This is a genomic window from Pollutimonas harenae (assembly GCF_004153685.1).
Lineage (GTDB): Bacteria > Pseudomonadota > Gammaproteobacteria > Burkholderiales > Burkholderiaceae_B > Pusillimonas_C > Pusillimonas_C harenae.
Window position 1 is genome coordinate 461373 of the sequence record NZ_SDQD01000001.1, and the last position, 115343, is coordinate 576715.

Annotated in this window: 111 protein-coding genes and 1 pseudogene (2 of these 112 cut by a window edge); 58 read left to right on the forward strand and 54 right to left on the reverse strand. The window is 55.3% G+C overall.

Features of this window, described 5'->3' with window-relative positions; translation table 11 throughout:
* A protein-coding gene (locus tag ERD84_RS02120) for a DUF2061 domain-containing protein (protein ID WP_130037795.1) crosses the window boundary here: on the forward strand, window positions 1–130 show its 3' portion. It extends 83 nt beyond the left edge of the window; 130 of the gene's 213 nt are visible here — the last part of the coding sequence; the start codon falls outside the window, past its left edge; its stop codon occupies window positions 128–130.
* Here the strand turns inward: ERD84_RS02120 and ERD84_RS02125 are convergent.
* Window positions 127–849, reverse strand: coding sequence for a TerC family protein (locus tag ERD84_RS02125; protein ID WP_130037797.1), 723 nt, complete (start codon window positions 847–849; stop codon window positions 127–129). The genes ERD84_RS02120 and ERD84_RS02125 overlap by 4 nt on opposite strands.
* A gap of 199 nt (window positions 850–1048) precedes the next feature.
* Between ERD84_RS02125 and ERD84_RS02130 the strand changes: the two genes are divergently transcribed.
* From ERD84_RS02130 to ERD84_RS02205, 16 genes are all read left to right on the forward strand, one after another.
* Complete coding sequence (locus ERD84_RS02130; protein ID WP_130037799.1) at window positions 1049–1945, forward strand: LysR family transcriptional regulator; 897 nt, start codon at window positions 1049–1051, stop codon at window positions 1943–1945.
* Between the two features lie 97 nt (window positions 1946–2042).
* On the forward strand, window positions 2043–2852 hold the full coding sequence (locus ERD84_RS02135) for a putative hydro-lyase (protein ID WP_130037801.1): 810 nt from the start codon (window positions 2043–2045) through the stop codon (window positions 2850–2852).
* Between the two features lie 42 nt (window positions 2853–2894).
* Window positions 2895–3953 (forward strand): TRAP transporter substrate-binding protein, encoded by a 1059-nt coding sequence (locus tag ERD84_RS02140; RefSeq protein ID WP_130037803.1) that lies wholly within the window; start codon window positions 2895–2897, stop codon window positions 3951–3953.
* A gap of 58 nt (window positions 3954–4011) precedes the next feature.
* Window positions 4012–4635, forward strand: a complete 624-nt coding sequence (locus ERD84_RS02145; RefSeq protein ID WP_130037805.1) for a TRAP transporter small permease subunit — start codon at window positions 4012–4014, stop codon at window positions 4633–4635.
* Window positions 4632–5915 (forward strand): TRAP transporter large permease, encoded by a 1284-nt coding sequence (locus ERD84_RS02150; RefSeq protein ID WP_130037807.1) that lies wholly within the window; start codon window positions 4632–4634, stop codon window positions 5913–5915. Before ERD84_RS02145 ends, ERD84_RS02150 begins: the two co-directional genes overlap by 4 nt.
* Before the next feature lie 21 nt (window positions 5916–5936).
* Window positions 5937–6620: a DUF2848 domain-containing protein gene (locus ERD84_RS02155; RefSeq protein ID WP_130037809.1), complete on the forward strand. Its 684-nt coding sequence runs from the start codon at window positions 5937–5939 to the stop codon at window positions 6618–6620.
* Window positions 6621–6765: 145 nt separating this feature from the next.
* Window positions 6766–7365: an FmdE family protein gene (locus ERD84_RS02160; protein ID WP_130037811.1), complete on the forward strand. Its 600-nt coding sequence runs from the start codon at window positions 6766–6768 to the stop codon at window positions 7363–7365.
* 118 nt (window positions 7366–7483) lie between these two features.
* On the forward strand, window positions 7484–8827 hold the full coding sequence (locus ERD84_RS02165; protein ID WP_130037813.1) for an amidase: 1344 nt from the start codon (window positions 7484–7486) through the stop codon (window positions 8825–8827).
* A gap of 193 nt (window positions 8828–9020) precedes the next feature.
* Window positions 9021–9983: a TAXI family TRAP transporter solute-binding subunit gene (locus ERD84_RS02170; protein WP_130037815.1), complete on the forward strand. Its 963-nt coding sequence runs from the start codon at window positions 9021–9023 to the stop codon at window positions 9981–9983.
* 65 nt (window positions 9984–10048) lie between these two features.
* A complete protein-coding gene (locus ERD84_RS02175) occupies window positions 10049–12082 on the forward strand; it encodes a TRAP transporter permease (RefSeq protein ID WP_130037817.1) in 2034 nt (677 codons plus the stop codon).
* Between the two features lie 78 nt (window positions 12083–12160).
* Window positions 12161–12844 (forward strand): GntR family transcriptional regulator, encoded by a 684-nt coding sequence (locus tag ERD84_RS02180; protein ID WP_130037819.1) that lies wholly within the window; start codon window positions 12161–12163, stop codon window positions 12842–12844.
* 38 nt (window positions 12845–12882) lie between these two features.
* Complete coding sequence (gene ilvD / locus ERD84_RS02185) at window positions 12883–14622, forward strand: dihydroxy-acid dehydratase (RefSeq protein ID WP_130037821.1); 1740 nt, start codon at window positions 12883–12885, stop codon at window positions 14620–14622.
* Between the two features lie 8 nt (window positions 14623–14630).
* The gene (locus ERD84_RS02190; protein ID WP_130037823.1) at window positions 14631–15458 is read left to right on the forward strand and encodes a hydroxypyruvate isomerase family protein; all 828 of its coding nucleotides are present in this window, start codon (window positions 14631–14633) and stop codon (window positions 15456–15458) included.
* Window positions 15455–16477 (forward strand): TRAP transporter substrate-binding protein, encoded by a 1023-nt coding sequence (locus ERD84_RS02195; RefSeq protein WP_130037825.1) that lies wholly within the window; start codon window positions 15455–15457, stop codon window positions 16475–16477. Before ERD84_RS02190 ends, ERD84_RS02195 begins: the two co-directional genes overlap by 4 nt.
* 5 nt (window positions 16478–16482) lie before the next feature.
* Window positions 16483–16974, forward strand: coding sequence for a TRAP transporter small permease (locus tag ERD84_RS02200; RefSeq protein ID WP_130037827.1), 492 nt, complete (start codon window positions 16483–16485; stop codon window positions 16972–16974).
* Entirely contained in the window at window positions 16967–18259 is a 1293-nt protein-coding gene (locus ERD84_RS02205; RefSeq protein WP_130037829.1) for a TRAP transporter large permease, read from the forward strand. Before ERD84_RS02200 ends, ERD84_RS02205 begins: the two co-directional genes overlap by 8 nt.
* Window positions 18260–18285: 26 nt before the next feature.
* On the opposite strand, the gene ERD84_RS02210 is transcribed toward ERD84_RS02205, so the two are convergent.
* Window positions 18286–19182: a hypothetical protein gene (locus ERD84_RS02210; RefSeq protein WP_245150596.1), complete on the reverse strand. Its 897-nt coding sequence runs from the start codon at window positions 19180–19182 to the stop codon at window positions 18286–18288.
* A gap of 310 nt (window positions 19183–19492) precedes the next feature.
* Here ERD84_RS02210 and ERD84_RS02215 point away from each other — a divergent pair, with 310 nt between their 5' ends.
* Window positions 19493–20185 carry a TetR/AcrR family transcriptional regulator gene (locus tag ERD84_RS02215; RefSeq protein WP_130037833.1) on the forward strand — a complete coding sequence of 231 codons (693 nt, stop codon included), beginning with the start codon at window positions 19493–19495 and terminating at the stop codon, window positions 20183–20185.
* Between the two features lie 81 nt (window positions 20186–20266).
* Window positions 20267–20950 (forward strand): EthD domain-containing protein, encoded by a 684-nt coding sequence (locus ERD84_RS02220; protein WP_130037835.1) that lies wholly within the window; start codon window positions 20267–20269, stop codon window positions 20948–20950.
* On the opposite strand, the gene ERD84_RS02225 is transcribed toward ERD84_RS02220, so the two are convergent.
* From ERD84_RS02225 to ERD84_RS02285, 13 genes are all read right to left on the reverse strand, one after another.
* Window positions 20947–21675 carry an ABC transporter ATP-binding protein gene (locus ERD84_RS02225; RefSeq protein ID WP_130037837.1) on the reverse strand — a complete coding sequence of 243 codons (729 nt, stop codon included), beginning with the start codon at window positions 21673–21675 and terminating at the stop codon, window positions 20947–20949. The two genes, ERD84_RS02220 and ERD84_RS02225, sit on opposite strands and share 4 nt — an antisense overlap.
* Complete coding sequence (locus ERD84_RS02230) at window positions 21672–22424, reverse strand: ABC transporter ATP-binding protein (protein WP_130037839.1); 753 nt, start codon at window positions 22422–22424, stop codon at window positions 21672–21674. Before ERD84_RS02230 ends, ERD84_RS02225 begins: the two co-directional genes overlap by 4 nt.
* Before the next feature lie 2 nt (window positions 22425–22426).
* A complete protein-coding gene (locus ERD84_RS02235) occupies window positions 22427–23266 on the reverse strand; it encodes an SDR family NAD(P)-dependent oxidoreductase (RefSeq protein WP_130037841.1) in 840 nt (279 codons plus the stop codon).
* Entirely contained in the window at window positions 23263–24246 is a 984-nt protein-coding gene (locus ERD84_RS02240; protein ID WP_130037843.1) for a branched-chain amino acid ABC transporter permease, read from the reverse strand. The genes ERD84_RS02235 and ERD84_RS02240 overlap by 4 nt, the downstream gene beginning before the upstream one ends.
* Complete coding sequence (locus tag ERD84_RS02245) at window positions 24243–25145, reverse strand: branched-chain amino acid ABC transporter permease (RefSeq protein WP_130037845.1); 903 nt, start codon at window positions 25143–25145, stop codon at window positions 24243–24245. Before ERD84_RS02245 ends, ERD84_RS02240 begins: the two co-directional genes overlap by 4 nt.
* Before the next feature lie 48 nt (window positions 25146–25193).
* On the reverse strand, window positions 25194–26471 hold the full coding sequence (locus ERD84_RS02250; RefSeq protein ID WP_130037847.1) for an ABC transporter substrate-binding protein: 1278 nt from the start codon (window positions 26469–26471) through the stop codon (window positions 25194–25196).
* 85 nt (window positions 26472–26556) lie between these two features.
* Window positions 26557–28059, reverse strand: a complete 1503-nt coding sequence (locus tag ERD84_RS02255; protein ID WP_130037849.1) for an AMP-binding protein — start codon at window positions 28057–28059, stop codon at window positions 26557–26559.
* Window positions 28060–28095: 36 nt separating this feature from the next.
* Window positions 28096–29268: an acyl-CoA dehydrogenase family protein gene (locus ERD84_RS02260; protein WP_130037851.1), complete on the reverse strand. Its 1173-nt coding sequence runs from the start codon at window positions 29266–29268 to the stop codon at window positions 28096–28098.
* Between the two features lie 57 nt (window positions 29269–29325).
* Entirely contained in the window at window positions 29326–30708 is a 1383-nt protein-coding gene (locus ERD84_RS02265; RefSeq protein WP_130037853.1) for an MmgE/PrpD family protein, read from the reverse strand.
* Between the two features lie 41 nt (window positions 30709–30749).
* Window positions 30750–32027 carry a dihydrolipoamide acetyltransferase family protein gene (locus ERD84_RS02270; RefSeq protein WP_130037855.1) on the reverse strand — a complete coding sequence of 426 codons (1278 nt, stop codon included), beginning with the start codon at window positions 32025–32027 and terminating at the stop codon, window positions 30750–30752.
* Between the two features lies 1 nt (window position 32028).
* On the reverse strand, window positions 32029–32817 hold the full coding sequence (locus tag ERD84_RS02275; protein ID WP_130037857.1) for an enoyl-CoA hydratase/isomerase family protein: 789 nt from the start codon (window positions 32815–32817) through the stop codon (window positions 32029–32031).
* A gap of 40 nt (window positions 32818–32857) precedes the next feature.
* Window positions 32858–33829, reverse strand: coding sequence for an alpha-ketoacid dehydrogenase subunit beta (locus ERD84_RS02280; RefSeq protein ID WP_130037859.1), 972 nt, complete (start codon window positions 33827–33829; stop codon window positions 32858–32860).
* A 36-nt stretch (window positions 33830–33865) separates the two neighbouring features.
* Window positions 33866–34834 carry a thiamine pyrophosphate-dependent dehydrogenase E1 component subunit alpha gene (locus ERD84_RS02285; RefSeq protein WP_130037861.1) on the reverse strand — a complete coding sequence of 323 codons (969 nt, stop codon included), beginning with the start codon at window positions 34832–34834 and terminating at the stop codon, window positions 33866–33868.
* Window positions 34835–35087: 253 nt separating this feature from the next.
* Between ERD84_RS02285 and ERD84_RS02290 the strand changes: the two genes are divergently transcribed.
* From ERD84_RS02290 to ERD84_RS02330, 9 genes are all read left to right on the forward strand, one after another.
* On the forward strand, window positions 35088–35639 hold the full coding sequence (locus ERD84_RS02290) for a cob(I)yrinic acid a,c-diamide adenosyltransferase (protein WP_130037863.1): 552 nt from the start codon (window positions 35088–35090) through the stop codon (window positions 35637–35639).
* A 27-nt stretch (window positions 35640–35666) separates the two neighbouring features.
* Window positions 35667–36554: a LysR substrate-binding domain-containing protein gene (locus tag ERD84_RS02295; protein ID WP_130037865.1), complete on the forward strand. Its 888-nt coding sequence runs from the start codon at window positions 35667–35669 to the stop codon at window positions 36552–36554.
* 98 nt (window positions 36555–36652) lie between these two features.
* Window positions 36653–37327 (forward strand): RraA family protein, encoded by a 675-nt coding sequence (locus ERD84_RS02300; RefSeq protein ID WP_130037867.1) that lies wholly within the window; start codon window positions 36653–36655, stop codon window positions 37325–37327.
* Complete coding sequence (locus ERD84_RS02305; RefSeq protein ID WP_130037869.1) at window positions 37324–38337, forward strand: hydroxyacid dehydrogenase; 1014 nt, start codon at window positions 37324–37326, stop codon at window positions 38335–38337. The genes ERD84_RS02300 and ERD84_RS02305 overlap by 4 nt, the downstream gene beginning before the upstream one ends.
* Before the next feature lie 65 nt (window positions 38338–38402).
* Window positions 38403–39374, forward strand: a complete 972-nt coding sequence (locus ERD84_RS02310; RefSeq protein ID WP_371743153.1) for a Bug family tripartite tricarboxylate transporter substrate binding protein — start codon at window positions 38403–38405, stop codon at window positions 39372–39374.
* 86 nt (window positions 39375–39460) lie between these two features.
* The gene (locus tag ERD84_RS02315) at window positions 39461–40666 is read left to right on the forward strand and encodes an alpha-hydroxy acid oxidase (protein WP_245150597.1); all 1206 of its coding nucleotides are present in this window, start codon (window positions 39461–39463) and stop codon (window positions 40664–40666) included.
* Between the two features lie 85 nt (window positions 40667–40751).
* Window positions 40752–41333, forward strand: a complete 582-nt coding sequence (locus ERD84_RS02320; protein ID WP_130037875.1) for a hypothetical protein — start codon at window positions 40752–40754, stop codon at window positions 41331–41333.
* The gene (locus ERD84_RS02325) at window positions 41330–41878 is read left to right on the forward strand and encodes a hypothetical protein (RefSeq protein ID WP_130037877.1); all 549 of its coding nucleotides are present in this window, start codon (window positions 41330–41332) and stop codon (window positions 41876–41878) included. The genes ERD84_RS02320 and ERD84_RS02325 overlap by 4 nt, the downstream gene beginning before the upstream one ends.
* Window positions 41878–42429, forward strand: coding sequence for a hypothetical protein (locus ERD84_RS02330; RefSeq protein ID WP_130037879.1), 552 nt, complete (start codon window positions 41878–41880; stop codon window positions 42427–42429). Before ERD84_RS02325 ends, ERD84_RS02330 begins: the two co-directional genes overlap by 1 nt.
* On the opposite strand, the gene ERD84_RS02335 is transcribed toward ERD84_RS02330, so the two are convergent.
* The 5 genes from ERD84_RS02335 to ERD84_RS02355 form a co-directional block, all read right to left on the reverse strand.
* Window positions 42413–43699: a hypothetical protein gene (locus ERD84_RS02335; RefSeq protein ID WP_130037881.1), complete on the reverse strand. Its 1287-nt coding sequence runs from the start codon at window positions 43697–43699 to the stop codon at window positions 42413–42415. The genes ERD84_RS02330 and ERD84_RS02335 overlap by 17 nt on opposite strands.
* 102 nt (window positions 43700–43801) lie before the next feature.
* Window positions 43802–45010 (reverse strand): MFS transporter, encoded by a 1209-nt coding sequence (locus ERD84_RS02340; RefSeq protein ID WP_130037883.1) that lies wholly within the window; start codon window positions 45008–45010, stop codon window positions 43802–43804.
* A gap of 24 nt (window positions 45011–45034) precedes the next feature.
* On the reverse strand, window positions 45035–46195 hold the full coding sequence (locus ERD84_RS02345) for an alanine racemase (RefSeq protein WP_130037885.1): 1161 nt from the start codon (window positions 46193–46195) through the stop codon (window positions 45035–45037).
* Window positions 46185–46664 carry an NADAR family protein gene (locus tag ERD84_RS02350; protein ID WP_130037887.1) on the reverse strand — a complete coding sequence of 160 codons (480 nt, stop codon included), beginning with the start codon at window positions 46662–46664 and terminating at the stop codon, window positions 46185–46187. Before ERD84_RS02350 ends, ERD84_RS02345 begins: the two co-directional genes overlap by 11 nt.
* Before the next feature lie 24 nt (window positions 46665–46688).
* Complete coding sequence (locus tag ERD84_RS02355) at window positions 46689–47738, reverse strand: NAD(P)-dependent alcohol dehydrogenase (protein WP_130037889.1); 1050 nt, start codon at window positions 47736–47738, stop codon at window positions 46689–46691.
* Between the two features lie 182 nt (window positions 47739–47920).
* On the opposite strand from ERD84_RS02355, the gene ERD84_RS02360 reads away from it, so the two are divergent.
* The 5 genes from ERD84_RS02360 to ERD84_RS02380 are packed head-to-tail and all read left to right on the forward strand — an operon-like array spanning window position 47921 to window position 52222.
* On the forward strand, window positions 47921–48787 hold the full coding sequence (locus tag ERD84_RS02360; protein WP_130037891.1) for a putative selenate ABC transporter substrate-binding protein: 867 nt from the start codon (window positions 47921–47923) through the stop codon (window positions 48785–48787).
* Window positions 48784–49602 (forward strand): phosphonate ABC transporter ATP-binding protein, encoded by an 819-nt coding sequence (locus ERD84_RS02365; RefSeq protein WP_130037893.1) that lies wholly within the window; start codon window positions 48784–48786, stop codon window positions 49600–49602. The genes ERD84_RS02360 and ERD84_RS02365 overlap by 4 nt, the downstream gene beginning before the upstream one ends.
* A complete protein-coding gene (phnE, locus tag ERD84_RS02370; RefSeq protein ID WP_130037895.1) occupies window positions 49593–50429 on the forward strand; it encodes a phosphonate ABC transporter, permease protein PhnE in 837 nt (278 codons plus the stop codon). The genes ERD84_RS02365 and phnE (ERD84_RS02370) overlap by 10 nt, the downstream gene beginning before the upstream one ends.
* Complete coding sequence (phnE, locus tag ERD84_RS02375; RefSeq protein ID WP_130037897.1) at window positions 50426–51193, forward strand: phosphonate ABC transporter, permease protein PhnE; 768 nt, start codon at window positions 50426–50428, stop codon at window positions 51191–51193. Before phnE (ERD84_RS02370) ends, phnE (ERD84_RS02375) begins: the two co-directional genes overlap by 4 nt.
* A 45-nt stretch (window positions 51194–51238) precedes the next feature.
* Window positions 51239–52222 (forward strand): mechanosensitive ion channel family protein, encoded by a 984-nt coding sequence (locus ERD84_RS02380; protein ID WP_130037899.1) that lies wholly within the window; start codon window positions 51239–51241, stop codon window positions 52220–52222.
* Here the strand turns inward: ERD84_RS02380 and ERD84_RS02385 are convergent.
* Both ERD84_RS02385 and ERD84_RS02390 read right to left on the reverse strand, forming a co-directional pair.
* Window positions 52191–53765, reverse strand: a complete 1575-nt coding sequence (locus ERD84_RS02385; protein WP_130037901.1) for a rhodanese-like domain-containing protein — start codon at window positions 53763–53765, stop codon at window positions 52191–52193. The two genes, ERD84_RS02380 and ERD84_RS02385, sit on opposite strands and share 32 nt — an antisense overlap.
* A gap of 23 nt (window positions 53766–53788) precedes the next feature.
* The gene (locus tag ERD84_RS02390; RefSeq protein WP_130037903.1) at window positions 53789–54376 is read right to left on the reverse strand and encodes a cysteine dioxygenase family protein; all 588 of its coding nucleotides are present in this window, start codon (window positions 54374–54376) and stop codon (window positions 53789–53791) included.
* A gap of 245 nt (window positions 54377–54621) precedes the next feature.
* On the opposite strand from ERD84_RS02390, the gene ERD84_RS02395 reads away from it, so the two are divergent.
* The 6 genes from ERD84_RS02395 (at window position 54622) to ERD84_RS02420 (ending at window position 60723) form a co-directional block, all read left to right on the forward strand.
* Window positions 54622–55611 (forward strand): glycosyltransferase, encoded by a 990-nt coding sequence (locus tag ERD84_RS02395; protein WP_130037905.1) that lies wholly within the window; start codon window positions 54622–54624, stop codon window positions 55609–55611.
* A 58-nt stretch (window positions 55612–55669) separates the two neighbouring features.
* Window positions 55670–56380, forward strand: coding sequence for a response regulator transcription factor (locus ERD84_RS02400; protein ID WP_130037907.1), 711 nt, complete (start codon window positions 55670–55672; stop codon window positions 56378–56380).
* Complete coding sequence (locus ERD84_RS02405; RefSeq protein WP_130037909.1) at window positions 56377–57639, forward strand: sensor histidine kinase; 1263 nt, start codon at window positions 56377–56379, stop codon at window positions 57637–57639. The genes ERD84_RS02400 and ERD84_RS02405 overlap by 4 nt, the downstream gene beginning before the upstream one ends.
* Window positions 57640–57784: 145 nt before the next feature.
* The gene (locus tag ERD84_RS02410; RefSeq protein ID WP_167667223.1) at window positions 57785–58252 is read left to right on the forward strand and encodes a GtrA family protein; all 468 of its coding nucleotides are present in this window, start codon (window positions 57785–57787) and stop codon (window positions 58250–58252) included.
* A complete protein-coding gene (locus tag ERD84_RS02415; protein ID WP_130037913.1) occupies window positions 58221–59270 on the forward strand; it encodes a glycosyltransferase family 2 protein in 1050 nt (349 codons plus the stop codon). Before ERD84_RS02410 ends, ERD84_RS02415 begins: the two co-directional genes overlap by 32 nt.
* Complete coding sequence (locus ERD84_RS02420) at window positions 59254–60723, forward strand: ArnT family glycosyltransferase (protein ID WP_130037915.1); 1470 nt, start codon at window positions 59254–59256, stop codon at window positions 60721–60723. The genes ERD84_RS02415 and ERD84_RS02420 overlap by 17 nt, the downstream gene beginning before the upstream one ends.
* 632 nt (window positions 60724–61355) lie before the next feature.
* Here ERD84_RS02420 and ERD84_RS02425 read toward each other — a convergent pair.
* The 5 genes from ERD84_RS02425 to ERD84_RS02445 form a co-directional block, all read right to left on the reverse strand.
* Window positions 61356–62438, reverse strand: a complete 1083-nt coding sequence (locus ERD84_RS02425) for an NADH:flavin oxidoreductase/NADH oxidase (protein ID WP_130037917.1) — start codon at window positions 62436–62438, stop codon at window positions 61356–61358.
* A gap of 97 nt (window positions 62439–62535) precedes the next feature.
* Complete coding sequence (locus ERD84_RS02430; protein WP_130037919.1) at window positions 62536–63300, reverse strand: HpcH/HpaI aldolase family protein; 765 nt, start codon at window positions 63298–63300, stop codon at window positions 62536–62538.
* Window positions 63301–63313: 13 nt separating this feature from the next.
* A complete protein-coding gene (locus tag ERD84_RS02435; RefSeq protein ID WP_130037921.1) occupies window positions 63314–64273 on the reverse strand; it encodes a Bug family tripartite tricarboxylate transporter substrate binding protein in 960 nt (319 codons plus the stop codon).
* 41 nt (window positions 64274–64314) lie between these two features.
* The gene (locus tag ERD84_RS02440; RefSeq protein ID WP_130037923.1) at window positions 64315–65067 is read right to left on the reverse strand and encodes a 3-oxoacyl-ACP reductase; all 753 of its coding nucleotides are present in this window, start codon (window positions 65065–65067) and stop codon (window positions 64315–64317) included.
* Window positions 65064–66803, reverse strand: a complete 1740-nt coding sequence (locus ERD84_RS02445) for an acetolactate synthase catalytic subunit (RefSeq protein WP_130037925.1) — start codon at window positions 66801–66803, stop codon at window positions 65064–65066. The genes ERD84_RS02440 and ERD84_RS02445 overlap by 4 nt, the downstream gene beginning before the upstream one ends.
* Before the next feature lie 134 nt (window positions 66804–66937).
* Between ERD84_RS02445 and ERD84_RS02450 the strand changes: the two genes are divergently transcribed.
* The gene (locus ERD84_RS02450; protein WP_245150598.1) at window positions 66938–67651 is read left to right on the forward strand and encodes a GntR family transcriptional regulator; all 714 of its coding nucleotides are present in this window, start codon (window positions 66938–66940) and stop codon (window positions 67649–67651) included.
* A gap of 66 nt (window positions 67652–67717) precedes the next feature.
* Here the strand turns inward: ERD84_RS02450 and ERD84_RS02455 are convergent, their stop codons facing one another.
* Together ERD84_RS02455 and ERD84_RS02460 are read right to left on the reverse strand one after the other, a co-directional pair.
* A complete protein-coding gene (locus ERD84_RS02455; protein ID WP_130037927.1) occupies window positions 67718–68686 on the reverse strand; it encodes a Bug family tripartite tricarboxylate transporter substrate binding protein in 969 nt (322 codons plus the stop codon).
* A 47-nt stretch (window positions 68687–68733) separates the two neighbouring features.
* Window positions 68734–69954: a CaiB/BaiF CoA transferase family protein gene (locus tag ERD84_RS02460; RefSeq protein WP_130037929.1), complete on the reverse strand. Its 1221-nt coding sequence runs from the start codon at window positions 69952–69954 to the stop codon at window positions 68734–68736.
* Window positions 69955–70039: 85 nt separating this feature from the next.
* On the opposite strand from ERD84_RS02460, the gene ERD84_RS02465 reads away from it, so the two are divergent.
* Complete coding sequence (locus tag ERD84_RS02465) at window positions 70040–70978, forward strand: LysR family transcriptional regulator (protein WP_130037931.1); 939 nt, start codon at window positions 70040–70042, stop codon at window positions 70976–70978.
* An 84-nt stretch (window positions 70979–71062) separates the two neighbouring features.
* On the opposite strand, the gene ERD84_RS02470 is transcribed toward ERD84_RS02465, so the two are convergent.
* Window positions 71063–71380, reverse strand: a complete 318-nt coding sequence (locus tag ERD84_RS02470) for an oxidoreductase (protein ID WP_245150599.1) — start codon at window positions 71378–71380, stop codon at window positions 71063–71065.
* A 201-nt stretch (window positions 71381–71581) separates the two neighbouring features.
* Here ERD84_RS02470 and ERD84_RS02475 point away from each other — a divergent pair, with 201 nt between their 5' ends.
* From ERD84_RS02475 to ERD84_RS02505, 7 genes are all read left to right on the forward strand, one after another.
* On the forward strand, window positions 71582–72751 hold the full coding sequence (locus ERD84_RS02475) for an iron-containing alcohol dehydrogenase (RefSeq protein WP_130037933.1): 1170 nt from the start codon (window positions 71582–71584) through the stop codon (window positions 72749–72751).
* 26 nt (window positions 72752–72777) lie between these two features.
* A complete protein-coding gene (locus ERD84_RS02480) occupies window positions 72778–74214 on the forward strand; it encodes an aldehyde dehydrogenase family protein (protein ID WP_130037935.1) in 1437 nt (478 codons plus the stop codon).
* A 48-nt stretch (window positions 74215–74262) separates the two neighbouring features.
* Window positions 74263–75267 carry a ketopantoate reductase family protein gene (locus ERD84_RS02485; RefSeq protein WP_167667225.1) on the forward strand — a complete coding sequence of 335 codons (1005 nt, stop codon included), beginning with the start codon at window positions 74263–74265 and terminating at the stop codon, window positions 75265–75267.
* A 63-nt stretch (window positions 75268–75330) separates the two neighbouring features.
* Window positions 75331–76434, forward strand: coding sequence for a TRAP transporter substrate-binding protein (locus ERD84_RS02490; protein WP_130037939.1), 1104 nt, complete (start codon window positions 75331–75333; stop codon window positions 76432–76434).
* Window positions 76435–76504: 70 nt separating this feature from the next.
* Window positions 76505–77092 carry a TRAP transporter small permease subunit gene (locus ERD84_RS02495; protein WP_130037941.1) on the forward strand — a complete coding sequence of 196 codons (588 nt, stop codon included), beginning with the start codon at window positions 76505–76507 and terminating at the stop codon, window positions 77090–77092.
* Window positions 77093–77115: 23 nt separating this feature from the next.
* Entirely contained in the window at window positions 77116–78774 is a 1659-nt protein-coding gene (locus ERD84_RS02500; RefSeq protein ID WP_130037943.1) for a TRAP transporter large permease, read from the forward strand.
* A gap of 21 nt (window positions 78775–78795) precedes the next feature.
* Window positions 78796–79935, forward strand: a complete 1140-nt coding sequence (locus ERD84_RS02505; RefSeq protein WP_130037945.1) for an iron-containing alcohol dehydrogenase — start codon at window positions 78796–78798, stop codon at window positions 79933–79935.
* A gap of 32 nt (window positions 79936–79967) precedes the next feature.
* Here ERD84_RS02505 and ERD84_RS02510 read toward each other — a convergent pair.
* The 15 genes and pseudogenes from ERD84_RS02510 to ERD84_RS02580 all read right to left on the reverse strand — a co-directional run.
* A pseudogene (locus tag ERD84_RS02510) lies at window positions 79968–80735 on the reverse strand (class II aldolase/adducin family protein); the annotation flags it as partial.
* Between the two features lie 182 nt (window positions 80736–80917).
* Window positions 80918–81544: a pseudouridine synthase gene (locus tag ERD84_RS02515; protein ID WP_130037949.1), complete on the reverse strand. Its 627-nt coding sequence runs from the start codon at window positions 81542–81544 to the stop codon at window positions 80918–80920.
* An 11-nt stretch (window positions 81545–81555) separates the two neighbouring features.
* On the reverse strand, window positions 81556–82452 hold the full coding sequence (locus tag ERD84_RS02520; RefSeq protein WP_130037951.1) for a DMT family transporter: 897 nt from the start codon (window positions 82450–82452) through the stop codon (window positions 81556–81558).
* 51 nt (window positions 82453–82503) lie between these two features.
* Window positions 82504–82884: a VOC family protein gene (locus ERD84_RS02525; protein ID WP_130037953.1), complete on the reverse strand. Its 381-nt coding sequence runs from the start codon at window positions 82882–82884 to the stop codon at window positions 82504–82506.
* 94 nt (window positions 82885–82978) lie between these two features.
* Window positions 82979–83452 (reverse strand): hypothetical protein, encoded by a 474-nt coding sequence (locus tag ERD84_RS02530; protein ID WP_130037955.1) that lies wholly within the window; start codon window positions 83450–83452, stop codon window positions 82979–82981.
* Between the two features lie 120 nt (window positions 83453–83572).
* Entirely contained in the window at window positions 83573–84484 is a 912-nt protein-coding gene (gene kdgD, locus ERD84_RS02535; protein WP_130037957.1) for a 5-dehydro-4-deoxyglucarate dehydratase, read from the reverse strand.
* 107 nt (window positions 84485–84591) lie between these two features.
* The gene (locus ERD84_RS02540; protein ID WP_130037959.1) at window positions 84592–85362 is read right to left on the reverse strand and encodes a FadR/GntR family transcriptional regulator; all 771 of its coding nucleotides are present in this window, start codon (window positions 85360–85362) and stop codon (window positions 84592–84594) included.
* 89 nt (window positions 85363–85451) lie between these two features.
* Window positions 85452–87098 (reverse strand): ABC transporter ATP-binding protein, encoded by a 1647-nt coding sequence (locus ERD84_RS02545; RefSeq protein WP_130037961.1) that lies wholly within the window; start codon window positions 87096–87098, stop codon window positions 85452–85454.
* Window positions 87095–88018 carry an ABC transporter permease gene (locus ERD84_RS02550; protein WP_130037963.1) on the reverse strand — a complete coding sequence of 308 codons (924 nt, stop codon included), beginning with the start codon at window positions 88016–88018 and terminating at the stop codon, window positions 87095–87097. Before ERD84_RS02550 ends, ERD84_RS02545 begins: the two co-directional genes overlap by 4 nt.
* 2 nt (window positions 88019–88020) lie before the next feature.
* On the reverse strand, window positions 88021–88935 hold the full coding sequence (locus ERD84_RS02555; RefSeq protein ID WP_130037965.1) for an ABC transporter permease: 915 nt from the start codon (window positions 88933–88935) through the stop codon (window positions 88021–88023).
* Window positions 88936–89009: 74 nt separating this feature from the next.
* Complete coding sequence (locus tag ERD84_RS02560; protein ID WP_130037967.1) at window positions 89010–90521, reverse strand: ABC transporter substrate-binding protein; 1512 nt, start codon at window positions 90519–90521, stop codon at window positions 89010–89012.
* A 134-nt stretch (window positions 90522–90655) separates the two neighbouring features.
* Window positions 90656–91426: a FadR/GntR family transcriptional regulator gene (locus tag ERD84_RS02565; protein WP_130037969.1), complete on the reverse strand. Its 771-nt coding sequence runs from the start codon at window positions 91424–91426 to the stop codon at window positions 90656–90658.
* Between the two features lie 94 nt (window positions 91427–91520).
* Window positions 91521–91673, reverse strand: a complete 153-nt coding sequence (locus ERD84_RS02570; RefSeq protein WP_209019807.1) for a hypothetical protein — start codon at window positions 91671–91673, stop codon at window positions 91521–91523.
* A 2-nt stretch (window positions 91674–91675) separates the two neighbouring features.
* Window positions 91676–92104: a hypothetical protein gene (locus ERD84_RS02575; protein WP_130037971.1), complete on the reverse strand. Its 429-nt coding sequence runs from the start codon at window positions 92102–92104 to the stop codon at window positions 91676–91678.
* Between the two features lie 270 nt (window positions 92105–92374).
* Window positions 92375–93256, reverse strand: a complete 882-nt coding sequence (locus ERD84_RS02580; protein WP_130037973.1) for a LysR family transcriptional regulator — start codon at window positions 93254–93256, stop codon at window positions 92375–92377.
* A gap of 241 nt (window positions 93257–93497) precedes the next feature.
* On the opposite strand from ERD84_RS02580, the gene ERD84_RS02585 reads away from it, so the two are divergent.
* Window positions 93498–94292 carry an SDR family NAD(P)-dependent oxidoreductase gene (locus tag ERD84_RS02585; RefSeq protein WP_130037975.1) on the forward strand — a complete coding sequence of 265 codons (795 nt, stop codon included), beginning with the start codon at window positions 93498–93500 and terminating at the stop codon, window positions 94290–94292.
* Window positions 94293–94394: 102 nt separating this feature from the next.
* Here ERD84_RS02585 and ERD84_RS02590 read toward each other — a convergent pair whose 3' ends face one another.
* The 5 genes from ERD84_RS02590 to ERD84_RS02610 form a co-directional block, all read right to left on the reverse strand.
* The gene (locus ERD84_RS02590) at window positions 94395–95261 is read right to left on the reverse strand and encodes an isocitrate lyase/PEP mutase family protein (RefSeq protein ID WP_130037977.1); all 867 of its coding nucleotides are present in this window, start codon (window positions 95259–95261) and stop codon (window positions 94395–94397) included.
* The gene (locus ERD84_RS02595; RefSeq protein ID WP_130037979.1) at window positions 95258–96370 is read right to left on the reverse strand and encodes a TauD/TfdA family dioxygenase; all 1113 of its coding nucleotides are present in this window, start codon (window positions 96368–96370) and stop codon (window positions 95258–95260) included. The genes ERD84_RS02590 and ERD84_RS02595 overlap by 4 nt, the downstream gene beginning before the upstream one ends.
* Before the next feature lie 82 nt (window positions 96371–96452).
* Window positions 96453–97427: a Bug family tripartite tricarboxylate transporter substrate binding protein gene (locus ERD84_RS02600; protein ID WP_130037981.1), complete on the reverse strand. Its 975-nt coding sequence runs from the start codon at window positions 97425–97427 to the stop codon at window positions 96453–96455.
* An 83-nt stretch (window positions 97428–97510) separates the two neighbouring features.
* Entirely contained in the window at window positions 97511–98293 is a 783-nt protein-coding gene (locus tag ERD84_RS02605; protein WP_130037983.1) for a GntR family transcriptional regulator, read from the reverse strand.
* Between the two features lie 780 nt (window positions 98294–99073).
* Window positions 99074–99934: an alpha/beta fold hydrolase gene (locus ERD84_RS02610; RefSeq protein WP_130037985.1), complete on the reverse strand. Its 861-nt coding sequence runs from the start codon at window positions 99932–99934 to the stop codon at window positions 99074–99076.
* A 577-nt stretch (window positions 99935–100511) separates the two neighbouring features.
* Between ERD84_RS02610 and ERD84_RS02615 the strand changes: the two genes are divergently transcribed.
* The 6 genes from ERD84_RS02615 (at window position 100512) to ERD84_RS02640 (ending at window position 107167) form a co-directional block, all read left to right on the forward strand.
* Window positions 100512–101501, forward strand: a complete 990-nt coding sequence (locus tag ERD84_RS02615) for a zinc-dependent alcohol dehydrogenase family protein (RefSeq protein WP_130037987.1) — start codon at window positions 100512–100514, stop codon at window positions 101499–101501.
* Between the two features lie 27 nt (window positions 101502–101528).
* Window positions 101529–101894, forward strand: coding sequence for an antibiotic biosynthesis monooxygenase family protein (locus tag ERD84_RS02620; protein WP_130037989.1), 366 nt, complete (start codon window positions 101529–101531; stop codon window positions 101892–101894).
* A gap of 191 nt (window positions 101895–102085) precedes the next feature.
* Complete coding sequence (locus tag ERD84_RS02625; RefSeq protein WP_130037991.1) at window positions 102086–102553, forward strand: DUF4148 domain-containing protein; 468 nt, start codon at window positions 102086–102088, stop codon at window positions 102551–102553.
* A gap of 122 nt (window positions 102554–102675) precedes the next feature.
* The gene (locus tag ERD84_RS02630; protein ID WP_130037993.1) at window positions 102676–103833 is read left to right on the forward strand and encodes a porin; all 1158 of its coding nucleotides are present in this window, start codon (window positions 102676–102678) and stop codon (window positions 103831–103833) included.
* A gap of 197 nt (window positions 103834–104030) precedes the next feature.
* Window positions 104031–105677 (forward strand): acetolactate synthase large subunit, encoded by a 1647-nt coding sequence (locus tag ERD84_RS02635; RefSeq protein WP_130037995.1) that lies wholly within the window; start codon window positions 104031–104033, stop codon window positions 105675–105677.
* 56 nt (window positions 105678–105733) lie between these two features.
* Complete coding sequence (locus tag ERD84_RS02640; protein WP_130037997.1) at window positions 105734–107167, forward strand: aldehyde dehydrogenase family protein; 1434 nt, start codon at window positions 105734–105736, stop codon at window positions 107165–107167.
* Window positions 107168–107408: 241 nt separating this feature from the next.
* Here the strand turns inward: ERD84_RS02640 and ERD84_RS02645 are convergent, their stop codons facing one another.
* The 4 genes from ERD84_RS02645 to ERD84_RS02660 form a co-directional block, all read right to left on the reverse strand.
* The gene (locus tag ERD84_RS02645; RefSeq protein WP_130037999.1) at window positions 107409–108230 is read right to left on the reverse strand and encodes an alpha/beta fold hydrolase; all 822 of its coding nucleotides are present in this window, start codon (window positions 108228–108230) and stop codon (window positions 107409–107411) included.
* Between the two features lie 122 nt (window positions 108231–108352).
* Window positions 108353–108976 (reverse strand): helix-turn-helix domain-containing protein, encoded by a 624-nt coding sequence (locus ERD84_RS02650; protein WP_130038001.1) that lies wholly within the window; start codon window positions 108974–108976, stop codon window positions 108353–108355.
* Between the two features lie 138 nt (window positions 108977–109114).
* Window positions 109115–109516 carry a nuclear transport factor 2 family protein gene (locus tag ERD84_RS02655; RefSeq protein WP_130038003.1) on the reverse strand — a complete coding sequence of 134 codons (402 nt, stop codon included), beginning with the start codon at window positions 109514–109516 and terminating at the stop codon, window positions 109115–109117.
* A gap of 150 nt (window positions 109517–109666) precedes the next feature.
* The gene (locus ERD84_RS02660; RefSeq protein ID WP_245150601.1) at window positions 109667–112654 is read right to left on the reverse strand and encodes an ATP-binding protein; all 2988 of its coding nucleotides are present in this window, start codon (window positions 112652–112654) and stop codon (window positions 109667–109669) included.
* A 269-nt stretch (window positions 112655–112923) separates the two neighbouring features.
* Between ERD84_RS02660 and ERD84_RS02665 the strand changes: the two genes are divergently transcribed.
* From ERD84_RS02665 to ERD84_RS02675, 3 genes are all read left to right on the forward strand, one after another.
* Window positions 112924–113610, forward strand: coding sequence for a hydrolase (locus tag ERD84_RS02665; protein WP_130038007.1), 687 nt, complete (start codon window positions 112924–112926; stop codon window positions 113608–113610).
* A 62-nt stretch (window positions 113611–113672) separates the two neighbouring features.
* On the forward strand, window positions 113673–113933 hold the full coding sequence (locus ERD84_RS02670; RefSeq protein WP_130038009.1) for a XapX domain-containing protein: 261 nt from the start codon (window positions 113673–113675) through the stop codon (window positions 113931–113933).
* Between the two features lie 17 nt (window positions 113934–113950).
* Window positions 113951–115343, forward strand: the 5' portion of a protein-coding gene (locus tag ERD84_RS02675; protein WP_130038011.1) for an amidohydrolase. Its footprint extends 503 nt past the window's final position; 1393 of the gene's 1896 nt are visible here — the first part of the coding sequence; its start codon is at window positions 113951–113953; its stop codon lies beyond the right edge, outside the window.

The following is a 115343-nucleotide window of genomic DNA, read 5'->3' on the forward strand; positions in this document are numbered from 1 at the left end:
ATTGGCAACGGGAGGCCTGGCCGCCGTATTAGAGCCCATCTGCAATGTGCTACTGCTACCCTTGCATGATCGCTTATGGAACAAGCTGCGTACACAGCCCCTGCACACAAACCACCTGACTCACTCTTAGGCCGACTCGCCCTCTTCGGTGCCGCTAACCGACGTACGCTTGCTGCCGGCCAGCCAATAGCCCACGCCGATCACCACGATTGCACCGGCTGCCTCCACCACTGCCTTGGCCAGGCCATCCAGCTCACCAAAGTATCGCACGACGAAGGCATCGGACACCAACATCCCACCTGCAATCCACCCCAGCAAACCAGCGCCGAGCGTAACGATAATGGGAAAGCGATCAAGCAGACGCAGCAGCAAGGTGCTGCCCCAAATGATGATGGGCACGCTGACCAGCAAGCCAAAAACGACAAGAATGACCTGATGGTCGGCATGCGCCCCCTGCGCAGCGGCGGCAATGGCTACGACGTTGTCCAGACTCATGACAAAATCAGCCAGAATGATGGTTTTGATGGCGCTCAGCAATGAGCTGCTGCCCTGGATATGATCGTTTCCATCCTGTGGCACCATCAGTTTTATACCTATCCACAACAGCAATACGCCACCAATCAGCTTGACGAACGGCAATGTCAGGAGGGATAAGGCAAAAGCAATCAAGACAACCCGCAAGGCAATGGCGCCACCCGTGCCCCACAAGATGCCTTGCATGCGCCGTTCCGACGGAAGATTGCGGCAGGCAAGCGCAATCACGACAGCGTTGTCGCCCCCTAGCAAGACATCTACCATGATGATCTGGGATACCGTGATCCAGTTCAGGTTCTCGAGAAACTCCACCATGTCTTGTCCTTTTTATAATGGGCCGCCATTACCAGGTACATGCCTTCAGATTATCGTGCTGCGATATATTTAATAGTAATACCCTGCTCCTCCAAAGGTTTTAAAAGCCATACCGACATCAGGCTCATAGCTTGCCGCAAAGCGAAAGGGCCGGTATAACAATCAGGCTTACCTTCTCAACTCGCCCGGACACCACCTCATGATCGACTTCAAACAGATAGATGCATTCGTCTGGGTTGCCGAGCTAGGTAGTTTTCGCGCTGCAGCAGAGAAACTCAACACGACCCAGCCTGCCATTTCACAGCGTATCGCCGCCCTGGAATCCACCATGACGGTACGCCTCTTCGAACGCGGAGCACGGGGCATCAAGCTGACTGAAAAAGGCCAGGAACTGCTGTCGCACGCGCAACGCATGCTGGAGTTGCGCAACGAAATGCACCACGTGGCACAGTCGCCTAACGCTGTGCGCGGCACACTGCGTCTGGGCACATCTGAAACACTGGTGCAAACCTGGCTGCACGACTTGATTGATGCCTTGCACCAGAAGTATCCGGCCTTGGTGGTTGAGATTCATGTAGACACCACTCATGTCCTGAGAGGATTACTGGCCTCGCATCAGATTGACCTGGCCATGTTGCTGGGCCCCACCCAGGAACCCAAGGAGCTCCACCTCCATTTGTGCGACTATGATCTGGCTTGGGTGGCCAGCCCCATGCTCAAGCTGCACGGCAGGCGAGTCTCGATTACCGAACTGGGCCGCTATCCGGTCATCACCTACCCCTCGGTCAGCCAGCCTTACCATGCGGTCAAGAACTCCCTGCTTGAAGCCGGCATCAAGGCTCCCAGAATTTACGGCAGTGCCTCGATGAGCACTATCGTGCAGATGACTCTGCGCGGTATCGGGCCCAGCGTCATTGCCCCGGCCGTTATTACACAAGAGCTGGCACAAGGCAAATTGCACTTGCTGAATGTTGCCAAGACACCGCCACCGCTGAGCTTTTATGCTTGCTGGATAGACACCCCGGACAGCCACACCCTGCGCACGGTTGCGCGCCTGGCGCAGCGCATCGCAAAAGCCTCAGCAGGTCAGACATAAGAATTATTTATGACCCTACATGCGAACTAACGATTGGACAGGGCCCGTAGATTCAGTGCACTCTAGAAGCTCGTGTATCAATCGGTATAGCGCTTCCATGAATCAAGACAACACTCTTCATACGACGCTCACGCCCGAGGCGGCCAATTGCCGCGCCTTGATACGCCGTGGCGCGCACACAGGCCCTACCGCTGGGCTGGCGCCTGGTTATGTGCAAGCCAATCTGATGATATTGCCCAAAGACCTGGCCAACGAGTTCCTGCTGTTCTGCCAGCGCAATCCCAAGCCCTGCCCGCTGCTGTCCGTCGCCGAACCCGGCCAGTACGCAATGCCGGCACTGGGTCAGGACATCGACCTGCGTCAAGACGTGCCCAAGTATCGCGTCTGGCACCATGGCGAGTTGGCAAGCGAGCCCAAAGATCTTATGGATATCTGGCGCGATGACCTGGTGTCTTTCGCAATCGGGTGTTCGTTTTCTTTCGAAGAAGCATTGCTGGCCAACAGCATAGACATCCGCCACATCAGCCAGGGCAGGAATGTACCGATGTACCGGACCAACATTCCCACCGCCAACACAAGTAAGCTGCATGGACCGCTAGTCGTCTCAATGCGTCCCATGAAAGCCCACGACGCCATCCGTGCCGTCCAGGTCACATCACGCTTTCCCGCCGTACATGGCGCACCCATACATTTGGGCGACCCCGCCCTGATAGGCATTCAAGACATCAATCAACCTGACTATGGCGATCCCGTCGACATACACGAAGGCGAGATCCCTGTTTTCTGGGCCTGTGGCGTTACACCGCAATCCATCATCCATACAGTCAAACCGGCATTCAGCATTACACATGCCCCCGGTCATATGCTGATTACCGATATCAGCAACGCCAGCCTGGCTTCGTTCTAGGCTTATCCAACTATTGTTTTGGCTATACCCGAGGAGACCACCATGAAGAAAATACTATTATCGACACTCGCCGCCAGCACCTTGCTCATTGGCACCACTGGCGTGGCGCAGGAAAAAGTAGCAGATCTGCCCAAAACACAGCTGCAAGTCGTGGGCGGCCTCAGCAACCTGACCGCCTACCGAAATCACGAACAGCCGTTCTGGACCAAAACCATTCCCGAACTATCCGATGGCAAAGTCACCGCCACCATCAAGGGATTCAACGACATGGGTCTGAAGGGACCTGAAATCTTGCGGCTCATCGGCCAAGGTGTTATTCCCATTGGCACGGCAACGATTGCCTACTTTGCCAGCGATAATCCTATCAATGAAGCCATTGACCTGGCCGGCCTGGCCCCGGACGTCAAGATCGCACGCGAAATTACCGATGCATTCCAGCCTGTCTACGAAAAGTTCTACGCAAAGAACGGCATCAAAGTGCTGGGCTTTTCCACCTATCCCGCTCAAGTATTGTTCTGCAATGCCGACATCAGCGACCTGTCTGACGTAAAAGGAAAAAAAGTACGCACCAGCAGTCGCACAACGGCCGAATTCGTCCAGGCCTTGGGCGGATCGAGCGTGACCATACCTTTCGGCGAAGTGGTACCTGCCTTGCAGAACGGCGTCGTGGACTGCGCCATTACCGGCTCGATGTCGGGCTACTCGGCCAAATGGTACGAAGTGAGCACACACCTTTATGCACTGCCCATCAACTGGAATCAGCAGATACACGCTGCCAATCAGGCCTACTGGGACAAGCTCGACCCCAAGGTCCAGGACTTTCTGCAGAAAAACATTGATGTCATGACTGACCAGATATGGGATGACGCCGCCAAGGAGACACAGGAAGGCTACGACTGCAATACAGGCGCCGAGGCCTGCAGCCAACCTGTCAAAGGCAAGATGAAGCTGGTGGTACCCACCGATGCCGACCGCGAGCTACTGAAAAAAATCGCAGCGGAAACCGTCGTTCCGAAATGGGCAGCCCGCTGCTCGGCCGAATGCGTTCAGGACTTCAACGCGACTATAGGCAAGAAGCTGGGCATCACAGCCAGCAAATAGTCACTATGCTCTCGTGCGGCGGCATTGGCCGCCGCCGACCCACTGATCAGTGACCACTATGAACGACTCAATCGAACGCTATCCGCAACTTGCACGACTGCTTGCCTGCGCTACGACACTGTCACGCATCGCCATTTGGGTGGCTGGCAGCCTGACCTTGCTCAGTGCTCTGTATATCACTGCCGACATCATGACCAGGAAGTTTCTCGGCTTCCCTCTGGGCGGCGCTGATGAGCTGTCGGGCTATGCTTTTGCAATCAGTATTTCGTGGGCGCTTTCGTTTGCCTCCCTGCAGCGTGCCAACATCCGTATAGATGCGCTGTATCAACTGCTGCCAACACGCTTATGCGCCATACTTGATTGGGTTTCGCTTGTGGCGCTGGCGGTCTTCATCGCCTACCTGACCCGCTACGCCGCCGACGTCTCCATGCTTTCCTGGACACGCAATGCAACGGCCAATACTGTCATGGCCACACCGTTGTGGATACCGCAGTTTCTGTGGCTGGCCGGCCTCATCTGGCTGTGCATCGTTTTGGCCTTGATGCTGATACGCGCTTCCCTGGCGCTGGTCACCGGAGACACGGCAACCATCAGCGCACTATGCGGCATACGCAGTGCGCAGGAAGAAGCCAACGACGAGGCTGAAGCCGGAATAAGAATGGTACAGGAGGGCCCATTATGATTACGACCTCCCTGGTTTTGCTGCTGGTCCTGATCGGCATCAGTATCCCGGTCGGTGCAGCACTGGGCGTACTGGGCCTGATTCTGGACCCTCTTTACTCCATGCTGCCGCTCACACGAGCTATAGGCGAAGTGTCGTGGTCGACCAGCAACGAGTTCCTGCTGGTCGCCATCCCCTTGTTCATCATGCTGGGCGAAATCCTGCTCCGGTCCGGCCTCGCCGAAAAAATGTACAACGCCATGAGCATGTGGCTGTCGTGGCTGCCTGGTGGCCTGATGCATGCAAATATTGGCGCCAGTGCCTTGTTCTCGGCAACTTCGGGGTCCAGCGTAGCTACCGCCGCAACCGTTGGTACCGTGGCCTTGCCGCAAATAAAAAAGAAGGGCTATCACGAGCCTTTGTTTCTGGGCAGCCTCGCAGCCGGCGGAACATTGGGCATACTGATTCCGCCATCCATCAACCTGATTATCTACGGTGTCCTGACAAACACCTCTGTGCCACGGCTGTATTTGGCCGGCATTATTCCCGGTCTGGCCATGGCCACCCTTTTCATACTGGTCATCGTGGCCGCTTGCCTGGTCAAGCCCGAGTGGGGTGGCCAGAAAATCACCGCCAGCTGGAATGATCGCCTGCGTAGCCTGGTGCATCTGCTGCCACCACTAGGCATTTTTGTGCTGGTGGTCGGGTCTATTTATGCGGGCATCGCCACCCCTACCGAAGCGGCCGCCCTGGGTGTGGTCGGCGCCTTGATTCTTGCGGCCTGCATGCGTCGCCTGACGTTCAGCATGCTGCGCGAGGTTATGGAGGGCACCATGAAGGCTACTGCCATGATCATGCTGATTGTCATCGGCGCCGCCTTCCTTAATTTCATCATGTCCGCCACAGGCCTGACCACGGCGCTGACCAACACCATTTCGGGCCTGAACGTCTCACCCACAACGATGTTGCTGATTCTGGTCGTCTTTTACCTGGTGCTGGGCTGCTTTATGGAGACCCTCTCCATGATGATCACCACCATCCCTATCGTGGCACCCATTATGTTCGCCCTGGGTTTCGACCCGGTCTGGCTGGGTATCGTCATCATCATCCTGGTTGAAGTTGCACTTATTACTCCACCCGTAGGCTTGAACTTGTTTGTAGTCCAAAGCCTGCGTAAGAACGGCAGCATGAACGACGTAATGATCGGCAGCCTGCCTTTCGTGATCATGCTGCTGGCCATGGTTGCCCTGCTGGCCCTGATGCCTGACCTGGCGTTGTGGCTGCCACGTATTTTCAGTTAACTCGAATGACGGGAAAATAACATGAAGCTTTCTTTTGAACTGGACTCGACCGAGCCGACGGCAAGCATCGAGGTCGATATCAAGACCTGCATCGTTGCTGGTTGGGCGGGCCGTGACTTGGCTGCCATTGAACACCATATCGAAGAATTGGCCGAACTGGGGGTCCCTCGCCCTAGCGCTGTTCCTTTGTATTACCGTATCGCGTCCAACCAGCTGACACAGGAGCAGGAAGTGGAAGTCGTTGGCGACGGGTCTTCCGGCGAGGCGGAAGTATTTATTTTTTCGCACCAGGGCAAAACCCTGATCAGCCTGGCGTCCGACCATACCGACCGCAAACTCGAAGCACACAGCGTGGCATTATCCAAGCAGCTATGCGCCAAACCGGTGGCACGCGCGGCGTGGGCTTATGACGACGTCGAGGCATACTGGGACGAACTCATCCTGCGTGCCTGGATAGAAGAAGACGGTAGCAGCGTCCTCTACCAGGAGGGCACGCTGGCCTTGCTGCGTCATCCCATGGAGTTGATCGAAGGCCATTTTGGCCAGCGAGCCATCCCTGAGCACGCCGGCATGACTTGCGGTACGGTTGCAGCCATAGGACCCATCCGGCCAGCGCCGTCCTTTACCATGGAGCTGTTCGACCCAAGACGCGAACGCAGCATACGACACACTTATACGCTGCGGATATTGCCCGAAGTCGCCTGAACCGGCGTCAAGGTAATAATCCATACTGCAAATCGGGGCTATACGTCTTGCGTATCAGGTCAACGCTATATTGACAGATATCAGACACCAACCTTAGTTGTCGTCGACACGGTTTCCCCCCTGCTTTGCTGTATACGGAGTTTTCATGACCTCTCCCGCCTTTTTCGACCAAGTCCCCACCATCACCATGCAAGATCCGCTTTCGGCGCTGCTGGGCGCCGCAACGGACGGCATCATCGAATACTCATACGGCGATATCGTGAAATTGGCGGGGCACTCGTGCCCCACTGTCGCCGGTGCTTATCTCATGACCCGCAATGCCCTGAAAAAGTTGTACGGCAACGCAATGCCGCAGCGCGGCAATATCAAGGTCGAGTTTCGCGATAAAGCTGTCGATGGCGTAACCGGCGTCATCGCCAATGTGGTCAGTTTCATCACCGGCGCCACTGCCGACACGGGTTTCAAGGGCTTGGCGGGAAAGCACGACCGCCGCCACCTTATGTTCTTCGACGTACCCATTGCCGGGGAAATCCGCTTTCAACGCCTGGATACTGGCGAGAGTGTCACCGTCGCGTTTCATGCCAATGTTGTACCTGCGCCCGCCACGCTCATGCCCGCCCTGCAAAGCATTCTCAAAGGGCAGGCCGACCAGAAACTGCACGCAGCATTCGCACACGACTGGCAAGACCGCGTACGACAAATCCTGGAGCATGCCGACCACCCGGAGCTTGTCACGTATGCCTAGCAAGATCGACATCGCCGGCCAATACGGGCGCAGCTATACTTTACGAAGGCTGCCCAAAGCGGCCCACCTCACAGCCGCGCCCTGACGGGCTCTCACCGACCCTCACATCCGACACAATATGCTGCCCACACTGACCGAATTGCAAACCGCGCTCAATCAAGGCGAAACGACTTCTGTGAAGCTGACCCAGGCCGCCCTGGAACGCATCCAGTCCTCAGAAGGAGAAGGCGCACGCGTATACACCAACGTCTACACAGAGCAGGCGCTGGCGGCAGCTCAAGCATCAGACCTGCTACGCGCGGCCGGCCCGGCCCGCTCACCCATAGACGGGCTGCCCATATCAGTCAAAGATCTCTTCGACATCGCCGGTGACACCACACGAGCCGGCTCTACCGTACTCAACAAAGCGCCCGCCGCCACACAGCACGCACTGATTGTGCAACGCTTGATCGGCGCAGGCGCGGTCATCATCGGCAAAACCAATATGACCGAGTTCGCTTTTTCCGGACTAGGCCTGAACCCGCACTATGGCACACCTACCAGCCCCTGGGATAGGGCAAGCAAGCGTATTCCGGGCGGATCTTCGTCTGGCGCTGGTGTCTCGGTGGCCGATCAGATGGCAGTGGCTGCCATAGGCACCGACACCGGCGGGTCTGTGCGTATCCCATCTGCGTTTTGCGGACTGACTGGCTTCAAACCCACCGCCAGACGCGTACCGCAAACCGGGGCCTTGCCGCTGTCGTTCAGCCTGGACTCCATCGGCCCCCTGGCTGCCTCAGTGTCGTGCTGCGCCATACTTGACGCCATTTTGGCCGGTCAGCCTTATATGGCGCCTGTAGCTCCTTCACTGAAACAATTACGCTTTGCCGTGCCTTCCACGGTGGTACTGGACGGCGCCGATGATCACGTGCGCAGCACCTTCGAGCAGGCACTGGCTACGCTGCAAGCAGGCGGAGCGCAGGTCGATGTGATCGAACTACCCGAATTCCAGGAACTCGCCACCATCAACCGCCAGGGCGGATTAGTATGCGCAGAGGCCTGGGCATGGCACGAAAAACTGCTTGAGCAACACGCCGACCAGTACGATCCACGGGTTGCCTCGCGTATCGAACGCGGCAAAAACATAACGGCACCCGGCTATATAGAACTCCTGCAAACCCGCAAGACGTGGATTACATCAGTACAGCAGCGTCTGCACCACTACGATGCCTTGCTCATGCCTACCGTGCCTGTGGTAGCACCCACCATTCGTGAACTACAAGACTCAGACGACCACTACTTCGCCACCAATGGTCTGATACTACGCAACTCCACCATCATTAATTTCTTTGACGGCTGCGCGTTATCGATTCCCTGCCACCCTTCAGACACAGCCCCTGTCGGCCTGATGGTGGCAGGCCCTGCCATGAACGATCAGCATATACTGAATATCGGCGCGAGCATCGAGGCGGCACTGGGCTGATTCTGCCGCCGGCCAGGCCGGCGGCATTATTGAATGAAATCGCATTGACGCATTGAGCAGCGTCACCAAACCCTAATACAAATGCCAATTGACGCAGAAAGCGCCACAGGTTAAACGTTGTAACGAGAATACAAAAACAGGTTGCCTGCCATGCACAGCGCAACTTCCACTCGCAGTGCTTACAGGAGACATTATGAAAATTTCCATAAAGCAGTTTGCATTCATGTTGTGTTTCTCGGTTGCAGCCATGCAACCCACCAGTGCCGAAAACATATCCATCGCAACGGGCGGCACTGGCGGGGTCTACTACCCGATCGGTGGCGGCATTGCCTCAGTGCTATCCAAAAAAGTCGAAGGCATGGAAGCCACCGCCGAAGTCACTGGCGGCTCGGTCGACAACCTCAAACTCATAGACGGAGACCCTTCCTACATCGGCCTGGCCATGGCTGATGCCAGCCAGGATGCCTACAAGGGCGAAAATAAATTCGACGGCCACAAAGTTCCACTGCGCACTTTGATGATTCTGTATCCCAACCGCATGCATGTAGTCACTGTCGAAGGACGTGACATCAACAGCATCGCCGACTTGAAGGGCAAGCACATCTCTACCGGCTCACCGGGCAGCGCAACAGAAGTCATGGCGTTTCGCATGCTCGAAGCCGCCGGGCTCGATAAAGACAAAGACGTTGATCGCGAACGCTTGGGCGTGGCCGAATCGGTCAATGGTGTCAAAGACAACAAAATCGACGCCTTCTTCTGGGTGGGCGGCCTACCCACTTCAGCAGTCACCGACCTGGCCAACACCCCGGGCACCACGCTCAAAATGATAGACAACGCCGACCTGGTACCAGCCATGAACAAAAAATATGGCAATCTTTACGTACAGGACACCATCCCCAAGTCAACCTACCGGGGCATGAAAACCGACAACCAGCAGGCCACCGTCATGAACCTGTTGGTTGCCAGCGAAAAGATGTCTGACGAGACCGCCTACAACATTGTCAAGACTATTTTCGAAAGCCGCGACGAACTCATTGCCGTGCACAAAGACACAGCCCAGTTCAAGCTCGAAAAGCAAAAAGCCTCGGCCACACCGATTCCATTCCATCCCGGCGCCATCAAGTACTTTGAAGAGCGCGGCTTCAGCATCAAATAATTACCAGCCTGCCCTGCACCCCAACCCCCTACGCGGTTGGGGTTTTCAATTTACAGGACACAAGCATGAGCGATAAAGTGGAATCAGACCCTACAGCAGAGGTCGTCAGCGAAGAGGCTCTAAAGAAAGCCGAAGAATACATAGAAGAGGAGGAAGGCGCAGCAAACCGGCTGAGTGGGTGGTTGGGTATTTTTCTTTCCACCACCGCGGTGGCCATGTCCCTGTTCCATCTGTATGCAGCCTACTCCATCGTTCCCACTCAAACACTGCGCCCCATACACGTCGGCTTCGTCCTGTTTCTGTGTTTCCTGATCTTTCCTGTCAGCAAGCACTTTCGCCATCGCATCATGTGGTGGGACTGGATTGCAGCCCTGATGTCCATTGCCATCGTGGTGTATCTTATTGTGGGTGGCGATGACTTCACTGACCGCAACACGCGGCCCAACCCCTGGGATATCTTCTTCGGTGTCTCTCTGATTCTGATGGTGCTCGAGGCCATGCGTCGCACCATAGGCTGGATCCTTCCAGCCATCTCCATCTGCTTTCTGCTCTATGCCTTTCTGGGACCTTATCTGCCGCACCCCTGGACGCACAAGGGTTACGAAATAGGGCGACTGGTCGGCTTCATGTATATGACGCTCGAAGGCATCTACGGGGTCGCCGTCGATGTGTCTTCATCACTGATCATTCTGTTCACTATTTTTGGCGCCTTCCTGCAGTTCTCGGGCGCTGGCAAGTTCTATATAGATTTTTCATTTTCAGCCATGGGCGGCAAACCAGCCGGCGCGGGTCGCACAGTGGTGCTGGCCTCCTTCCTGCTGGGCGGCCCCTCTGGCTCGGGAGTGGCCACCACGGTTACGCTGGGTTCGGTCGCCTGGCCCATGCTGGCCAAGGTCGGATACGAGCGCAACGCGGCGGGCGGGCTATTGGCGGCAGGAGGCTTGGGCGCCATTATTTCACCTCCTGTCATGGGAGCGGCCGCCTTCATCATCGCCGAGTTCCTGAAAATATCCTACCTTGACGTGCTGCTCATGGCCGTCATACCCACCTGCCTGTTCTATCTTGCCCTGTTCCTTATGGTCGAGATCGATGTGCGCAAATATGGCATGAGCAACACCATCATCAAAAAAGTCGATACCGTCTGGAACCTGACCAGGCACTACTGGTTTCATTTCCTGTCCCTGATTTCCATCGTGGCATTCATGATGATGGGTTTCTCACCCGTAATGTCGGTATTTTGGGCCACCATCGTTTCTTTTCTGACCAGCTTCCTGCGCGCCGATTCGGCCATGATTTCCTATGACCTGTTTCGAGGCAAGGGCAAGGCCTCAGAGCATATATTCCAGTCGCGGCTGGTACAGGCTCTGCGGGCGGGTTCGGTAGGCATGCTGAACGTTGGCGCTACCTGCGCCGGCGCGGGTATTATCGTCGGTGTCGTTACCATGACGGGGCTGGGCCTTAAGTTCAGTGGCATCGTCATTGACTATGCCGGCGGCTCCTTGCTTCTGACGGCCATCTATACAGCCCTGGTCGTCTGGATCATCGGCCTGGCCGTGCCCGTGACAGCGTCATACATTATTTGCGCTGTCATCACCGCACCGGCATTGATCAAACTGGGTGTGCCCGACTTTGCCGCCCATATGTTCATTTTCTATTACGCGGTGCTTTCCGAAGTGTCTCCACCTACCGCACTCTCGCCCTTTGCCGCATCAGCCATTACGGGGGGCGATCCATACAAGACTACCCTGCAATGCTGGAAGTACACCATACCCGCCTTTCTGGTTCCTTTTATCTTTGTACTGGACCCCAGCGGACAGAGCTTGCTGCTCATGGGTACGACCGAAGCGTTGGCCAAAGCCAACTGGCTGCATATTGCACAAATCACCTTCACGGCGGCCACAGGCATTTTTGCACTGGCGGTAGGCTTCCAGGGCTGGTTGATCGTGCGTGCCTCTTTACTTGAACGCGTACTGCTGATTTTTGCCGGATTCATGCTGGTCTACCCCGGCCCCATCTCCAACTCGGTAGGTTACGCAATGGTGGTCCTGGCCTTGGCCTCGCAATGGATGCGCCGCAAGAAAACCGCTGTGGCTGCCTAGACCATCAGGGATAACCCCGGTGGCGAACCAAGCGCGCAGGCCTCAACATACTATCTTTGATCAAACATCAAAGATAGTATGGCTGTAAATGTCGCCCTGGAACCACTGGTGCACACCTCCATCAACGAGGCGGTGTATCGCCAGCTGCGTGACCACCTGATGCGTGGCGACTACGCCGCCGGCGATATTCTGGGCATACAAGAGCTGGCAGACGCCTTCGGCACCAGCGCCATGCCAGTACGCGAGGCCCTGCGCAGGCTCGCAGCACAACGTGCCGTCGAGCCCATGAAAAGCCGGTCCATGCAAGTACCGCTCATGTCGAACGAGCGCCTTGACGATATCCGGCGCACCCGCTTGTTGATAGAAGGCACCGCGGCGGCCTGGGCGGTTGACCACATAACGCGCACCGAACTCGAACTGCTACGCAAGCTGGCAGACGAACTGGGCGACTCACTCAGCTGTTCGGCCTCTATCAGCTCAGGTCTGGAAATCAATCAGAAATTCCACTTCACCATCTACCGTGCTGCCCAGTCAGAAACCATGCTGGCCATGATAGAAAACCTGTGGCTGCAATCAGGCCCTTATTTGCGCGCCACCCGCGAACTCATGCACTCCACAGAGCGGCCAGGCGTCGAGTTCCATGCCCAAATAGTCCAGGCCATAGAACAAGGCAATCCCCAGGCGGCCCGGCGTGCCATGGAGCAGGACATTTGCTGGGCTTTTGACAAGATCAAGGCGCAAGCCATGGCAAACGCAAGCTGAATCCTGCCGGCACTACTCAAGCAAACGGATACTTTTCCATGTCTTTACACAAACATCGTTCCCGTATGGTTACCCAAGGCCTAAGTCGTGCGCCGCACCGCGCGTTTTTGCGCGGTACCGGCTTCGACGATGACGCTTTGCAAAAATCCATAGTCGGTATTGTGAGTACCCAGGGCGAGAATACGCCCTGCTCCCTGAACCTGGCTCCACAAGCCGACCGCGCCCGCCTGGGTGTGGCAGCCGGTGGCGGCGTACCGGTCAGTTTCTCGACCATCTCTGTATCTGATGGCACGTCCATGAATCACGCGGGCATGCGCATGAGCCTGTTATCGCGTGAAACCATCGCCGACAGTGTGGAGTTGGTTGTGCGTGGGCACGCCTACGACGGACTGGTGGCATTGGCGGGCTGTGACAAAACCTTGCCCGCCATGATGATGGCCATGGTCCGGGTCAACACCCCGGCAGTGTTTCTGTACGGCGGCGCTACGTTGCCTGGCCATGCCCTGGGCAAACAGGCCACCATACTGGATACCATCGAAGCAGTTGGCAATGTGCAAAACGGCACCCTGAGCATCAAAGACCTGGGCGCCATGGAGCGCGGCTGCCTGCCCTCGGCCGGCTCTTGTCCCGGCCAGTTCACCGCGAACACCATGGCCATGGTCGGTGAAGCGCTAGGCCTGTCGCCACTGGGCTCGGCCATGATGCCAGCCGTCTATAGCGAAAGACTGGCCATCGCCCAGCGTGCAGGCCGAAGGGTCATGGACATCCTGGACAAAGGCGGCCCCTTGCCACGTGACCTGGTCACCCGCGCCAGCCTGGAAAATGCCTGTGCAGCGGTGGCAGCTACAGGCGGCTCCACTAACGCCGCCCTGCATATTCCTGCAATTGCACACGAAGCCGGCATACGCTTTACGCTGGACGATGTGGCGGACGTATTCAGCCGCACACCACTGATAGCCGATCTGCAGCCGGGCGGCCGCTTCCTGGCACGCGATCTGCATGAAGTAGGCGGCGTCCCTGTCGTATTGAAAGCGCTGCTGGACGGCGGCTACCTGGATGGATCGGTCCTCACGCTGGATGGCTGCAGTCTGGCCGAGGCCCTGGCCGACGTACCCGAACCTGACGGCGAGGTAGTCAGGCCCTGCTCCCGTGCCATACACCCCTCGGGCGGCGTCACGGTGCTCAAAGGTAATCTGTGTCCCCATGGCGCCCTGCTGAAAATTGCTGGACTGAAGTCCCTCAAATTTTCGGGTCCGGCGCGCGTCTTTGAAAACGAAGGCGACTGCATGCACGCCGTCTCCACGCGCCAATATGAACCCGGCGAGGTACTGGTCATACGCAATGAAGGACCCAAGGGCGGGCCCGGCATGCGCGAGATGCTCAGCGTTACTGCCGCGCTATATGGCCAGGGCATGGGCGAGCGTGTGGCCCTGCTTACCGACGGTCGCTTCTCAGGTGCCACACGCGGTATGTGCATCGGCTATGTCAGTCCCGAAGCCGCTGCGGGAGGCCCCATAGGGCTTATCCGTGACGGCGATCTTATCCATATCGATGCCCAGGCCAATACGCTGGATGTAGCCGTCGGCGATGCGGAACTCAAGCTGCGCCGCAACGACTACGTCGCGCCGACCCAAGCCAGGCTGGCGGGTGCGCTCGAAAAATATGCCCTGCTGGTGCGTTCCGCTCATGAAGGCGCCGTCACGCATTCGGGCAATGTGGAATGGCCATACGAAACTCCGGAGGACGACTATGTCGACCCCACTACCTCTGCATTCTGACCGCTGAAATGAAACTGGCAGCCAACCTCTCCCTGCTGTATCCGGGCCTGGACCTGCAAGAGCGCATGGCTATGGCGGCCCGCGACGGCTTTCACGCCGTCGAGATCCTCTTTCCCTACGAGCAGGACCCAAGCTTGTTGGCCGGGCAACTACAAAAGCACGGACTCAAACTGGTACTGATCAATACACCTGTAGGTCAGCATGGCGAAAAAGGCCTGGCAGGCTTGCCTGGCCGTGATCTGGAATTCATGGCGGGTCTGGAACGCGCGTTGAATATATGCCGGGCGACCGGCTGTCGCAGCATTCATGTCATGGCGGGCATCCCTCCGGACGACACCGATCAAGAAAGCTGCCGCAGCACCTTGATCGGCAATCTGCGCAAGGCCGACGCTGTAACAAGCGCCCACGGAATCACCCTGCTGCTGGAGGCTCTGAACCGCGAAGACATGCCTGGATATTTTTATCACTTGCCCTCACAGGCAGCTGACATCATCAAGACAGTGGCCTCTCCTTCAGTACGCCTGCAATTCGATTTTTACCACTGCCAGCGCGAACAACTGGACCTGCGCCAGACGCTGCGCGAGACTTTGTCACTGATTCATCACGTGCAGTTTGCTAACCCGCAACATCGGCACGAACCCAACCTGGACGATGCAGAAGTCCGCGCTGCGCTGCTGGCCCTGCAGGCATCGGGTTATCAGGGCTGGCTGGGCTGCGAATACCGTCCAAAAAACGACACAAGCACCGGCCTGATATGGCGCAAGGCCTACGACGCATTACTCAACTCCACCCACCCAACACCGCAGCAAGAAAAACACCATAAGGAGATTTCATGAAAAAACTCACTACTTTATTGATTGCCGGTGCAGCCCTGGCGATTGCCGCACCGGTGCAAGCAAAGAAAACACAGCTGACCGTATCCAGCTGGTTGCCGCCCACCCACGCCGTGGTAGCCGACTTCCTCGTGCCATGGGGAGAGGAAATCAGCAAAGCCACCGATGGCCGTGTCACACTGCGCATCCTGCCCAAACCCGTCACCAACCCGCCGGGACACTTTGATGCCGTTCGCGACGGCCTGGTCGATATCAGCTTCATCTCGCATGCCTACTACCCGGGCCGATTTGAACTCACCAAATTCGCCGTATTGCCGTTTTCGGGCGACACCGCCGAATCACGTTCTGTAGCCGCCTGGGACACCTACGAGAAATACCTGCTGCCTGCCGAAGAGCACAAAGGCGTCAAACTCCTGGGCATCTATGCACACGGCCCCGGCATCGTCTTCACCACCGAGAAACCTGTTGAAAAGATCGAAGATTTCGAGGGGCTGAAAATTCGTGTTGGCGGCGGTATGGCGGCCGATGTGGCCAAGGCGCTGGGAGTTTCCCCAATTGCCAAGCCTGCCCCCGAATCCTACGAGCTGCTTAGCACTGGCGTCGTGGACGGCGTGTTCTTCCCAGCTGAATCGCTGGTTTCGTTCAAACTCGACAGCGTCATAAAAAACGCAACGACCTTTCCGGGCGGACTGTATTCCGATACACACGCCGTCATCATGAATGAGGATGCCTTTGCGAAGTTATCCAAAGAAGATCAGGAAGCCTTGCTCAAGCTTTCGGGCAAGCACCTCGCCAGCCTGGCAGGTAAAGCCTGGGACAAGCATGACGCAGTTGCCCACAAAATACTGAACGGAGGCACCATCAATCTCATCAAGGCCGATGATGCACTGATCAAGGCAGTACACGAAAGGACCGACGGCTTTGAAAAAACCTGGCTTGAGAACGCCGCCGAGAAAGGTATAGACGGCCCCGCAGCACTGGCCTCATTCCGCGCTGAGATCAAGCAACTCGAAGCGCAATAGAGCCCATGAATAAGCTAAACGCCGCCATCTCGGCGGTACTCAAGGCCATCGCCGTACTGGGACTCTGCGGCATGAGCCTGCTTACCGTCGTCGATGCCGGCGGGCGCTATCTGCTGAACCACCCCATCATCGGCTCGGTCGAACTGATCGAGCTGATGATGGTGGCGGTTATCTTTTCGAGCATTCCCTTGATGACCCGGGCACGAGGGCACATTGTGGTGGACAGCTTCAGCCATTTTTTTCCAAAGGGCGTGCGACGCCTGCAAGATCGGATCGCCGCACTGATCTCATTGCTGGTCAGCGGTGTTCTGGCCTGGATCACCCTGCACAAAGCCCAGACCACCGCCGGCTATGGTGACATCACGGCCATGCTCGGCATCCCCCTGGCGCCTTTCGTTTATTTCATGGCGATTCTGCTGGCGCTGGATGCGATCTACCATGCCGTCAACCTGGTCACCGGTGCAAAACATTCTCAGGAAGTCGCGATTTATGACTGAGTCTCTTATTGCCTTAGCGGCCATGCTTGGTCTGATTTTTTTACGCGTACCCGTCGCCTTTGCGATGGCCCTGGTGGGTTTTATCGGTCTGGGCCTATTGCGCAACTGGTCATCAGCCTACGCGATGGCGGGCTCCGTCGTCTATGAAAGTGGTTTTCAGTACTTATTATCGGTCTTGCCACTGTTTATTCTGATGGGCAATTTCGTCACTCAATCGCGCATGTCGCGGGAGCTTTATGCTGCGGCACATGCTGTGCTCGGCCATAGGCGCGGCGGACTGGCGATGTCCACCATTGTTGCTTGCGGCGGATTCGGTGCCATTTGCGGTTCCAGTCTGGCCACTGCCGCCACAATGTCCAAAGTGGCTTATCCGGAAATGCGCCGCCTGGGCTACAGCGAAGAATTGGCGGCTGGCTCCATCGCCGCGGGCGGGACCCTGGGCATACTGATTCCCCCATCCATCATCATGGTGGTGTATTGCCTGTTGACCGAGCAAAGCATAGGAAAAATGTTCGCTGCTGGCGTATTGCCCGGCTTGCTGGCCATTGGCTGCTATATGCTGGCGGTAACCTGGATTACGCGGCGCAATCCGGCAGACGGGCCCAAAGGGCAACGCAGCACATGGAAACAGATTCGTAGCGCACTGAGCAAGGTTTGGGCAGTACTGGCCTTGATCACGATGCTGATGGGCGGTATTTATGGCGGTGTTTTCACAGCGGCCGAAGCAGCTGGCATAGGGGCCTTCCTGGGTTTCCTGTTTGCCTTGAGCCGAAAAACCATGACCTGGGCCTCTTTCGTTGACGTTGTGGTTGAATCAGCCAAAACCACGGGCATGATCTTTATGGTCATGATTGGTGCGCTGATGCTGGCCAATTTCATCAACTTTACGTCACTGCCGCAAGACTTGGTCGATATCGTTGATCGATTCAACTTGAGCCCGCTCGCCGTGATCCTCATGATCAGCTGCATCTACATTGTCCTGGGCTGCGTGCTCGAAAGCATGTCCATGATTCTGCTCACCGTGCCCGTGTTCTACCCGCTCGTCCAGGCACTGGGCTTCGACCTGATCTGGTTCGGTATTATTGTGGTCGTCGTCACCGAGATCAGCTTCATTACCCCGCCATTTGGTATGAACGTGTTTGTCCTGCGCGGCCTGCTGCCTGGTGTCAGCACACAAACCATTTTTCGGGGTGTAATGCCTTTTGTAGTCAGCGATATTTTTCGTCTGACGATTCTGATTCTGTTCCCGGCCATATCCCTGTACTTGCCCACCTTCGTGAAATAAGGGCACAGACCAGACCGGGGTTGCCTTTAGCGCTCCGGCCCGGACAGTCTGCTGTTTTGCTTCACGCGAGGGGGCGGCCAAAAACCCTCGGATGAAAAGGTTGTGGGGCGCTCATCCAGCGTGCCCGGATCCTGCTCGGCCACACAGGCTTGCAAAGCCTTGCATACACGCTCCAGGGCAGCCAGGCCCGATACACCACGCGTGACTTCATCCCACCATGTGCGATGCACAGCACGTACCCTTACGGGAATAGTGGGCAAACCTATACGCTGTGCCATGGCCAGGCGATGCAGGCCACGGTTGATCTTGAGAATACGCCCCTCGCGAGAAATGGCAACACCCAGATCGTCACGGGTCAGGGAGGCCACATACCCACTAGCCGCCATGCTGTCCAGATAATGCAGATAAACCCCGAAGTATTCTTTGATCTTGTCGGGCGTATCCAGCACGATACCTTGCAAATGCGAAGACCACGGCTGGCCACGCTCAATGCACGCCATCAGTTCCTGGTAGCGTGCTACGCGTTCAAGCTGATCGCGATTTTCATCTATATCACTGATGAACTGATAGCGCGTACCCAAGCGCAAGTCGTCACGGCGCAAATCCCAATGCCCATCCCAGATGAAAGCCATGGACGATGGACGTTTTTCAACTTTACGTGGCAAGAACTCAACATTGCGTATAAGGCTGCGCGGATCGATATGCACCGTGAGCGGGCGCTCGCCAAGAAACAACTCGATACTATGACGAGGCAGGCCAGCGCGCTCTATCAGGGAGGCGCCGCGCTTGCCCACCAGCCAGCGCCGGAGCAATACATTTCCCACCGGCATACCCAAGCGGCGCTGCACCTGCTGGCGCGTCGTCGCCGTCAAATGAGCCAATAGCACCCGTCGCCGTATAGATGGCGATACAAGCTGCAGCATTTCTTTGTCGGCTTCTGGCCCCGCGAATACTGCTTCTTTACTGCAAACGATGTTTGACTGTACGTGATCCCTACGCATACAACAATGGTGTCACTATACTGCGTCCGTTACAATTAGATGGATCATGCATTTAGTAACAAAATACAAACAAGAGCATTTGAGATAGAGTAAAAACCCTCTTTATTTCCAGTATAGGCCCAGGCTACAAGCGCGGGCGAACCGACGCCTAGCAATAGAGTTGACCTCAACTGGTGTTGGCGATAATAATGACAGGTGAGTCACCGTTCATTTATTATCATAAATAGCCACCATGCCTCGTCAAACCAACACAAGCAAGATCAAGGTCGCATCTCCAACGCCACCGGTATCAAAAAAACCGAAGGTCACTGACTGGCGCAAGGCTCAAGGGCGTAGCGAGCGTGGTCGTCTGATTCATGAAGCACTTTTTACAGCCGCCAGCGAAGTCGTTGGCGAACGCGGCTACGAAGATGCCTCCATTTCCCTGATCACGCAGCGCGCCGGTGTGGCACAAGGCACTTTCTACAATCATTTTGAATCGCGGCAAGACATACTCGACCAATTATTGCCCAGACTGGGCAAAGAGATGCTGGATTACGTAGGAGAGTGCAGCCGCCCTGGCAAGACTGTGCTGGAACGTGAAGAGCTGGGCTTTCGTGGTTTCTACACCTTCCTGAAACTACACCCGCATTTTTTTCGTATTCTGAACGAGGCGCCCAGTTTTGCGCCCAAAGCGCATCAAACGCACATCGAGCTCGTTCGCGACGGCTACATGCGGTTCTTAAAGCGGGGTCTGGAAAGCGGCGAAATAAGAGGCTTCGACGAACAAGAGCTGGAAGTCGCCGCTTTTGTCATGATGGGTGCGCGTCTGTATTTGGGGCATTACGCAACCCACCCCGAAAACAGCGACAACCCGGACATTCCAGACTGGGTCACGCAAGCCTATCGCAAGCTGATTACCCATGGCTTGACCGGAACCCGCTAATGTCATCACAGGCGCTTTCAACGTATCGTCTGAACGAAGACGACCACACCTGCACCTGAATACAGCCAACCAGGAGACTCTATGTTCAAAGCAAGTACCATAATGAAACGCCAACCGGGCATGGCTGTGGAGGCCTTTCAGAATTATTGGCTCAATGAGCACGCTGCATATGCGGGCAAGCTGCCAGGGCTACGTCGCTACATGCAATCACATGCCTTGCTTCAAGGATATCGAAAGGGCGACCTGCCCTGCGACGGCCTCAGCGAAATGTGGTTCGATACCCGTCAAGATTGGGAAAATGCACTGGCCAGTCAGGCAGGGCAAGCCATGCTGGCTGATTTGCATGCATTCACAAAGCCGGATGCTCTGATTGTGATGCCCATCGAAACCCATGTGGTGGTCGACGGCGCCATTCCGAACGGAGCCGTGAAGAATATCGAGCTGGTCAATTGCCGGCCAGGCATGGATCTTGATGATTTCAGGGCTTACTGGAAGAATGTGCATGGCCCTCTTGCTTCGGGCATTACCGCTATACGCCGCTACGAGCAAGATCACCTGGCACGGGCGGAATACGATGGCGCCAAGCAACCCCCACTGGACGGCCTCGCTATCACATGGTTTGACTCAACCGCCTCCATGAAGCAAGGCGCTACCACCCCTGTGTATGCCGAGACCCGAGCCGACGAAGCCAATTTCCTGCCCGATGGCCACCTGCCATTCATCATCACGACAGAACACGAAATTGTGCCTCTTGTACACGCTTAAACAGATAGATAACGCTGCTTGATATCGTCGTTGCGGCTCAGCTCATCAATGGTTCCATAGAACACGTCCTTACCTTTGTCGATCACCACCGCGTGGTCGGCCAGGCCCAGACAGAAGTGCAGGTTCTGTTCGGCAAGCACAATGGTGGTGCCCAACTCGCGCAAGGTTCCGATCAGCTCACCTATTTTTTGCACCATGATCGGCGCAAGGCCTTCGCTGGGCTCATCCAGCAAGATAACCGACGGGTTGCCCATCAGCGCACGCCCTACTGTCAGCATCTGCTGCTCGCCGCCCGACAACTGTCCTCCCAGCCGCATGCGCAGAGGCTTGAGCAGGGGGAGCATGTCGTAGATACGTTCGAGGGTCCAATCTGATCCACCCTGCTGATTTCGTTTTATTGCAATCAACAAGTTGTCTTCCACCGACAACTCGGGGAATATCTGCCGGTCTTCGGGCACGAAAGCAATACCGGCACGAGCAATCTGGTGTGGCGCCTGACCACGTATTTCTTTGCCGGCGAGGCTGATGCTGCCCTTGCGGCCACGCACAATACCCGCAATCGATTTCATGGTGGTGCTTTTGCCGGCACCGTTGCGGCCCAGCAATGCGAGCGTCTCACCTTTATTCAAAAAAAGCGAAAGGCCAAACAGAACCTGGCTGGAGTCATAAAAGGCATCGATACCCTCTACCTTGAGCACCGGCGACGCGGCTGTGCTGGTAGTCATGCGACTTCCTCCTTGGGAGTGCCGAGGTAGGCCTCGATCACTTGCGGATTATGGCGCACCTCGTCTGCCGTGCCCTGCGCCAACAGGCGCCCATACGACAGTACATATATATGTTGTGAGATGCGGAATACGATTTCCATGTCGTGCTCGATCAGTATCAAGGTCAGCCCACCCTTCTTCCAGAGGGCGAACACCGTTTCTATCATTTGCTCACGCTCTTCTGGCCCCATGCCGGCCACCGGCTCGTCCAACAGCAACACCTTGGGCTGAAGAACCAGCGCCAGGGCCATATCGAGCAGTTTTTGATCACCATGCGAGAGATTCCCGCTGATGATATTGGCGGATTGCGTCAGGCCCAGTTGATCCATGACTTCGTATGCGCGATCGCGTGTTTCTTTCAACGGAAACCGGCCGGTCATACGCAGGCTTTTACCCAATGGCGACAATAAGGCGCCCCGCAAGGATTCTTCGACAGTCATGGATTTGAACAGCCGCGACACCTGGAAGGCACGGCCTATGCCCAACCGGACAATCTCGGTCGGAGGTAGCCCCACGATGTCTTTCCCTTCGAGCAGTATGCGTCCGCTGTCAGGCCGTAATGCGCCGGATATCTGATTGAAGAACGTGGTCTTGCCTGCTCCATTCGGACCAATGACGGCCGTGAGCGAATCCTTCGGAAAATGCATGGTCAGGTCGTTGGTGGCTACGACACCACCAAAGGCCTTTCTGATGTTTTCTACACGCAGCATCGTCAACCCTCCTGCCCGGATTTGGCAGAGCCACTCTCAACACCACGAGCATCAGGCATGCCGCCGTATGTCATCCAGGGCGTACCTACTAGCCAGCCTGCATCAACAGGCAGGTCTATGCCGGTGATGGCAGACGCGCGGCCAGAGGTCAGGAAATCAACCGCATCGGCAATCTCCTGGGGCGATACCATGCGCCCCAGCGCGGTGGTCCGGATCAGATCAGCGGGATCGCGGTCGCCCTTGTCTATGGCATCTTGAAGCGCCGGCGTCAAGGTATAACCTGGCGAAACCGAATTGACGCGTACGCCGGAGCGCCCCCATTCGGCAGCCAGGCATTGGCTCATGGAGATCACGGCAGCCTTTGCCGGTGCGTAGGCATGCAAAGGTACAGATCGCGAACCGGTAATAGAAGCAATATTGACAATGCTACCGCCGCCGCTGCGCGCCATCTGCCCGCCAAAGGCAACGCAACACAGATAAGTACCGCGTTGATCAACCGACACAATTTTGTCCCAGACTGCCTGGTCCAGCGCCTCAGGGGAGGAACGCTGCTGAATAATACCCGCGCTATTCACCAGGCTGCGTACGGGACCATGGTTTTCGGCCACACTTGCGGCGACTGCCCGCACGGTTTGCTCATCGGAGACATCGCAGGCCTGAAAGATCACAGAGTCGGCCAAATCACCCAATTGACTCTCTTTGCCCGGCAGATCGAGCACGATCACGCGGTCACCGCGTGCCAGCAATTTCTGCACGCACGCAAGACCAATACCGCTGGCGCCGCCGGTTACCACGCTAAGCATCGCCTGCATGCCTTGTTCAGATTTATGTAGAGTCGTCATGATGTCACCTGCTTGGTTTCTGTCTTTTTACTGGCCGGGCGAAACAGGCGCAGCACAAAATCGCTGACTCCACGCTTGAACCCCAGGGCGAAAATCAACACGATAATACCCAGCGCCAGGCCATGCAGATCGGTGTACCGGGTGATCACATCATTGAACATCATCAACAAGGCAGCACCCACCACCGGACCTATATATACGTGCAAGCCACCCAGCAGAATCATGAAAATTGCCTCGCCCGACATGGTCCAATAGGCAAACTCGGGGTAGGCTGCCGATACAAACAAAGCCATGATGGAGCCCGCGACACCCGCAAAGGCACCCGCCAGCACGAAAGCGTACAGCCTGGTGCGCCATACATCGACGCCCAGAAATCGCGCCCTCTCGGGGTTGTCGCGCACCATGCGCAATGTATAGCCGAATGGCGACTGCATTAGTAAACGCATGAGCAAGAGGCAGACAACGGCCAGGACGCAGGCAAACCAGTACAAATGCTGTCCATTGCCAAGATCAACCCCCAGAAAAACAGGCCTCGGAATGCCCCCCATCAGACCTTGGTCACCGCCGGTAAGGGATATCCAGGACTGGATGATGCTATACAGCAGCATGGCAAAGGCCAACGTCAGGAAGGAGAAATAAATCTCTTTGAGCCTTACGCAAATAGCGCCAACGACCAATGCCAGTAAAGCGCAAAAAACAATTGCCCCGACAAGAGCCACCGGTATGGACGTGCCCGCCTTTTGCATCAGCAGGCCGAAGGCATAAGCCCCTCCGCCAAAAAACATGGCATGCCCGAAGGACACCATGCCGCCATAGCCGATCAAAATATTCAGGGATGTGGCAAAGACACCAAAGGCCGCCAGACGGATGACAAAGTCTGTGACCAGTCTGGACGAGGTAAAGAACGGGAGGGCGGCCAGGATCAAAATAGCCACCAGGGAAATGACTAGCTCTTTGGATAGTGCACCGTTATTGCTCATGATTGTTTCCGTCCCATCAAACCGCCCGGTCGCAGAACCAGGATAAGCACCATGGCGACAAACATGATTCCTTCAACAAAATCAGGGAATCCGATCGAACCGAAAGACCGGACCATGCCAATGACCAGCGCACCGACCAGGGCACCACTGACCGAGCCCATGCCGCCAATGACGGTGACGATGAATGATTCGATCAGGATGGAAAAACCCATGCCGGGCGACATCGAACGCACAGGCGCCGCCAAAGCTCCTGCCATGCCTGCCAGCAAGCCGCCGCAGGCAAACACACCGGCGTAGATCAGTTGCGTGTTCAGACCCAGTGCCGATGTCATGGTGGGATTATGAGCTGCCGCCCGTACCACCTTGCCGGTGCGCGTATGCTTGAGCACATACCACAGCACCAGGGCAATCAAGGCAGCCACAGACATCAGCACCAAGTAGAAGACCGGCACGATGCCACCACCAATAAACAACGGTGGCAACTGGAAGGTTTCGGGCATGCCCATGGACTGAAACTCGGCACCCCAGACGAGCTTGACGACATCATCGAGAATCAGGATGAAGGCGTAGCACACCAGCAACTGCATCAGAACATCAGCGTTGTACACCCGACGCATGAAAAAACGTTCAAACAAGACCGAGAATATGGCGACCCCCAGGCCAGCCATGATCACCGCAAGAAAATAGCTGTCGAACACGCGATAGGCGGTCAGACCCATATAGGCGCCCAACATGTACAAAGAACCATGGGCAAAGTTGATGACGCCAAGCACGCCAAAAATCAGCGTCAGCCCGGCAGCCACCAGGAACAGCAGCGCGCCTACGATCAAGCCCGTGCTCGTCTGAGTGACGATGCACGAGATTGAGGTGACGCACTCAAACAGCTCTTGAGGATTCATAACTCTCTCTCCTGGAGGCAGCCGGGTGTATACACCCGGCCCGGCCTATCAGATATAGCCCTTGGACTTCTTCCACTCGTTTTCCAACTCAACGATCTGAGTCCAGTCGCCGACCGAGGGATCAGACATGTAAGGCTCTTTGGTATCTACCACGCCCCAACCCACGGCATAATCGACCAGAGTCTGGTCTTCGGCACGCATTGTCAGCTTGCCATTAGTGCCGAACGGTGAGTCTATGGTCAAGCCGCGCAATGCATCGGCAATTTTCTTGCCATCGGTACTGTCGGCTTTCTTCATGGCTTCGACCAGGAAATTGAAGCCAGCTGCCGTCTGCCAGGCCCAGTTGGTGGGCAGATCTTTGTATGCGGCCCGGTATGCGTCACCCCATGCCTGATTGGCAGGCGTATTGGGGAAGCTGCGCAAATAGCGGTTGCCCGAGTGAATACCCTTGGGCAGATTCTTGACAGCGGTCAGTACCGTGTAATCGGCCATGTTCACGGCAAAGAAATCGCGTCCGTTCAGCAAGGCGTAAATGCTGGCCTGATCGATGAAAGAACTCAGATCGCCACCCCAAAGGCAAGAGTAAATGGCCTGCGGACGCTCCTGCACTATACGCGTGATGATTTCACTGTAATCAGGCTGGAACAGCTTGGGCCATACTTCGCCTACCACCTCGATATCCTTGTTGAAGTGCTTGGCATAGTAAAAAAACTCGGCCGTCGTATCACGCCCGTATGCGTAATCAGGTGAGGCGCTCATCCACTTGGTCAGGCCTTTTTCCTTGGAGACTCGGCCGGCATAAGCACCGCCCACGATCGAATCATGGACGCCCTGGCGTGCGCAGCGGAACGCATTGGGAATGCGCTGCTTGGGATCGGCGGTGAGCGATGAGGTTTCAGAGTTGGTATGAATGCACAACACCCCCAAGTCCCGGGCCACTTCGTGCACAGCGAAAGCGCCCGACGATGCTTCGCCATCGATCAGCATTTCGCAGTCTTCGCTATTGACCAGCTCACGGGCAATGCGTGCCGCCTCTTGAGGCTGGCCCTTAGAGTCGCGAATAATCAACTCGATCGGGCGCCCACCAAAACCGCCCGCCTTATTGAATTTTTCGAGCTCCAGCTTAATCGCATTGCTGGACGAAATACCCAGCGTTGCAACACGGCCGGAAAGAATGGTGGGCATACCCACCCTGATGGGTTTGTTCTGAGCCAGCGAAATAGCCGGCAAACCTATGGCCGATAGACCTGTTATGGCCGCCGCCCCCTGGATGAGCTTGCGCCGGCTGGGCAGGCTTGGGGAGGTATTTTGTTTATTCTGAGTCATGGTTGTCTCCTGGTAGGAAGGTAGGTGGCCATTGCAATTGGCCCCTTGTTTACGATGTGAATCAACAGTCGTTCCTGTACAGCAATCAATCCGGATGTTGCGCGGCCAGCTCATCGCGCAACACGCGTTTCAACACCTTGCCGGACGGATTGCGCGGCAAGGCTTCCAACACGACCAATTGACGAGGAATCTTGAAGCCTCCGATTTTTCCTCGGCAATGTTCTTGCAATGCATCGAGCGTGAGGGTGGCGCCTTCGCGCAGCACAGTTACAGCCACAACCCGCTCGCCCCACTTCGCATCAGGCAGGCCTATTACGGCAGCCTCCTCGATATCAGGCAACTGATACAGCACCCGCTCGACCTCTGATGAAGCGATGTTTTCTCCGCCGCTGATGACCATGTCTTTCTTACGATCGACCAGAAACAGGAATCCGTCTTCATCGAGATAACCCATGTCGCCCGAGCGGAACCAGTCGTCGAAGAAGCTGTCTTCCGTTCTTTGCTCATCTTTCCAATAGCCACGAGTGACCTTGGGTCCCCACAAACAGATTTCGCCGACCTGGCCATCCGGCTGTACATGGCCTTCGCCGTCCCGAATCTGTATACGAACATGCGACAGTGCCCGGCCTGCCGAACCTATTTTTTCGATTTCACGCCCGGCTTGCATCATGGTGTCGCCCGAGCAGGTCTCTGTCAGTCCATACGCATCCACATAGCGCCCCTCGGGAAATAAGGATCCAAAGGCCTCGATACGCTGAGCCGGCGTGCGCTCGCCCCCGCCCACCACCCACTTCAGACTGCTGCGCTCATAGCGCTGGGAGTCTGGCAGTGCCAGCAGGCGGTTCAACATGATGGGCGCCAGCCATGCTCCCGTCAGCCGGTCATCCTGGATGGCCTGCAAGGCATCATTAGCATCGAAATCCCGCAGTATGGTCAGCGAACCGCCCACTTCGAACAAAGCAAAACCCGGCAGGTCAAAAGCACCCACGTGATACAGGGGGCCGACAACCAGCAAACGATCGGCGGCACTCAGCTGTAGTTCACTGATGTGATCCAGTGTTTTCCAGTAAAAATTCTCGTAGCTGTGTCTCACGCCCTTGGGCAGCCCTGTGGTTCCTGATGTATACATCAGGCGGAACATATCGGCAGACGTGACAGGCGCGGGTTCTTGTACAGGTGCAGCCGCCTTGTCGAGCAAGCCAGCGTCATGCTCGTGCGCGGGCGTGATGACCAGTCTCGGCGTACTGCCTGCATTCGCTTCCAGACTCTGGTCCACGCACAATAGCTTTGCACCTGAGTGATGCAAAATATATTCGACTTCGTCTTTGCCCAGACGATAATTGACGGGTAGCACAACAGCGCCCAGATGACTGATGGCCAAGGTAAGCTCAACAAACGCAGCGCTATTTTTCATGAGCAGGGCTACGATATCACCCCGCCCCACACCCTGGCCAGCCAGGACGCCAGCCACATGACACACCCGCTTGAACAGGTCTGCATAGTTGATACGGGTATCGCCATAGCGAATCGCCAGTTGGTCGGGTGTACTGTGAGCCCAATGTTCTATGGAAGCACTCAATGTGACCATGATGTCTGCCTCTGTATCTAGTTCAATTCGCGCGGCTCAGTACGACCGGGGCATGCCAAGGTCATACATGGCAATGTAGTTGAGCACCATTTCTTCTGAAATAGGTGCAAAACGGAATAGGCGACAATCGCGCCACAGACGTTCCACGTGATATTCGCGCGAATATCCCATCCCTCCCATTGTCTGCATGGCACGCTCAGTGGCTCGTGCAGCCACCTGCGCCGCCAGTAACTTGGCCGCATTGGCCTGGCTGCCATATGGCAACCCACTATCGAAATTGGACGCTGCCTTATAGTTCACCAGTCGGGCCGCTTCCATTTCCGCATGGCACTGGGCCAAAGGAAACTGCAGTCCCTGATAGCTGCTGATTGCCCGGTCGCCAAACACCTTGCGTTCGTTGCCATAGTCAACCGCCAGCTTCAGGGCCAGCTCTGTAGTGCCGATCAAGCCGGCCGTCGTCACAATGCGCTCGGTGTTCAGCACATCCAGCAACTCCTTCCAGCCACCGTGCAACGTACCCACGAGCTCATGGGGTTCGATGCGCACATCGTCGAAGAAGATCGAGCTGGAAGCCAAAGTGTTGGTGCCGACCTTCTCAATCGGCGTATGGGTCAGTCCGTCGCGGGCCACGTCAATCATGAACATCGACAAACCATCACTGCGTGAGGCGCTGTCCTCGACCTTCTTGGTACGTGCCACCACCAGCATCTTGTGAGCGGTATCAACCGCCGTAATCCAGATCTTGCGTCCATTCAGACGCCAGCCATCTCCATCCGGTCGCGCAAAGCTGCGGATTTCAAGCGTATTCGTGCCAGCATCAGGCTCCGTCAAAGCCATGCAGAAATTGATGTCGCCCGACATCAGGCCTGGCAGCAGCTCTTTTTTCATCTCAGGCGAACCAAAACGACTGATCGAAACCCCGCCGAAAATAGGGTTGACCATAAACAGCTGCCCAACCGTGCTGCCCGCACCCGTTGCCGCCAGGCGCTCGATGATCAAAGCCATCTCGAACACACCCAACTCAGATCCGCCATACTCGGATGGCAGCGCCACGCCGCACAGTCCGGCTTCGCAGATGGCACGCCAGCACTCATGAGGAAATGCCTTCCTTGCATCCAGGTCGCGCCAGTACTCCAGGCCAAAACGCTCGCCCAATTGGGTGGCGGAGTCGGCTATCATCCGCTGTTCTTCTGTAAGTTGGAAGTCCATATCTATCTATTCCTGCGGTGTCGGTTCTTGAGTATTCTTGAATTAAAGCGGCTGGCCTTAAGTGCTGGCACGGGCTGCAGCATCGCGTGCCACAGCGAATTCGCGCAACACGACATCCAGGCCAAGCTCTGGTGGATTTTCCACAAAGCGCTCCAGCGCATCACATGAGCCGGCGCCCAGTTCAACCTCTGCACCCACACGCAAGACCAGTTCACGCAAGGTCGCGCGGTCGTAGTTGTAATCGTCTACCGTCTTGTTCATATGCAAGGTTTCTGGCGCGTCTCCGTTGTCGAACTCCGCAACAATCACACAGCTCAGGCGTGGGACATCCTGGTCACTGACCAGCGTGATGCGGTCGATCAGGCCTGCCACCTGCGGATCGTCGTAGACCATCATGTCGCGCAGAGTCGGAGCACCGTGCAGCAAGGTATTGGCGATACAAAACGGAATACTCATCAAGGTACCCGAAACAGAATTGAACGGCCCTGTGCTGTCCATGCCTGCATAACCTGTTTCGTAAGGATTCATGCGCACCTGGATACTCGCCGGGTTACGGCCTTTCAGCTGGCTGCGGAAAGCCAGGGCCGCATTAACCGGCGTCTGGTTGAATGCGCACACCGGGTAGGGCTTGAATACGACGCGATGGATAAACCATTGCGTGCCCAGCTTGGCCTGTAGGTCGGCCACATTGCAATCGGCCCGGGCGTAGGCACGAACCAGACCAGCCTTGCCTTCGAAGGCATGGGGCGCAGACACCGACCCCGCCTTCGCCAACTGTGCTGCTACCCAGCCATTGTTGGCGGCCACGCCCAGTTGGTAACGCCACTCATCGGTGCCATCGGCAAAGGATTGCAGAATGCCGCCCGCGAACGAAGCCGCATTGGCCAGCGCCGCAGCAGTGTGATCCTGATCCAGGTCCAGAGCCAACGATGCTGCGGCAGCCGAAGCCAGCGCGCCATAGATGGGCGAAGCACGCAAACCCGCCGGTGTCGTATGGCCGGCATAAGCCTGCTCGAACAAACCGCCTACTTCGTAGCCGGCGATCAAAGCGGGGAGCATGCGGGCTAGCGGTATCCGACCAGTTTCTGCCGCTGCTGTCAGCATGGGAATCAGTATGGCGCCCAAATGTGCAGCACCCAGTGCATCTTCCTGTGCTCGCCCATGAAACAAGGCAGAGTTGGACAGCATCGCGGCTTGCATGGAGCTTTTTCGGCCAATGGCCAGCAGCGTCGCACCATCGGCTTGCTCACCGTCCATGGCCAGGCCTGCTTTGGCAGCTACTTGTCCAAACGGCGTATTGAAACAAGCCAGGCCTATGCCATAGCCATTGAGCAGGCAAACTCGCGCCTTTTCCATGACTTCGGGCGGTATATTGGCCTCGGTCTTCAACGATACGACAAACTCAGCCAGCGACTGCGATAAGGTTTTATCTGTTTCCATGATGTCTCTCTCTTATCTGATTGCCTTGAGGCCCACCGGGCCTAATGCACTAACAGCCTGACAGGCTGTTCAAGCAACTCACGCACGATATTCAGGAATTTCAGGCCGCGCACACCATCGATGATCCGATGGTCTGCCGACAGCACCACGCCCATTTCCTGGCGCAATTCAGGTTGCCCGTCATTATCGGGACGGAACACCGCTTTGACACTACCCACACCCAGAATCATGGCTTGGCCCGGATTGATGATGGACCCCATGAAGTGCACATGATGCATACCCGCATTCGACACGGTAATGGCCGGGCTACCCAGGTCTGCCTGGTTCATACGCCCCACTCTGGCCCGTTCTATGACTGCATTCAAGCGCTCGGTCAGTACACCCATCGATACACTGCCAACATCACACACGGCGGGCGCCAGCAGACCGTCTTCGGTGCCCACCGCCACACCCACATCGATTTGGCTGAACGACAGAATGCCCTCGTCCGTCCAGACACGATTGGCTTCAGGCATTTGACGCAGTGCCTGCGCAACCGCCATAACAATAAAATGGTTGAGCGTCAGACGATGCGTTTCCTGGGCACGGTTGACTTCCTTGCGCAGGGTCACCAGACGCGTCACATCGATATCCAGTGCCAGATAAAAATGAGGAATCTCCTGCTTGCTGGCCTTCAGACGGCGCGCAATGGTTGCCTGCATACCCGTGGGCGCAATCAACGATTGACCCGCCTGAAGTTTCACCGGCGCAGCAGCAATGGCTTCTGCCTTGAGTTTGTGCGGAATCGCAGCAGGCCTGGCAGCAGAAGCCACCTCGACATCGCTGGCCACAATGCGTCCATTCGGACCCGTACCCGCCAGACCGTCCAGGGACACACCCTGCTCTCCAGCCAGCTTGCGCGCGTAGGGTGTTGCAACAATGCGCTGGCCGTCAGCGTGCGCCTGCGCGGTTCCACCCAGCTTGCGATCATCTGCTGCCTGCTGTACCGGCGCGGCAGCAGCCACAATTTGATCTGGGTTCGGCTTCGAGCTGGCCTCGGCGTGTGCCTTGTTCTCTTGCGCTGGCGCCATGCCTTCGGCTTCGCCGTCATCCCAATAGCCAATGACATCGCCCACCGGCACGGTATCGCCGGCCGCCACCACGGCTTCCAGCAAAGTGCCCTTGGCCTCGGCTTCGATCTCGTTGGCGACCTTGTCGTTCTCGACCACATACAACACGTCGCCCGCATCAAATGTGGCGCCTGGCTGCACCAGCCATTCCGACACGATGCCTTCAGTCATGGTCAGGCCCAGTTTGGGCAAGGTCAATGCCTGACGCACTTTATTGCCCCTTGAACTGTGCAGGACGTTTTTCTAAAAAGGCCCGGCAACCCTCGTGCGCATCAGCCGTATCAAGTACCAGTCCTATCATGGCCTGCTCATGCGCCAGCGCTGCCCCTAGCGGCATTTCCTGCCCCTGACGCAGATTACGCTTGAGTAGCTTGAGCACCAGCGGCGACTTGCTGGCAATCTTGCTCGCCAAAGCCAGCGTTTCATCCATTAAGGCTTCGTGCGCCACCACGCGGTTGCACAAACCTAAAGAAACGGCCTCTTCGGCCGAAATCTGGTCACCTGTAAACATCATTTCCTTGGCCTTGCAGGGTGCTATCTGACGCATCAGGCGCTGCGTGCCCCCGGCCCCCGGGAAAAGGCCCAGATTGATCTCAGGTAAACCCAAACGGGCTTTAGCCGAAATCAGGCGGATATCGGTGGCCAGCAACAACTCTGTGCCACCACCTAGAGCCCAGCCATTCACTGCCGCTATCGTTGGCTTGTCACTGTCTTCAAAGCGACGGAAAACCCGATGGACGATTTCGGCAAATTCCTGGTAATGGGCCAGGCCTTGCCGGCTGTCCAGGTCGCCAATATCGCCGCCTGCCACAAAAGCCTTGTCGCCCGCACCCGTCACCACGATGACGCGTATCTCGTTGTTACGTTCCAGTTCGTCCAGTCCGGCTTCCAGTGCCAGCAGTGTCGGCACATCCAGCGCATTCAGCGCTTCGGGCCGATTGATGGTCAACTGGCCTACCGGCCCTTGAGAAGTCACCTGCACGACTACATTACTCGTCATTACTGAATCTCCTGTATTGAGCGGGACACTGCTTGCGTCCTCACGCCATTACTTTTTTCACTGCATCGCAAACTTTGCCGGCATCCACCATGTAGCGTGCCTCCAGTGAGCGCGCAAAGGGAACTGGCATGAACGGTGCGCCGACACGCAACACCGGCGCATCGAGTTCATCAAAGCCTTCATCCGCAACACGGGCGGCAATCTCCGCCCCCACGCCAAAGGCCTGCACAGCCTCATGCACAATGACAATGCGATGCGTGCGCCGCAGCGACGCCAGGATGGTATCCATATCCAGCGGCTGCAAAGTGCGCAGATCGATGACCTCAGCCTCAACCCCCTCACCCGCCAAGCGGTCAGCCGCCGTCAGGCAAGCGTGCACCGTAGCGCCATAAGTCACCAGCGTTACGTCGCGCCCCGGCCGGGCAATCCTGGCCTGGCCCAGCGGAATAAGCTGATCCGTATCCACCGGCCCCTTGCGGCCATACATGGCCTTGTGCTCGATGAACACCACCGGATCGGGATCATTGATCGCGCTGCGCAACAGGCCATAAACATCGCCTGGTGTAGACGGACACACCACCTTAAGGCCGGGTATGTGCGCCAGCCATGCCTCGAGACATTGGGAATGTTGTGGACCAGCATTCAGGCCACCGCCGTGGGGCGTACGCAAGACCATGGGCACGCTGGAACGCCCGCCAAACATAAAGCGGGCCTTGGCTGCCTGGTTCACCAGCGCGTCCATGGCCAGGGTGATGAAATCCATAAACATGATTTCGACCACCGGCTTCATGCCTGTCATGGCAGCACCGACGGCTAGCGAAGCCAGACTGGACTCTGAAATCGGCGTATCGCGTACCCGCTCGGGTCCGAACGTATCCAGCAGGTCGCGGGTCGCCTTGAATGAACCGCCCGCCGCGGCGATGTCTTCGCCCAACAGCATGACAGTATCGTCCTGAGTCATCGCGTCGCGCAGAGCCTGATTAACCGCCTGCGTAAATTTCATTTCGGTCATGCCAACCTTCCTTTCTTCATGGCCGTCGTTGAGCAATCAAATATTCAATGTATAGACATCCTGGCGGGCCGACTCGTAAGTGGGCTCGCTATCTTCCCGTGCTTGTGCAATGGCGGCATCCACATCGGCCTCGACCTCTTGATCAACCTGATCGACTTGTTCCTTTGTGGCGCCAGCCTCTTGCAAGAGCACCTGCGTGCGTGCCACCGGATCGACGGCCTCCAGGGAGGCCAGATCGTCGGCATCACGATACTTTTGCGGATCACCCTCATAATGACCACGCACCCGCTTGGTGACGCATTCGAGTATCAGAGGCCCCTTGCCCTTGCGCAGCGAGGCGACGGCCTTACGTGTTGCCAGCGCAACGTCGCTGACATCATTGCCATCGAGCTGCTGATGCGAAATTTTGAAGGCAGCAGCCAGGCCCTTGAGTGTTCCAGCAAACTGTTGACTAGTCGGTGAAAACTCAGACCAGCCATTGTTCTCGCACACCAACAACAAGGGCAGCTTCCACAAGGCAGCCATGTTCAGGGTTTCGTGCAAGACACCCTCAGCCATGGCGCCATCACCAAAGAAAGCAACGGCAATGCCACCGGTTTTACGTGTCTGATGGGCAACCGCGCTTCCCATGGCAATGGGTATGCCAGCCGCCACAATGCCATTGGCACCAAGAATGCCGATTTCCATATCGGCCACATGCATGGAGCCGCCGCGGCCACCGCATACACCGCCTGCCTTGCCCATGACCTCCTTGAAGAAGTGCGGCAGCGACAAACCACGCGCCAACACATGTCCGTGGCCACGGTGCGTAGTCGCCAACGTGTCGTGATCACCAAGGGCGCTGCATATGCCTGCAGCGATGGCCTCTTGTCCCACGCTCAGGTGTATGAAGCCTGGCACTTCACCATCGGCAAACAAGCGGGTCAGGCTGTTTTCTACCGTGCGTATGGTTTTGATCGTTCGATACAGCGCCAGTAGCTCATCTACCGTCAAGGTTTCCGGCATGCTCGTGTCTCCATCAAGGCGAATTTTTCCCTTGATTAATGATTGATGAATCATGAGTCATGATATGAGCGTGAGAAGCCCTGTGTCAACGGCGCAATAAGTAGGGGTTTACCCTTTATCGATGACTTGAAAGACTTGAAATCGAAGCTCTTTAAGGCGAGCTGGCCCGATCAATCCCAATGGAATTCGGCTAAATGAAATAATCACGATAAGCTTGACGCTTCCCAATAGCATCTTTCAACAGGAGCACACTATGGCAACCCGCCTATCCGTCATTGCAACCCGTACCGGCGACGGTGGCACCACAGGTCTGGGCGACGGCAGCCGGGTCGACAAAAACACCCCGCGCATCGAAGCCATGGGCAACGTAGATGAGCTGAACAGCGTCATTGGCCTGCTTCGCACCGAAGCCCTGCCTAAAGACATAGATGCTTTATTGTCACGCATACAAAATGACTTGTTTGATCTTGGCGCCGAGCTTTGCATTCCCGGACACAGCGTCATTACTGAAGAGCATGTTGTCTTTCTGGATCAAAGTCTGGCTCACTACAATGCCGGGCTGGAACGCTTGAAGGAGTTTATTTTGCCCGGTGGTAGCCGGGCTGCGGCGCTGGCCCACCTGGCACGCACTGTCTGCCGACGCGCAGAACGTTCTGTTGTCACGGTCCATGCTACCGAAGCCATCAATAAACCGGTCCTGCAGTACTTGAACAGGCTGTCTGATCTTTGCTTTGTACTGGCGCGCGTCCTCAACCGCGAAACCGGCCAGGGCGATGTTTTGTGGAGCCGGGAACCGTCTGCCTGAGGTTGTGGCGCCAACAACGACAACAACATGAATACTGAGTATCTCGAGAATTTTTTACTGGTGATTCAATGCCGCTCGCTTGCCGAGGCTGCGCGACGACTGCACCTTACTCCGGGTGCTGTCGCCGCGCGCATTCGCATCCTGGAGGGAGAACTGGGCGCCAGCCTTATCCAGCGCTCGGGCCATACTGTTAAACCCACCGAAGCCGGACTACGCATCTACAACCGCGCTCAAGCATTGACTCAGGATGTCCGAGACCTACGTGCCTGCGTAGCAAGCGGTGCGCCCGAAGGTGAGCTACGCCTTGGTGTGTTCTACTCTGCCCTCACAACCCACCTTCCCGCACTCCTGGAAAAGTTCTGCCTGAACTTACATCCAGAACTATCCATTCTTATCGATTACGACCCATCGGCTGCACTATGCAGCCGCGTGCACAGCGGCCAGCTGGATGTTGCACTCGTCATAGAGCCTCCATTTACCCTGCACAAAAATTGCGCCTGGCGTACTTTGCAAGAGGAGCCATTGGCGGTCATTGCGCCACTGTGCATGGAAGGGCGTGATGCACACGCCTTGCTCAACGAAGAACCATTCATTCGTTACCACAGGAAGGCCTTTAGCGGGCAACTGGTTGACCGCTACCTTAAAGACAACAGCATCTTCCCACGGCAACGGCTGGAAATTGACAGCTTGCTGACCATAGTCTCGTTGGTGGAGCGCGGCGTCGGCGTATCACTTGTGCCCGACTCCTTCTCCATTTCTTATCGAGAACACCAATTAACCAAGCTATCCTTGCCTAACCGCACCCCTATCCGACGCATAGGCATGATCTGGAACAAACAGGGGCCACGGCTAGCTCTGGCGCAAGCCCTGGTCAATCATGCCACACAAGTATTCGGCACCCGAGAAACGCAATAAATTTGCATTGATAACGCAAAATTTTTGCGCCTTGGTCATAGCTCAGCTCTTTAGAATTGCTGCTGTTTCCTTAGTTTTTTCAGGACAAGCAGGCGAGCATGATTGGATTTCGAATTTTTCCGCTACAAAGCCGAATTGACGCACAATGGGTTAAGAAGTTCAAAACCATACCGGTAGCCAACGTCAGTGACGTCATGGCGCGCATGTCGGCTGGCGGCATATGCTTACGGCCCATGCATGCAGGCGGCGTACTGGCCGGGCCTGCCTTTACAGTCAAGACGCGTCCAGGTGACAACCTGATGGTGCACAAGGCACTTTCAATGGCTGCGCCAGGTGACGTAATCGTGGTTGATGCCGGTGGCGATCTGACCAACGCCATTATCGGAGAAATCATGACGGCCACGGCTGAGCGCCGCGGGCTTGCCGGCATCGTCATTCACGGTGCAATACGCGACGCAGGAACCATCGCAAAAAATGGCTTTCCGGTTTATGCGGGCGGTGTGACGCACCGAGGGCCATACAAAGACGGTCCTGGTGAGATCAACGTTCCCATCAGCTTGAACGGTATGGTGATTCAGCCCGGAGACCTAGTACTGGGCGACGAGGATGGCCTGTTATGCGTCCCCATGGAAGAAGCCGCTGCGGTGTACGAAGCGGCACACGCCAAGCACGAACTTGAAGCACAGATACTTGCCGATATTGCTCAAGACAAGCTGGATACGGACTGGATTGATCAAGCACTGACACGGCTGAACTGCGAGGTAATGAAATGACTCGTGTAGTTCGCCTTGACGTATGGACAGCCCCCTGTTTTGATGAAATTCTCGCCCAAGATACAAATCTAACGCTTCATATACTTGAGCGTAACGGTGATCAGGCGCGTAACTGGGATATCTTGTCTCGCGCCGAGATCTATCATATTTCTGCTGCTCGCGACGAAGTGCCTGTCGAGCTGCAGGCCACCACCGATCTGATTCGCCAATGCCCGAATCTAAAGTGTGTTTCAACGTCCGGAGCGGGCTATGACACGGTTGATGTCGACGCTTGCTCAGCGGCAGGTATTCTGGTGGTCAATCAAGCGGGGGGTAATGCTCAATCCGTTGCCGAGCATGCCATAGCCTTCATGCTGGCTTTAGCACGGCGATTTCCAGAATCCATCCATAAGCTTAAATACGGTACCGGTTTTACACGCGAAGACCTCATGGGAAATGAGCTCAACGGCAAGACACTAGGTCTGGTCGGCCTGGGACACATAGGCACCCGTGTGGCAAAGTTGGCCAATGCATTCGGCATGACTGTACTCGCCTGTGATCCTTATATCGAGGAACAGGAGATCGCTGCTCGCGGCGCACGATCCGTGTCAATGGATGAGCTACTGGCAGCCAGCGACATTATTTCACTGCACTGCCCTCGCACCCAAGAGACCTTGAACCTGTTTGATGCTGCACGATTCCGGAGCATGAAAAAAAATGCCCTGTTTGTGACTACAGCACGTGGTGGCATACACAACGAAACCGATCTATATGATGCCCTGCTGGCGGGTCACATAGGAGGGGCTGGCCTGGATGTCTGGACAGTAGAACCGCCCTTGCCCGACAACCCCTTGCTGGCCTTGCATAACGTCGTCGCGACGTATCACACCGCCGGCGTTACCCAAGAAGGGCGGCGTAATGTAGCCGCACTCGCAGCACAACAAATCTTGCAAATATGCCGCAAAGAAGTGCCTCACCGGATGGTTAACCCGGAAATCTATTCTCGCTTTTCTACCCGCTTTTCAGTTTGAAAATCAACGAAGATAAAAATCTGAAGGAGACTACATTGAAATTCAAAAACACGCTTACACGCTGCATGCAGCACAAGTTTCTCGTACTGGCGGCCGCCACAACAATAGGGGCCATGGGCATGCCTGCTGCACAGGCTGCATACCCAGAACATCCCATCAACATGGTGGTTTCATACGGGCCTGGCGGCGGCACCGATTTGGTTGCGCGGGCAATGGCACCGTATATCGAAAAATATTTGGGTAATGATGCGCGCATTGTGGTGCTGAACCGCCCAGGAGCCGGCGGTGAGATCGGCTTTGCTGAAATCGCGCGGGCCAAGCCCGACGGCTATACCATCGGATTTCTGAACACCCCAAATCTACTGACGATACCCATTCAGCGCAAGACACAATATCATTGGACTGACTTTGATCTGCTGGGCAATCTGATCGACGACCCAGACAGCTTTGCCTTCAACACCACCAAACACGACTTCAAGTCGCTGGACGATCTGGCCAAGTTTGCCAAGGCTCACCCTGGCGAAGTGACGGTTGGCACGACAGGCAAAGGTTCCGACGACCATCTGGCCATGCTGGCCTTCCAAAATGCGGCAGGCGTCGAGATGCTGCACGTTCCCTATAAAGGCGCCGGCCCAGTGCGCACTGCTATATCTGGTGGTGAAATCGTACTTGCAGCCATGAACATTGGCGAAGTAAAAGCCTATATAGCCGGTGGCTCACCTATGAAATCTCTGGGTGTGATGAGTGCAGAGCCGTCGGAGATCGCGCCTGAACTACCTACATTCAAAGAACAAGGCTACGACATCATCATGTCCTCACTGCGCGGCATTGGTGCTCCCAAGGGTTTGCCTGAAGACATTCGCAACAAACTGGTAGAGGCAGTGCGCCAAGCAACGGCCGACCCGGAGTTTCGTAAAACCGCCCAAAAAATGTTCGTTCCACTACGCTATCTTGGGCCGGACGAGTACAAGGCTGAGTTAGCGGCCAACGAAGTCATGTTCAAGAAAGTTTGGGAAGACACTCCCTGGTCCGATTAAACTGAATCGACCAGACAGGCGGGGCTGGCCATGTATTGCCAATGCGGCAAGCATGCCCAGCCCCATCCGTAATAACGGATAGACGCATGCTATATACCAAGCGCAAGCTGAAAAACTTGCTGAGCCTCGACGATTTTGAAGCAGCAGCACGCCGCTATCTGCCACATGTTCTGTTTGCCTATGTTTCAGGCGGCGTGGAAACGAATACGTCAATGAATCAAAACCGTACGGTATTCGAAGAACTGGGGTTCATTCCACGTGTCATGCGCGATGTCTCCAACGTAGACATCCAGACTGATTTATGGGGGCATACATACGCAGCCCCCTTTGGTATTGCACCCATGGGCTTAAGCGCAATAACAGCCTACCAAGGAGACCTGGTCCAGGCCCATGCCGCTGGGCAATTCAATGTGCCTATGATCATGAGCGGCTCATCGTTGACCCGCCTGGAAGACGTCGCAGCGGTCGGCAAGCATGTGTGGTTCCAGGCTTACCTGCCTGGCAAGATGGGCCAGATTGAAGCATTGATTACACGCATCCAGGCCGCTGGTTACGAAAAGCTGGTCATTACTGTAGACACACCAGTTGCCGCAAACCGCGAAAACAATGTGCGTGCCGGATTCTCGACACCCCTGCGGCCTTCACTTGACCTGCTTGTGGACGGCATCACACATCCGCGCTGGACGCTGGGCACCTTCCTGCCAACACTGCTCCATAAGGGCATGCCACACTTCGAAAACAATTACGCCACACGCGGGGCGCCCATAGTATCGCGCAGCGTACTACGCGATTTCTCCGACCGATCGCACTTGAACTGGTCGTACTTTGAACGTATACGCCAGATGTGGCCAGGCAAGCTCATTATTAAAGGTGTGCTGTCAGCACCCGACGCCCGTATTGCTGTGGATCTTGGCGCAGATGGCATCATCGTATCCAACCATGGTGGCCGGCAGCTTGATGGCTCGGTTGCCCCGTTGCGAGTACTGCCGGAAATCGTCCGCGCCTGCCCCAGCGTACCCGTGATGATGGACAGCGGCATCCGGCGCGGTGCTGATGCCATCAAGGCCCTGGCACTGGGGGCACGGTTTGTATTCGTGGGCAGGCCTTTCAACTACGCAGCGGCAGTTGGCGGCGAAACAGGTGTACTGCACGCCATGGAATTGCTGGCGATGGAATTGCAACGTAACACAGCAATGCTGGGGCTAACCCGACTGTCCGAAGTGGACGTCTCATGCCTGCATGCTGTTGTTGCTGGCACCGGGTTGCAGCAATATCTGACCACAAGCATATAGCAGCCTAGAAACTGCCTCTTAGCCCGGTAACAAACAGGAACACTGTTAACGGCCCCTCTGTCACAGCCCAGGCGATAATCGCGATATGGCAGAAGAGCAATCGTCATTCCTGCGCCGCACGACGCGGCGTGCCTTGGCAGCATCCGGCATCACGGCTGCAATCCTGTACGGCTGGTGGCAGGCCATCGAAGGCGCACGTACGGCGCCCAGTTTGCCGGAGGTACAGCCGGGTTCATCACTGGCCTTGGGCCGCGTCCTGCTTACGCCCTTGTCAATTGAGCTGCGGCCGGCAGCCCCCCACTCCAAAAATGCCCAAACACAACTCGTACTGTCCGCTATCGTTGAAAATGTAACGAGTGAAACCCAGGCCGCTGCCTTCGGCTATCCGCCGCGCCTGGTCACAGTAGAAGCAGACCAGTTGGAATTCGGCGCTCCTGACATCACTCTGCTGCGCGACCGCCAACCCCTGCTTCAGCTCCAGCCGCGCATGCCTGAAAAGGTGGAGATTGCCTGGCAAGCCCCTGCAGGCTGGCAAACAGGAGAGAAACTATCACTCACCTTCTTTCGGCAGCAGTTCAAGCTGAAAGACAATCTTTATGCCCGCTCAAGCTGGTTGGGCTATTCGCCTGTTGCGCGCATGGCTGCAACCCCAAAGGCTGCGCCATGATGGTTATACGCTATGTTTTGCCGATTTTTCTTGGCGCGTGCGTCCTGGGCGCCTTGATGATGAGCACGCCCACCTTCGACAGCGTGTTTCAACCCATGCGCAGCACGGCCCACAGCGGCGGCGCCGCGCACGGACGACTACATGCAGCGCGTTTCGCCGACTGGCAAACTGCAGACCAGATATCCTTCGACCGCTACGGAACCACCCTCACACGAGACACTGAGGGGGTTTTCCTTATCGTCGATATCGACATCCTGGATGTGCGCGAGTCGCTACGGCTCACAGCAACCTGGCTGGGCCGCAGTGGTCGCCATTATGCGCAGACCGCAAGAGCGGACGGCGCGCCGTCCACGCTGGACGTGCGCCAGTTCCACCCCGGGCTCGATAATCGAGGCCGCGCTGTCTTTGAGCTGCCCCGCGATGAGATCGAAAAAGGCACACTGCTATTGTCCCGCAAAGGCCCAAACATTCTCGATAGCGAACTCGAGCTGACACCCACCAAAGGTGCCGGCATGCGGCACAACAATTTGCTGAGGCTGGAGTGATGAAACAACTGGGATGGCTGGCATCGGCCAGTGTGTTGTTTGTCATGGTCGTAGCCATTGAAGGCTGGCCGGCCCTGCGCGACCTGAACAGCAATCGGGAATGGCGCAGCATCGACGCCACGCCCGACGGCGCATCCATGAACGAATTGGAGGTCGTGGTAGAAGAGCAGATTGCAGCCATTGCCGCACAAAAACCCGAGCGTACCGCCATGCTGATTCGGCTGAAAATGCAAGTAACGCCCGTAGCGCGCGAGGCCTGGAAGGACTGCAGTGTTTCACTGCGCAACGCAGCCGGCCAGGTCTGGCTGCCGCTCACCAGTGCAAGCACCGACGGCGCGGTCAAAGCCTTGGCGCCCGATCACAAGAACTTCGGCCTGTGCCGCTTATATCCACGAAGCGAAACCGCCGACGCTGAAACAATACGTGCCGACCAGCTTTTTTTGTTGCCCAGCAATAAGCTGGAAGGCTTGCGGCTGCACGTATCCGGGATGGGCACCCGCCCCCATGCCTTGTCGTTTGCCCTTAACCCGAAGATCAGGCGACTGCCTTAGACGCGTCACGCGCCTTCATTGCCAGCGACAAGCCGGCGGCCAATATGCAGAACTGAACGACCATGACCACCACGCCGTCCTGCGGCTGACCCGGCATGCCAAACAGCACATTCAGGGGAACCGCGGCCAAGCTCCAGACGTGGTTGTCTTGAGGGCCGATCCATTGGGCTGCCCCGACCCAGCTCCAACGCCCTAGCCAATCCGCCAGCCGCCACAGACATAGGATCGAGACGGTCAGCCACACTCCCGCCGAGGCAGCAAGCAGCACGCCATTGGCGACGGCATGCCATCGCCTCACCAAGCCGACCCAGAAATGACCAATGAAGTCCGTCAGCGGCTTGGGCAATGCCGCCCAGCGATCCGTCACCCGGCTGGCAATGCGCCGTGTGGGTGCCTCCATCATATTCAGGTCATGTCCATAAACGATGGCGCCAAGATTGAACCAAATAAGCGGCAACAGCGCATAACGAAATAATTGCTTGAGCCAGTCTCCGAATTGCCAGGGTGGAGGCCAATCCACCGGCCGCAGACTCGCATCGGCAATGGCTGCCTGCGCGGCCGGCAGGATCCAATCCAACAAGCTGGTGGGTGACGGCAAGCTGGCCAGCAAAGACACAAACTGTCCCTTCCAGGTACTGAGCACATAAAGACCCAGAATGAGCCAGGTAGCCTCGCACGCCACGACAACCAGTGGCCAGACTCCATGGCCGTTATCGGCATGCAAGGCCTTGGCCCTGCGACGTATGAACCAGATAATGAGCACAGGGATCAGCAACCATAGGGTGCCATCGACCTGGAGAGCAGGTGGGCCCATCGCATCAGGGTTCTGGAAATCAATGCGACTCCACTGCTCTGAAAGGAAAGACTTGGAATAATCGCGCAAGGTGTTACCCAGAAACCCCCAGCCAGCATAATAGCCATAGAACGGTATCAGCACCGCCAGCAAGGCGCTGGCGAACACGGGAGAAGTATCTTCTTGTGTATCAGGTGAGTCTGATGCACGGCTTCTGCGTAGCCGGATCACGGCAGGCCTATCGCGCAGCACAACAAAAATGCCGGCGAATACGATCAATTGCAGCAGGATGATCATGATCACGGCAATCAGGCCGACAAAGCGGTGGACCATGCCCAGCTCTACGGCCAAATGCATGAAAAGCGTTTCGGCCAGCCGGGCACCCAGCAAGATGGTCAATAGCAGCACACCGTACTTGCGCAGCAACTGGCCCGTTTCAAGCAGGTGTGAGCGTGTGATCGTCCAGGCACCATTCACTTCGACAGCCTCCAGGATATGCGTGGCTTAGGCAAGTGAATAATTCTACTGGATGAAGGTGGGCGGTATTCCCGGGTTATGCAACAAGTTGATTCACTGTCGCTATGACTTCAGCACACGATCTGACGGCAGTAACAAAACAATGGCCATAGTGCAGATCGAAATGCCCGCCATGATCAAAAACAAGCTTGAAAAGCTGGATGCCTTGACGATGGGACCCAGCAGCCACACGGCCAGCGAGCTCACACCAAATGAAACCGCAAGACGCATGCCGGCCACACGAGAACGCATGCTGTCGTCCACATATTTGACGATCATGGCATCGGTAAAAGGTATGGCTCCAAAAATGCACACCATGGCACCCAGCAAGGCAATGAACACCCACCAGCCACTGGCTGTGGCCGCCAATATCAGCCACGGGATCTGCGCCAGCACCATACCCAAGTACAAACGCTTGAGCGAAACCTTATCAATAAGATGGCCCACTACGACTTGCGTCAAGGATGCCAGCGCGTAGATCAGGGCCAGCAGCATGCCGATGGAAGCGGGATCATTGATCAGGCCATCGAAACGTTCCGTCAGGAATTGGGTATTGCCATTGGTGGTGAAGTTGAACAGCAAGCTGCCCGTGATGGCAGCAACAGTCATGACCACCAGCGCCCTGGCGAGCTGCCTGGGCGGCAACACCACCTGAGGTGGCTTACGGCTACGCCCGGGCGCAGCGCCCTGCGGTTCACACAACAAGGCGAAGGCCAGCCCGCAAGCCATTGAAATAAGCCCTGGCACAATAAATGCGACGCGCCAGCCCCAGTACTGAACCAGCAACCCCGTCAACAGTGCGGCACCCGCGACACCAAGATTGCCGGCCAAGCCATTGACGCCTATAGCCACACCTGGGCGCTTGGTCCGCTGCACCAGCATCGGTATGCCTACCGGATGATATATGGATGCAAAAGCACCTATCAGGGCGAGGCCCATCGCCAGATGCCAGGGCCCCTGTGCAAAAGCGGTGAACAGCGCAGCGAGCCCCAGCCCGAAGAAGAACACCAGCATCATCTGCCGACGCCCCCAGAGGTCGCCTAGCCGCCCCGAAGGCACTGAGCCGAGGCCGAACAAAAAGAAAGCACCGACGCTGTACGGCATCAGGTCTTCCCAACGGGAAAAATGGAATTCGGTGGCAATAGTGCCTACCGCTGTCGCAAAAATCAACAGAAACAAATGATCCAGCGCATGACCGATATTGAGCAGCAAGAGCACGGGCCGAGGGTGATCGGCTGGCTCCACTTGCATCGCCACTGTTTGGGTATTCATAGAGGATGATTTTCCGTAATGCCCTCACCAACCGCTAAAGCGCGGCCAATTTGCCTTGATGTCTTGCGTTCCCGCCACGACGACATAGCCACTATGCTGCGCCGCCGTGGAACAAGCATGATTGGGCAATATTCTGAGCAACGTCCCCACTGGCAGCATGGGCGTTTGCCCAGGATCATGCCGATGGCAAATGATGCCATGTTCCTGGTTTGCATCGATCATGACCAGATCGGGAATCGGCTGCCCATCAATATTGCAAGCCACACCGTAGCCTTGATCAACGCTTTGCGTGGCCGTACCCCGGTCGCGCGACATGGCCATCCAGCCAGCGTCGGTAATGACCCATCCCTTTTCTTTCTGATGCCCGATAACGGTACAGAGCACAGACAGCGCAATGTCTGACTCTGAACATACGCCCAGCCCTCTCATGACCAAGTCAAAGAACACGTAAACACCCGCGCGCACTTCGGTTACGCCGTCCAGCGAACGAGCGAAATGTGCTGTCGGCGTACTGCCCACACTGACTACAGGCGCTGCATAACCTGCTGAGCGCAACCGTTGCGCCGCATGCACTGCCCCCGCCCGCTCCTGCTCGGCCATCGCTTCGATCGCTTCAGTGCTGGTGCAAGCGTAAGAAGCGCCCGCATGGGTCATGACCCCTGCCAGCCAGGCGCCACTCTCAGCGTCGGACCGGCCAAGCAAGCCTGCGACCTCCAGCAAAAGAGGCGCTTCCGGCGGCACGCCCGAACGATGGCCGTCGGTGTCAATCTCGATCAGGACGGGAACCGTGATGGCCTGTTCGCGGCAAAATTGGGCCAGAGTACGGGCCGACTCGGTGTTATCCAGCACCAAAGTCAAGCGCGCACCCTTTTGCATAAGGCTGGCTACATGGGCAAACTTGTTTGCGGCAATGCCCACTGCGTAAAGAATATCGTTCCACCCATGCTGGAGGAAGTATTCGGCTTCTTTCAGAGTCGATACCGTGATGGGCGTGCCAGGCTCACCGATTCTTCGGCTTACATCCGCCGATTTATTGGTTTTCAGATGCGGCCTGAGCGTCACTTTGAATTGACTCAGGCGGTCATGTAATCGCTGAATATTCTGATCCATGATGGCCGAATCAAGTATCAGGGCGGGTGTTTCCAGTTCGCTCAGTTGCATGGTTGTAATGACCTCATTTGACATGGGCAATCAGCTCGTCACGCAAATCGGTGAGGACTTTGCAGAAAATGGTGGCCGGCAGCGAAGTAACGACGGGTTCGGGCCCATGCCCGGTTTCGTGCTTCAGCACCAGACCCTTGGTGGATATCAACACCTGACGCAACCCAGGCGACTGCTCGATACGCGTCCGTACTGCACGGCCGACGAGCTGGTGGTGTTCCGGTGAGCCGAACGGCATGTGCTTCCCTGCCCAGTATGCCGCTGTTTTGTCCGCCTGTTCACCGGCCTGCTTGGCCTCCCAGGCACTGGACTGAAAAGCCTGCTCACGGCGCGCATCGCCTTCAGGGAACTTGAGACCCTGAATAAAGCCTTCGACTGACGCAAGCAATACACCTTCAAACAGGAAAGGCGACAGGGAAAAGTTGGACAATGCTACACCGCGCCAATCTGTGGATGTGTAGGCGACATTCAGGCAGGAATCAGGGGTTGGCATTACGTGACCTCGTGACCAGTGATATCAGGATTTCAACGTAGCATTATCAATCACGAATCGATACTTCACATCACCTTTGAGCATACGCTCATAGGCCTGATTTATCTGATCAGCCGGTATCATCTCAATATCCGCCACGATGCCATGTTCGGCACAAAAATCCAGCATCTCTTGTGTTTCGGGAATGCCGCCTATCAGCGAACCGGCCAGGCTGCGTCGCTTCATGATCAGGTTGAACACTTGTGGTGAGGGGTGCGGCGTAGCCGGTGCCCCAACCAGCGCCATGGTGCCATCGCGCTTGAGCAGTACGAAGTAGGCGTCCAGATCATGTGGCGCAGCTACAGTATTCAGAATGAAATCAAAGCTGTCGGCGTGCGCATGCATGTCTTCGGCGTTGCCGGACACCACCACCTCGTCGGCCCCCAAGGCCTTGGCCGCGGTGCGCTTTGACTCGGACGTGGTGAACGCCACCACATGCGCGCCCATGGCATGCGCCAGCTTGATGCCCATGTGACCCAAGCCACCGATGCCCACTACACCCACCTTGTGGCCTGGTCCCACCTTCCAGTGGCGCAACGGTGAATAAGTGGTGATGCCGGCACATAGCAGCGGCGCCACGGCGGCCAACTGCGACTCAGGATGGCGAATATGCAGCACGTAACGCTCATGCACGACGATCTGCTGGGAATAGCCACCCAGTGTGTGGCCGGGAGCATCTTCTGTTGGGCCATTGTAGGTACCCACCATGTGATCACAATAGTTCTCCAGCCCTTCATCACACTCGGCACAATGCTGACAGCTATCGACTATGCAACCAACACCGACCAGATCGCCAACCCGGAGGGTTGACACATGCGCCCCCACAGCAGACACCCGGCCAACGATTTCATGCCCCGGCACGCACGGATATAAGGTGCCTGCCCATTCGGAACGTACCTGATGGAGGTCAGAATGGCATACCCCGCAGTAGGCGATGTCGATCTGCACGTCGTGCTCGCCGGGCGAACGCCGGGTGATATCCATAGCTTCAAGTGGTTGGTCGCCAGCCTGGGCGCCGTATGCTTTGATGGTCATGGTATTGGCTCCTGTATCAGGGAAGACGCCGGGGTCGTGGGGCATACGCCACCGACCCAACGGGGTTCTGCTCAAGTAATGAATTCAGTATACACAGCGCCGGATTCGGTACACTAGCACCCATGCACCGTCCGGCTTCGACCCCCGGGCGGGAGTCTTCCGCTATTGAACCGGAGAAAAACATGTCGACCTTCAAACGTCCGCTGGCCGCTCTGGCCGGCTTGTGCCTGGCTATCGCCGGCAGCATCTCGTCTGTCAACGCTGCGCCCCAGACTTTACGCGTCTCGGCCATACCAGACGAGGCACCCACTGAACTACAGCGCAAATTTGAACCTTTAGGCAAATATTTGCAGCAAAAACTGAATATGAACGTGACCTTCCAGCCGGTCGCTGACTACGCCGGCGTGGTTGAAGCATTGGGTGCAGGCCACATAGACCTGGCCTGGCTGGGTGGTTTCACTTTTGTGCAGGCACAGCAGCGTACCGGCAATGCCATTCCCCTGGTACAGCGCGAGCAAGACAAGGTGTTCACCAGCACCTTCATTACGGCCGACCCCAACATCAAAACAAATCAGGACCTGAAGGGCAAAAGCTTTGCTTTCGGCTCTGTATCCTCGACCTCAGGGCACCTGATGCCGCGCTATTTTTTGCTGAAGGACAACATTGACCCGGAGACATATTTCAGCCGTATCGGTTTTTCCGGTGCCCACGACGCCACGGTGGCCTGGGTTGAAGCTGGCCGGGTGGATGCCGGTGTACTGAACACCTCGGTATGGAACAAGCTGGTTGAAGAAGGCAAAGTCAATACCGACAAAGTACGCGTCTATAACACCACGCCGACTTATTTTGACTACAACTGGACGGTGCGCGGCGACCTGGAGCCCAAGCTGGTAGAAGCCATCAAACAAGCCTTTCTCGACCTGGATCCAGCCAACCCAGAGCACAAGGAAATTCTCGATCTTCAACGCGCTTCGCGTTTCGTCGAAACCAGCCCCGAGAACTACCGCGGCATTGAAGAAGCCGCCCGGTCTGCAGGCCTGCTGAAGTGAGCGTGCGGCTTGACGGCGTGACACTGACTCACGCCAATGGCTATCAAGCGCTCCAAAACATTGATCTTCGCATCAACAAGGGCGAGCAGGTAGCCATTATCGGGCCGTCCGGTGCAGGCAAGACCAGTTTGCTCCGCCTGCTGGGCACCGGCCTGATGCCCAGTAGCGGACAATTGCAGATTCTCAATCAAGAGGCCAGTGTGCTGCGTCGCCGCGCACTACGCCGGCTGCGTGCCCGCATCGGCCTGATTCACCAAAACCCGCCACTGCCATCGCGCCAACGGGTAGTGACTGCCGTGCTGGCAGGTCGCCTGGGACAATGGTCATTACCTCGTGCATTAGTCTCACTGTGCTACCCACTGGACGTGCCGGGAGCCAGCGCTGCGCTGGAACCTCTGGACCTTGCGAACAAGTTGTTTGCCCGCTGCGACCAACTGTCTGGCGGCCAGTTGCAGCGCGTTGGTATTGCCCGGGTGCTGTATCAACAAGCTGACCTGCTGCTGGCCGATGAGCCTGTTTCAGCCATGGATCCCGTGCTTGCCGAACACACCCTGGGTCTGTTGCGTCAGGTCGCGGCCCAGCGCGAGCTGACGTTGGTCGCCAGCCTGCATGCTGTCGACCTGGCGTTACGACATTTCCCCCGGCTTGTCGGCTTGCGCCACGGGCGCGTGCTGTTCGATCTCCCGGCCGACAAAGTCAGCCCGTCTCACCTGACGCAGCTGTATGCCAATGACAGTCTGGCCGAGCATCTCGATGCTCCGGCACCCGCCGAGCCGGCAGCGCAGACCAAAGAGAAGCCATACCGATGCAGTTGAACCATGCCGGTGGCCATCCTCATGACCCGGCCGCCTTACCGCGCCTGTTGCTCACCATACTGGCCCTGCTGTTATTGTGGCCCGGCCTGACCCTGACCGAGTTCACGCCAGCGAATTTATTCGACCCACGCAATCTGGATGTCTTCACCCGGTTTCTTGCCGGTTTCTGGCCTCCCGATCTGTCGCAGGCATTTCTTGCAATGCTGCTCAAGGCCACACTCGAAACCCTGGCCATGGCCACAGCCGGACTGGCCCTGGCCTGGCTGCTGGCGGTTCCGCTGAGTTTATTGTCCAGCCGGGCGCTATCAGTATCCGCCCTGCTTAACGGAACACCCAATCTATCGGGCAGCCTGCTGCGCTATCCGGCGCGATTGCTCATGATCCTGTTGCGCAGTATTCCTGAAATTGTCTGGGCGCTACTGTTTGTGCGTGCAGTGGGGCTAGGGCCCACCGCAGGCGTGCTCGCGATTGCCATTACCTATAGTGGCATGCTCGGCAAGGTCTATGCTGAAATCTACGAATCCGTCGATCAGCGCCCGGCCCGGGCACTCATGCAGGCCGGTAGCTCTCCAGTGGCCGCCTTCTGCTACGGCATCTTGCCCGCAGCCATACAAGAACTGACCTCATATACCTTATACCGTTGGGAATGCGCCATACGTGCCTCAGTAATCATGGGTTTTGTCGGTGCGGGCGGACTCGGGCAAATGATAGACCTTTCCATACGCATGTTTGCGGGCGGAGAAGTGGTCACTATCTTGCTGACTTTCCTGCTCTTGGTGTTGGCCGCCGATCAGCTCAGCAATCTGTTGCGGCGGAGGCTGGCTTGAAACGATCTATTGAAGCAGTGTTCTGGCTGGCACTCATCGCGGTAGCGCTGATCGCCTCTTTCAGTTGGCTGCAACTGGACTTGTTCGGTCTGCTGAGTCCCGATAGCCGGCAGCACATGTACAGCTATGCAAGCTCCTTCTTTCCTCCAGACACCTCGGCAGACTGGATGTATAAGATTTTTGAGGGCGCATTGGAAACTCTGGCGATTTCAGCCATTGGCACGCTGCTTGCCGCCCTGGCGGGCGCTGGGTTGAGCCTGCTTGCATCAGGGCGTTTCGGAGCATGGGCCAAGGCACTATCGCGCCTACTGCTCAACGCCTTGCGTTCAGTACCTGAATTGGTCTGGGCCGCGCTGATGGTATTGGCGGCAGGCCTGGGACCTTTTGCCGGTACCCTGGCACTGGCATTACATACCACGGGTGTGTTGGGCCGCCTGTTCGCAGAAGCTCTGGAAAATACGCCCCCTGGCCCGGCGCTGGCCTTGCGCCATGCTGGGGCGGGACCGATAGCCGCCTTTTGCTACGGCACCCTGCCTGGTGTGCTGACACAGTGGCTCAGCTACACCTTGTATAGATGGGAAAACAACATCCGCATGGCTGCAGTCCTGGGGTTTGTAGGCGCCGGCGGCCTGGGTCAGATGCTTTACTTTACACTCAGCCTGTTTCAGCAGGCGCGCGCATCCAGCGTGATTCTGGCAATGGTGGTGCTGGTGGTGATGGTCGATGCACTCAGTGCCTGGTTGCGTATGAAATGGGTAAATTAAATTTGCTGGCACAATAATGCCACCAGGTAAGCAACAAAATCGTCCATGAACATCCCGCCAAAGAAAAAACGCCAGCAAGAAACTCCCGCACCCACTCTGGGACAGCGGCTGTCGTTTTCATTGTGGCCGCTGATAAGCTGCGTCGTCTCGGTACTGTTCTATGTATTTCATGGGCAAATGCGTACGCTGCTGCCTAGTGTCCCAGTCTCCACGCTGCATAATGTTGCAGCCATCACCATTTTCTACTCGTTCAGCTGGCTGATGGCCCGCTCCTTCCGCGCCTTCACTCTGCGCCAGCGCACCGGTGGAGGCCGGCGCAAGGCGCCCAAGTTACTGAGCGAACTGGTCTCGGTCACGCTTTTCACCATTGCCACCATGCTGGCCGTCAGCGTGCTGATTGGCAAGTCTTCGGGTGGCGTGCTGGCCAGCTCCGGCCTGATCATCGCCATACTGGGCTTCGCCATTCGCAATGTACTGGCCGATGTACTCTCAGGCATAGCATTGGGCCTGGAGGCTCCTTTTCGCATCGGAGACTGGGTCGCCTTCGATACGGTCACAACAGGTCGGGTCATCGAGATCGGCTGGCGCACTACTCGCATACTGACGGCAGACGACACCTATATGATTCTGCCGAACAGCCAGATCTCACGCCAGATGCTGACCAACTACAGTGCGCCTCGCAAATACTATCAGGCAACAATACAGATCGTACTGGGACACGACGTGCCCGTTACGCAAGCCAGGACACTGCTGAAGGAAGCCGCCAAGCGCGCCCAGGACAACCCCGGCATGGTAGAAACACAAAAATCCATCGTACGGGCCACCCTCTATAGCCCCGAAGGCATTACCTACACCATCAGGTATTGGGTATCCAATTTTGCCTTCGACATGGAATGCCGGGACGCCGTGCTGACTGCCATCGACGAAACTTTGCGCAAGCACGAGGTATCACGCAGGGGCACCCAAGTGAAGCTGGTGTTGGGACAAGACAAAGTGGTCAGGGGCGAACAGGTACCACCACCGGCTTGAACATGTCATGCTCGCGCGGCTCAAGCTGGGCCAGCAGGCCGGTCTCCCAGGCCAGATACTGGCGTGCCGCCTCTCGGTTGCCATCATGCCGGTCATGGACGAAAAACAAATAGTCGATGCGTTCGGCATCAGGCGGCACATTGGAAGTTGCCATAAGGGGATAACCGGCGGCCTCCCATGCATCCATCCCCCCTTCCAGCAAATATGCCTCTGCCGGCAACTCTAATGCTGCCAATGCGGCCACGCCAGGATCGTCAGCCACCAAAATAAAGGGCGGCTTGCGACCTTGCAACTGCTCTGCGATACGGGGACGAATGGCCCACACAGCACCGGGAACATGGCCTGCACGATATGAGGCGCTTGCACGCACGTCGACCACGATGCATTGGCCTTTTTCAATGCGATCATGCACACTCTTGGCCGGCATAAGAGGAAGTAACGGCAATGCGGGCACCATCGCTTCGGGCCAGTTAAAACCCGACGCCTGCGTCAGGGTTTGTTTCAGCACATAGGCATCATGACCCATCTGACGCAGCCAGCCTGCCACGACAGGTGCACGCACACCATCGTCATCGAACAACACGATATGCGCACCCCGAACACCCACATATTGGTCCGTGGCCTGAATCAGCTGACCACCTGGGGTATGCTGCGCGCCCGGCAGCGTAGCTGTGTTGAACTCTTCTTCCGTACGTACATCGCACAGGAAAACGGAGCATTCCCCCTGTACCAGCCAGTCCAGGACCGTGACAGCATCCACGTAAGGCACGTCCAGTTGTTGCGCCAGCCATTCCGAGCGAGCCCGAGCGTCCTCATTGGCCATCACCTCGCTGTACTTGCGCTTGCTACCGTGCTCGAGATCGAGCCCTTCCAGATACCATCCTTGCGTACCGTTTTCCAATGCAAAGACTGGGTTGGGTATACCCAGATTGATGAGCGTCTGGGCACCAATAATGCTGCGGGTACGGCCTGCACAATTGATGACAACGGTAGTTTTTTCATCAGGTACCAGTTCGTGAATACGATAAGCCAGCTCGCCATTGGGGCAGCATACGGCCTGGGGGATATTCATTTTTCGGTATTCGTTGAACGGGCGCCCATCCAGTACAAGCAACGAGTGACCGTCTTCCATCATGCGCGACAGCTCAGCCGCCGAGATACGCGGCGTACGGCAGGTATGTTCAACCAGCTCGCCAAAAGTCTTGGAAGGTACATTCACCCCGGCAAACAAGACATAGCCTGCGTCCTTCCAGCCACGTGAACCACCTCGAACAATGTGCACGTTGCCATAACCGATGGCGGCCAAACGCTGCGCCGCCTTGCCGGCAATGGATTCGTCATCATCAAACAACACTACCCGCACTGACCGGCGCGGTACCAGCCGCGTGATGTCGAGTTCCAGACGTGAGTACGGTAGCGGCGTGGCAAATAGCGGGTGGCCTTCCCCATACAAGCCATGTTCACGCACATCCAGGAAAGCCAGTTCCCGCCCGTCGTACAGCCAGTCCTGGACCTCATGCGGCTCTATAGTCCGATTCGTCATGTGCACAGTATCCATATTGCTGGTCAACGACGTGTCTGCACGCCAATCTTCATGGTTTCGCAGGTACCCTGCTCAAGGTTGTAGGCCGTACGTTCCGTCAATGTTTCAAGTGCACGTCCGTATAAATGAAGATGGCGTATCGGCTTCTCGCCTTCTATCTGCACGGCATGAATGTCATCAGCCAACAAGGCAATGCCCGTGCCCGGCGCCACAACGACAGTGCCTTCCTGAACCAGGTCTGCCTTGCCAGGCTGACTGGCATCATCCGTTCTGCGATAGACAAAGTTGTTTTCCACACCCTCAACGGCCGCAATACAGGCCCATGTGGTGTGGTTATGAGGAACGATTTTCTTGCCCGGCAGCATGACATTGAGATACAGCGCATAGCTATGATCCGGGTCTTCCTGAATCATGTAGCGTGCCTGGAGCTCGCCGTCGGCTGGAGGAGGAAAGGCCTCAGCATTCCATAGGGATTTATCGGCGGCGAGTGCAATCAGCTCTTCCAGCACCTTAGCCATCTGAGCACGGTCATTACAGTCGGTCGACGCAAGTTTCCTTATGTTTTCCAGGGCAGCATGCGTGGCTGCTTGAGTTTGGGCGGGTATGGCCATCGGGGCAATCCTTATCTGCTATTGGGTACGTGACTAAACACATTATGGTCGCTATGCGGCGGGCACGACAACTCAGGTTGTACGCTTTTTAATTATCGAGTGCTGTTTTTTGATGTTTTATTGATATTTTTTTGACGATTTTTTGTTCATGCATGTCCTAGTGTCCTGTTTAGCCAATACGAATTTCAGCACACCCATCAAGCACATAGGGCTTCCGTCTGATCGCAGGCGAGCCCGCACAGCATATGAACAAAAGAAACCAAACCCAGTACCCGGAATTTTATCGAAATGATCAGCTGGAGCTGTCTGTGGTCATTCCATTATTCAACGAACATGAAGTACTTGGGCTTATGTATGAAAAGCTCAAGACCGTGATCACGCCCCTGCGCATACGCTACGAATTACTGTTTGTAGATGACGGAAGTCATGACGGCACAGCACATGCGCTGGCAACGCTTTCCACGAACGACCCGTCGGTTACGGTCGTATTCCTGGCTCGCCATTTTGGCAAAGAATCTGCCTTGGCTGCCGGCTTGGCCCAGGCTGGCGGCCGTGCTGTTGTAATCATGGATGGCGACATGCAGGATCCGCCGGAAGCCATTCCAAGAATGCTGAATGCATGGCACCATGGCACCGACGTCGTCCGCATGAAACGCCAGCGCCTCATCGGGGAAACGCCATTCAGGCACTATGCCGGCTTGTGCCTTGATCATATTTTGAACGCCATTTTTGATCTGGGCATGCCTGCAGACAGTATTGATTTCATGCTGTTCAGCCAGGAAGCTGCAACGGCATTGGGTCTAGTGGCTCAAAGAAGGAGGCATATGGCATCGATGTTTGCATGGGCCGGGTTTCGCGAAACCGTCCTCGAATATCAAAGATCGCCGCGCGCTGCCGGCACGCATTCGTGGAGCCCAAGACGGCATATTCCCGATTTTTCAGGCAAGGCCGACTGCCACACCATTATCGAAACACTACTGCGCGGCGGCATGCTGTGCGGCCTGATCATGATGCTAACCAGCCTGCTTTATGCTTGTTTCGTCATGGCTGCCATTACAGGCGGAGGGTTCTTCAATTCCGCTGCACCAGCCTTATTCTTTTGGGGCGGATTACTGTTCTTTTCGGGAGGAGCCTGCAAGCATGTACTCAGATGCTTCCGTCAAGCCAGGCACCCCCAATACGACATTTGCAGGCTTGAACGCGCCCATGCGGCAACAACCATGCAGCATGCTTAGGTGTAAGCTTCTGCATTGAAGCGCTGGTTCACCCCAATCTCTATTCGAAGATAACAATATGCCCTTGATGCACGCCGTACGCATGCTGATCGTGGAAGATCACGCCGGATTAGCCGCGAATCTGCTGGAATTTTTCGACGACGACCGTTACATACTTGATTTTGCGTCAGATGGCTTGATGGCACTGCATCTTGTAGCTACCAATGAATACGACATCATCATCCTGGATGTCATGCTACCGGGAGTTTCGGGATTCGAGATATGCCGTCGCATTCGCAACGACCTTCAATGTTCCACCCCTGTCATTATCATGACCTCAAAGGATCAACTGCGCGACAAGGAAGAAGGCTTCACTGTTGGCGCAGATGATTATCTGGTTAAACCGTTCAATTTGCGCGAACTTCAATTAAGAGTCGACGCACTCTACCGGCGCAAGTCTGGCTTTGCACGAACACCAGGAATCAGCATACCTGGCATCCATTTTGATCCGGGAACATTTCTGGTGCGTACCGATGACGGCAACCAGCTGGAGCTATCGGGTACGGCAGCGCGAATATTCGAAGAACTTATCAAGTCTTATCCCGATTTTCTGTCCTACTCTCAAATTCAGGATACCGTTTGGGGAGAACGGGAAGTCGACATGAATACTCTGCGTACACACGTATACTCGCTGCGTAAGCTATTGCAGGATACGTTCAAGTACCCGATGATTAAAACCATACATGGACGAGGATACAGGCTGCTGACACCCAAGCAAGAAACCCAATGAAGCTCAAGTCCATCTCCCGCAGAGTCTATCGCGCCATACTGGCTGTCAGCCTGGTCAGCATGGCAGCCATGGTCGTGACCGTGCTGCTGGTCAACGAAGACCTTGAGCACACCATGCTGGACGTGGAATTCGCACAAGAGCGCGACTTCATTATTGCCAACTACACCGGCAGCGATGTGCTCGTATGGGATACTCCAAATCTGTCCGTCGTTTTTGTGCCTTCAGGCAAGCCTCGCCCTGCCGTCATGCCGCAGATTTTTCGTGGACTACCTACTAAGCACTCGGCCGAAATCGAACTCGCAGGCAAAACCTATCTTGTCGCGGTGGATACCGTTGACACGGGTGTACTTTATGTTGCCAAGAACATCACTCATTTTGAAGATCGCGAGGCCTTGTTTGAGATCGCCCTGACCGTCATGGCCTTGGTCATTATTGCATTCAGCCTGTTGCTGGCGGCCCTGAGCAGCCGGCGCATCGTCAGGCCGCTGCAACTGCTTTCAGACAGGATCAACCGGACTCCCGTAGGATCAAGCATGCCTCGCATGGCCACCGACTACGTGGATGCCGAATTGCACTCGATCGCCATGACTTTCAATCGTTTCCTGAATGAGCTGGAGTCTTACGTACGACGGGAGCAATCCCTGTTGAACCTGGCCAGCCACGAGCTGCGCACGCCGATCGCCGTGATGTCGGGTGCTCTGGATATTCTGGAAGCCCGCAATCAGCTCAGTGCCAACGACCAGGCAACGCTGGCGCGCTTACGCAAGGCATGCGACGAAATGCGGGACAACGTCACGGTCTTGCTGCAACTGGCGCGCCGCGAACATGGCAATCAGGTTCAGCAAATATTCAATGTAGGCCCTGTGGCTGAACAGGTCATACAGGACCTGAAGGCCAGCCACCAGACAGATGGCCGTGTACTGCTGAATGAACAATCAGCACTGACGGTCACCGCCGATCCCGTCATGGTACGCATGTTGCTACGCAACCTTATACAAAACGCAGTCCAGCATACCAAGAATGATATTTGTGTGACCATCACTGGAACTGCCATTGACATTGAAGACCGGGGCCCTGGCTTGTCATCCCATCAGCAAGCTATTTTGCGAGGCGAACAAAAAATGGCTTCAGATGGATCCACCATCAGCGGCTTAGGTCTATATATTGTCACGCTCATGGCCGAAAGGCTGCACTGGTCACTCAATATTGCACAGACCGACAGCCATGGCACAAGAATTCGCCTGAGCCCCGGCACATAGTTAGTCCGCGCCTGATATACGGCCACCTCTTTCGAAAAAAATTGAGTATCACGCGTTCTTGATGGAATCTTGATAATTGTTTGACGAATTCTTGTTGCCTGAACTCGTACGCTAGCGTCATTGCATGTCTCATCGAGTCCCAGCATTGAAATTCTCACTTCCTCCGAAGCAGACAACGCAGCAAGCACCACGCCCAGCCCATCAAACGGGCTCCAAGCCGCTTATAACGCAACTTACCCAGTTCCTGATGGCCGGTGGACTGGCTACCTGCCTGCACTGGTCAGTGATGGGCCTGCTGGTCTGGATGGGCTTCCAGCCCGTAATAGCCACCACCGCCGGCGCACTGGCCGGCTCCTTCCTCAACTACCTGCTCCAGTTCTACGGACCATTCAAGGGCAACGGCACACATGGCGCAGCCATCCCTGCCTATGTCCTGACGGTGATATTGGGTTGGTGCATCAACGCAGGCTTGCTCCATAGCCTGATCCACTTTGCCCACATAGGGCTGGGCCTGGCACAGCTATGTACTACCGCCACTGTTGCCGCAATGAATTTCACTCTTTACCAAAGGATGGTGTTTCATGAACGCACTAGTCGAAAACTGGCATCCTGACATTCCTCAGGATAGCCACATTGAGCTTTCGGTTGTGGTGCCCTTATATAACGAGCACGAGGTCATCACTCTGATGTACCAGCGCTTGACGACTGTGCTAACTGAGCTTGCCATCACTTACGAACTGGTTCTGGTCGACGACGGCAGCCGCGACGGTACACCTAATGCAATAAGCCACCTGGCCAGGCAAGATCCAAACATCACCGCAGTATTCCTGAGTAGAAACTTCGGCAAGGAGGCTGCCCTGACTGCCGGCATCGAGCATGCCGCCGGCGCCGCAGTCGTTATCATTGACGCCGACCTGCAAGACCCTCCGGAGCTGATTCCACAGATGCTGGACGCCTGGCGAAACGGAGCCGATGTCGTGTGCATGCGCCGCCGTTCCAGAGCCGGCGAAACCTGGCTCAAGCGAGCCAGCGCACACCACTTCTATCGCTTGTTGAATACAATCAGCGACGTAGAGATTCCGGCCGACACAGGCGACTTCCGGCTGCTCAGTCGCAAGGCGGTCTATGCCCTGCAGCAGCTGAATGAGCGCAACCGCTATATGAAGGGGCTGTTTGCCTGGATAGGTCTACCCACTACCGTCATTGAATACGATCGCATGCCTCGCGCGGCGGGCATCACCAAATGGGATTATCTAGGTCTGCTCAATCTTGCCTTCCAGGGCATCACCTCTTTTTCGACGGCACCACTCAGGTTTGTCATGGGCAGCGGCCTATTGACCGCCCTACTCGGCGTGCTATTCACCTTGTGGATAGTGACGAAGGCGCTGCTCCTGGGAGATCCGGTGCAAGGCTATCCCTCGCTGATCTCGATGATTACGATTCTCGGCGGCGTCCAGCTCCTATCCATAGGCTTGCTGGGCGAGTATCTGGGCAAAACTTATTATGAAGCGAAACAGCGCCCTGTGTACCTGGTGCGCGACGTACTGAAGCGGGGAAAATCTGTCGACAACATGACGGCATACAAAAATTTCTCGTCTATAAAAAAAGAAACATATGCACCGTTCAGATAAGACCCCCTGGATCATTCTGGCAACCGTGCTGCTTTTGCCACTGATTTCCATCAGCGTCATTCCTTTTTATGACACCAGTGAACCCCGCTATGCGGAGATAGCCCGCATCATGGCGCAATCGGGCGACTGGATAACACCCTGGTTCAGTCCTGGCATCCCCTTTTGGGGTAAACCGCCTCTTTCATTCTGGGCGCAAGCTCTGTCCATGAAGGCATTCGGCTATACCGAATTTGCTGGAAGATTTCCATCATGGATATGCCTGCTGCTCAGCAATGCCATTCTGCTGAGGGGCATCGGCCTCTTGCGTGGCCCACGCATCGGGCTTTGGACGGCCATCATCTACAGCACCTGCACCTTGGTCTATATCAGCTCAGGGGCAGTGCTCACCGATCCCTTCCTGGCGTTGGGCACCACACTGTCATTGGTTTCCTTTGCAGTATCCGTCCGCACCCAGAACCAGATAAAAGCAGAGGGTAAACCCCGGCATGGCGGGTGGTCTTACGGACTCTTCATCGGCCTGGCGATTGGCCTGCTGGCCAAAGGACCATTAGCGGTAGTGTTGACCGTCGCACCTATATCAATCTGGTATGCAATGAACCGCAAGAGCGTTTTATTGGCAACATCATTACCATGGCTCAAAGGTCTGTTGCTGATGACTGTACTAAGCCTACCCTGGTACATATTGGCCGAAATCAAGACACCAGGCTTTCTGGACTATTTCATTGTGGGCGAGCACTTTCGTCGATTCCTTGATCCTGGCTGGACAGGCGACTTGTATGGTACGGCCCACAAGCAGGCATATGGAATGATTTGGTATTACTGGCTCCAGGCATCGTTTCCATGGGGTATTTTGACCCTTATTGCCATGCTTGGCGCGTTGCGCAGTACACGTTTGCGTTCAGCCATGCAAGCTGTGCGCCAAGACCCCTGGTTCAGCTATTGGTTAGCCAGCGCCCTGTTTGCGCCGCTATTTTTCACTTTCTCGGCCAACATACTTTGGACTTATCTTCTACCTTCACTGGCCGGATTCAGTGTGCTGGCCGCAGGCTTTGCCCAACAACTGGAAGAACGCTTCAATTTTCCAAGACAAAGGCTATGGCCGGCGACGGGCCTTGTACCTGCAGTCATTCTGATACTAAGTGCAGTTGCCTGGATCAATCCCGACCTGCGCAACACTGAACGCAGCCTCGTGCGCTACGCCATGCAACACAATGAATCCATACCCTTGCTCTACCTTTCGACCCCGCCTTTCTCGGCACAGTTCTACTCGGGCGGACACGCCAGGGCAATACAAGCAAGCGAACTGGCCCAAGCCATTAAAAGCAAGGCGCCATTCTATCTGGCGATTCCAAAGGATCAACAAGATACTGTTGCAAGAATGCTTAAGAAAGCACCTAGTGTGGCCTTCACCAACAAGCGCTACGCACTTGTGAGGATCCCGGCTGGTTCGTGAGATCTTGTGCTATCTGCTTGCAACTTTATTTCACTGGATTTCATAACAGCCCTGCTATTTGACTGAACTGTTTCTGGCGGTTTCGACCGCCATCAAGACCACTGCATTCCGAATTAGGATAGGGACGTGACTAGACCGTCTGCGTAGGCAGCCTGGGAGAAAACATGTCCTTTACCCTCTTCAAAGAATCCGCCTCGTCCGGCGGAAAGAATCGCTCAAGGTGGCTGCGCGGAATCATGGTGGTCGGGCTGGCCTTTACTGTTTCAGCCTGTGCATATGATTCCCATTACTATCATTCGCGCGGTGGTTACAGCGTCGGGCACTATGGTTATTATGATTATGGCCGCTACGATCATGATCGCTACTCCAGTCGGTCGGACTGGCGTGCACACGCCCGCCATCGGCAAATACAGCGACGTCAACACGCCCAAGAACAACGCCGTCGAATCGACTCACGCAAACGATTCGAACGCAGGCGTTACCACGAGGCACGCAAACACCACAGCTCGGCTCAAAGCAGACAGCGTGCCCACAGACAGCACAGTCGGACCGAACGCTCAAGGCATAGACAGGAGGATCGACGACATCGGTGATGGCTTCAATCCTCCACTAACCCGTATCGACCTATGCCATCAAGTCAGCGCGTTCGGATTCACGGCCCTGTCATACTGTATGGGCCAGCTGGAAACACCATCCAGCTGCTGCTGGGCACGCAGTGGCCAATAAGGGTCACGCAACAAGGCGCGCGCCAAAAAGATCAAATCGGCCTGGCCCGCCGCAAGAATATCTTCTGCCTGCTGCGGCTCCGTGATCAGGCCCACGGCGCCTGTTGCAATATTGGCCCCCTGACGCACAGCGGCGGACAAGGGAACCTGAAAGCCAGGTGCCACAGGACCACGTGAATCTGGTACCACAGAGCCGCTGGAACAATCGACCAGGTCAACGCCGGCCGACGCCAACTGGCGGGCAAAAGTGACAGACTCTTCCACACTCCAACCGCCATCCAGCCAGTCTGTAGCCGATATACGCACAAACAAAGGCAGATGATCGGGCCAGACCTTACGCACGGCCTTGGCCAACTGCAATGGGAAGGCTATGCGCTGTTCAAATCCGCCCCCGTATTCATCGCTGCGGGTATTGGAAAGCGGCGACAGGAACTGGTGCAGCAGATAACCATGCCCCATATGCAGCTCCAGCACTTCGAAGCCTGCTGCCAGACTGCGCTGAGCCGCATCGGTAAACTCATTGATCACCCGCTGTATGTCTTGCATCGACATTTCACGTGGCACCGTATATTCGTCATTGAAGGGTGTATTGCTTGGCCCCATGGTGGACCACCCACCTTCGCTCACCGTCACAGCCTTTCGTCCTTGCCAGGGCACTTGAGTCGAACCTTTGCGGCCTGCATGGGCCAGCTGAATTGCAGGGACGGCACCCTGGCTCTTCACAAACTCTGTAATCTGGCGAAACTGATCAAGTTGAGCCGAATTCCAGATACCAATGTCTTTGTCGGAAATGCGCGCGTCGGGTGCCACAGAGGCGGCCTCGACCATCACCAGCCCCGCACCGCCGACAGCGCGACTGCCCAAATGAACAACATGCCATGTATTGGGCAAACCATCGTCCGCCGAATACTGGCACATAGGCGATACACCAACACGGTTTTTCAGGACAATGCCACGGCATGAATACGGAGAGAAAAGCTTGGAGCTCATAACAGGCCATCAAGAAGTTAGCTGAGTGATTGAGTATAAGGGACTCGCGCGGCGCGGATACTTCTAGGCATTGAGCTAAAGCACTTGGCTTAATTACTTATTGCACACAGTTCTGTATCGTACTTAGCTGAACTTCGAAGGCGCTTTTCAGTACCCCTGCATCATTACCCGGATTCACCAACTGGAATCCTTGATGGATACGCATCTGGCACATTACCCCGTCAGCACAGTAGATTCCTGTTGCAAGACCTCGCGCTGCCGTCTTCGTTCGGATCATGTCGATGATGTCCGAAACTTCCCCTTGCGGATTGCAACCAACTCCGCCACCATAACTCAGGCTCAAATCGTTAGGGCCAATGAATACACCATCAACCCCAGGAACATCCAGTATTTCGTCTAGATTTTCAACCGCTTGCTTTGACTCAATCATGATGAAGATAAGTATTTCATCATTAGCGTGAGCGAAATAGTCAGCACCCCCGTATAACAAGCCCCTCGGCGGTCCGTAGGACCGAGCGCCGAGCGGTGGATACCGGCATGCAGCAACAACCGAACGAGCAATATCTGCGGTATCGACTTGAGGACAAATGACCCCGTACGCTCCCGCATCCAGTATACGCATGATTTCTACCGCATTTGATCCGCTCGGCCGCCCAAGCGGTATGGTGTTCGTGGTAGAAATAGCCTGGAACATCGACAGCATCTGCGCGTAATCAATCATGCCATGCTGCAGGTCGACGGTTACCGCATCGAACCCGCAATTCGCGATAACTTCAGCGCAGAACGAAGAGGGGATCGATGCCCAGGCATTAACTACCGTTTTATTGGCTCGGAGTAATGCCTTTATGGTGTTGTATCTCATTTTTTTGCCGGACTCAGTTCACTCTGGGTAAGTTTGCGTCCTTGATTGCTTTGCCCATAATCTCGTAACCATCAGCCAACGCCTGCTTGTATTCAGCTCCCGTCAAACCAGCTGGATCAACGCCAATGGCCTTGAAGTTCTCTTGAACCTTAGGCTCGTTCATGGCGGCCAGCGTAGCCGACTCCAGTACCTTGACGTGATCAGGCGACGTGCCTTTGGGTACGGCAAGTCCCAACCATGAATCGATTTCGACCGGAAAGCCCTGTTCCTTGATCGTGGGAACATCGGGTTGCTCGGGCCATCGGATAGGGCTTGCCGACGCCAGCATGCGTATTTTTCCAGCCGCGATATGCGGAAGAATATCGGAGGGATTCTGGACAATGACATCGACTTGACCGCTCAGCAGCCCAATCACGGTTTCGGCACCCGATTTATACAAGATTTGTTCGAACTTTCCACCCGATACCTTGGCCAGTTCAAATATGGCCAGATTATTGGGTGCGGACGGAGCGCCAAAGAAAAGGCCGTCTCCCTTCTTGGCACCGTCAACCAGGTCCTGGATATTCTTATATGGCGAATCGGCGCGAACAGCAACGCCGTACCGGAACCGGCCAAAGCCTGCCACAAACTCAAAATCGTCGATCGTATACGGAACGCTCATAAGGTGAGGCGCGATGGCTACAGTGCTGTATGTAACGACACCGAATGTATAGCCGTCATTCTTTTGGCGTGTCAGATACGTGGGGCCCATTGTTCCCATCGCTCCAGGCTTGTTGACGACCACGATGGACTGTTTCAGAAATTCTTCCATGCCACTGGCCAGCTGACGGGACGCTACATCGGTGTTGCCGCCCGCCCCGTAATTCACCACCAGATTGACGGGACCGTCTGGAAACGAAGCCGCCATGCTCATTCCTGATAGTCCTAATGCCAGTCCCAGCATTGCACCTAGCTTATATAAACGTTGTCTCATCTTGTTTTTCCTTAGCGTTGTAGAGTCATTTGCCATGCCTGCTATGGCATGTAAAAACCGCCGTTTATGTCGATAACGGCGCCATTGATAAATCCGGAACTGTCCTGGCAAAGAAAGGTGATTGCGTCACCCACCTCTTCAGGCGTACCCAGCCGCCGCACAGGGATTGCCTGCGCATATTGCTCATTCACTTCGGGGCCGGCCTGCATGGCCATCTCGGTAAGAATGCGCCCGGGTGCCACGCAGTTGGTGGTAATGCCATATGGCCCCATTTCAGAGGCGATCGCCCTGGACAAACCCAGGACTGCCGACTTGGACGCCATATAACTGATGCCCGCGACAATCGATTTGGACCGCCCCGCCAGAGATGATATGTTTACGATGCGCCCGAACCGTTGTGCTTTCATGGCTGGCACGCATAGCTGGCACAACCTGACGATGGCCTTAACATTGACGCTCATGACGTCATCCCATTCTGTGTCTGATACTTCCAGCAGACCACTGGATTTCCCATTTTTCTTGGGAGAAATGCCCGCGTTATTGACGAGTATTGATACCTCACCAAGCTCTGCACGTACTTGCTCCAGGCACGCTATAGTGGCGACAGTGTCGGTTACGTCAAACGTGTGAAGTCGAACGAATGGTTGATACTCCTGGGGGATCAGGGCGGCCACATCGACCACATTACGATCTACCATTGCGACTGAACGCTCGGCTTTCAGCAGGGCCAGCGTCGCTGCCAAGCCAATACCCTTCCCTGCCCCCGTCACCAATGCCACACGCCGAGTACTCATGCTGAAACCTTTGCGTCTGGTGTATAGAAAGTGATGGGCGGGAACGCATTTTCATCACATATCACTTCAATCAGCGTGGTTTTGTCACCCTGCCGCGCCTGCTCCAGCGCGTTCGCTAAGTCTGCCGGGTTCGTCACGCGTACACCATTGCAGCCACAGTTGCGCGCAATGGCTGCATGATCGACTGGGGAAAAATGCACCGCCGATGTGTGCGCACCAAACTTTACATTTTCCGCATGCTTCTGATAGCCCAGGATACCGTTATTAATGAGGATAAGCGTGACCTTGATATTCATGCGCGCAGCGGTTTCAAGCTCTGCCCACACATGGCCGAAACCACCATCTCCCACCAAGCAATACACCTCGGATTTGGGACGCGCCTCTTTTGCACCCATTGCCATCGGAAAGCCCCAGCCCAAACCGGCGAGACCACGAGGCGTGATGAAGCGCTGGCCGGCTTTGAGTGCCGTCAGGCCGTTGGCCACCCATATTGACGAATAACTGGCGTCCGCCACCACCACGGAGTCCTCGGTAAGGACAGCTTGCAGTTCATGCATGATCCGCTCCGGCCGGATAGGCTGCGCATCCGATGTACGAACAGCTAGCGATTCCGCCAGCGCCTTTTCCTTGCCCGCTGCAATGACAGCCTCTGTTTGCTTACGCTGGGATGTACGCAATGTAAGGTCTTGTTCTTTGAGCGCAAGCCGCAAAGCATCCAGCGTCAGGCTGGCATCGCCAATCAAGCGTTCCGATTCATAATTGCGCCCCGCTTCGTGCCCATCTACATCCAAGTGAATATAGGTGGCACCCTTGGGGTAAAGCTGCCATGAATCCGTTGCGTTCTGATTGGTTCGCGTGCCTACCAAGAGAATTACATCGGCCTCCTCTACCAACGGCCGTTGATAACGGGTCGCGCTGTTTGGCCCCATGAAATAGCCAACTACGCCTGCTGACAGAGCATGCTGCTCGCTAACTGCTCCCTTCCCCATGACCGTGGTTGCAATGGGTAGATGAACTTCTTCTTGCAAGGCAGTCAAAGCCTGATAAGCGCCTGAGATATGTACACCACCGCCAGCAATAATTAAAGGTTTTTGTGCCTTGGCCAATAATGCCGCAGCACGAATCACGGACTCGGGAGAAGCAACCGTTCGATCGAGCGGAAAGCGCCCAAGCGCATGGCTGCGGGAGCTGCTTGCCGCCGGCTCCAGCAACAGGTCGGCCGGTAGCATCAACACAACCGGGCCGGGCCTGCCGGAGCACGCAACTGCGAAAGCCTGGTCGATGTAATCGTCTACGCGAGAGGCATCGGTAATGCGGCGAACCCACTTGGTTACTGGCTGGAAAAGACCGATATGATCCAGATCCTGGAAAGCATTTTTGTCAGTCTGATTCCGTGCCACATCCTGGACCAGCGCAATAACGGGAATGGAAACCTTCAAGGCTTCGGCGAGCGGCGCAACCAGCAAGGCAGCGGCTGGCCCGTTCTGTGCGGTCACGATGGCAGGGGTGTTGGTCATGCGTGCGTACGCGTCGGCCATATAGCCACCGGCATTCTCAGTTCTGTACGCAATCTGTTTCAATCCGCCTTCCTCGGCGGCAAGATGCAACATGCTGGGCAGACTCTGTCCAAATGTAGTGGTAATGCCATGTCGTTTAAGCGCTCGCACGATCGCGTGAGCCACCGTATTCGATTGCACAAGTCCATTTGCGGTCAAGGGGGTAAGCGTTGTTTGCACTGATGTGTCCTATAGTGGGCCAATTACTATTTTATATTTTATAAAATATAAAGAGGCCTATAATAAGATAAGTACAACTTCTTGCTCCACTAGGGTTTTTACCCATAAACAACAAAAAGCCTGGCGCACAAACTGTGCACCAGGCTGCTGCATCAGAACTGTCTGGAGATATTTCCGTGACCACCCGCTCCACGCCTTTTACTCGCGAAAATATTACGACGCTCATCTACAGGCGCCTGAAAAACGCATTGATGACGGGTGGCTATAAGCCTGGTGACGTTATGCTCCTGCGCATTATCAGCGAAGAGCTCGGTGTCAGCCAGACTCCAGTACGAGAAGCCCTGTTGCAACTGGTGTCAGAGCGAGCATTGAACATGGAACGTGGAAAATCCATCACCGTGCCCATTTTCGACAAGAAGCGGCTTCAAGACCTGAGGGCAATCCGCTTGAAGCTGGAAGTCATGGCAGCGGAATACGCGGTAAAAAACATCACGGATGCGGATATCGACGAACTGGCGGCCATCCACAACAGAATGATGCAATGCAAGCTGAACGAAGAAAGAGAAGGTACGCTACTGCATAACTTCGAGTTCCACTCGACACTTTATGCCGCCTCGCAGATGCCGGATCTCATTGCCATTATTGAGGGCCTGTGGGCCCAGACGGGCCCATCTCTCACTTACCTGTATCGGCCGCCGTTCGCACACAGCCAAGGCGACCATCCACATCTGCTTGTGATAGCAGCCTTGAAAAACCGCCATACCGAAGGAGTGGTTGCAGCCATTATGGATGACGTCAATCAATATGGTTTAGCACTCATGCAACGCCTGCCGGAAGAGATGACATAACGGCTCGCTTCCCAAGGATTGGCCAACGGGCTTTACCTGAACGGATTTGTGGCTCGCGGCTTCCGACTAGTCTACCTTTGCCCCCGATTGCTTCACGATTTCGCCCCAGGTGGCATATTCGCGCTTTAGAAGCTGTGCGAATTCTTTCGTAGTGGACGGCCGCGGCAATGCCCCTACAGACTCAAGCTGCGCCGCAACCTCTGGATCCTTCAGGATGGCTTGAAGCGCATCATTGATCACCTTGATGCACTCATCGGGTGTGCCCGCGGGGAACACCATGCCAAGCCATGCCGCGACATTAAAACCCTTAACACCCAGCTCATCCAGAGTGGGAGTATTAGGGTAAAGCTTCAGCCGATCAGAGACTGTGACGCCAAGCAGCTTGAGGCGGCCTGACTCAATGAAAGGCTTTGTCACCGTAACGGTTTCTATTCCAACGTCTACGTTACCAGCAGCAATGTCTGTCATAGCACGGGCGCTACCCTTGTAGGGTATATGAATCAGCTCAGTACCTGTTTCGCGTTGTAGTAGCTCCATGCCCAGGTGCGATAAAGTACCGTTACCCGAAGAAGTATGATTCAGTTTTCCTGGATGCTCTTTGGCATACTTTAAGAAGCCCTCAAAGTCATCGAATGGCGCGTCGGCACGAGCAACCATCACCAGTGGAAAATCGATGAGAGTACCAATAGGCTTGAAGTCGCTCAGCGTATCGTAGCCAACCGATTTATACAGATGAGGATTGGTAACGTAGGCTGCCGTTGCAGAAAGCACCATGGTATAGCCGTCAGGTTTTTCCTTGGTCAGCTGAGCCAAGGCCAAGCTGGCCCCTTGACCAGGCTTGTTTTCCACGACAAACGGTTGGCCCAGTCTCTGTCCGAGTTTCTCCGCCACTAACCGGCCCACAATATCAGTCGCTTGGCCGGGGGGATATCCAATAATCATGGTTACAGGCTTCTCTGGGTAAGCCGCCCACGCCTGAGATGCCGAGGCAACGGCAAGAATACCTGCCCATACCCACTTGTTAAGTTTTTTCATTACCTTGTCTCCTTATGTTTTCTCGTTCGCAAGACGAGAGTCTGTAATCAAATAACACCGGCCTCCTTCAGCGCCGCGATTTCTTTATGACTCAGCCCCAGCTCTTCCAGGACCTCATCGTTGTGTTGCCCAATGGATGGGCCTGCGCTTCGTACTGCACCAGGTGAGTTGTTAAATACTGGCGCAACGTTTTGCATACGCACCTTTCCCAATTCGTCATCCAACACCTCTACGAGTGCTTGGCGAGCAGCGAAATGTGGATCGTTAAAAATGTCTGCAATGTTGTAGATCGGACTGAAGCCAACCTCGTTATCGTCCAGCATGACGCTGAGCTCATCTACCGAATATTTAGCAATTTCATCCCGGACGAGAGCATCTAGATCCTGGCGATTTGCAACCCGCAAGGGGTTATTCAAAAACCGTTCGTCGATGATCATATCTGCACGATCTAATGCACGGCAAAGACGCTCGAAAATGCTTTGGGTTGATGCGGCAATCGAGGCCCACTTACCATCCCGTGTCATGTAGATATTGCCAGGAGCGGCGTATTGACTAAAACTACCCGAGCGCTGTCGCACGATCCCCAGCTGATCGTATTCAATCGGCAAAAACTCCATGATGCGAAACATGGATTCCATCAATGAACAATCGATCTCCTCGCCCTTCAACGAGCCACCCGCATGACGTTGATACAGGGCGGCCAACACTCCGAGCGCACCGAACAAACCTGCTACAGCATCAGCAATCGGAAACCCCAGATGCAAAGGCGGCCCGTCCGCTTCTCCACAAATATTTGTAAAACCCGTCATGGCTTCAAATACCCGCGCAAAACCAGGGCGATGACTATAAGGACCCGTCTGGCCAAAACCCGTAACACGCAAGATTGTCAGCTTAGGCTGGATGTCATGCATCCAAGATTTGGTAATCCCCCAACTATCGAGCTTTCCAGGTCGAAAATTTTCAACCAACACATCATAATGAGGCAACAAACGTGCAAGTAACTGGAGCCCCTCCTTACGATGTAGATCAATCGTAATACCTCGCTTATTGCGATTGGTAACCTTCCACCACAGCGGTATTTCCTCCTTATAAGGTGGCAGACTGCGTAGTGAGTCACCGGTACCAGGCAGTTCCACCTTCAATACATCAGCACCGAGGTCGCCTAACATGGTGGCTGCAAACGGTCCCGCGTAAACGGTAGACAAATCAAGCACACGCAGGCCGTTTAAAGGCCCTGGAAAGGTAGAGGGATCATGAGTCTTTGTCATCAGCACCACTTCAGCGGAATAATCGTTTTATCGAGTATAAGTAGTGACTCTGAGTGCGAGAACCCGCATATCCTGGATATCAGTCATGCTAGATTTCGATAAGCAACTTCTAGACTTAAAAAATGTTCGGTGCTTTGTAGTTGCTTCCGAGCACGGTAGTCTTAGTAGCGCAGCCAGCGCACTTGGCATGGCCCAATCTGCGCTTAGCCGGCAGGTGTCACAACTGGAATCGCTGTTAGGCTGTCGGCTTTTTCACCGCACCGGACGAGGCGTGTCGCTAACAGAAATCGGACACACAATATTGCCGCGCGCCCAGCTAATGCTGCAAACCGCAGGTCAATTGGTGGACGACGCCATCGCACAACGTAGTCAACCAGCAGGTAGTGTGACGATCGGAGTGCTTCCAGGATTATCGCGCCCGCTCATGAGTATGGTGTTACAGCGCGTGTTACGCGCTTACCCGGATATCCGGTTAAAAGCGATCGAAGCGTACAGTGGAGACGTAGAAAACATGCTGGCGGAGGGCCGTGTAGACATTGGCATGTTCAACAGATATCGGCCTACACAACGCGCGTTGCGTGACGCCGTTTTCAGCGCACAGCTCTATCTGGTGGGGAAGGCTGGCACCCCCGAACTTGCCGGACGGTCGGTAAGGCTGGCAACAATCACGCACCTTCCACTGGTATTACCGGCACGGCCAAACGGAATGAGATCCTACCTCGACGAAGTGTGCAGCCGACGTGGTTTGAAGCTCAACGTGGTGCTTGAGGCGTCCAGCGGCACACTGATACGAGAGGCCGTACTCAATTGCGCTGTGTACAGCTTATTACCCTATCACGCTGTTTCAGGTGAAGTGTTAACGGGCACGCTGGCCATGGCGACAATCAAGGACCTCCCCATCCGGCAGGCCACCTTTGTCGATACGACTCGTAGACACCCACTTTCTAATGCATCGAAAGCAGTATTCAAAATCGTACTTGAAGAAATACATAAGCTCGACGCCATAATGAAACAGATCCCTTAATGGCCAAGGATCTTACTCATGATGCTTCCGCTCGTCACCATCGACCTCTGCCATCAAGTCAGCGCGTTCGGATTCACGGCCCTGTCATACTGTATGGGCCAGCTGAATTGCAGGGACGGCACCCTGGCTCTTCACAAACTCTGTAATCTGGCGAAACTGATCAAGTTGGGCCGAATTCCAGATACCAATGTCTTTGTCGGAAATACGCGCGTCAGGTGCCACAGAGGCGGCCTCGACCATCACCAGTCCCGCACCGCCGACAGCGCGACTGCCCAAATGAACAATATGCCATGTATTGGGCAAACCATCGTCCGCCGAATACTGGCACATAGGCGATACACCAACACGGTTTTTCAGGACAATGCCACGGCATGAATACGGAGAGAAAAGTTTGGAGCTCATAACAGGCCACAAGGAGTTAGCTGAGTGATTGAGTATAAGGGACTCGCGCGGCAGGCCACAGCTCTACTTTGATCTAGGGGAAACACCCAGGTTTTGCCATAATGAAAGTCGGCATTTCGCTAATATAAATAGGCTTTCGCCCGCTTCTGTAGCAGACTACTTCCTTTACTTGTATTATCAGCGACGGACGGAACACAGAGCATGGGCCAGAGTAGTTTCGATTTTTACAATCCCACCGAAATCCGATATGGGGCCGGCGTGCTCTCCACGCTACCTGCTTTGACGCAATGCTTGGGCATCGAGTCAGCCCTGTTGGTCTGCGACCCAGGCATCATCAAGGCCGGCCTGGTGGACCGTGTGGCAAATGTTCTGAAAGCGGCGAACATTCCCTTCACCATTTTTTCAGACATCGAAAGCGATCCCGAAGTGCGCTCGGTCGACGAAGGTGTGCGGGTTGCACGCGCAGCCCGCGTGGACGGAGTGATCGGTGTCGGTGGCGGCAGCGCCCTGGATACGGCCAAGGCCATCGCCATCATGCTGACCAACGAGGGCACCATCCGCGACTACTTTGGCATAGACAAGATCAAAGTACAGGGTGCGCCCGTTATTGCTATCCCCACCACGGCCGGCACAGGCAGCGAAGTGACTGTGTGGTCGGTGCTGTCCGATACCGAGAACAACGTCAAGGCCAATATAGGCAGCTATCTTAACTGCCCCCGCATTGCCCTGCTGGATCCTGAGCTAACGACCACACTGCCTGCCGCAATCACTGCGGCTACCGGCATGGATGCCCTGACCCATGCCATCGAATCCTACGTCAACAAGGCAGCTCACGTCTTTTCCGAAAGCGTGGCCGAGAAATCGATAGCCCTAATCGCCAACAACTTGCGCCTGGCCGTACTGCAAGGCGACAACATTGAAGCTCGCGGCAATATGCTGATCGCCAGCACTCTGGCTGGCATGTCGTTCAACCGTATCCGACTAGGCCTCGCACACGCATTCGCGCTACCCTTAGGCAACCTCTTTCATATCCCTCACGGTCTGGTCAACAGCATCATGCTGACGCCTGTTATGAAATTCAACCTGCCTGGCAATTTGGCCTATTATGCCAAGGTTGCCGAGTTATTTGGCGAGCGCATCAGTAACTTAAGCGTGCGGGAAGCTGCCGAGCGTTCGGTGCTTGCCGTACATCAACTGAAACAGGATATCGGCCTGACAAAAACCTTGGCAGACTTCAACGTCAGCGAAGATCGCTTTGATGAAATCATCGATGAAGCGATGCGCTCTGGCAACGTACCGGTCAACCCGCGCATGCCTACGCGCGCCGACATGCGTCAGTTGTTGATGCAAGCCATGACCGGTGAAATCTAATCCGCACTTACCAGGCAACGCCAACAATGAATACGATTTATATCGATAACAACTGGGTCGAATCCAACTCCAGTGACGTGATCGCCATGCTCAACCCCTCGGATGGCACCGTTTTGCGCAATGTCAGCCGCGGCAACGCGCAAGATATCGACGCAGCGGTCAAGTCGGCACGTCACGCGTTTGAAACCCATTGGGCTGATATGCCGGCGGTTGAGCGTGGACGTCTGCTATATAAAGTGTCGCAAAAACTCATAGAGCACCAAGACGAGCTGACACAACTGGAATCCGACGATTGCGGCAAGCCAACGGCACAAGCCAGGGCGGATGCCATTGCTATTGCCCGCTATTTCGAGTTCTACGCCGGTGCTTGCGATAAATTCCATGGCGAAACAATCCCTTACCAAAGCGGCTTTTCTGTTCTGACCTGGCGTGAGCCGCACGGCGTGACCGGCCACATTGTTCCCTGGAACTACCCCCTGCAAATCTTTGGTCGCTGCGTGGCCGCTGCTCTGGCAGCCGGAAATACCTGCGTCGTCAAACCGGGCGAGGATGCTTGTTTGTCGATCTTGCGTGTGGTTGAACTGGCCCGCGAGGCCGGCTTGCCGCCAGGCGTGCTCAACTTGGTTACCGGCTACGGCCACGAAGCCGGCGACGCGTTGGTCAAGCACCCTGACGTCGATCATATTTCATTTACCGGTTCTCCCGCTGTTGGTACCCTGGTAACCCAGGTAGCCGCAGTCCATCACACGCCGGTCACACTGGAGCTAGGAGGGAAGTCGCCACAAATCGTGTTTTCCGACGCTGACCTGGACGAGCTGATCCCCACCGTCGTGCGGGCCATTATCCAGAACACTGGGCAAACCTGCTCCGCTGGCACGCGCCTGCTGGTCGAACGTCCTATCTACGAAAAAGTGATCAGCCTAGTGGCGGAAGCCTTCTCCAATATCCAGGTTGGCCCCGCCAGCCAGAACTTGGACTGTGGCCCTCTTATCCGCAAAACCCAACTTGAGCACGTGAAATCCTACGTACAGGCAGCGCTCAACGATGGCCTAAAGGTAGCGGGCTCAGGCAACCTGGCACCCGACGCGCCCGAAGGCGGCTTCTATCACAAGCCTATGCTGTTCCGCGACGTTCCTGCCTCACACAAACTGGCTCGCGAAGAAGTCTTCGGCCCCATACTGGTCGCCATCCCGTTCGACACAGAAGCTGAAGCTGTCGAAATTGCCAACGGTACTGACTTCGGATTGGTCGCCAGCGTGTGGACTAACGATGGTCACCGTCAGCACCGCATGGCACGCCGCGTCAAAGCTGGGCAAGTCTATATCAACAACTACGGTGCTGGTGGCGGCATTGAACTACCCTTTGGCGGCATCAAGGCCAGCGGGCACGGCCGGGAAAAGGGCTTTGAAGCCTTGTACGGATTTACCGTGCTTAAAACCGTGGCTATCAAGTACAAGAATTAAAACGACTCCGCTATAACTATAACTGCGGTGCGCGACAAGGAGGGGACATTGAAGGTTTGTATTTTCGGGGCCGGAGCGGTGGGCGGTTATTTAGCCGCCCGCATAGGACACGCCAACACAGCACAGATATCCGTCATTGCTCGCGGCGCTCACAAGGATGCCATTGCACGCAACGGCATCCGGCTCGATACGCCTGAAGGCTCCATTACAGTGCACCCATCGCTCGTGACCGACAGGCCCGAAGAACTGCCCGAACAGGACCTAGTCTTTGTCACACTGAAGGTCATGAGCCAATCAGCCGCCGCACCGGTGCTGCGCCGGTTAACAGGTGACAGAGGTTGTGCCATCTTCGCGGCTAACGGCATCCCCTGGTGGTGGAAGCACGGCACCGAACACGCCGCACACCTGCCCTTGCTCGACCCCGACGGCGCCTTGTGGAATATTCTTGACCCGTCGCGCGCCCTGGGCTGCGTCGTCTACTCTGCCAATGAAGTCATTGCGCCGGGTGTTGTACGCCACCTGGGCAACAACCGTTGGGTCATGGGAGAACCGGACGGTTCGATTAGCCCGCGCCTGCAAGCAGCCGTGCAGCTCATGCAGGCATCGGGCGTCAATGGCGAGGCCAGCCCCGATATACACACCGAGATCTGGGCCAAGCTGCTGCGCAACGCTACACTGAATTCACTTTGTGCACTGACGCGTCTACCAGTGGATGGCCTGGCCGAAGATCCCGCACTGCTGGCCCAGGCTGACACCGTGATCGACGAAATTATCTCGGTGGCCAGTGCCCAAGGCTGCGACATTACTGCGCAGCGCGCGGCGGCCCGCGAACAGCTGCGCCGCGGTGGCGCCGAGGGTGGCGCCCCGCCCGTCAAGGGCTTAAGGCCATCCATGCTGCAAGATGCGCTGGCCGGCCGGCCACTGGAAGTCGAGGCCATTGTGGGACAGGTACAAGCCCTGGCGCAAGAGTCACGCATACCATGCCCAGCCATCGACACCATTTTGCCTCTACTAAGAGGGCTAAATCGCAGCCTGATCAACAAATCGCTGTAAACCGGCACACCATAGCAACCTCAATAACCATCGGCCGAATCTGGCTGAACAAGGAGACTCAAGATGACGACCAGACGTAAATTCCTCACGACAGCCGCAAAGTCCGCCGCAGCGGCAGGCGGCCTGGCAACGATTGCAGCACCCGCCATTGCGCAGTCCTCGGACCCTATCATCCGCTGGCGCCTTGTATCGAGCTTCCCGAAGAATATCGAAACGCTTTATGGTTGCGCTGAAGTCATGTCCAAGGCGCTGGCTGCGTCCACCGACAACAAGTTCCAGATCCAGGTGTTTGCGGCAGGCGAAGTTGTACCTGGCCTTCAGGCCTTTGATGCAGTCGCCAACAACACGGTCCAGATCTGCCATAGCGCTTCGTACTACTACACCGGCAAGGACACAGCCTTCGCCTTCGGCGCACACGCACCCTTTATGCTGAATACACGTCAGCAAGCGGCCTGGGCCTACCATGGCGAAGGCAAAAAGCTGCTAGAAGATTTCTATCGCGGTTTCAATGTCGTAGCCTTCCCCGGCGGCAACACCACCACACAAATGGGCGGATGGTTCCGTAAAGAAATCAAGTCTGTTGAAGATCTGAAGGGCTTGAAATTCCGCATTTCAGGCTTGGGCGGCCAGGTGTTGACACGTATGGGCGCCGTGCCGCAGCAATTGGGCATTGGCGACATCTACCCCTCGCTAGAACGCGGCACGATTGACGCAGCCGAATTCAACGGCCCTGCAGATGACGAAAAACTAGGCCTGTACAAGGTCGCGCCGCACTACTACTATCCCGGCTTCTGGGATGGAACGTCGATGCAGCACTTCTTCATCAATAGCGCAGAGTGGGACAAACTGCCCAAGCACTACCAAGCAGCCTTGCAATCGGCTGCCGCGCTTGCCAACATCGACAGCATCGCACGCTACGATGTGCTCAACCCACCCGCCCTGCGTCGCCTAGTGGCTGCCGGCGCTAAGCTGCATGCCTTCCCCGCCGACGTACTGGACTCGGCTTACGATACCACCATGGAACTTTACGAAGAATTGTCGGCTAAAAACCCGACCTTCAAAAAATTCTACGACAGCCAGAAGGCATTCCAGAAAGACGCCAGCCTGTGGAACCAAGTTTCGGAATTCGCCTACGACAGCACCATTATCCGCGAGCTTCGTCGCTGACACATGGCTCGTCCCGAGCGGCGGGCTCGCCGCTCGGGGCAAAACATAAACAAGCAGGAGACCCACAGGCATGCACTTCCTACTACAACTTAGCCGTCTTATTGATCGCGTCATGACAGCCGTAGGAAAGGCTGCGGGCTGGCTGGTACTGGCGGCTGTCATCATCAGTGCCGGCAACGCCGTGGTACGCAAAGTATTTTCAACCAGTTCAAACGCGTGGCTGGATGCGCAGTGGTATTTGTTTGGTGCAGTCTTCATGCTTTGTGCCTCTTACACTCTGCTGAAGAACGGCCACGTACGCGTCGACCTACTGATGGCCGGCCGCAGCAAGCGTACGCGCGATCTGGTCGATGTGTTCGGCCACGCTTTCTTCTTGATTCCGCTTAGCTTACTGATGATCTACGAAAGCTATCCGTTCGCCATGCGTTCCATGGAATTGGGCGAAACCTCTCCCAATGCGGGTGGCCTGCCCGTCTGGCCGGCCAAGATGTTGATATTGGTCGGCTTTATATTGCTGCTCATCCAGGCTGTGTCCGAGCTAATCAAGCGCATCGCCATCTTGCGCGGCCAGCTGGAAGATCCTGACAGCAGGCAGGACGACATACCTGAGCTGGTTGAAGCCCTGGATGTCAGCGCCGACCCATCGCAGCGCCCTTAATAAAAATTCACCTGGTAGCGCCGATGCTAACTACTTTCCTGATCGACAACATGGCTCCGATCATGTTCGTCAGCCTGATTTTCTTTCTGCTGCTGGGTTATCCCGTTGCGTTCTCATTGTCAGCCGTCGGACTGGCCTATGCCTGGCTAGGCATCGAAATGGGACTATTCACCGAGAATTTTCTTGGCGCACTGCCTGGGCGGGTGTTCGGGGTAATGATCAACGAAACCTTGCTGGCCATCCCGTTCTTTACACTGATGGGACTGATTCTTGAGCGATCAGGCATGGCCGAAGACCTAATCGACACCATAGGGCAGCTATTCGGGCCCATACGCGGGGGTCTGGCTTACGCAGTAATTTTCGTTGGTGCACTGCTGGCAGCCACTACAGGCGTCGTGGCCGCATCAGTCATTTCCATGGGCTTGATCGCCTTGCCCATCATGCTGCGCTATGGATATGACCGCTACCTGGCAACAGGCGTCATCATGGCATCGGGCACACTCGCCCAGACCATTCCTCCCTCCATCATTCTTATCGTGCTTGCCGACCAGCTTGGCACATCAGTGGGCGACATGTATCGCGGCGCCCTGCTGCCGGCATTAGTGGTTACGCTATTGTATGCCCTGTACGTATTCGGGATGACCCTGTTTCGTCCCGCCTCCGCGCCCGCGCTACCCCCAGAGGCTCGCCACCTTAATGAGGCTGACGGCACAATAGGATTGACGTCCTTATTTGTACTGATCGGCCTGACTATCGGCGCCGTCATTGGCTTTTACTATTTGATTGGTTTTGCCTTTCCACACATTCAGACATCCGATCAGGAAATTTATGGTTCGGCGTTGGGCGTCATTGCAGGCTATTGCCTTGCGCTAGCAGACCGTCATTTTCGACTTGGACTTTTTTCGCGTATCGCGCAGGCTGTCATCATTGTGCTGGTGCCGCCGCTGGCCTTGGTGTTTCTGGTTCTAGGCACGATTTTCCTGGGCATTGCCACACCCACTGAAGGTGGTGCCATGGGCGCCGTGGGCGCCATGCTGCTGGCCATAGGCAAGAAACGCCTTAGTTTCACGCTGCTGTCTCAGGCAATCGAATCCACCGCTCGTCTTTCCGCCTTTGTTCTGTTCATCCTGATCGGCGCGCGGGTATTTGCGCTGACCTTCTATGGCGTGAACGGACACGTATGGGTCGAAGAGCTGCTGCTGTCGATACCCGGCGGTGTGGTCGGCTTTTTGATCCTGGTCAACCTGATCATCTTCATACTGGGTTTTTTTCTGGACTTCTTTGAAATCGCCTTCATTTTGATTCCCCTGATCGCACCTGCCGCCGTCTCGCTGGATATCAATTTGATCTGGCTGGGCGTCATGCTGGCGGTCAACCTGCAGGCCAGCTACCTTACACCACCTTTCGGCTTCGCCCTGTTTTTCATGCGGTCGGTAACACCAAGCAAGAGTTATACGGATAAGGTCAGCGGCAAAAAAATCGCCGGTATCAAGACGGTCGATCTGTACCGTGCGGGCATTTCCTTCGTGGTGTTGCAACTGATTATGATCGGTATATTGGTAGCCTTCCCCGAATTGGTCCAGCTCGACAACGCTGTCTCTGCGATAGACGCAGCCGACGTAAAGATCGAACTACCGCCATTGGGTGATGATCTTGGACTTGCGCCTCTGGACCTCAATTAAGGCTTTACATAAAGGATAACCATGTCGGTAATCAACTACGTCACTCAAATTCAATTCGGCCATGGTGTTCTGGAAACACTGAAAGGTGAATGCAACAGGCTAGGAATCAAAGCACCGCTGGTCGTCACCGATGTGGGCGTGCGAGCTGCCGGCATCGTCGACAAAGTCCTGGCCCAATTGGGCACGAATAGTGGGGCAGGCGTTTATGATCAGACACCACCCAACCCCAACGAACAGGCTGTACGCGATGCTTCGGAACAGTTTCGCACGGGCAAGCACGACGGCATCATTGCGGTGGGCGGGGGTTCGTCCATTGACCTGGCCAAGGGCGTTGCCGTATGCGCGCGCCATGACGGACCCTTGCGGTCATTCGCATTGATCGAAGGCGGCATAGAAAACATTACAGCAGCGACTGCGCCGGTGATTGCCATTCCGACTACAGCTGGCACAGGCAGCGAAGTGGGACGCGGCGCCATTCTGATTTTGGACGATGGCCGAAAAGTTGGCATTATCTCACCGCACGTCGTACCCAAGGTGGCCATTTGCGATCCTGACCTTACCGTCGGTCTGCCTCCCATGCTAACCGCGGCAACCGGCATGGACGCCATTGCACATTGCATCGAAACCTTCCTGTCGCCACTATTCAATCCACCTGCCGACGGCATCGCCCTGGACGGCTTACGGCGCGCCTGGTCGCATATTGAACTCGCGGTAAATCAGCCTGACAACAAGACGGCCAGACTAAATATGATGAGTGCATCCATGCAAGGTGCCTTGGCATTCCAGAAGGGACTAGGCTGCGTGCATAGCCTTAGCCACTCGCTCGGCGGTATCAACCCACGCTTGCACCACGGCACATTGAATGCCATCTTTCTACCAGCTGTCGTCGAGTTCAATCGCAGTGCCCCTACTGTAATTGACGAACAAAAACTGGAACGCCTGGCGCAAGCCATGGGTATTGCCGGTGCAGACGCGGTAGTGCCGGCGCTTACCGCCATGAGCCAGCGGCTAGGGCTGCCAACAGGCCTGGCTGAACTGGATGTCAGCAATGACCTGTTTCCGCGCATTATTCAGGGTGCTCTGGCCGACCACAGCCACAAGACCAACCCGAAAAACGCCAGCGTGGAAGACTACACCGCCATGCTCAAAGCCTCAATGTAGAAAGCGGGGCCATGGGCCCCGCACTACCAAACTTAATCTTTATAGCTGGTATCACGGCGATCCAGGTACCGGAGCATTGCCGGCCATTCCATCAGGCCAAACGGGCGGCGTACGTCGGGTTGATACAAGCGATGCGTCTTAGTGACAATCGCGTCCGAAGGAATGATGAGCTCTGCGCCCGACGACATAGCATCGACTTGTGCACGACAGGCCATTTCCAGCCAATATATAGAGTTAAAGGCTTCCGCAATACTGGGTGAAGCAACGAGCAAACCGTGATTGCGTAGTATCATTGCATCCTGCATCCCAAGGTCTGCAACCAGCCTGGCTTGCTCATCTATATCAATAGCGACGCTTTCGTAGTCATGGTAAGCAATGTTCTTGAAACGCATTGCCGTCTGCGTCAAAGGTAACAAGCCGGTTTTCATTGTTGACACTGCCATGCCAGCCCGCGAATGGGTATGAATCACACACCCTATATTATGTCGTGCTCCGTGTACTGCACTATGAATTACATAGCCGGCCTGATTAATGTCATGGTCGGCGTGAGGGTTGTCCAGGATCTCGCCTTTGATGTTGATCTTTATCAGGCTGGAAGCTGTAATTTCTTCGTACATGAACCCATAGGGATTGATCAATATCTCGTCATCGGTACCCGGTATGCGGGCAGTGATGTGGTTGTAGACCAGGTCACTCATGCCGAACATAGGCATTAGGCGATAGCAGGCCGCCAAGTTCACCCGTGTCTCGTATTCAACTTCACTGTATGTTTTCGTCATCTCGACATGCTCCGGCTTCTGTACATCGCTACCTTATAGCGGTCCATTCTGGCACGATACTTTTACCGGCTCAATTCGCCAATATAAAACTCGCACTTCACCTATTTGAAACCACGGTATAAGCAAGAAAACCACCAGGGAGACGCTGTTCAGTACCCCTGAATCATTACCCGGATTCACCAACAGGAACCCTTGCCTGATACTCATCTGGCAAGGGTTCCTGGATCAAGCTCACGCCACTCCCCTGGCAGCAAGCCATCCAGCTCCCAAGGTCCTATCCTCATCCTTACCAGACGCAGAGTGGGCAGGCCAACGGCAGCGGTCATCCGCCGTACCTGACGGTTCCGGCCTTCTTGTATGGTCAGCTCCAGCCAAGTGGTCGGAATACTCTTCCGGAACCGGACGGGCGGATGCCGAGGCCAGATATCTGGCGCGTCGATCACGCACGCCTGGGCTGGCAATGTCGGGCCATCTTTGAGCACGACACCGCGCTGCAGGCGTTGAAGCTGGTCCTGGCTGGGCTCCCCTTCAACTTGAACCCAATAGGTCTTGGCCATCTTGTGCCGGGGGTCTGCAATACGTGCCTGTAGGCGGCCGTCATTGCTCAAAAGGAGCAAACCTTCACTGTCGCGGTCCAATCGTCCGGCGGGATAGACGCCTGGAACATCGACAAAGTCTTTGAGTGTCGCCCGACCTTGGTCATCGCTGAATTGGGTCAGGACATCAAAGGGTTTGTTCAGCATCAGCAACCTCGTCTTATCGGGCGGCACCTGACGAACACGCCGGACAGGCGGTCTGTTAAAGCGGTGTGGCTGGGTAGACGCAGTCATTAAAGAGCTGGCTACGCTTGTTGGCTAAGCCGTCGACCGCCATATTCGGCCAGGCCTATCCCCATGAGAATCATGGTCAGCGCAAGCCCGTGATAAACACGAAAATCCTCATTCAGCAGAGTAACTGCAAGCAACGCGCCCCAGATGGGCAGCAGATTGATGAACAGACCGGCCCGATTCGCACCGATCAGCTCTACGGCCCGAATATAGAAAACCTGCCCCAAGAGACTCGGAAAGATGACGATATAGACGAGAACTGACCAGCCTTGTTGATCAGGGAACACGGTTGCCCCTTGCTCCATTTCAAACAGAAGCAGAGGCACGGACGCCAATGTTGCACCCGTGCATAGGATGAACATCAGGCTCGTCCAGTGCATCTGCGGTTTGCTGCGTAACGCCGCGGTATACACACCATATGAAATGATCGCGACCAGCATGAGTGCGTCACCGAAATTAATATTCAAGGCAATCACATTGCCAAGGTCGCCTCGGACCGCAATGACAATCACCCCTACAAACGAAATCAAAAACCCTATAGCCTGCTCCGGCACGATGCGACTGGCAAACAGAATGAAACTGGTGGCAAATATGAATAGCGGCATGCCACCTTGCAGAATGCTGCTATTGATGGCGGTGGTATAGACCAGCGCGTAATACAGCGCAACGCTAAAGCCGGTAAAACCAAGCGCCCCTAAAAACAATAGATAAGCCAGCCGCGGTCGGATCGCAGGCCAATCTTGGGCAATCTGTTTTCTTTTGAACAAATACAGCGCCACCATTACACTTGCCCAACGAACCATGACAAGCACCATGGGCGATGCATGACCGATCGCCAACTTACCCGCGATCGAGTTACCGGCCCAGAAGAGTGTTGTCAGTGCCAGAAGAGCGTAGGCTTTATAAATCACAGCTGGAGTGTACTAGGGGATAGCTTGCTTTGCTTCTCGTCATCCGACCATCTACCGGCTGAGCTCTGATATTTCTATAAGGTTCAAGTCGGGATCTCTTACGTAGACCGACCGTATCGGACCCGTTGCACCGGTACGCAACACCGGACCCTCGATGATTTTTGCGCCCCATTCATGCAATTTGTTCATGACCTGCTCCAGTGGGACGCTGGCAATAAAGCATAGATCCAGCGCACCGGGCGTAGGAACATGGGCCTTGGGTTCGAATTCCTTGCCCTTGACGTGAATGTTGATCTTCTGATTTCCGAATACCAATGCCTGCCGACCTTTGCCGAAGGTCTCCAGCCGCATGTCGAGCAGCTCTGTGTAGAAGCGAATACACGCCTGTTCGTTGGCGGTGGTGAGTACAAGATGGTCCAGATGATCGATCAAGATGGCTCCAGTATCGAAAGACAGATATGTTTTTATGCTGCGTAGCTGGAGAGTGTAATTTAAGTTCGCTCGGAGGGCTGTTCACGCTTAACCGCTAGCCGGCAGGAGTTTCGCTGGAATCAGCGCTTATTTCTCCAGACTTGGAACCAGCTTCGCCACCCCTGACACTGCGCATTTCATCGGAACAGCTGGAGTTACCGTAGAAGACAATTTTGCCTTCATGCGCCATCAGAACGGCGGCCTCGTCAGCGGAATAAACGCCAGGGAATTCATAACAGGTGTAGCCCTGAGCATTTCCTGTTTTCTCATGTGGAGGCTCCGCTATTTTGTTCAGTACCAGTTGAACATCGTCGCCGATGTTGACCTCGTTAAACGCTGCCTGAATACGCTTTTGCCTTTCATCGGCGCCAGCGGCGGTAGGACTTAAGGCGTCGAAGGCGGATTTGGCCGCACTGAAACCACCTTCGGCCATTGAGCCCGATACCATTGGTGCACATCCACCCAAAAGACCTAGCGTCGCAAATCCAATGGCAGCCCAAAGCGTGGCTGGTGTCCTGTTTGTGCTCATTGCAGTTCTCCTTCGAGCTCTTTGACGTGTCACGTCTGCATTCAAGCGCTCCTGATCTGACTAAATTAGCATGCCCTACGCTGCAATTACCAGTAAGGTGACCACGGTCAAAGCAAAAAACTACTGCAAATCCTTGACGCTGTCGATCAAGGCCTTGAGCATTTCCTTTTCTTCGCCATTCAGATTGATCAAGGGTGGGCGGACTGGGCCGGGACGGTGACCAACAAGCTCAACACCAGCTTTGATGGCGGAAACTGCGTAACCCGCCTGACGGTCTCGAATTTGTACAAATGGAAAGAAAAACCGCTTGAGTATGACATCCATGGCGGCCTGGTCATTGGCGCGCAGGGCATTATAGAAACGCACCGCCATACCTGGGACGAAGTTGAAGACGGCAGACGAATAAGTGCTTATTCCGATGCCGTTAAAGCCTTGGGCAAACAGCTCGTGTGTTGGCATGCCACCGATATAGCACAGTCGATCACCCAGGCTTGCTGTGATATGGCGCACAAGATCAGTTTTACCCGTGCCATCCTTAAAGCCGATCAGATTCGGGCAGGCGTCGGCCAGGCGAGCAATCGTTCCCACCTCTGCAACGGAATTGGCACGGTTATAGATAATCACACCCAGACCGGTGGAGTCGCATACAGCCTTTACATGCTGGTAAATACCTTCCTGGGGTACGTTCATCAGGTAATGAGGCAGCAACAGCAAACCGTCGGCACCGGCCTGTTCAGCGCGGCGTGCAATGTCTTGCGCCATCGCGGTGCCGTAGCCGCAACCGGCAATAATCGGCATTTTTCCAGCGGCCTCCTTGGCGGCACGCGTGGTATCGGCAATTTCTTGCGGTGTCAGCGAAAACAGCTCTCCGGTGCCTCCGGCAGCGAACAGTGCTGCTGCGTCATAGCCCGACAGCCAGTTCACGTGAGCTTGGTAGCTATCCAGGCTCAGGCTCAGATCATCGTTGAAGTGCGTGACGGGAAAAGAAAGCAGGCCAGCCGAAATACGTTTTTTGATTTCCTGCGGAGACATGTTGCATCGCCCTCCAAGACAATTAATAATATGATTTAAATAAATCATATTATGACTTGAAGAGTGTGTCAATATTCTGGCAGCGTTGTGTCCAACAACGCCCGCAGTTATTGTTTTTCGACGCCCCGCGCCGACTTTCCGGGATCTTGCGCGCCCACCTTATGCGCCATTGAGCGATAGCGCTGTAGGCCGATCTGCAGATGAGTGCGCATGCTTTCTCGTGCCGCTTCTGCATCACCCGCAAATATGGCAACCGCAATAGCCGTGTGTTCTGTCAGAATGGTATGGTCTCGACTCGGCAAGTTAACGCCACCGGTAATACTGCGCAGTTTGACTCGTGGGATCACCCGTCTGCCGATATGTTCCAGAAACAACCTGAAGCGTGCATTATTGGTTGCTGCGGCAATGGCCATATGGAACTGGAAATCCGCCTCGTCAGTGAGCTCGCCTTGCTGCATGAGTTGCTCGAACCGATCAAGCTGATGCTGAATTTCTGCTTCCTGAGCAGGCGAACGGCGCAGTGCGGCCAGCCCTGCCGCTTCGACTTCCACCCCTATCCTCAGCTCCAGCTCCTCGATCATGTCGGAGATTTTCTCTGGGGCCGGGATAAGCCTCGTCAATAACTCTGCAGACTCAGGAGCCGGCAGCACAAAAACGCCCGAGCCCTGTCGAGACTCCAGCAGACGGTCGGCCCGCAATGCTGCGATGGCCTCGCGAATCACAGTTCTGCTGTGGCCGAATTGCTGTACAAGTACGGGCTCCGTCGGCAACTTGTCGCCGGGCGCATACTCGCCTTGCTCGATACGAGCGCGCAGCGTATCTGCAACCTGGGCAGAAAGCGCCTTTTTCCTGGGGGTGCTACGGGTTCCTTGTGTCATGTTTTTCCTGGCGCAATCATAGGCTCGAGCGAGCGATTCTCTTATCTTAGGCCCTATTGCACAACAACATCGTCATGCCAGCAACTTCGTCAGGCAGCCAGCCACTTCGGCTGAGGCGCCGCCGCCAGCAACTTGCGTGTGTATTCATGACTAGGTGAGCTGAACAAGGTAGCGGTATCGTTCAGCTCAACGACTTTGCCCTGCTCCATCACCATGATTCTGTCTGCAAAGGTCCGCACTACTGCCAAGTCGTGGGTAATGAAAATATAAGACAGACCGAGACGTGTGCGCAGGTCGACCAACAAATCAACAATCTGCGCCTGAATCGATACGTCGAGCGCTGACACGGCCTCATCACACACCACAAGCTCAGGCTCACTGGCCAACGCACGGGCAATGGCAATGCGCTGGCGTTGGCCGCCTGAAAACTGATGCGGGTAACGATCAGCATGCTCAGGCTTCAGGCCGACCAGCTCCAGCAGATCAACCACCTTGTCACGCCAGAGCGCCTTGGGCACGATATCGCCGTGAATAGCCCAGGACTCCGAAACAATCTCACGCACATTCATACGAGGATTCATGGATCCAAATGGATCCTGAAATATCATCTGAACATTGCGCCGGAATGCGAGCAACTCGCGACGCTCCATTTCGAAGATATTGCGGCCACGGTAATAAGCAGCACCCGAACTGGCATCGAACAAGCGCAGCAACATACGTGCCACACTCGACTTCCCGGAACCCGATTCGCCCACAATACCCAGTGTTTCGCCCTTATGAACAGAGAAACTGACATCATCGACCGCACGCAACAAACGTTTGCTTTTAAATGCCCCTGAAGACAAAGGGTAATCCTTGATCAAATGGTCGACACGCAGCAATACCTCGTCCCCGATTGACGTGGCACGCTTATTGGAGGACTCAACAGCATCGCCATGAGGTAAGGCGGCAATCAGCGCACGTGTATAAGCATGTCGTGGACAGGTAAAGACGTCTTTTGCGACGCCGGCCTCGACCACTTTACCGGCCTTCATGACGATGACTCGATCCGCCATCGACGCAGCCACGTCCAGGTCGTGCGTAATCATGATCAAGGCCATCCCCTGCTCACGCTGAAGATCGCGAAGCAGGTCCAGAATCTGCGCCTGGACGCTCAAATCGAGCGCAGTGGTAGGTTCGTCGGCAATAATGACATCGGGTTCGAGTGCAATCGCCATGGCGATCATGATGCGCTGGCGCTGTCCACCGGAAAATTGATGCGGATAAAAGTCGATGCGCAGCTCCGGCTCACGTATGCCCACCCGGCGCAACAACTCGATGGTATGACGGCGCGCCACCTCGCCACGCGCCACACCGTGGCTTTCGAACACCTCGGCAATTTGCCGGCCCACGGTATACACGGGGTTCAAATACGCCAACGGATCCTGGAAGATCATTGAAATCTTGCAACCGTTGATGCTGCGCCTGGCCTCAGGACCAATATTCCTCAGGTCCCGGCCCTCGAAACGAATGTCGCCAGCCACAATATCGCCCGGAGGACAATCGACCAAATCCATCACGGCGCTGGTACTGACGCTTTTTCCTGAGCCGCTCTCACCCAATATAACCAGCGTCTCACCGCGACACACATGGAATGAGACCTCATCGACTGCACGTACGGGTTCGTCGTCAGAAAGGAAATCGACAGTCAGCCCCGCAATCTCGAGAATGGCGTGCTTATCGGTCATGGTGTTCATCGCTGACTCCTCTTAAGCTTCTGCAAACGCCAGCGCTGCTGCGGGTCAGCAACGGTACGCGCCCAACTCGACAGAACGTTGAGCGACAAGGTAGCCAGCATAATGGCCAACCCCGGCCAGAATGCAATCCACCAGGCGGTGGACAGATAGCCACGGCCATTCGCCACCATCGCACCCCAGGTAAAGTCGGGTGGCTGTATGCCTAAGCCAAGAAAGCTTAATGCCGACTCGGCAAGAATGACAGTGGCAAAGTCTATGGCCGAAATGGTGATAAGCGTTGGCACCACCAGCGGCGCGATATGGCGCAGCAAAATGCGCAAAGGCTTGGCGCCCATGGCCCGGGCAGCGTTGACGAACATGCGCTCACGCACTTCGAGCACTTCCGCTCGTGCCGTGCGTAAATAAACGGGCAAGCGGGTAATGGCCAGCACGATGATAAGATTTTGCACACTGGGCCCCAGCGTGTACAGAACAATGAGCGCGAGCAGCAACGACGGAAAGCTCATGATGATGTCGGCGAGCCGCAAAATCACGTGGCTGTACCAGCGTTCAGAGTACCCTGCAATCAGACCGAGCGAGCCACCTATCGTCATGGATAGCACCACCGCCGAAGCGGCAATGCCCAGCGTATTGCTGGCGCCGACCAGCAAACGTGCGAGTATGGGCCGGCCAAGAATATCGGCGCCCAGAATGTATAGCCAGCCGTGATCCAGGCTGAACGGCGCGAGATTGCGATAGCGCAGGCCTAGCTTGGTTGCCGCATCACCCAGCAGCCATGGGGCAAGCAATGCAGCCAGCACCAGCAAGGCCAACAGCAACGCCGATGCCAGGGCCAGCTTATCCCGCACGAGATACTGCAGCAACTGATTCGAGCGTCTGGCAGGTGGGCTGGCGGGCAGAGAACTTGAGGAAGCATTCATAATCAGTACCGGACGCGTGGATCGAGCACTGCATACAGCAGATCGATCATTATGTTCAATATGAATATCGCCAGCGCCGTGACCAATATAGTGGACTGCACCACCGCAAAGTCTCGCTGAATAATCGAATCAATCATGAGTTTGCCGATGCCGGGCCACCCAAACACCGACTCCACAATCACCGCGCCGTTAATCAGGCCTGTGGTCAGATCGCCCGCAACGGTAATCACGGGCAGCAGCGAATTGCGCAATGCATGGCCGAAGACAATGGAATGCCTGCTCAGGCCCTTGGCGCGAGCCGTCTTGATATAAGGCGAGGTCAAGGACGAAAGCATCGCACCGCGCACTACCTGCACCAGCAGGCCAAAGGGACGCAGCATCAGCACGAAAATAGGCATGATCCAGTACTGCCATCCACCTGTGCCTGATGTGGGAAGAATGCCCAAGCCGACCGAAAACACCAATATCGCGACGATGGCCACCCAAAAATCGGGAGCGCTGGCTCCAGCCAAAGAGAGAAAGCTGGCGATACGATCAAATACACCACGAGGTCTGGCAGCAGCGATCGATCCAATCACAATGGCCAGTATCGTCGATAGCGTCATGGCGACCACGGCAAGCTTCAGGGTTTGAGGAAAGGCCTCAAGTGCCACACTCATTGCAGACCGATTCTGTCGCATGGATTCTCCGAAATCCAGCCTTGAAAGGTCAGTCAGGAAGTTCCAGAATTGGACGTACGTGGGTTGGTCCAGGCCGTTCAACTGCGCAAACGCCGCACGCGCCTCAGGCGTAGAGTCCAGCGGCAAATAAAGCGCCGACGGATCGCCCGTCAGCCGTGTCAAAAAGAAAACCAGTGTCAGCAGGCCCAGTATCGAGATGGCGCTATAAGACACCCGTCGTCCGAGGTAATTCAGCATAGTTGAATCCTTCGATTGCCTTGTTCAGAGCAACTGCACAGGCGCCAAGCACGGCGCCCGTGCAGAAGGATGCGCTATTGCTTGAAGCGGATATTGGCCAGAGGAATTTCGCTGTTCGTGCTGATGTCGGGTTTCCATTCGAGCCGCTTGCCCACACGGGTATAGCCAATCATGTGGTACATGGGGATGTCCGTTACGTACTTATTAAGGGCTTCGTCGAAAATCTTCTGAAAAGCCTTCTCGCGCTCGGCACCCGTAGCGGCCATGGCAGCATCGATCTCAGCATCCATCTCTGGGCTGTTCAAAACTGAATACTGACCCGTGGAGCGATAGAAAATAGGAATAGTGAACGCCGCGTCGCCCTTGTTGTTGTCATGCATGGACTGCAGCAGCGTAGGGCCGCGATCTTCCGGATACGGCTTTTGCAGATAGCGCAACCAGTCGGCCACATCAAGCATGACGAGCTTGACATTCAGCCCTGCCTCTTGCCACATCATCATCATCGCTTCCATGGCTTCTGCGCCATTTGGATAAATGCCATTGCGACCGATCAACCTGATCTCCGTATCAACCTTCACGCCATCTTTCTTGGCTTCGGCAATCAGTGACTTTGCGCGTTCCAGGTCATACGGCCAGGGTTTGAGATTTTTGTCGTGGCCGACAATGCCCTCAACCACCATCTGCGAGGCTCGTGGTGCATCTTCGCCAAAGAGCTGGCTCAGCCCGTCCCAGTCTATGGCTAGGTTCAATGCCTTGCGAAGACGAATATCATCCAGCGGCGGCTGTTCGGCATCAATGCGCATCGCCGTGGTTTCAGAGTTGAGATAGGCAAAGTCTGTATCAGGGTTATTGGCATCCTGGATAGCAATGGCCGGAGTAAGGTCTGCTTCGCCGGTTTCAATCATGGCGGCACGAATCGATGATTCCTGGCGCCAGACATAGGTCGCCTTAGTTACGGCAGGCTTGTCTCCCCAGTAATCGCTGAAAGCCTCAAGCACAACATTTTGCGGCGTGAAACTTGCCAGCTTGAAGGGCCCCGTGCCAACGGGATCGTTAACCGCCTTGTCTGCCGGGGTATTGGGCGAGACCATCATGACCACGCTGAGCAGCGTCGGCAAAATAGGCTGTGGCTTATCAGACTTGATGTCTACCGTGTAATCGTCCACTGGCGTGACGGTAAGCTTGGCATTGCCAAACTTTGCCATGTTGTTGCAGGTCAGTTTGCCGCTCGTCATGCGGTCAATCGAAAAGGCAACCGCCTTGGCATTGAAATCGGCACCATCCTGAAATTTCACCCCCTTGCGCAGGTTGAAGCGCCAGGTGGTTGGGTCCAGCTGCTCCCATTTTGTAGCCAGCTTGGGTTCAGGCTGCCCCGTTTTGGCGTTAACAGTAGCCAGGGGTTCAGTCACGTTCTGGCTCAATACCTGGCCAACTGTTGTGATGATGGTGCCGCAAGGTTCCAGATTGCCGGGCTGCTCGGGCAGTACGATACGTATATCGTGATTACCCTCTTGAGCCCAAGCCGTGGACGCAGCCATGGCCAAAAAGGCCGCTGCGGTGAGTGACGCAATTTTTGTGTATCTCATTGAACTCCTCCGTTGATGTGTTGTTGGCGACAGAGCTTTTCCCCCGCCTGCCGGGCGCTCTGCAAGCCACGTAGCGCAGCAGACAAAGCTCGGTCTTTCTCAACTCTATTTTTAGTAATATGACTTATAAAAAATCATATTATTTCTTTTAGGCCAGTGTCAATGCTATTTTTTATTCTTTTTACCTGATGCACTGCACGGTAGCGCTGAATACCAGTCATCAGGTGCGTACGCATCGCATCGCGGGCGCGCTCGGAATCGTTGATGAAGATCGCCTCGGCGATCGCTGCATGCTCTGCAAGAATTGCACCATCACGACTGGGAAGCAGATCTCGCCCGCCCATAACAGACCGAAACTTGACGCGCGGAATCATGTGCCGGCCCACATGCTCAAGAAATATCTTGAATCGCTCATTATTCGTACCATTGACAATAGCCATATGAAAACAGAAGTCGGCCTCGTCGGTCGGTTGACCGTCATCAGCTAATTGAGCAAAGCGATTCAACTGGCACTGGATCTCTGCCTGCTGAGCTGGTGAGCTACGGCTAGCAGCCAAGCCCGCTGCTTCTACCTCGATGCCGATACGCAATTCCAATTCTTCGATAATGTCTGATATTTTGTCTGTCGCGTGCGTAAACAGCATGAGCGATTCGGGTTGCTCGCGCGGGGCCAGTACAAACACACCTGCCCCCTGGCGAGACTCAAGCAAACCATCTGCCCTGAGCGCAGAAATCGCTTCTCGAATGACGGTTCGGCTGACACCGAATCTTTGCTCCAGGGCGAACTCGGTGGGCAGTTTATCTCCGGGCGCGTATCTGCCTTTCTCGATACTTGCGCGCAACTCATCAACGACGCGACAAGAAAGTGCCTGTTTTTTCGGGACGAGTTTGGCCGAGGTTGCCATGAATCACCCTTTGGAGCGATAAGCAAAAAGTCATCATATCACTTTGGATGAATCACGATAATCAGTTCTAACAGCTGCCTTTTATCAGATAAGCTTATTGGCGACTGGGATCAGGGGACACCTGAATCAGCAATTTGCCGCGGTTACGGCCAGAGCGTAGCCCCTGAAACGCCGATACAGTATTTTCCAGACCTTCGACAATATCTTCGCGGAATTTCACTTCGCCACTGCGCACCCAGCTGCTCATAGCTACTTGAGCTTCACCCCAGCAATGTCCAGCACAACACCCGAAAGCTTGCCGTGATGCGCAAGCTCGCGCAGAAGCACGATATCCGCAACGCTATCGCTGTCGTTTGCTCGCATATGGACCACGTCATAGTGGGCATTCGTGAAAGCTTGCTCCACCTGCTCCACCGAGTAATTTTCAAGATCACCAAAATGACTGCGCAGCCGATCCGTTCCGTCGCGGACCTTTAGCTGAAGCCCTTCGAATAATTTGCTGAATGGCATCAGCCAATCTTCGGCGCGCTCGATTGCAGTCTCGATATCAATCTCTCGTAGCGGCAGGCCCCCTCCTGCGAGAAGCGACGCAGCGCCGCCTGCCATGCGCGTCAGCAGCTTGTCATCGAGCCGGAGCTCGTAAGCCTCCTGCTCGATGATTAGGTATGGTTGGCTCATTGCAGTAACTCCAGATATATCGTTAACTATTTCAATGCTCTATCTATGCGAAATTGCAGATGTGTTTGACTTGAAAGGGCGTGATGAACTGCAATTATCTATCGGATCCAAAGTTTATGCGCCTTAATAACCAGGATATGCCAGCTGCATAGGCTCAGAACTCCGTCCGCCACCCTGCGGCAATACTGCTGAATCATGTCCAATTTTGACGGTACGGCAAAGCATATCGGGCAGATACAGCGGCATCTGCAACGCTGGTTCTGCGCTGAGCTAGATACGCGCAGAGAGCGCCGCAGCCAGAAAGTCGGTCGTGCGGCGCACTCTTGTCGACACAAACCGGCGTTTGGGCCAGACCAGGCTGACGTCGCGCGGTTCATCCAGGAACTCATCAAGCACCGAGACCACGTCTGGGGTCTCGAATTCTCCAACCAGTGATGCGCGAAGAAATAGGCCAATGCCCACACCGTTCATCACCCCGGCCAGGATGGTCTCTACGCTGTTAGAGGATAGTGAACCACACACAGGGATGCGCAAATGGCCTTCCGGACCAGTAAACACCCATTCGGTCATTTGGCCATAGATCAGGCAGTTATGGTTGGCGAGGTCGGCGGGAGTGTTCGGGACTCCATGTCGCGCAAAGTAGTGTCGGGAACCAACGCAGACCAGAGACGTACTGGCTACTCGACGGACAACGGAATCTGGGTCGTTGACCGGACTGACGCGTATCGCCAGATCGATTCGATCGTCGACCATGTCGCGCAGCGCATCGGACAATACCAAGTCGACTTGCAGATCGGGATAGCGCGACAGCAGTTCTGGAAGCAATGGCAACACGTACAAACGACCGAATGTCGAAGGCGCTGCGATCCGAACCGAGCCCGAAACATCCTGCACACTACTGGTTAGTTCGCTATCCGCAACAAGAATTTCGTCGAGTAATGGCTTGGTACGCTCGTAGTACTTTTGTCCCTGATCGGTCAGCGTCACTTTGCGCGTGCTCCGATGCAGCAGTGCAACGCCCAGGCGCCTTTCCAGCGCATTGACCGCCTTGCTGATTGCTGATTGCGACTCTCCTGTTTTCCGAGCAGCAGCAGAAAACCCTCCCATTTCGACCACGGAGATAAAGGCACTCATTTCACTGAATTTATTCATTCTTATTTGGAATAGGTTTTATAAAAAAACCGTGGGTTATCACACTGGCTGAATGTAATTACCATACTCCTTATACACACCTCAGTACAGGAGAATTCTATGTCCTACTCGATCATCGGCTTCGCGCCGGTACCGCTGGGCAGGCACGCGGACAGACTTGAGCTCCGCTGATCTTCCAGGACCTCGTCAAGTCCAACTGAACCGGCGCAGGCTGACCACTCATCGAACAAAGGAAAATCTTATGCACATCGAACTCAAGGGCCGCAAGGCGATTGTCACTGGCTCCACTGCAGGTATAGGCCGTGCAATCGCCGAAGGGATGGCACGAGCGGGCGCGGCTGTTGTCATCAATGGGCGTACACAGGAACGTGTCGATACCGCATTGCGCGAGATACGCGCCCTGTTACCTGAGGCCGAATTGACCGGCGTTGTGGCAGACGTCGCCACTGCGCAAGGATGCGCTGTATTGTTCGAGCAGGCGCCGAACGCGGATATTCTCGTCAACAACGCCGGTACTGCATTTCTGAACAATTTTTTCGACCAGAATGACAATGAGTGGCTGGAACTATTCCAACTTAACGTAATGAGCGGTGTGCGCGCCGCCCGTCATTACGTGCCGAAAATGATGGAACGCGGCTGGGGACGTGTGGTGTTCGTCAGCAGTGAATCCGGGCTAAACATTCCGAAAGAAATGATTGACTACGGCGTTACCAAGGCTGCGACTCTCGCTGTCTCGCGTGGGCTGGCTGAACTGGTTGCCGGAACGGGCGTCACTGTCAATGCCGTAGTGCCCGGCCCGACGAACTCCGAGATCCTATCCAATTGGATGAAGGCGACGGCCCAAGAGCAAGGCATCACTCAAGAGGAAGCCGAGCAACAGTTCCTGAAAACCACTCGCCCGACGTCCCTGATCAACCGATTTGCTACAACCGAAGAGGTCGCGAACATGGTGATCTATGCATGCTCGGAACAGGCTTCTGCGACCACTGGAGCCGCCCTGCGAGTCGATGGAGGCGTCGTTCGCTCGATTGTCTGAGCTGTGGGCTGCTCATGCACCCTTGCTCCTCTAACGCAGAAGCGCCCCGAGAGCCACCAGGTCTTGGTATTTCTCGAGGCGCTTCGTTTGATCAGACTAGCGTTAATCAGCGTGCTGCTTGTCAAAGTCCCAGACTTCCTGGAACCCCATCAACAGGTTGAATTCCTTGAAGTCGTGCAAGGAATTTTCCAGGCCCAGTGAAGTGCTGGTTGTCTCGAGATGTGAATATGCCTGGCGAAGGGCATGGCCAGCTGATAGGAAACCCAACGCAGGATAGATAGCAATCGAGAATCCCATTTCCTGAAGGACATTCGGAGGAAGAATGGGGGTGCGCCCTGATTCAACCAAATTCACCAGCAGAGGCTTATCGAAAGTTTCGCCAATTTTCCTCAATTCAGCTTCGGTTTCGGGAGACTCAACAAAAAGAATGTCAGCGCCTGCTTCAGCATAGCGCTCGGCGCGGCGCAATGCTTCATCCAGACCAAGGCTGGTGCGTGCATCGGTGCGCGCAATAATAAGAAAATCCTTATCAGTGCGCGCTTCTACTGCTACACGAATTTTCTTTTCCATCTCTTCGGCAGGAATGACACGCCGGCTGGGAGTATGGCCACATTTCTTGGGGAATTCCTGGTCTTCAAGCTGTATGGCTGAAGCCCCGGCCTGCTCGTAGGTTCTGACGGTATGTGCCACGTTCAGCAATCCACCATAGCCGGTGTCACCATCGCAAATAATGGGCAGGTGGCTAGTGCTGCAAAAGGCCGATACCCGATTGGCCATGTCAGTGAGCGTGGCCAGGCCGGCGTCGGGTAAGCCCAAATACGAGGCCACAGTTCCATACCCCGTCATATATAGGCAGTCAAAGTTCATCTGACTGGCAATACGTACTGAAATAAGGTCGTACACACCGGGCGCGACAACCAGTTTGCCGGGCTGCAGTACTTGGGATAGTTTCTTCTTGGACACGCTCATGCCTCTGCTTCCTCGAGGTCGTGATATATATTGAATTGCATACCGTGGGCTTGGGCTGTTCTAGCTTCAAACTCCCGTATCTGCGGCGTGATATTAACGCCGCGAAATCCGCCTCGTACTGACTTGGGCGTGACGTCTTTGTATGCTGCTTTTAAACCTTCTGGCAAAGGCTGACCTTCTGGCAAGGCAAGCCACAGGCGCAGCAGAAAGCGCTTTTTCTCGGGTACTTCGTGATCTTCATATTCCGTGCGCGCATGCAGCACAATATGATTGTTGATGAACTGCAGGTCACCCGGTTCGAAGCTCATGTGAAAGCACAAGTCTTCCCGCGCAAGCGTTGCATCGAGCAAGTCCAGGGCCTCTGTTTGCTGAGGGGTCAGGCGCGGTACCTCAGGAAAGCTTATTTGTGCCGAGGTGATGTGGTTGCGGATATGACGGCAGACGAATTTCCCTTGTTCGATGCCGAATACTGGCGCTTGGTAATAAGGTTTTTCCTCGGGCGCCTGCTCACCCTGGCGGCTGAAGGTGAAAGGTTCGTACAAGACCTTTACCAGATCGGGTCTGGTGGCGAGCATGGCGTTATGAGCACTGATCGAACTGGAAATCAGACTGGATCCGCCCGATTTGGCCGTACGCACTACAAGCAAGCCTACGATATCGCTGCCGTCTGCATGAAAATCCAGACGTGAACTAGTGTTGTAGCCACGCCCCGTGGATGCGCGATATGTACCGCCTGCATCGCGCACGTCAGACATGAAAGAGCTTGCCTTTCCTTGGGGGCGAGGCACGCCCAGATGCAACCCCAGCCCCCAGTAGAAGATACGCAACTCGTCTTCCGTCCAATGCTCTACAGGAAAGCCGCGGACAAGTTTGTACCCATAATCATTTTGCGTGGAGGCGATGACGCTTTTGAAGCGTTCAAGCACGGCCTTGCTGATAGGAAAATCTTCTTGTGACAGTTCAAAAAAACTCTTTCGGGTCGAGAGAGCATGTCGCAGAGCCTGTTCAAGATCCGCTATCTCGGCATCAGTCAGCCGATAGATCCACGAGGAGTCTTGCTCCACCTCAGCGCGGGTCCAGCCGCGCGGCTCTTGTATGGGGTTGATCATTGTCTTTCCTCTATATCGGGTTGAAGAGCAACTTGTTGTTCACGATAAGTTTGGGCTTCACATTTGCAAAGTTGCAGCCACATCAGATGGGTTTCAGATTGATGGCATCGGCGAGCGACTTCCAGAACTCAAAATCCTTCTTGACCTGCTGGTTGAAGTCATCTACCGAATCGGCAACCGGCTCAGCAGCCTGGTTGGCCAGGGCTTTTTTCATTTCGGGATCAAACACTACGGCATGGACCGCTTGCTGTACGGTGTCCAGAATTTCTTTGGGTGTGCCGGCAGGGGCATAAAGGCTATAGCTGGTGTAGACGTCGTCAAATTCATTCATGCCCAGCTCATGGAGCGTCGGCACGTCGGGCCAGGCACTGGTTCTTTCTGTGCCGGTAATAGCGAGAGGACGTACTTTGCCCGACTGCACATAGGCGTTGGCGCTCAGGATGCTTGTGGTGCCAATAGTGGTGACGCCGGCTGCCACATCTGCCATCAGCGGTGCACCGCCTTTATAAGACACGCTCACCATGCCCAGCTTGTTGTAATAGTCGAGCATATTGCCTACCAGGCGAGTCATATTTTCGGAGCTACCGTAGGCGAACTTGCTCTCGGGTTGATGTGCCAGCGTGACGAACTCTTTCATGCTTTTTGCCGGCAAATCACTATTCACCAGAAAAGCCAGCGGAGACCGTGCAACCATGGTGACACCCACAAAGTCCTTGAAAGTGTCGTAGGGGATATCTTTTTGGACCAAGGGGTTGATGAGATGGCTATTGACCACCAGCACGTAGGTGTAGCCATCTGGCTTTGCCGTAGCCACCGTGCGGGTGCCAATAATGCCGTTGGCGCCAGGTTGATTTTCAACGATCACACTTTGCTTGAAGTGCTTGGTCAGGCGATCACTCAGATGACGGGCAATAGTGTCAGTGCCTCCCCCTGCCGAGTAAGGCACAATTAAGCGGATAGGCCTTTCGGGAAATGAAGCTGCCTGGGCCGCAGCCGAGCAGGTCAATGCCAAAGCTCCTAAACCACAAAGTATTTTGCGTCGTGTTCCATCCAACATGTCATCCTCCTTTAGTTAAAAATAATTAGCTTGCCTGGTGACATGGGTTAAGAACCACAGGTGCACCGGACTCCTGCTTTCGTTCAGCTGGAGCTGGTTGGTATGCTGCGCTCCAGTTCCATTTCGTATGAAAAAAGGTCGCCCGGATGAACACTCAACGACAATTCAACCAATCGCGACTGGCTGTCGTAGTATTCACGGTGTACCCACAGGCAAGGCGTATTGGGCTCTATCTTGAGCAGAGCCTCCATTTTTTGATCCGGTATGGCCGACCGTATGGTCTGTTTCACGCGGGTCGCTGCGACACCAAACTGTTGTTCGATCAAATCAAAAATCGATTGCTTGATGCGCCCTTGAACTCCCGCGATCGAGCGATAGTCGGGATGCACCCATACTTCGTGATAAGAGATCGGAACATCGTAGTCACTGCTGTGGCGCAAGCCACTTACGAACAACCACTGCTGACCTTGATACGCAGCCAGGCAATCATTAGCCTTATCAGTGACTGTCTGGACGGTACGTTCAAGCACTTCCATCTGAGTATTGGCACTGAACTGGGTGAGGTCAGAAATTTGGCTGACGCTCAGCTGATAGCCCCGCCGAGGCTTTGTGGCGATAACAAGGGTTCCCAACCGTGGGGTTCGTTTGATCAGTCCAGCCCTAACCAAACGATCGAGCGCCATGCGCACGGTGTGCCTGCCTGCGCCAAACTGCGTACATAAGTCCATCTCCCGAGGCAGTTTGCTACCAACCGGATATCTCCCGCTCTCGATTTCGCTGGCCAGCGTACGTGCCAGATTCTGATGACGGGGGGCTGTTTCGCTCGGCAATAGAGGGTTGGGTGGGATGGAGGCTTTGGTGGGCATATGAAAAGGACGGCGGGCTTGTTCAGGCTGAGGTTAAGTATATTTGTTCATTTGTTCGAACAAATTATGATGTAAATCAATTCTAGCTGTCAACCAGTCGCTAACAATCACCATTCCTAATATGACGAAAGGCATGCTGCCCCCCTGTGCTCAGGGGCAACCGATTATGACAAACAATGGGCCAAGACGGCGCCCATCACCTCGTGCCTGCACTTTCTTGTTGAGTCAATTTTTAGCACGCTGCCTGAACAGGCGCGAATCCTTTGCGTAGCCGTGGGAACCGGTGTAGAGCTGGCCTATCTTGCCTGTAAGCATCCGGCCTGGCCGGTTTACTGCGGTAGAACCTTCTGGACCCATGCTAGAGGTTTGTCACACACGCGCAAAGACCGAGGGGTTCGCTGAGCGTTGTCATTTTCATGAAGGCTATCTTGATTCACTGCCTGACACATCCCTACACGACACCGCCATATGCTTTTTAGTGTCGCAGTTCATCCTCGACCCTCGCGCACGCACCGACTTCTTTCAACAAATACGGGTTGATGCTGGAGCCTCGGTTGTCGATGCCATTTTAAGTATTTCTCCTAAATTACAGCCGGAATTTTATCGTCCACATGGCTGTAAAGCCTCATCGGGCTACCAGGTAACCGGCTAGCTATGTGGTGATGAACCACTCTATTAACGGGTGCTTGGCGAACAACTAGACAGAAACACATTACAGCGCTTGTGCAACTCGAACAATGCAGCACAATCGTAATGCCCGACAGCTCGCTAGGACCATAATTAATTAGCAATCTGCTCGATGAATGCCCGTAGCAAGGTGGCTACCTCTTGCGAATGTGTCTCTAGGGCAAAATGTCCCGCCTCGAGAAGATGCACCTGGGCATCGGGCAGATCCTTCGTGTAAGCGTAGGCACCTGCAGGCACAAACGCTGGGTCATGGCGTCCCCACACGGCAAGCAACGGTGGGCGATAGTCACGAAAATAAGACTGGAACGCCGGATACAGCGCCACGTTGCTGCGATAGTCAAGAATCAGATCGAGCTGAACCTCCTGCGCACCTGGCCTCGCCATGTAGGCGATGTCCAATTCATAGCCGTCAGGCGACAGGGCTCCTGGCGCGGAGCCAGTGCCGTATTGCCAGTCTCGTATGGTGTCCGGCAAGAGCGATTCCCGGCAAGCTTCCCGGTTTTCTAGACTCGGCTCGCGCCAGTATGCTTCCCAAGGCCCCCATTGATCGCTAAATCCTTCGACATAGGCGTTACCGTTTTGCGAGATGATTGCGCTTATTCGTTCAGGATTGCGCATGGCCAGCCGCAGTCCTACCGGAGCACCGTAGTCGAAAACGTACAACGCATATCGCTCCAGCGACATGGCTTTAGCGAAGTCCTCAATCACGTTCGCAAGATTGTCGAATGTATATTCAAACACCCCGCGAGATGGCGACTTTGTCTGGCCGAATCCAGGCAAATCCGGTGCAATCAACCTGAAGCGATCGGCGAGTAAAGGAATGAGGTCGCGAAACATGTGACTGGCGCTCGGGAAACCATGCAACAGCAGTATCACAGGCGCGTCTCTGGGCCCAGCCTCGCGGTAAAAGACCTCAACATCATCGATTTGCAGAAACTCGTAACGTATTTTCATCGGATTATCCTCTCGCTTTTAGGGAACATCTACTCAACTTAGCCGCTTGGTAACAACGGTCTATTTGCTGTGAGAGCACAGCCGACTCGCTGGTTCAGAACCAATAGCGGAATGCGCGATCCGAGACTTTGCGGCTATTCGTGTCAGTTCATTGTCACGGTGCTATGCCACTTGATATTGGATGGCTATCTGAAGTTGGAATGATTGTGTGATGCACAGTGCCCGATGACTATGTAGTGATCACGCTTGACAAACTTGCGCTATCCCTTTAATCGCAGGGATCTTCCATAAAAGCAAGGCTGTTCAATCATCAGATTGCCGTGCGCAAGATACTGATATCACCGTTATAGCGATAGCGTGACTGAGGCCACCATCTTCTGTGACACAGATACGCGGTGGAGCGTATGACTTGGGGCTTGCTCTATTCAGAAGAATGGCTTCACTGCAATACGCACTCCATCAACAACCACCGTCAACTCAGCACTTTTGCCGCAATTATCGGGAAAGAGCTCGAACTTTTTTAGCCCAACATATCGAGAATTTTCGATAGTCAATTTTTTCGAAGGGAGAATATCCAATGAAAGCAGCACTACTCAAATCATTTGGTGGTCCAGAAGCATTTGAACTCTGCGATGTGCCCAAGCCTGTCCCGCAAGCGGGACAAGTCTTGGTCCGGGTACATGCAACCTCCATCAACCCCTTGGATTACCAGGTTCGCCGTGGCGATTATGCTGACCAGGTGCCGTTGCCGACCATTACCGGACACGACGTGTCCGGCGTTGTCGAAGAAGTAGGCCCTGGCGTGACTGCTTTCTCACCAGGAGATGAGGTCTGGTACACCCCGCAAATATTTGACGGGCCAGGAAGTTATGCCGAGTACCACGTTGCCGCCGAAAGCATCATCGGTATGAAACCTCCGTCGCTGAGCCATCTTGAAGCGGCAAGCCTGACTTTAGTTGGCGGGACAGCGTGGGAAGCGCTAGCCGTGCGCGCAGTGTTAAGAGCAGGAGAAAGTATTCTGGTACACGGCGGCGGGGGCGGGGTCGGTCACGTAGTGATCCAACTCGCAAAAGCAATGGGAGCAAAGGTATTTACAACAGTACGTGCAGATCACTTTGACTTGGTGCGGAGCTTGGGTGCCGATGTACTTATCGACTACGAAAAGGAAAACTACGTCGACGCCGTTATCCGGGAGTCGGGCGGACGCGGAGTCGACGTCGTGTTTGACACGATCGGCGGCAATACGTTGTCGGATAGCCCAGACGTACTCGCGCAATTAGGTCGCGTCGTAACCATTGTGGACATTGCACAGCCACAGATCCTGCTGCACGCTTGGGGCAAAAACGCCAGCTATCACTTCATTTTCACACGGCAAAATCGCGGCAAGCTGGACGAGCTAAGCACACTGGTCGAGCGTGGTCAATTGCGGCCGCATGTCGGTGCTGTCTATTCGCTGGACGACATTGCATTAGCTCACGCCCGGCTGGAAAGTCGCGACAACGGACTTCAAGGAAAGGTTGCAATTGAGGTCGTTCCGCCGGCCCATTCGCAGAATACATCCACTTGACGTTTCTATTCATTCATAAGGAAAGTCATGATTTATGAGATCGCTCTACTCCCCGTTCAGAGAAAGCACATCGACTCCTTCAAACGTGCTTTTGCCGAGGTCGCACCTTTGCTGAGGCGCGCGAAAGGTTACGGTGGCCACTTCCTCGCGCAAGGTATCGAAACGCCTCAGCAATTCAATCTCATCGTGCGATGGCAATCACTCGAGGATCACACACCGAGCTTCGAAGAAAGCGAAGACCATCGCAGGTTCATGATGGGCTTACAGGAATATTTTTCGGAAGAACCGACTGTCTATCATATTGAAGGATCGGAGATGCCAGCGGATGAACATGATGGAAAGGATAGCGCTGTTGGCATGGGTAGCTGTGATGCCTTGAATTTTTGTCCTTGAACGCTTGGACAAACCTATTAACCGCAGAAGTCTTCCATAAAAGTAAGCCTGCCCAATTAATGGATAGCTGTATTCGAGATACTGGGGCCGCCGTGGTCAACCGATTGTCGATGCACTGGTGGCGGCAACTAGCCCAAACCACAACATTCCAGGTTGGTTCAACCAACCCATTTAACTAAAGGATAGTCATCATGACACACACTAAAGTTTCTACTATTGTTTGCGCATTCTCCGCTGTATTCGTTGGTCAGGCCATTGCCTCCAACGACTCCGTGGTTACTCGCGCGCAAGTCAAGGCCGAACTGGCTGAAGCGATTCGCACCGGAAACATCGTCACTGGCGAAAGCAGCGCCAAGTTGAATGAGCAGTTTCCTCATCTATACCCTCAGCAAGCGGCTGCTTCGAACGTAACGCGTGCCCAGGTCAAGGCCGAGCTGGCCGAAGCGATTCGCACCGGAAACATCGTCACTGGCGAAAGCAGCGCCAAGTTGAATGAACAGTTTCCTCATCTATACCCTCAGCAAGCGGCTGCTTCGAACGTAACGCGTGCCCAGGTCAAGGCCGAATTGGCCGAAGCGATTCGCACCGGAAACATGGTAGAGGGTGAGAGCGGCGTAAAGCTGAATGAAATGTACCCTGGCAAATATCCGACGCAATAGCCGACGATCATGGCGACAGGCAAGCGGGGCGAGGCCGAATAGGCCTGGAAAGTCCGAACGGGCAACGTGTTGGTTGGTGACTGCTTTGCAACATAAAGTGGCTGGCACGAGCCCGAACAGAGATGCATTCCAGCCTCAATAGTGATGAGCATTTGGGGGCTTTCGAGATGTACAAGGCATTAGCGGCAATCACAATGATGGCCGAACTCGGCGCTGTGAGTGGCGCACAAGCTGAGACATACCTGACGCTATATGGCATGGTAGATAGTGGCTATGGCTATCAGAGTTACAGGTACACCCGGGATAGCTTAGATGTGCGTGCCTCGAAATCAGGCGTGCGCGATGGTGTTATTGGGGCCAGCCGTTTTGGCTTCAAAGGTTCGGAAGATCTGGGTTACGGTGTTAGCGCAATCTTCCAGCTGGAGCAGCAGTTTAACCTTAGTACCGGAATGGCTCCTTCCGGAAACTATCAATTTCAGCGGCAAGCCTATGTTGGCCTTACTAGTGATAAGTGGGGAACGCTTACGCTGGGTCGTCAGTACTCCGTCGGTGCCGCAACCACCGTAACCCCTAACGGCTGGCAGCTAGGCAAGATGAATAGGGTTTTCGGTTCTACCGGCGTGGCAGCTGGCAATCGTGTTGATGACTCCATTAAGTACGCCACACCTACTGTAGCTGGCCTACAAGCGATTCTGTTATACAGCCCCAGGGATAAAGGCACAATGAATCGCCAGACTGGGAGCCCGGTTGGGGAGCATGCCTCTAGAATATCAACGGGCCTGATTTACTCTAATGGGGCTTTCGATGCGGGTGGTAGTTATGACCGTCAGGGGGGCACCGGCCATAAGTCTATAAGCAATTGGCAAATTAACTTTTCTTATGACTTTAAGGTTTTCAAATTTGGACTGGCTTATGGTCAAGATCGCGGTGGAAAGATCGGTTGGGTTGGCCGAAGTTCTAGTTATATTCCAGCCGCACATCTACCCGGGCGAGCAAGTCTTGACGATCGCTTCAAATCTCATAATTATCATATTGGCTTGAGTGCGCCCATAGGTAGTGGCCTTCTCTATGTGGGTTGGAATTACTCCGCGTCCAACATGGACGATCCTGACAAATGGGGTGATGGCGCGGGCAATATCAGTACTTATCAAATTAACTATAAGTACTCTCTATCAAAGCGGACTTGGTTATACGCATACGGTTCGTATGGGAAAAACCTGGGATATGTGAAAGCCTTGAAAGGGACGGAGGTTGGTATTGGTGTACAGCACAAGTTTTAACTGACCGTGACCCGTACTCCGCTAAGCGACGATACGTTAGCCGCATAGATCTTCCATAACAGCAGATCCGTCCAATTAGTGAGTGATCTTTTACGAGATAGTGATGTCGCCAGCCCTAGCCTGAGAGTCAACGAACGCTTCGACCGTCTTCAAAGGCACATTTCCGATTTGCTGGCCTACGCAGGAGTACCCGCATCATGACTAAAGCATCCGATCTGTTCATCCAGTGCCTGGAGGAGGAAGGGGTGGAGTATATCTTTGGGGTTCCCGGCGAGGAGAATCTCGACATGCTCGACAGCCTTAGCCGGGCATCCAGGATACAGCTGATCCTTACCCGGCATGAGCAGGGCGCAGGCTTCATGGCCGCGACTTATGGTCGGCATACGGGCAAGGCCGGAGTGTGCATGGCGACGTTGGGGCCGGGCGCGACCAACTTGGTCACTGCCGCCGCCTATGCGCAGCTTGGCGGCATGCCGATCCTGATGGTCACTGGACAAAAACCGATTAAGAAATCAAAGCAAGGCCGTTTCCAGATTCTTGATGTGGTTGGCATGATGAGACCGTTGACGAAGTTTACTCATCAGCTCGCCAGCGCTGACAACATCCCCAGCCGGGTGCGCGAGGCTTTCCGGCTCGCCGAAGAGGAGAAGCCTGGCGCGACGCATATCGAGTTTCCCGAGGATGTCGCCAACGAGGAGACCAAATCGGTGTCATTCAGTCGCGGCCACACACGGCGGCCCAATGCCGATGTGAAGTCGGTACGCGCTGCAGTGCATGCGCTTGAAAGCGCCAAATCTCCGATCCTGGTGATTGGCGCAGGTGCCAACCGCACCGTGACCTGCCGGATGCTGCTCCAGTTCATCGAGAAGACTGGCATTCCGTTCCTTACCACTCAGCTTGGAAAGGGCGTGATCGACGAACGTCACCCCAGGTTTGTCGGCTGCGCAGCCCTATCGGCAGGCGACTTTGTCCATCGTGCGGTTGAGGCCGCTGACTTGATCGTCAATATTGGCCATGATGTGATTGAAAAACCGCCGTTCTTCATGCAGGTGGGCGGCACGCAGGTAATCCATATCTCGTCCAGGACAGCCGAGGTTGACCCGGTCTACTTCCCTCAGATCGAGGTTGTCGGGGACATCGCCAACGCGATCTGGCAGATCAAGCAGGATATCGTCCCCAATGGCGGCTGGCGGTTCGATGCAATGCTGACGGCGCGCAAGGGTGAGGTCGCCCACATTACGTCGATCTCGAGCGACGCTCGCTTCCCAATCTTTCCACCCTATCTGGTCGATCAGGTTCGCACTGCAATGCCCCACGACGGTATCATCTGCCTCGACAATGGGGTGTACAAGATCTGGTTCGCCCGCAGCTATACGGCTTACCGCCCTAACACTGTGCTGCTCGACAATGCGCTCGCCACCATGGGTGCGGGCCTGCCTTCGGCCATTGCCTCGGCGATGGTCTACCCCAGCCGTAAGGTTATGGCGATCTGCGGTGATGGCGGCTTCATGATGAACAGTCAGGAGATGGAGACTGCTGTTCGCTTGAAGCTCAACCTCACCGTGCTGATCCTTAACGACAACAGCTACGGCATGATCCGCTGGAAACAGGCAGACATGGGCTTCAAGGATTGGGGACTAACGTATGGCAACCCCGATTTCGTTAAGTACGCGCAGAGCTATGGAGCATTTGGTCATCGCGTTGAAAGCGCCGAACATCTCGTGCAGCTGCTCGTGCATACCCGCGACACACCAGGTGTCCATCTGATTGATTGTCCGGTTGATTATTCGGAGAATGATCAGATCCTCAACATCGACATCAAAAGGCTGTCGAGAGAATTGTAATGGTTGTTCCGTTCACCGGTTTGGCCGGAAAACGGGGTGCGATCGAGGAGTTTTTTATGGCTACGCTCAAGTCTGTCTATCCGCTCTATCTCAACAACGTGGCACAGCAACCGAACGCTGATCTCGCCGTGACCGATAAGTTCACCGGTGAGGTCGCGTTCCGTGTTGCACAGGCCGATGCCGCGATGATCGATGCGGCGATATCGGGTGCGGTCGAGGCGGCCGAACCGATGGCGCGGATGGCGAGTTACGAGCGCCAGGCGGTGCTCAATCATTGCGTTTCCCGTTTCATCGAGCGGTTCGACGAGCTGGCCTACGCGCTATGCGTCGAGGCGGGCAAGCCGATCAAAGATAGCGAAGGCGAGGTCGGCCGATTGATCGACACCTTCCGCATTGCTGCCGAGGAATCAGTGCGGATGACCGGCGAGGTTCAGCCGCTTGATATTGCGCCGCGTGCCAAAGGTTATCAAGGTATGTGGAAGCGCGTACCCATCGGACCGTGCTCGTTCATCTCGCCGTTCAATTTTCCACTCAATCTGGCCGCGCACAAGATTGCACCGGCGCTCGCGGTGGGTTGTCCGTTCGTGATGAAGCCGGCGAGCCGCACCCCTTTGGGCGCGATCATCATCGGTGAAGTACTTGCCGAGACTGACCTGCCCAAAGGCGCATTCTCGATTCTACCCGCCAGCCGCGGCGGTGCCGACCTGTTCACCATCGACGACCGGTTCAAGCTACTCTCGTTTACCGGGTCGCCCGAGGTCGGTTGGGACCTCAAGTCGCGCTGCGGCAAGAAGAAGGTGGTTCTCGAACTTGGCGGCAATGCCGCAGTCATCGTCGATGTTGATGCCGATCTCGACGATGTGATCGAAAGGGTTCTTTTCGGTGCATTCTACCAGTCTGGGCAGAGCTGTATTGGGGTGCAACGCATCATCATTCATGTCGATATTTATGACCGTTTCCGCGATATGCTGGTCGCCAGAACGAAGGCGCTGGTGGTGGGCGATCCCAAGCAGCGCGAGACATCCATCGGCCCGATGATCGATGTCAAGGAAGCAACGCGGCTCGAAGCCTGGGTGAAAGAGGCGGTCGCCGCAGGCGGCACCCTGCTCTGCGGCGGTAGCCGCGACGGCGCGATGCTCGACGCCACTCTGCTCGAAGCCGTGCCTGCCCACTGCAGGATCGTCACCGAAGAGGCTTTCGGCCCAGTTGCGGTGTTGTCAAGCTTCACGGATTTCTCTGCCGCACTTGTCGAGGTTAACGCCTCCAGATTCGGGCTGCAGGCGGGCGTCTTCACCCGCGACCTGTTCAAGATGTTCGATGCCTGGGATCAACTCGAGGTCGGCGGCGTGCTGGTCAACGACGTTCCCAGCTACCGCGTCGACAACATGCCTTATGGTGGGGTAAAGGACTCGGGCCTGGGTCGTGAAGGAGTGCGTTTCGCGATGGAAGACATGACCGAAATTCGCAACCTGGTAGTTCGCCGAGCATAAGACGTGCTCCTGACGAAGTTGGACACGGGTGAAGCATGCATCCCAGGATACAAATCCTGCGCTGCACGTCTCTGGCTGCGACGTGATGGGGGCCGGGAGCCTGGCCTCACGCGACCTCCGCATTCGCGAAGATCGACTCGAACGATTCGCCGCCATTCACCAGGCATCATACCCACGAACTGCCGAAACCAGCGTGTGAGAAGAGACTGATCACACTTCCGCAATCCAGTGCGGCAAAGAATCAACTACGAATAAACGCGAGTACGTCAGCGTTGAACTTATCTGCTTCAAGCTGGGCCAACCCATGCGAACCACCAGGGTAGACTTTCAGAATGCCATCGTCGATCAGCTTTACCGCCAACTCGGCGGAAGCTGCGATTGGAACGATCTGATCGTCATCGCCATGAATTAACAGCACCGGCTTGTTGATGGCTTTCAAGTCTGCGGCGTAATCTACTTCAGAGAACTCATGAATGCAGTCATAATGCGACTTGATTCCTCCTTGCATCCCTTGCAACCAGAATGCGTGCTGGAACCCTTCATTAGCTGCGACGCCTTGCCGGTTAAAACCGTAGAAAGGCACCGTCAGATCCCTAAATAACTGCGAGCGGTTCGAGGCAACGCCCGCCCGAAGGCCATCAAAGACCTCTATCGGAGTGCCATTAGGATTACTGTCGGTTTGCAACATCAAGGGAGGGACTGCGCCGACCAATACCACTTTAGCCACCCGTGTTGAACCGTGGCGGCCGATGTAATGCGCAACCTCACCGCCCCCGGTGGAATGACCCACCATAATGATATTGCCTAAATCAAGATGGTCGAACAGCTCCGCAAGATCGTCAGCATAACGATCCATGTCGTTCCCGGTCCAGGTTTGCTGCGACCGCCCATGACCTCGTCGGTCGTGGGCAATGACCCGATAGCCGTGTTGTCCAAAGTACATCATCTGATTGTCCCAAGCGTCTGAAGAGAGCGGCCAGCCATGAGAGAAGAAAACCGGTTGGCCTGCACCCCAGTCCTTATAAAAAAGCGTGACGTTATCGCTGGTTGTAAACGTAGTCATGGATATGGCTCCTGTGGATGTATTCCTGAGAAACGATAAGGCGACAACCCAAGTATCGACAGGATGAGAGTGTCGTATTTGGATGGGTATAAGTTTGGTTAACCGAAGCTCTTCTACACTTCTCAGTGATCGCTCAGGTTCAGACTCGTGCCAGAGCTTTGCGTAGTTCTTGCGTTGCCGGCCATCGGCTCGAATGGCTCACAAGCGTGTACGCGCCGCCATTCACCCGGCGTCATACCCACGAGCTGCCGAAACAAGCGTGTGAGATGAGACTGATCGCACATCCCACACTCCTGGGCAATTTGACAAAGGGAATGGTCGGTCGTCAACATCATCTCCTGTGCTCGCTCGATGCGCAGCCTTGCGATATAGGCGAACGGCGCCTGGCCGAATGTTTCCTTGAAAGTTCGAAAGAAGTGTCCAGTACTTAGCCCGGTAAGCGCAATAAGATCAGGACTTCTGATAGGCTGCGCGAGATTTTCCTCTATAAAAGTTGCCAGACGTTTCGCCAGCCAAGGGGGCAGCCCGCCACGAAATGCGTTCTCGGCTTTAGGTCCGACATCTCGCTCCAGACTGGCGGCCAGCAACGCCGTCGCACGGGACAAGCATGCTTGCGCCGCCTGACGATCAACCTCAACTTTGGATTGAGCTACGGTGAGCAACTCCAGCAAGTTTGCTGTCAACACAACCTCACTCTGGTTGCTGTGCTCACCTGCTCCTGTGGTTAACACTGCATGATTGCTCATGAGATTTCCTCTACTTGTGATCGACTAGGAGTCTCGATCCACATGAGGAATATGATCTGACGAATACGCCAAGATGCTAAGTAAAGTGTGGAAAACCGCTGTAAAGTTGACCCGCTTTATCTTGCTGAACTCACGTCTCTATCCTGAGCTGCGCAACGCATCGAAAGGTGAGGTACCCGAACGATCTCTCAGAATGATCAACTGCACGATCCTGTCTTCGGCTAGCGTGAAATAGAGCAAGACCTCCAGCGGGTCCGGCAACCCTCGCTTATCGAATTTCCCGTCGGCGTTGGCGGCGACAACACAATGCCCATAGTGCTGGACACAATGGATGGGGCGAAGCGTCAGCTGCTGTCCGATAACGTCAAGTTCGGCCCATTTTCTTAGTTCAGCCGCTCCGCACCATTGCTGTAACTGATCATTGACAATCGCATCTGCAGCAAAGACGTTAAGAAGACGGGACAGATCACCGGAATTTGTTGCCTCTATGAACTGTGCGACTCTTCGAGGAAGAACTAAACCGTTTGAATACCTAGCCATGCGAATACCTCCAGCAGGGCGCACGTGTGCCCCCGGACTACCTCCTTCTATTCTCGGAGGTTGCAGGCCAGAGCACCCGTAAAGTGATGTAAAGCGGTGTAAACCACGAGCCATAAAGCGGTGTAAACCACGAGCTCAGTCAGAGACCTGCTATTCGCTCTCAGCCGGACGCCAAGTTTCGATAAATTGTTTGGCTGTTCTGAGGTCTCGTGTTTCGTGTCCTTCCGTAAAGCGTCCGTAAACTTTGGCAAGGATCGTGTAGGCTTCTTCAGTCCGTCCGTCGTTTGCAAGCAGGGCACTTAAAGCCGTGGCCGAGCGCAACTCCAAACTGAGTGCACCTTGACTGTTCGCAAGCTCAATTGCGCGCAGCAACATCGCCTCGGCCGCTCGTTGATCCAACTGCCCCGAAGCAATCCCGATTTTCGCGCGGGTCCGTAACAGCTCTGGTATGTCGAATGAATCGTGTCGCACCTCAGCACTTTCCACTGACGCAACGATTATCGCCTCCGCCTCCAAGAGCTCACCGCACTCGAATAGCGCTTCTGACATCGATCTGCTCAGCATGTTCGTGAGGATTTGTCGCCTCTCCACATGCAAGGTACTTAGCGCCTCTCGAAGCCTGCTTGCCGCCGTCCGGAACTCTCCCCGGAGCAAAGCTACTTCCGCTGCGAGTGCGGTGCCAAAATCCGCATTTGTACCGAACGAGTGTCGACCGACATGTTCGATGAGACGGCTTACCAGCGCTTCCGATTCTTCTATATCTCCCCTCCACAAAAAAACCGTCGAAGCGTATAGCAAAGCGAGAAACATGCTCATCGGCTGCTCGTCCAGCTCGGCTTCTTCGACTGCCTGACGTGCAACTTGAGCGGCGCGGTCTGCGGCCCCGCTCAGCCAGAGTGTGCGCGCCAAGACTATGATTGCGCGGATCCGATGTTCATAGCCATAAATATCGACCTTCGCCACACCAAGCGCCGCAGCTTGCTTGAAGCCCTCCTCCATGTGACGTAGTGCGCCCACTTGATCGCCTGTCAAGTGATACGCACACCCGAGCATCCACTCGGACATGACGAGCCCCGCAGGAGAGCCGACCTTACGTGCTAACTCGAGGCTGCGCCAACTCACTTCGACCGCTTCACGGAAGCGACCAAGTTGGCACATTACGATATGCTGTCCCGCGAGCAGCTCGAGTTCACGTTCGTGGTCGTTCAGCTTCCGCGCAAGGTTCAACCCGCATTCAATTGAACTGCGAAGCTCATCTCGATCAACACGAGTAAACAATGCGGAGATCACCAGCGTCTCTTGCAAGATAAGGTGTGTTGCGGAGCCCTCTAGGGAACCGAGCTGCGACAGCGCGGATTGACACCAACTATGACACTCTTCCAGCAGCGACAATACCAGTAAATGCGGCGCGGCGAGCGCTGTCAGGCGAACACCCAGTTCACTTTCGCCTGCATCGGAAAACGCCCATGCAAGTGCAGTGCGCATGTTGCAGACTCGCTCACCCTCTCCTGTATGGGAGAATGCCCAAACCAGCGCAGGACGCATGGTATCGCCCTCCATTACATCTCGGGCCCCAGCCTGCCACTCATTCTCACGCTCATTACTCCGGCTGAGTTGCGCAATAAGATACTCGGTGAACTTTCGCAAAACGGCGTTGAGTTCGCCTGACTTCGCCAGTTTTTCCGATGCGTAGGAGCGCGTCGAATCGAGGAGGCGCAGATGCCACGTCCCATTCAACATGGATGACGACAACAATGACTTGTCGGCAAGGCTTGCGATTGCTGTTGCAACTTGGGCTTCTGTGAGGACAGCGTCCGTCGCGATCCGCTGCGCCGCTTCCAGATTGAACGGCGTCACGAACACTGACAAGCGGTACAGCACGCTACGTTCGTTCTCGGACAGCAGCTTGTAACTCCAATCAAGCATTGCCTGGAGCGTCTGATGCCGGGGCGGCGCGGTGCGTCTGCCATGCCAGAGCAGATCGAAGCGGCTGTTGATCAGTTCCGCAGTGCCTTGCAGGCCATGCGAGCGCACGCGACCAGCGGCCAATTCTATTGCCAGCGCAATGCCATCCATCTTTTGGCAGATCTCGACGGCGAACAGCGCGGTTTCATCCGTCAGCGTCTCTTGCGCGCCGCTTGCCGCCACTCTATCCATGAACAGCTGGACTGCCGGGAACATCATCGCGTCGGCCGCGGTGATATCCGCACTAATTGGCGGAACATCAAGCGGCGGAAGGATATATACATGCTCGCCCTCTACACGTAATAACTCCCGGCTGGTTGCAAGCAGGTGAACCTGAGGTGCAGATTTATAAAGCTGTTCTGCGAGAGCCGCCGTCTCGTCGATGACGTGCTCACAATTGTCCAATACGAGTAACGCTTTTTGAGTGCGAAAAAAAGCCAGAATATTCGACCTGGGGTCCTGCACCTGCACCTGCAACTTCAAGCCGAGCACTGAGGCAATCGTGATCGGAACGAGAGACGCTTCAGTGACCGAGGCGAGATCGACGTAATGCACCGCGCCGCTAAAGGCCTCGAGCATCGTGTGCGCCACCGAGATCGCGACAGTCGTCTTACCCATTCCTCCAGGACCGATGATACTCACGAAGCGGTGTTCGGCGAGCAGTTGCGTCAAAACGCTGACCGAAGCCTCGCGCCCAACGAGTCTTTTTAGAGGCTCCGGCAACAAGTGCTCCGAGTGAGTTGTGAGTGAGGCGTTGTTGGATCGAAGGTCGGGAGATTGGATGAGCTCGAGTTCCGTAGGCGAAAAGGTGGAACGCACCCGAGTTACAGGAGCCACGAAACTGTATCCACGACCGGGGAGGTTGACGACGTAGCGCGCGCCGTCCTTGCCTTCGCCCAGACATTTGCGCAGATTCGAGATGTTGACACGCAGGTTCGCCTCGTCGACTACCAGCCCCGCCCATGCACGTGCAATCAATTCCCGTCGGGAAAGTACGTCACCGGCCCGTTCCACCAATGCAATCAGTATATCGAGCGAACGGCTGCCGAGTTTTACGGCCACTCCGTTGCGCTGCAGCAACCGGCGGTTTACGTGCAGACGAAACGGGCCAAACACGACAATCTCGTCACAGCCAGGCCTGTCAGGCTTCGGGTGCAGATGATTATTTTCCAAACTATAGGCTCCGCCACACATTACACAAGGTCTTAGTCCAGCTTGCACCTCCCTATTAACCGCAGGAATCTTCCATAACAGCAAGCCTGTCCAATCAATGGGTGGCCTTGTACGAGATAGTGATACTGCCGTGATGGCAATAGCGTGAAGGCCATCAGTGGCCGAGAACCGTTCGCGCGCTCGCCTTTAGACGCCGCCATGGTCGACCCCCAATATCGATGCATGTGGCGCTCATTATCTGCACAAACATGTTCTATAGGAAATTTAACATGATCAACCCAAAACTCGAACTACTGACGCCAGAAAACTGCCAAGTCATCTTCATCGATCAACAACCTCAAATGGCATTTGGGGTTCAAAGCATTGACCGGCAAGCTTTGAAGAACAACGTAGTCGCACTGGCCAAAGGAGCAAAGATTTTCTCGATTCCAACGATTATTACCACCGTTGAATCGGAAAGTTTTTCCGGATATAGCTACCCTGAACTGCTGTCGGTATTCCCGGAGGCGCCAATTCTTGAACGCACCTCGATGAATTCTTGGGATGATCAAAAAGTGCGGGACGCACTGAAAAAGAACGGCCGCAAAAAAGTAATCGTATCAGGCTTGTGGACGGAAGTTTGTAACAATACTTTCGCGCTGTCGGCCATGCTTGAGGGCGGCTATGAGATCTATATGGTAGCCGATGCGTCAGGCGGTACAAGTCAGGCGGCCCACGACTACTCCATGCAACGCATGATTCAGGCAGGTGTTGTACCCGTGACCTGGCAACAGGTGATGCTCGAATGGCAGCGCGACTGGAAGAACAGGGAAACTTACGACGCTGTCATGGAGCTGGTTAAAGAACACTCCGGTGCCTATGGCATGGGGGTTGACTATGCGTACACCATGGTTCACAAAGCGCCACAGCGGACCGAACACGGGCAGGTTCTTGCCCCAGTGGCCGCGTCTCTTTAACGAACGGGGCGCACATTCTATCGGTGCGCCCGTCATAACCAAGCACATCGAGGGAGCCAACCATGAAGCTCTATATTTTTTCTATAGCCGCAGGAGTATTGGTAGGCGTTATCTATAGCTTGCTCAGTGTGCGCTCACCAGCACCGCCACTGGTCGCACTGTTGGGCTTGCTCGGCATGCTGATTGGTGAGCAACTTATTCCTGTGGGAAAACATATCTTGGATGGTACGGCCTTCACTACAGCCTGTGCAAAAACGCAAGCCACTGAGCATGTGCTCGGACAGCTGCCGGGAAGAAACCAGATAAGAAAGGACATCGCGTGATTAAAGGAGATTCTCTTATGAACGATTCCATTCCAGATATCGTTTTCCACAATGGCCGGATCACAACTCTCGATCGCGCCAATCCTGCTGCTACCGCGGTCGCTATCAAAGACGGAAAGTTTCTGGCGGTTGGCACCGACAGCGACATCCTCTCGCTGAGCAGTCCAGCAACTCGGGCAGTTAATTTGCAGGGCAGGCATGTGCTTCCAGGACTGTATGACAACCATACCCATGTAGTTCGAGGCGGGTTGAACTACAACCTGGAGTTGCGCTGGGACGGTGTGCGTTCACTGGCCGATGCGTTGGACATGCTGCGCCGCCAGGTGGCCATCACGCCCGCACCGCAGTGGGTCCGTGTCGTTGGTGGCTTCACTGAACATCAATTCATTGAAAAGCGTTTGCCGACGATAGAAGAAATTAATGTCATTGCACCTGATACGCCTGTTTTTTTGCTCCATCTATACGACCAGGCGCTGTTGAATGGCGCTGCTCTACGGGCCGTTGGCTACACGAAAGATACGCCGCAGCCTCCGGGTGGAGAAATTACTCGCGATTCGAATGGTAATCCTACCGGTTTGCTATTAGCCAAGCCCAACGCGATGATCCTGTATTCCACTTTGGCGAAAGGTCCCAAGTTACCTTTTGACTATCAGGTCAATTCAACGCGGCATTTCATGCGCGAGCTCAATCGCTTGGGCATCACAGGCCTTATCGACGCGGGAGGCGGCTTTCAGAACTACCCCGAAGATTACGCCGTTATCCAGAAACTATCAGATGAAGGACAGATGACGGTGCGTCTGGCCTATAACCTTTTCACGCAAAAGCCCAAGGAAGAGAAGGAAGACTTTCTGAATTGGACCAGCAGCGTAAAGTACAAACAAGGCACGGACTATTTTCGTCACAATGGCGCCGGCGAGATGCTGGTGTTTTCTGCCGCCGATTTCGAAGATTTTCGCCAGCCACGACCAGACTTACCGCCAGAGATGGAAGGTGAGTTGGAAGAGGTGGTACGTATTCTGGCGCAAAACAACTGGCCCTGGCGCCTGCATGCTACTTATGACGAGACCATATCGCGAGCGCTGGATGTGTTTGAGAAGGTTAATCAGGATATCCCGCTGCAGGGTATCAACTGGTTCTTCGATCATGCCGAAACAATCTCCGATAAATCGATTGACCGCGTAGCCGAGCTGGGTGGTGGCATTGCAGTGCAACACCGCATGGCCTATCAAGGTGAATACTTTGTTGAGCGCTACGGGGCCAAAGCCGCCGAAGCGACTCCGCCAATCGCCAAGATACTGGACCGAGGCGTAAAGGTTTCCGCAGGGACGGATGCCACTCGCGTCGCATCTTACAATCCCTGGGTGTCGCTCTCATGGATGATCACGGGAAAAACGCTGGGCGGCATGCGAC

What these genes read in the sequence shown, in the direction of transcription:
- ERD84_RS02125 (WP_130037797.1), bottom strand. Translation starts at nt 849, where the DNA reads ATGGTGGAGTTTCTCGAGAACCTGAACTGGATCACGGTATCCCAGATC.
- ERD84_RS02130 (WP_130037799.1), top strand. Translation starts at nt 1,049, where the DNA reads ATGATCGACTTCAAACAGATAGATGCATTCGTCTGGGTTGCCGAGCTA.
- ERD84_RS02135 (WP_130037801.1), top strand. Translation starts at nt 2,043, where the DNA reads ATGAATCAAGACAACACTCTTCATACGACGCTCACGCCCGAGGCGGCC.
- ERD84_RS02140 (WP_130037803.1), top strand. Translation starts at nt 2,895, where the DNA reads ATGAAGAAAATACTATTATCGACACTCGCCGCCAGCACCTTGCTCATT.
- ERD84_RS02145 (WP_130037805.1), top strand. Translation starts at nt 4,012, where the DNA reads ATGAACGACTCAATCGAACGCTATCCGCAACTTGCACGACTGCTTGCC.
- ERD84_RS02150 (WP_130037807.1), top strand. Translation starts at nt 4,632, where the DNA reads ATGATTACGACCTCCCTGGTTTTGCTGCTGGTCCTGATCGGCATCAGT.
- ERD84_RS02155 (WP_130037809.1), top strand. Translation starts at nt 5,937, where the DNA reads ATGAAGCTTTCTTTTGAACTGGACTCGACCGAGCCGACGGCAAGCATC.
- ERD84_RS02160 (WP_130037811.1), top strand. Translation starts at nt 6,766, where the DNA reads ATGACCTCTCCCGCCTTTTTCGACCAAGTCCCCACCATCACCATGCAA.
- ERD84_RS02165 (WP_130037813.1), top strand. Translation starts at nt 7,484, where the DNA reads ATGCTGCCCACACTGACCGAATTGCAAACCGCGCTCAATCAAGGCGAA.
- ERD84_RS02170 (WP_130037815.1), top strand. Translation starts at nt 9,021, where the DNA reads ATGAAAATTTCCATAAAGCAGTTTGCATTCATGTTGTGTTTCTCGGTT.
- ERD84_RS02175 (WP_130037817.1), top strand. Translation starts at nt 10,049, where the DNA reads ATGAGCGATAAAGTGGAATCAGACCCTACAGCAGAGGTCGTCAGCGAA.
- ERD84_RS02180 (WP_130037819.1), top strand. Translation starts at nt 12,161, where the DNA reads ATGGCTGTAAATGTCGCCCTGGAACCACTGGTGCACACCTCCATCAAC.
- ilvD (WP_130037821.1), top strand. Translation starts at nt 12,883, where the DNA reads ATGTCTTTACACAAACATCGTTCCCGTATGGTTACCCAAGGCCTAAGT.
- ERD84_RS02190 (WP_130037823.1), top strand. Translation starts at nt 14,631, where the DNA reads ATGAAACTGGCAGCCAACCTCTCCCTGCTGTATCCGGGCCTGGACCTG.
- ERD84_RS02195 (WP_130037825.1), top strand. Translation starts at nt 15,455, where the DNA reads ATGAAAAAACTCACTACTTTATTGATTGCCGGTGCAGCCCTGGCGATT.
- ERD84_RS02200 (WP_130037827.1), top strand. Translation starts at nt 16,483, where the DNA reads ATGAATAAGCTAAACGCCGCCATCTCGGCGGTACTCAAGGCCATCGCC.
- ERD84_RS02205 (WP_130037829.1), top strand. Translation starts at nt 16,967, where the DNA reads ATGACTGAGTCTCTTATTGCCTTAGCGGCCATGCTTGGTCTGATTTTT.
- ERD84_RS02210 (WP_245150596.1), bottom strand. Translation starts at nt 19,182, where the DNA reads ATGCTGCAGCTTGTATCGCCATCTATACGGCGACGGGTGCTATTGGCT.
- ERD84_RS02215 (WP_130037833.1), top strand. Translation starts at nt 19,493, where the DNA reads ATGCCTCGTCAAACCAACACAAGCAAGATCAAGGTCGCATCTCCAACG.
- ERD84_RS02220 (WP_130037835.1), top strand. Translation starts at nt 20,267, where the DNA reads ATGTTCAAAGCAAGTACCATAATGAAACGCCAACCGGGCATGGCTGTG.
- ERD84_RS02225 (WP_130037837.1), bottom strand. Translation starts at nt 21,675, where the DNA reads ATGACTACCAGCACAGCCGCGTCGCCGGTGCTCAAGGTAGAGGGTATC.
- ERD84_RS02230 (WP_130037839.1), bottom strand. Translation starts at nt 22,424, where the DNA reads ATGCTGCGTGTAGAAAACATCAGAAAGGCCTTTGGTGGTGTCGTAGCC.
- ERD84_RS02235 (WP_130037841.1), bottom strand. Translation starts at nt 23,266, where the DNA reads ATGACGACTCTACATAAATCTGAACAAGGCATGCAGGCGATGCTTAGC.
- ERD84_RS02240 (WP_130037843.1), bottom strand. Translation starts at nt 24,246, where the DNA reads ATGAGCAATAACGGTGCACTATCCAAAGAGCTAGTCATTTCCCTGGTG.
- ERD84_RS02245 (WP_130037845.1), bottom strand. Translation starts at nt 25,145, where the DNA reads ATGAATCCTCAAGAGCTGTTTGAGTGCGTCACCTCAATCTCGTGCATC.
- ERD84_RS02250 (WP_130037847.1), bottom strand. Translation starts at nt 26,471, where the DNA reads ATGACTCAGAATAAACAAAATACCTCCCCAAGCCTGCCCAGCCGGCGC.
- ERD84_RS02255 (WP_130037849.1), bottom strand. Translation starts at nt 28,059, where the DNA reads ATGGTCACATTGAGTGCTTCCATAGAACATTGGGCTCACAGTACACCC.
- ERD84_RS02260 (WP_130037851.1), bottom strand. Translation starts at nt 29,268, where the DNA reads ATGGACTTCCAACTTACAGAAGAACAGCGGATGATAGCCGACTCCGCC.
- ERD84_RS02265 (WP_130037853.1), bottom strand. Translation starts at nt 30,708, where the DNA reads ATGGAAACAGATAAAACCTTATCGCAGTCGCTGGCTGAGTTTGTCGTA.
- ERD84_RS02275 (WP_130037857.1), bottom strand. Translation starts at nt 32,817, where the DNA reads ATGACGAGTAATGTAGTCGTGCAGGTGACTTCTCAAGGGCCGGTAGGC.
- ERD84_RS02280 (WP_130037859.1), bottom strand. Translation starts at nt 33,829, where the DNA reads ATGACCGAAATGAAATTTACGCAGGCGGTTAATCAGGCTCTGCGCGAC.
- ERD84_RS02285 (WP_130037861.1), bottom strand. Translation starts at nt 34,834, where the DNA reads ATGCCGGAAACCTTGACGGTAGATGAGCTACTGGCGCTGTATCGAACG.
- ERD84_RS02290 (WP_130037863.1), top strand. Translation starts at nt 35,088, where the DNA reads ATGGCAACCCGCCTATCCGTCATTGCAACCCGTACCGGCGACGGTGGC.
- ERD84_RS02295 (WP_130037865.1), top strand. Translation starts at nt 35,667, where the DNA reads ATGAATACTGAGTATCTCGAGAATTTTTTACTGGTGATTCAATGCCGC.
- ERD84_RS02300 (WP_130037867.1), top strand. Translation starts at nt 36,653, where the DNA reads ATGATTGGATTTCGAATTTTTCCGCTACAAAGCCGAATTGACGCACAA.
- ERD84_RS02305 (WP_130037869.1), top strand. Translation starts at nt 37,324, where the DNA reads ATGACTCGTGTAGTTCGCCTTGACGTATGGACAGCCCCCTGTTTTGAT.
- ERD84_RS02310 (WP_371743153.1), top strand. Translation starts at nt 38,403, where the DNA reads ATGCAGCACAAGTTTCTCGTACTGGCGGCCGCCACAACAATAGGGGCC.
- ERD84_RS02315 (WP_245150597.1), top strand. Translation starts at nt 39,461, where the DNA reads ATGCTATATACCAAGCGCAAGCTGAAAAACTTGCTGAGCCTCGACGAT.
- ERD84_RS02320 (WP_130037875.1), top strand. Translation starts at nt 40,752, where the DNA reads ATGGCAGAAGAGCAATCGTCATTCCTGCGCCGCACGACGCGGCGTGCC.
- ERD84_RS02325 (WP_130037877.1), top strand. Translation starts at nt 41,330, where the DNA reads ATGATGGTTATACGCTATGTTTTGCCGATTTTTCTTGGCGCGTGCGTC.
- ERD84_RS02330 (WP_130037879.1), top strand. Translation starts at nt 41,878, where the DNA reads ATGAAACAACTGGGATGGCTGGCATCGGCCAGTGTGTTGTTTGTCATG.
- ERD84_RS02340 (WP_130037883.1), bottom strand. Translation starts at nt 45,010, where the DNA reads ATGAATACCCAAACAGTGGCGATGCAAGTGGAGCCAGCCGATCACCCT.
- ERD84_RS02345 (WP_130037885.1), bottom strand. Translation starts at nt 46,195, where the DNA reads ATGTCAAATGAGGTCATTACAACCATGCAACTGAGCGAACTGGAAACA.
- ERD84_RS02350 (WP_130037887.1), bottom strand. Translation starts at nt 46,664, where the DNA reads ATGCCAACCCCTGATTCCTGCCTGAATGTCGCCTACACATCCACAGAT.
- ERD84_RS02355 (WP_130037889.1), bottom strand. Translation starts at nt 47,738, where the DNA reads ATGACCATCAAAGCATACGGCGCCCAGGCTGGCGACCAACCACTTGAA.
- ERD84_RS02360 (WP_130037891.1), top strand. Translation starts at nt 47,921, where the DNA reads ATGTCGACCTTCAAACGTCCGCTGGCCGCTCTGGCCGGCTTGTGCCTG.
- phnE (WP_130037895.1), top strand. Translation starts at nt 49,593, where the DNA reads ATGCAGTTGAACCATGCCGGTGGCCATCCTCATGACCCGGCCGCCTTA.
- ERD84_RS02380 (WP_130037899.1), top strand. Translation starts at nt 51,239, where the DNA reads ATGAACATCCCGCCAAAGAAAAAACGCCAGCAAGAAACTCCCGCACCC.
- ERD84_RS02385 (WP_130037901.1), bottom strand. Translation starts at nt 53,765, where the DNA reads ATGACGAATCGGACTATAGAGCCGCATGAGGTCCAGGACTGGCTGTAC.
- ERD84_RS02390 (WP_130037903.1), bottom strand. Translation starts at nt 54,376, where the DNA reads ATGGCCATACCCGCCCAAACTCAAGCAGCCACGCATGCTGCCCTGGAA.
- ERD84_RS02395 (WP_130037905.1), top strand. Translation starts at nt 54,622, where the DNA reads ATGAACAAAAGAAACCAAACCCAGTACCCGGAATTTTATCGAAATGAT.
- ERD84_RS02400 (WP_130037907.1), top strand. Translation starts at nt 55,670, where the DNA reads ATGCCCTTGATGCACGCCGTACGCATGCTGATCGTGGAAGATCACGCC.
- ERD84_RS02405 (WP_130037909.1), top strand. Translation starts at nt 56,377, where the DNA reads ATGAAGCTCAAGTCCATCTCCCGCAGAGTCTATCGCGCCATACTGGCT.
- ERD84_RS02415 (WP_130037913.1), top strand. Translation starts at nt 58,221, where the DNA reads ATGAACGCACTAGTCGAAAACTGGCATCCTGACATTCCTCAGGATAGC.
- ERD84_RS02420 (WP_130037915.1), top strand. Translation starts at nt 59,254, where the DNA reads ATGCACCGTTCAGATAAGACCCCCTGGATCATTCTGGCAACCGTGCTG.
- ERD84_RS02425 (WP_130037917.1), bottom strand. Translation starts at nt 62,438, where the DNA reads ATGAGCTCCAAGCTTTTCTCTCCGTATTCATGCCGTGGCATTGTCCTG.
- ERD84_RS02430 (WP_130037919.1), bottom strand. Translation starts at nt 63,300, where the DNA reads ATGAGATACAACACCATAAAGGCATTACTCCGAGCCAATAAAACGGTA.
- ERD84_RS02435 (WP_130037921.1), bottom strand. Translation starts at nt 64,273, where the DNA reads ATGAGACAACGTTTATATAAGCTAGGTGCAATGCTGGGACTGGCATTA.
- ERD84_RS02440 (WP_130037923.1), bottom strand. Translation starts at nt 65,067, where the DNA reads ATGAGTACTCGGCGTGTGGCATTGGTGACGGGGGCAGGGAAGGGTATT.
- ERD84_RS02455 (WP_130037927.1), bottom strand. Translation starts at nt 68,686, where the DNA reads ATGAAAAAACTTAACAAGTGGGTATGGGCAGGTATTCTTGCCGTTGCC.
- ERD84_RS02460 (WP_130037929.1), bottom strand. Translation starts at nt 69,954, where the DNA reads ATGACAAAGACTCATGATCCCTCTACCTTTCCAGGGCCTTTAAACGGC.
- ERD84_RS02465 (WP_130037931.1), top strand. Translation starts at nt 70,040, where the DNA reads ATGCTAGATTTCGATAAGCAACTTCTAGACTTAAAAAATGTTCGGTGC.
- ERD84_RS02470 (WP_245150599.1), bottom strand. Translation starts at nt 71,380, where the DNA reads ATGAGCTCCAAACTTTTCTCTCCGTATTCATGCCGTGGCATTGTCCTG.
- ERD84_RS02475 (WP_130037933.1), top strand. Translation starts at nt 71,582, where the DNA reads ATGGGCCAGAGTAGTTTCGATTTTTACAATCCCACCGAAATCCGATAT.
- ERD84_RS02480 (WP_130037935.1), top strand. Translation starts at nt 72,778, where the DNA reads ATGAATACGATTTATATCGATAACAACTGGGTCGAATCCAACTCCAGT.
- ERD84_RS02490 (WP_130037939.1), top strand. Translation starts at nt 75,331, where the DNA reads ATGACGACCAGACGTAAATTCCTCACGACAGCCGCAAAGTCCGCCGCA.
- ERD84_RS02495 (WP_130037941.1), top strand. Translation starts at nt 76,505, where the DNA reads ATGCACTTCCTACTACAACTTAGCCGTCTTATTGATCGCGTCATGACA.
- ERD84_RS02500 (WP_130037943.1), top strand. Translation starts at nt 77,116, where the DNA reads ATGCTAACTACTTTCCTGATCGACAACATGGCTCCGATCATGTTCGTC.
- ERD84_RS02505 (WP_130037945.1), top strand. Translation starts at nt 78,796, where the DNA reads ATGTCGGTAATCAACTACGTCACTCAAATTCAATTCGGCCATGGTGTT.
- ERD84_RS02515 (WP_130037949.1), bottom strand. Translation starts at nt 81,544, where the DNA reads ATGACTGCGTCTACCCAGCCACACCGCTTTAACAGACCGCCTGTCCGG.
- ERD84_RS02530 (WP_130037955.1), bottom strand. Translation starts at nt 83,452, where the DNA reads ATGAGCACAAACAGGACACCAGCCACGCTTTGGGCTGCCATTGGATTT.
- kdgD (WP_130037957.1), bottom strand. Translation starts at nt 84,484, where the DNA reads ATGTCTCCGCAGGAAATCAAAAAACGTATTTCGGCTGGCCTGCTTTCT.
- ERD84_RS02540 (WP_130037959.1), bottom strand. Translation starts at nt 85,362, where the DNA reads ATGACACAAGGAACCCGTAGCACCCCCAGGAAAAAGGCGCTTTCTGCC.
- ERD84_RS02545 (WP_130037961.1), bottom strand. Translation starts at nt 87,098, where the DNA reads ATGAACACCATGACCGATAAGCACGCCATTCTCGAGATTGCGGGGCTG.
- ERD84_RS02550 (WP_130037963.1), bottom strand. Translation starts at nt 88,018, where the DNA reads ATGAATGCTTCCTCAAGTTCTCTGCCCGCCAGCCCACCTGCCAGACGC.
- ERD84_RS02555 (WP_130037965.1), bottom strand. Translation starts at nt 88,935, where the DNA reads ATGCTGAATTACCTCGGACGACGGGTGTCTTATAGCGCCATCTCGATA.
- ERD84_RS02560 (WP_130037967.1), bottom strand. Translation starts at nt 90,521, where the DNA reads ATGAGATACACAAAAATTGCGTCACTCACCGCAGCGGCCTTTTTGGCC.
- ERD84_RS02565 (WP_130037969.1), bottom strand. Translation starts at nt 91,426, where the DNA reads ATGGCAACCTCGGCCAAACTCGTCCCGAAAAAACAGGCACTTTCTTGT.
- ERD84_RS02570 (WP_209019807.1), bottom strand. Translation starts at nt 91,673, where the DNA reads ATGAGCAGCTGGGTGCGCAGTGGCGAAGTGAAATTCCGCGAAGATATT.
- ERD84_RS02575 (WP_130037971.1), bottom strand. Translation starts at nt 92,104, where the DNA reads ATGAGCCAACCATACCTAATCATCGAGCAGGAGGCTTACGAGCTCCGG.
- ERD84_RS02580 (WP_130037973.1), bottom strand. Translation starts at nt 93,256, where the DNA reads ATGAATAAATTCAGTGAAATGAGTGCCTTTATCTCCGTGGTCGAAATG.
- ERD84_RS02585 (WP_130037975.1), top strand. Translation starts at nt 93,498, where the DNA reads ATGCACATCGAACTCAAGGGCCGCAAGGCGATTGTCACTGGCTCCACT.
- ERD84_RS02590 (WP_130037977.1), bottom strand. Translation starts at nt 95,261, where the DNA reads ATGAGCGTGTCCAAGAAGAAACTATCCCAAGTACTGCAGCCCGGCAAA.
- ERD84_RS02595 (WP_130037979.1), bottom strand. Translation starts at nt 96,370, where the DNA reads ATGATCAACCCCATACAAGAGCCGCGCGGCTGGACCCGCGCTGAGGTG.
- ERD84_RS02600 (WP_130037981.1), bottom strand. Translation starts at nt 97,427, where the DNA reads ATGTTGGATGGAACACGACGCAAAATACTTTGTGGTTTAGGAGCTTTG.
- ERD84_RS02605 (WP_130037983.1), bottom strand. Translation starts at nt 98,293, where the DNA reads ATGCCCACCAAAGCCTCCATCCCACCCAACCCTCTATTGCCGAGCGAA.
- ERD84_RS02610 (WP_130037985.1), bottom strand. Translation starts at nt 99,934, where the DNA reads ATGAAAATACGTTACGAGTTTCTGCAAATCGATGATGTTGAGGTCTTT.
- ERD84_RS02615 (WP_130037987.1), top strand. Translation starts at nt 100,512, where the DNA reads ATGAAAGCAGCACTACTCAAATCATTTGGTGGTCCAGAAGCATTTGAA.
- ERD84_RS02620 (WP_130037989.1), top strand. Translation starts at nt 101,529, where the DNA reads ATGATTTATGAGATCGCTCTACTCCCCGTTCAGAGAAAGCACATCGAC.
- ERD84_RS02625 (WP_130037991.1), top strand. Translation starts at nt 102,086, where the DNA reads ATGACACACACTAAAGTTTCTACTATTGTTTGCGCATTCTCCGCTGTA.
- ERD84_RS02630 (WP_130037993.1), top strand. Translation starts at nt 102,676, where the DNA reads ATGCATTCCAGCCTCAATAGTGATGAGCATTTGGGGGCTTTCGAGATG.
- ERD84_RS02635 (WP_130037995.1), top strand. Translation starts at nt 104,031, where the DNA reads ATGACTAAAGCATCCGATCTGTTCATCCAGTGCCTGGAGGAGGAAGGG.
- ERD84_RS02640 (WP_130037997.1), top strand. Translation starts at nt 105,734, where the DNA reads ATGGCTACGCTCAAGTCTGTCTATCCGCTCTATCTCAACAACGTGGCA.
- ERD84_RS02645 (WP_130037999.1), bottom strand. Translation starts at nt 108,230, where the DNA reads ATGACTACGTTTACAACCAGCGATAACGTCACGCTTTTTTATAAGGAC.
- ERD84_RS02650 (WP_130038001.1), bottom strand. Translation starts at nt 108,976, where the DNA reads ATGAGCAATCATGCAGTGTTAACCACAGGAGCAGGTGAGCACAGCAAC.
- ERD84_RS02655 (WP_130038003.1), bottom strand. Translation starts at nt 109,516, where the DNA reads ATGGCTAGGTATTCAAACGGTTTAGTTCTTCCTCGAAGAGTCGCACAG.
- ERD84_RS02665 (WP_130038007.1), top strand. Translation starts at nt 112,924, where the DNA reads ATGATCAACCCAAAACTCGAACTACTGACGCCAGAAAACTGCCAAGTC.
- ERD84_RS02670 (WP_130038009.1), top strand. Translation starts at nt 113,673, where the DNA reads ATGAAGCTCTATATTTTTTCTATAGCCGCAGGAGTATTGGTAGGCGTT.